The sequence below is a fragment of the Streptomyces luteolus genome (genome assembly GCF_029968015.1).
GTDB lineage: Bacteria > Actinomycetota > Actinomycetes > Streptomycetales > Streptomycetaceae > Streptomyces > Streptomyces luteolus.
Genome location: NZ_JASCIS010000012.1, coordinates 56,325 through 169,257 on the forward strand (window position 1 = coordinate 56,325; position 112,933 = coordinate 169,257).

Consider the following 112,933-nt stretch of genomic DNA (forward strand, 5'->3'; position numbering starts at 1 on the left):
ACGGCAAGACCCACATCCCGGTGTTCGTCACCGAGTCGATGGTCGGCCACAAGCTCGGCGAGTTTGCGCCGACCCGCACCTTCCGCGGCCACGTCAAGGACGACCGCAAGTCGAAGCGTCGCTGACGAGGCGGGTGCAGAGACTGATGAAGAACACCGAAGGGACAACCATGGAAGCCAGGGCCCAGGCGCGGTACATCCGCGTCACGCCCATGAAGGCCCGCCGCGTGGTGGACCTCATCCGTGGCATGGACGCCACGGAGGCCCAGGCGGTCCTGCGTTTCGCCCCGCAGGCCGCGTCTGTGCCGGTCGGCAAGGTGCTTGACAGCGCCATTGCCAACGCCGCGCACAACTACGACCACACCGACGCCTCTTCGCTGGTCATCAGCGAGGCGTACGTCGACGAGGGCCCGACCCTGAAGCGGTTCCGTCCGCGTGCTCAGGGCCGTGCCTACCGGATCCGCAAGCGGACCAGCCACATCACCGTGGTCGTCAGCAGCAAGGAAGGAACCCGGTAATGGGCCAGAAGGTAAACCCGCACGGGTTCCGGCTCGGTGTCACCACGGACTTCAAGAGCCGCTGGTACGCCGACAAGCTGTACAAGGACTACGTCAAGGAAGACGTCGCCATCCGTCGGATGATGACGTCCGGCATGGAGCGCGCCGGCATCTCGAAGGTGGAGATCGAGCGCACCCGTGACCGTGTCCGCGTGGACATCCACACCGCCCGTCCGGGCATCGTCATCGGCCGTCGTGGCGCCGAGGCCGACCGCATCCGCGGTGACCTCGAGAAGCTCACCGGCAAGCAGGTCCAGCTGAACATCCTCGAGGTCAAGAACCCCGAGACCGACGCTCAGCTGGTTGCCCAGGCCGTTGCCGAGCAGCTGTCCTCCCGCGTCTCCTTCCGTCGCGCCATGCGCAAGAGCATGCAGTCGGCGATGAAGGCGGGCGCCAAGGGCATCAAGATCCAGTGCGGCGGACGTCTCGGCGGCGCCGAGATGTCGCGCTCGGAGTTCTACCGCGAGGGCCGCGTGCCCCTGCACACGCTCCGCGCGAACGTCGACTACGGCTTCTTCGAGGCCAAGACGACCTTCGGCCGCATCGGCGTGAAGGTCTGGATCTACAAGGGCGACGTCAAGAACATCGCCGAGGTCCGCGCCGAGAACGCTGCCGCCCGCGCGGGTAACCGCCCGGCTCGCGGTGGCGGCTCCGACCGCCCGGCCCGTGGTGGCCGCGGTGGCGAGCGTGGCGGTCGCGGTCGCAAGCCGCAGCAGCAGCAGGCTCCGGCCGCCGAGGCCCCCAAGGCCGACGCTCCCGCCGCTGCCGCTCCGGCTGCTGAGAGCACCGGAACGGAGGCCTGACCGAAATGCTGATCCCCCGTAGGGTCAAGCACCGCAAGCAGCACCACCCGAAGCGCAGCGGTATGTCCAAGGGTGGTACGCAGGTTGCGTTCGGCGAGTACGGCATCCAGGCGCTCACCCCGGCGTACGTGACGAACCGTCAGATCGAGGCCGCTCGTATCGCGATGACCCGTCACATCAAGCGTGGCGGCAAGGTCTGGATCAACATCTACCCGGACCGCCCCCTCACCAAGAAGCCCGCCGAGACCCGCATGGGTTCCGGTAAGGGTTCGCCGGAGTGGTGGGTCGCCAACGTCAAGCCCGGACGCGTCATGTTCGAGCTGTCGTACCCCAACGAGAAGATCGCGCGCGAGGCGCTGACTCGTGCGGCCCACAAGCTGCCGATGAAGTGCAGGATCGTCAAGCGCGAGGCAGGTGAAGTGTGATGTCGGCCGGAACCAAGGCGTCCGAGCTGCGCGAGCTGGGCAACGAGGAGCTTGTCGCCAAGCTTCGCGAGGCCAAGGAAGAGCTGTTCAACCTCCGTTTCCAGGCGGCGACGGGACAGCTCGAGAACCACGGCCGGCTCAAGGCCGTCCGCAAGGACATCGCCCGGATCTACACCCTCATGCGTGAGCGTGAGCTCGGCATCGAGACGGTGGAGAACGCCTGATGAGCGAGAAGAACGTGACTGAAGAGACTGCCGCCCGCGGCTTCCGCAAGACCCGTGAGGGTCTGGTCGTCAGCGACAAGATGGACAAGACCGTCGTCGTCGCTGTCGAGGACCGCGTCAAGCACGCGCTGTACGGCAAGGTCATCCGCCGTACGAACAAGCTCAAGGCGCACGACGAGCAGAACGCTGCCGGCGTCGGCGACCGCGTCCTCCTGATGGAGACGCGTCCGCTGTCGGCGACCAAGCGCTGGCGCATCGTCGAGATCCTCGAGAAGGCCAAGTAATTCTCCGAGGGGCATCCCCCTCGGAGTTCGTTCCGCCAGGCTCCCGGGGCAGTTCGCCGAACTGCCCCGGGGGAACCGGCAGACAAACAGGAGATAGACGTGATCCAGCAGGAGTCGCGACTCAAGGTCGCCGACAACACTGGTGCGAAGGAAATCCTTTGCATCCGTGTTCTCGGTGGCTCGGGTCGCCGCTACGCGGGCATCGGTGACGTCATCGTCGCCACCGTCAAGGACGCGATCCCCGGTGGCAACGTGAAGAAGGGTGACGTCGTCAAGGCGGTCATCGTTCGCACCGTCAAGGAGCGCCGCCGTCCGGACGGCTCGTACATCCGCTTCGACGAGAACGCCGCCGTCATTCTGAAGAACGACGGCGACCCTCGCGGCACCCGTATCTTCGGCCCCGTGGGCCGTGAGCTGCGCGAGAAGAAGTTCATGAAGATCATCTCGCTCGCGCCGGAGGTGCTGTAAGCATGAAGATCAAGAAGGGCGACCTGGTCCAGGTCATCACCGGTAAGGACAAGGGCAAGCAGGGCAAGGTCATTGCCGCTTACCCGCGCGACGAGCGTGTCCTGGTCGAGGGTGTCAACCGGGTCAAGAAGCACACCAAGGCCGGCCCCACGGCCTCCGGCTCGCAGGCCGGTGGCATCGTCACGACCGAGGCCCCGATCCACGTCTCCAACGTCCAGCTGGTCGTGGAGAAGGACGGCAACAAGGTCGTCACGCGCGTCGGTTACCGCTTCGACGACGAGGGCAACAAGATCCGCGTTGCCAAGCGGACGGGTGAGGACATCTGATGGCTACCACCACCACTCCGCGTCTGAAGACGAAGTACCGCGAGGAGATCGCGGGCAAGCTGCGTGACGAGTTCAAGTACGAGAACGTCATGCAGGTTCCCGGCCTCGTGAAGATCGTGGTCAACATGGGTGTGGGCGACGCCGCCCGCGACTCCAAGCTGATCGAGGGCGCCATCCGCGACCTCACCACGATCACCGGTCAGAAGCCGGCCGTCACCAAGGCCCGCAAGTCCATCGCGCAGTTCAAGCTGCGCGAGGGTCAGCCGATCGGTGCCCACGTCACGCTCCGTGGCGACCGCATGTGGGAGTTCCTGGACCGCACCCTGTCGCTCGCGCTTCCGCGCATCCGCGACTTCCGTGGTCTGTCCCCCAAGCAGTTCGACGGCCGTGGCAACTACACCTTCGGTCTCACCGAGCAGGTCATGTTCCACGAGATCGACCAGGACAAGATCGACCGCGTCCGGGGTATGGACATCACCGTGGTCACCACGGCGACCAACGACGCTGAGGGCCGTGCGCTCCTTCGTCACCTCGGCTTCCCGTTCAAGGAGGCGTGAGCGAGATGGCGAAGAAGGCTCTGATTGCCAAGGCTGCTCGTAAGCCCAAGTTCGGTGTGCGTGGCTACACCCGCTGCCAGCGCTGCGGCCGCCCGCACTCCGTGTACCGCAAGTTCGGCCTGTGCCGCGTGTGCCTCCGTGAGATGGCTCACCGTGGCGAGCTGCCGGGCGTGACCAAGAGCTCCTGGTAGTCCCGTACTTCGGGATTCCGGAAGCTCTCGGTAAGTAAAGGGCTCGGTCAGGTGCCCTGCCCTCCATGGCTTAGGCTAGGAGGGTTGGGCGCCTGACGCCCGTACGACTTACTACGCCGTAGGTCCCCGCGCCGCACCCGTCCTGCCTCTGAGTGGGGAGAGGGATGGCGCATACAGGAAACCCCGGCGAGAGAGGCCGAAGGCCAATTCATGACCATGACTGATCCGATCGCAGACATGCTTACGCGTCTGCGGAACGCGAACTCGGCATACCACGACCAGGTGTCGATGCCGCACTCCAAGATCAAGTCGCACATCGCGGAGATCCTCCAGCAGGAGGGCTTCATCACGGGCTGGAAGGTCGAGGACGCCGAGGTCGGCAAGAACCTCGTCCTCGAGCTGAAGTTCGGCCCGAACCGTGAGCGCTCCATCGCGGGCATCAAGCGGATCTCCAAGCCCGGTCTCCGGGTTTACGCGAAGTCCACCAACCTGCCGAAGGTCCTGGGCGGCCTGGGTGTGGCGATCATCTCCACCTCCCACGGGCTCCTCACCGACAAGCAGGCCGGCAAGAAGGGCGTAGGCGGAGAAGTCCTCGCCTACGTCTGGTAACGGAAGGGAACGGAGGAAACAGCTATGTCGCGTATTGGCAAGCTCCCCATCACGGTTCCCGCCGGCGTGGACGTCACCATCGACGGCGGTACGGTCGCGGTCAAGGGCCCCAAGGGCTCGCTGACCCACACCGTCGTGGCGCCGATCGAGATCGCCAAGGGTGAGGACGGCGTCCTGAACGTCACCCGCCCCAACGACGAGCGTCAGAACAAGGCCCTGCACGGCCTGTCCCGCACGCTGGTGGCGAACATGATCACCGGCGTGACCCAGGGTTACGTGAAGAAGCTCGAGATCAGCGGTGTCGGTTACCGCGTCCTGGCGAAGGGCTCCAACCTGGAGTTCTCGCTCGGCTACAGCCACCCGATCCTGATCGAGGCGCCCGAGGGCATCTCGTTCAAGGTCGAGTCGCCGACCAAGTTCTCGGTCGAGGGCATCGACAAGCAGAAGGTCGGCGAGGTTGCGGCCAACATCCGCAAGCTGCGCAAGCCCGACCCGTACAAGGCCAAGGGTGTCAAGTACGAGGGCGAAGTCATCCGCCGCAAGGTCGGAAAGGCGGGTAAGTAAGCCATGGCATACGGGCAGAAGATCCTGAAGGGCGACGCTTACAAGCGTGCTGCCATCAAGCGTCGCCACATCCGTATCCGGAAGAACATCTCCGGTACGGCGGAGCGTCCGCGCCTGGTCGTCACCCGCTCGAACCGCAACATCGTCGCCCAGGTCATCGACGACGTGAAGGGTCACACCCTCGCGTCCGCTTCGACCCTGGACGTTTCGATCCGCGGTGGCGAGGGCGACAAGTCCGCGCAGGCCAAGTCCGTCGGCGCCCTGGTTGCCGAGCGCGCCAAGGCCGCCGGTGTCGAGACCGTCGTGTTCGACCGTGGTGGTAACCAGTACGCCGGGCGCATCGCCGCCCTGGCGGACGCCGCCCGCGAAGCCGGCCTGAAGTTCTGAGTCGGTTCCGTAGCTAGCGGAAACAGAGAGAGGTAATTCCAATGGCTGGACCCCAGCGCCGCGGTGGCGGTGCCGGTGGCGGCGAGCGGCGGGACCGGAAGGGTCGCGACGGTGGCGCTGCTGCCGCCGAGAAGACCGCGTACGTTGAGCGCGTTGTCGCGATCAACCGCGTCGCCAAGGTTGTGAAGGGTGGTCGTCGCTTCAGCTTCACCGCGCTGGTCGTGGTGGGCGACGGTGACGGCACCGTGGGTGTCGGTTACGGCAAGGCCAAGGAGGTGCCGGCCGCCATCGCCAAGGGTGTTGAGGAGGCCAAGAAGCACTTCTTCAAGGTCCCCCGTATCCAGGGCACCATCCCGCACCCGATCCAGGGCGAGAAGGCCGCGGGCGTCGTCCTGCTCAAGCCGGCTTCCCCCGGTACCGGTGTTATCGCCGGTGGCCCGGTGCGTGCCGTGCTCGAGTGCGCCGGCGTTCACGACATCCTGTCGAAGTCCCTGGGCTCCGACAACGCGATCAACATCGTGCACGCGACCGTGGAGGCCCTGAAGGGTCTGCAGCGTCCCGAGGAGATCGCGGCTCGCCGTGGTCTGCCGCTCGAGGACGTCGCTCCCGCGGCTCTGCTGCGTGCGCGTGCCGGGGCTGGTGCGTAATGGCGCAGCTCAAGATCACGCAGACGAAGTCGTACATCGGCAGCAAGCAGAACCACCGCGACACCCTGCGCTCCCTTGGTCTCAAGGGCATCAACACGCAGGTCGTCAAGGAGGACCGCCCCGAGTTCCGCGGCATGGTGCAGACCGTCCGCCACCTCGTGACGGTCGAGGAGGTCGACTGACATGGCGGAGCAGAACCCGCTGAAGGTCCACAACCTCCGTCCGGCCCCCGGCGCCAAGACCGCCAAGACCCGTGTCGGTCGTGGTGAGGCGTCGAAGGGTAAGACGGCCGGTCGTGGTACCAAGGGCACGAAGGCCCGTTACCAGGTTCCGGAGCGCTTCGAGGGTGGCCAGATGCCGCTCCACATGCGCCTCCCGAAGCTGAAGGGCTTCAAGAACCCGTTCAAGACCGAGTTCCAGGTCGTGAACCTCGACAAGCTGGCCGCGCTCTACCCCGAGGGTGGAGAGGTCACCGTCGAGGGCCTCGTGGCCAAGGGTGCCGTTCGCAAGAACAGCCTCGTCAAGGTCCTGGGCCAGGGCGAGGTCTCCGTGGCGCTGCAGGTGACGGTCGACGCCGTCTCCGGCTCCGCCAAGGAGAAGATCACCGCCGCGGGCGGTACCGTCACCGAGCTCGTCTGAGTAACTCAGACGAGGTCGCGATGACTTGAACGATCCCACCGGGGATGCCTCACAAATGGGGCATCCCCGGTTGGTCGTTCCAAGGGGGGCACGTACGCCGGTAAGGTGGCGTGCACTTGCTACTTTCCGGGCGGTCTGCTTACGGCTCACCGCGCGGTTCTTGCCCTGAAACGTATTTGTCGATCCTCAAGACCGTCACCTCTGACGCAGTAGCGCGGGGGTCGCAGGAGGCACCGTGCTCACCGCGTTCGCCCGGGCGTTCAAAACGCCCGACCTGCGCAAGAAGCTGCTCTTCACACTCGGCATGATCGTGATCTACCGGATCGGTGCGCACATCCCGATTCCGGGCGTCAGCTATACCAACGTCCAGGTCTGCATGGACCAGGCGAACCAGAGTCAGCAGGGTCTGCTGTCGCTGGTCAACATGTTCAGTGGTGGCGCGCTTCTCCAGATCACCATTTTCGCGTTGGGCATCATGCCGTACATCACGGCGAGCATCATTCTGCAGCTGTTGACCGTGGTGATCCCGCGGCTCGAAGCGCTGAAGAAGGAAGGGCAGTCGGGCCAGGCCAAGATCACGCAGTACACGCGTTATCTGACGGTCGCCCTCGCCGTTCTGCAGGGCACCGGCCTTGTCGCCACCGCCCGTAGCGGCGCTCTGTTCCAGGGCTGCCCGGTCGCCAGCGAGATCGTTCCTGACCAGTCGATCTTCGTGACCATCACGATGGTCATCACGATGACCGCCGGTACGGCCGTGGTGATGTGGCTCGGCGAGCTCGTCACCGACCGCGGCATCGGCAACGGCATGTCGATCCTGATGTTCATCTCGATCGCGGCCGGCTTCCCCACCGCCCTGTGGGCCATCAAGCAGCAGGGTGACCTCGCGGGCGGCTGGATCGAGTTCGGCACCGTGATCCTGGTGGGCCTGTTCATGGTCGGCCTGGTCGTCTTCGTCGAGCAGGCGCAGCGACGCATCCCGGTGCAGTACGCGAAGCGCATGATCGGTCGCCGTTCCTACGGCGGCACGTCGACGTACATCCCGCTGAAGGTGAACCAGGCGGGTGTGATTCCCGTCATCTTCGCTTCGTCGCTGCTCTACATTCCGGCGCTGATCGTGCAGTTCTCCGGCAATTCTCAGGCCGGCTGGGCCCAGTGGATCCGGAACAATCTGGAGCCAACGGACGCTCCGGTGCACATCACGCTTTACTTCCTTCTGATCGTCTTTTTCGCCTTCTTCTACGTGGCTATCTCGTTCAACCCCGAGGAAGTCGCGGACAACATGAAGAAGTATGGTGGCTTCATCCCGGGCATCCGGGCTGGCCGACCCACTGCTGAGTACCTGAGCTACGTGCTCAACCGGATCACCTGGCCGGGGTCGCTGTACTTGGGCCTTATTGCTCTCGTGCCGACGATGGCGTTGGCGGGCTTCGGAGCGAACCAGAACTTCCCGTTCGGCGGGACAAGCATCCTGATCATCGTGGGTGTGGGTCTGGAGACCGTGAAGCAGATCGAGAGCCAGCTCCAGCAGCGTAATTACGAAGGGTTCCTCCGCTGATGCGTATCGTCCTTGTCGGGCCGCCCGGTGCGGGCAAGGGAACGCAGGCCGCGTTCCTGGCCAAGAACCTGTCGATCCCGCACATCTCCACGGGCGACCTGTTCCGCGCCAACATCAGCCAGCAGACGGAGCTGGGCAAGCTGGCCAAGTCCTACATGGACGCCGGCAACCTGGTTCCGGACGAGGTCACCATCGGCATGGCCAAGGACCGCATGGCGCAGCAGGACGCCGTGAACGGCTTCCTGCTCGACGGCTTCCCCCGCAATGTCTCGCAGGCCGAGTCGCTCGACGAGGCGCTCAAGGTCGACGGTGTGAAGCTGGACGCGGTCCTGGACCTGGAGGTCCCAGAGGACGAGGTGGTCAAGCGCATCGCCGGCCGCCGCATCTGCCGCAACGACTCGGCGCACGTCTCCCACGTCGAGTACAAGCAGCCCAAGGCCGAGGGCGTCTGCGACGTCTGCGGCGGCGAGCTGTACCAGCGCGGTGACGACAAGGAAGAGACCGTACGCAAGCGTCTCGAGGTCTACCACCGCGAGACCGAGCCGATCATCGACCACTACCGGGCCCAGGGCCTGGTGGTCACCATCTCCGCGCTCGGCGAGGTCGCCGACGTGACGGACCGGGCGATGGCGGCGCTGCAGAAGTCCGCCTAGGACGCGGCGGCTGCGTAGCGGCACAACCACACAGCAGCATGCAGAACGTACGGCCGCGGTGACCGATTGGTCCCCGCGGCCGTACTGTTGAGGTCCAGCGGTATCAGATCCAGCAGCGGTAGTACCGAGAACAGCGGCGGAAGGCACAGCAAGGTCATGGTGGAGATCAAGACTCCCGAGCAGATCGCGAAGATGCGTGAGGCGGGCCTTGTCGTCGCCGCCATCCACGAGGCCACCCGCGAGGCGGCCGTCCCGGGTGCCACCACGAAGGACCTGGACGACGTGGCGCGCAAGGTGCTCGCGGAGCACGGCGCGAAGTCCAACTTCCTTGGCTACGGCGGCTTCCCGGCCACGATCTGCACGTCCAAGAACGAGGTCGTCGTGCACGGCATCCCGAGCGAGGACGTCGTCCTGGAGGACGGCGACATCATCTCGATCGACTGCGGCGCGATCATCGACGGCTGGCACGGTGACGCCGCGTACACCGCGTTCGTGGGTTCCGGGCACGCGCCCGAGCTGGTCGAGCTGTCGCGGGTCACCGAGGAGTCGATGTGGGCCGGCCTCGCGGCGATGAAGCTCGGCAACCGGCTTGTCGACATCTCCAAGGCCGTCGAGTCCTACATCCGCCGCCAGCCGCGCCCGGCCACCGGTAAGTACGGCATCGTCGAGGACTACGGCGGCCACGGCATCGGCTCGCAGATGCACATGGACCCGCACGTCCTGAACTACGTCGAGCGCCGCCGCGGCCGCGGCCCGAAGCTGGTGCCCGGCATGTGCCTGGCCATCGAGCCGATGGTGAGCCTCGGCACGCCGCGTACGAATGTGCTCGAGGACGACTGGACGGTGGTCACGACCGACGGCACCTGGTCCTCGCACTGGGAGCACTCGATCGCGCTGACCGAGCAGGGCCCCCTGGTCCTCACCGCCCGCGACGGCGGCAAGGCGAAGCTCGCGGAGTACGGGGTCACGGTGGCTCCGGATCCGTTGGGCTGATCGTCGGCGGAGTGCGGGGCACGACTGCCCCCCGACCCGTTGGCCCAGTGATCCGCTTAAGGATCTCCCGTTCGGGGCATTCTCTCTGGATTCGTCTTTCCGAGTGCTCTGACGTAGACTGACTCGTCGGCTCTCGTGTATCCGCATGTCTGCATGCAAAACCGCATGTCAGACGGGCGGCCAGCGAAGAAGTCGATCAAGGTAGTCGATTCGAAGGGCAAAGCGTGGCCAAGAAGCAAGGTGCCATCGAGATCGAGGGCACTGTCGTCGAGTCTCTGCCGAACGCCATGTTCAAGGTCGAGCTCCAGAACGGCCACCAGGTCCTGGCACACATCAGCGGCAAGATGCGCATGCACTACATCCGCATCCTCCCTGACGACCGGGTCGTGGTGGAGCTGTCTCCGTACGACCTGACGCGTGGCCGGATCGTCTACCGGTACAAGTAGATCTTGCCTGCATCCCGCTCTTCGCGGGGTGGTGGCACCTGACCCGGAGAACCTCACCCAATGAAGGTCAAGCCGAGCGTCAAGAAGATCTGCGACAAGTGCAGGGTGATTCGCCGTCACGGCCGAGTCATGATCATCTGCGACAACCCGCGCCACAAGCAGCGCCAGGGCTGACGCAGGTCTGCATCCGCAGATCTTCGCGCGACGCATAGCGATACGTACATACGCAGGACCCGCCTCTCTTCAGTGATGGAGGGCGACACCCCCGGTCGGAGGCCGGGGACCCGGTTCGTACCGAAGCCTCGTCAGAGGTGGACGGCGGGCGGGAGCGGCCCTGTGGAAGACCTCCGAAGAATCAACTGGAGCCATTAAATGGCACGCGTTTCCGGTGTTGACATCCCGCGCGAAAAGCGCGTGGAGGTCGCCCTCACCTACGTGTTCGGCATTGGCCGGACGCTCTCCCAGCAGACGCTGGCCGCCACCGGCGTGAACCCGAACACCCGCGTTCGTGACCTGGCCGAAGAGGACCTGGTCAAGATCCGCGAGTTCGTGGACAACAACATCAAGACCGAGGGTGACCTCCGTCGTGAGGTTCAGGCCGACATCCGCCGCAAGGTCGAGATCGGCTGCTACCAGGGTCTGCGTCACCGTCGTGGCCTGCCCGTGCACGGTCAGCGCACCAGCACCAACGCTCGCACCCGCAAGGGCCCGCGTCGCGCCATCGCCGGTAAGAAGAAGCCGGGCAAGAAGTAGTCCGCAGCGGACGCTCGTCAGCGGTCTTCGCTGTAGGACCGACCACCTCCCGTAGGAGTATGAGATGCCCCCCAAGGGTCGTCAGGGCGCTGCCAAGAAGGTGCGCCGCAAGGAAAAGAAGAACGTCGCTCACGGCCACGCGCACATCAAGAGCACGTTCAACAACACGATCGTGTCCATCACGGACCCGACCGGCAACGTGATCTCGTGGGCCTCCGCCGGCCACGTCGGCTTCAAGGGCTCGCGCAAGTCCACGCCGTTCGCCGCGCAGATGGCCGCCGAGTCGGCTGCCCGCCGCGCCCAGGAGCACGGCATGCGCAAGGTCGACGTCTTCGTCAAGGGCCCGGGTTCCGGTCGTGAGACCGCCATCCGCTCCCTGCAGGCCACCGGCCTCGAGGTCGGCTCGATCCAGGACGTCACGCCGACGCCGCACAACGGCTGCCGTCCGCCCAAGCGCCGCCGCGTCTGACCTTCGGGTCGTCGCAGGCCGCTTGGTCTGAGGATTTCGGGCGGTACGGCTCTTTCGGGTCGTGCCGCCCGTACCCTTGTAGTGCTAGTCGGGCATCAAATAGCGGGTGCCCCTGACTGAAGGAACGCAACATGCTGATTGCTCAGCGTCCCTCGTTGACCGAAGAGGTCGTCGACGAATTCCGCTCCCGGTTCGTGATCGAGCCGCTGGAGCCGGGCTTCGGCTACACCCTCGGCAACTCCCTCCGCCGCACCCTCCTCTCGTCGATCCCCGGCGCCGCTGTCACCAGCATCCGGATCGACGGTGTCCTGCACGAGTTCACCACCGTGCCGGGCGTCAAGGAGGACGTCACCGACCTCATCCTCAACATCAAGCAGCTGGTCGTCTCGTCCGAGCACGACGAGCCCGTGGTGATGTACCTGCGCAAGCAGGGCCCGGGTCTGGTCACCGCCGCCGACATCGCGCCCCCGGCCGGTGTCGAGGTGCACAACCCCGACCTCGTCCTCGCCACCCTCAACGGCAAGGGCAAGCTGGAGATGGAGCTGACCGTCGAGCGCGGTCGCGGTTACGTCTCCGCCGTGCAGAACAAGCAGGTGGGCCAGGAGATCGGCCGTATCCCGGTCGACTCCATCTACTCGCCGGTTCTCAAGGTCACGTACAAGGTCGAGGCCACGCGTGTCGAGCAGCGCACCGACTTCGACAAGCTGATCGTCGACGTCGAGACCAAGCAGGCCATGCGCCCGCGTGACGCCATGGCGTCCGCCGGCAAGACCCTGGTCGAGCTGTTCGGTCTGGCCCGCGAGCTCAACATCGACGCCGAGGGCATCGACATGGGCCCGTCCCCGACGGACGCCGCCCTGGCCGCCGATCTGGCGCTGCCGATCGAGGAGCTGGAGCTCACCGTTCGGTCGTACAACTGCCTCAAGCGCGAGGGCATCCACTCCGTGGGTGAGCTCGTGGCTCGTTCCGAGGCCGACCTGCTCGACATCCGCAACTTCGGTGCGAAGTCGATCGACGAGGTCAAGGCGAAGCTGGCGGGTATGGGCCTGGCGCTCAAGGACTCGCCTCCCGGCTTCGACCCGACCGCCGCCGCGGACGCCTTCGGCGCGGACGACGACGCGGACGCCGGTTTCGTGGAGACCGAGCAGTACTGATTGCTGCCCGCAGGCGTCCGTCTGCGGGGCCCTGACTCCGGTACCTGATACGGCCGGGGCAGACACTGAGGAGAAACACCATGCCGAAGCCCGCCAAGGGTGCCCGTATGGGCGGCAGCGCGTCGCACGAGAAGGCGATGCTGGCGAACCTCGCCAAGTCGCTCTTCGAGCACGGCCGCATCACCACCACCGAGGCCAAGGCGCGCCGTCTGCGTCCGGTCGCGGAGCGCCTGATCACCAAGGCGAAGAAGGGCGACATCCACAACCGTCGCCAGGTGCTGCAGACCATCACGGACAAGAGCATCGTGCACACGCTCTTCACCGAGATCGGCCCGCGGTACGAGAACCGCCCGGGTGGTTACACCCGTATCACCAAGATCGGTAACCGCCGTGGCGACAACGCGCCCATGGCCGTCATCGAGCTGGTGGAGGCCCTGACCGTGGCCCAGGAGGCCACCGGTGAGGCCGAGGCCGCGACGAAGCGTGCCGCCAAGGACGCCGAGGCTGCTCCGGCGGCGGAGTCCACGGAGGCCTGAGCCTCCGGCTCCGGGTCTTGAGCGGGTCCACCCCTTTGCGGGTGGGCCCGCTTTTCGTTCCCACAGCGGTGAGAATGGGTGTTCTGGGTGAGTGATGAAGTGGCCGACGGGTTCGTACGCGTACGGCTCGATCTGTCGTACGACGGCAAGGGCTTCTCCGGCTGGGCCAAGCAGCGCGAGGGGCAGCGGACCGTCCAGGGGGAGATCGAGGACGCGCTGCGTACGGTGACCCGGTCGAAGGAGACCTTCGAGCTGACCGTCGCCGGGCGGACCGACTCCGGGGTGCACGCGCGCGGGCAGGTGGCGCACGTCGACCTGCCCGAGGAGCTGTGGGCAGAGCACGCGGAGAAGCTGCTGCGCCGCCTTGCCGGGCGGCTGCCGCACGATGTGCGGGTGTGGAAGGCCGAAGAGGCGCCCACCGGCTTCAACGCGCGGTTCTCGGCGATCTGGCGGCGGTACGCGTACCGCGTCACCGACCACCCCGGCGGTGTCGACCCGCTGCTGCGCGGCCATGTGCTGTGGCACGACTGGGAGTTGGACGTCGACGCGATGAACACGGCGGCCCGGCAGCTGATCGGCGAGCACGACTTCGCGGCGTACTGCAAGAAGCGCGAGGGCGCCACGACCATTCGTACGCTGCAGGAACTCAGCCTGGTGCGCGGTGAGGACGGGATCGTCACCGCGACCGTGCGGGCCGACGCCTTCTGCCACAACATGGTGCGCTCGCTGATCGGCGCGCTGCTGTTCGTCGGCGACGGCCACCGGGACACCGACTGGCCGGGCAAGGTGCTCGCCGCGCGGGTGCGGGACTCGGCCGTGCATGTCGTACGGCCGCACGGCCTGACCCTGGAGGAAGTCGGCTACCCCGCCGACGCGTTGCTCGCCGCCCGCAACCGGGAGGCGCGCAACAAGCGTTCGCTGCCGGGGGATTCCGCTGGGCTAGCCGAGGCCGGCTGCTGCTGAGGCCTGCATCGCGCCGCGCTTGTGGATCTGCTGGAAGGCGAGCCCCTGCAGGTCCTTGGCGATGGCGAAGACCTTCTCGTCCTTGTTCGTGACCGCCTTGCCGTTGGTGAATCCGGCGGTCGTGAAGTAGCCGTAGCGGCCGTAGGAGTTGATGGTCGTGAAGCACGTCGACGTACGGCAGAAGGACGGGACGCCCTTGCCGGGGAGGGACATGACGTTGCCCTTCTTGTCCGCCTCGTCCTTCGCCTTGTCGGCCTGCTTCTCGTTCTCGAAGACCGCGACGCCGATGGTCACGGCGACGCCGTCCTTCACGTACGTGACGCGCATCAGGCGCTCGCAGTCGTTGGCGTTCAGGACCGGGCCGAGCGTGCCCTGGGTGGCGTCCGCGCACTTCTTGGTGGCGGTCGAATCGCCCTTCTTGTAGACCTCGCTGCCCTTGGTGAACTTCTTGCCGGGGAACAGCGAGTCCACGGACAGCGGAGCCTTGTCCTTCTTCGCGTCGGAGATGAACTCCTTGGGGTCCGGCGGGGGCGGCGCTTTGGTCTCGGCGAACGTCGGGCCGGCCGAGGAGGTGCTGTTCGGGATCTCCTCGGAGGCGGGCAGGTCGTCGGGGTTCTTCGCCTGGTTCTTGCCGTTGGCGGTGACGACGGCGGTGGCGACGATGCCGGCGATCACGGCCGTCGCCAGCGCGCCGCCGCCGATCATCAGCCACTTCTTGCGCCGGTTGCGGGACTCGGAGGCCTCCGCGAGCGCAGCCCAGTCGGGCGCCTGCGACTGGGGTTCCTGCGGTGCGCCGGGGCCCCACTGAGGCCCCCCTTGCCCAAAGCTCATGGGGCGCATCCTAAGGGTTGAGCCGGAGGGGAGGGAGCGCGCGTTACGCACGGGTGATGTGGGCTTCGCGACCTAGCCTCGCCTCCATGTATGCGGTCACATCAGGTGTTATGGCGTGGTTTTCGCGGACTGCTCCCTGGCAGGCCCGGGGCGCGGTGGGCCTCCTTCTGCTCGCCACGGTCGTACGGGTGGGGCGCGGCTCCGCCGACGGGGGGATGGACAACGCGATCGTCGTGCGGGCCGCCGAGACCTGGCTGGACGGCGGATCGCCCTACGCCGACCCGCACTTCCTCTATCTGCCGAGCGCGGTCCTCGCCGCCGTGCCCGAAGTCCTCGTCCCCGGCACGGTGTTGAGGTATCTCGCGCCGGCCGTCGTCGTCTGCGGGCTGCTCGTGGGCTGGGGGTGCGCGCTGCGGCTGTACGGGATCGCGTGGCGCAGCCGGTTCGCGGTGCTCGGGCTCGGCGGGCTCGCCCTCGGCTTCGCGCCCTTCGGGCACCTGGTGCAGCTCGGCAACTGGACCGTCGTGTCGGCCGCGGCCCTGCCGCTCGCACTGCTGCTCGCGCACCGGGGGCGGTGGGCGGGCGCCGGGGTGGTGATCGGCGCCGCGATCGCGGTGAAGCCGCTGCTCGTGCCCGTACTGCTGCTCTTCGTGCTCGCCCGCCGGTGGCGCGGCCTCGCCCTTGCCGTGCTCGTGCCCGCCGTGGCCTCCGGGCTCGCCGCGCTCGCGATGCCGGACCCGGCGGGCTTCTTCACTCGGACCCTGCCGTTCCTGTTCAGCGGCGGCGACACCTTCGTACGGCTCTACGAGGCCTCGCCCGGGGCCGTGCTGCCGCGGCTCGGGGTGCCGCAGGCCGTCGCCTCGGCGGTGGGGCTCGCGGGGGCGGGCGCGGGGGTGTGGTGTGCGCGGCGGCGGTGGCGGTGCGGGGGCGCAGGAGAGGCGGAGGCGGCTGCCGGGCGGATCGCGGAGAGCGCGGTGCTGGTGATGCTGTCGGCGTTCCTGGTCTCTCGGCCCTCGTACGACCACTACCTCCTTGTCGTCGTGCCGCTGCTGCTCGCCGGGGTCGTGGCCGAGGGGGCGCCCGCGCGGACGCCGTGGTTCTGGCTCGCGCTGCTCCCGCAGGTGCCGGGGTTCGTGTGGCCGTGGCTGGAGGCGGGGGAGCGGCGGGCCTTCAAGGACGCGGTCACGCTGTGTCTCCTGGCCGTGACGGTCGCCGTGAGCTGTGCGCGGCGGGGGTCGGCTACCGTGGAGACGGCAGATCCGCCCGGTGCGCAGGCGTCGGCGGTGCCGGCCTCCAGAGCCGCGTTTTGACCCTTCCGGGGCGGCGCGGGTATTCTCGGCGGTTGATACGTATTGGCTTCGTCGTTCTCACGCGTTGGGCCCTTACGTAGGTTCCCTGGAGCAGTTACCAGTGGCTCGCATACGGGCAGCGTCCCCGGCATTGTGTGCCCCAGCTGCATGATCGCTTCCTGGGTGCCGTGTGTCTGGACCCCATCCACTGAAGAAGCGAAGGCTACGAAGTGCGTACGTACAGCCCCAAGCCCGGCGATGTCACTCGCCAGTGGCACATCATCGACGCGCAGGACATCGTCCTGGGCCGTCTGGCGACTACGGCAGCGAACCTCCTGAGGGGCAAGCACAAGCCGACTTACGCCCCGCACATGGACATGGGCGACTTCGTCATCATCATCAACGCCGACAAGGTTCACCTGTCCGGCAACAAGAAGACCCAGAAGATGGCGTACCGCCACTCCGGTTACCCGGGTGGTCTGCGCTCCGTCCGTTACGACGAGCTGCTTGAGAAGAGCCCCGAGAAGGCTGTCGAGAAGGCCGTCAAGGGCATGATCCCCAAGAACTCCCTGGGTCGTCAGATGCTCTCGAAGCTGAAGATCTACTCGGGCGACCAGCACCCGCACGCTGCCCAGCAGCCGGTGCCGTTCGAGATCACCCAGGTCGCGCAGTAATTCCGGCCACAGCCCCTAAGACGTAAAGAAAGATCTGAGGAGAATCGTGGCCGAGACCACCGTTGAGACGCCGGTCGAAGAGACCGAGATCGTCGACGTAGAGCAGTACACCACCGAGTCGGACGCGCCCGTCGAGGGCGAGTACACCTCGGAGTCCAACGCCGCGCGCTTCGGCGACCCGCAGCCGGCCGCCGGCCTGGGCCGTCGCAAGAACGCCATCGCCCGCGTCCGGATCGTCCCGGGCACCGGCAAGTGGAAGGTCAACGGGCGCACGCTCGAGGACTACTTCCCGAACAAGGTCCACCAGCAGGAAGTCAACGAGCCCTTCAAGGTGCTCGAGCTGGACGGCCGTTACGACGTCATCGCCCGTATCTCGGGTGGCGGCGTCTCCGGTCAGGCCGGTGCGCTCCGTCTCGGTGTCGCCCGCGCCCTGAACGAGGCCGACGTCGAGAACAACCGCGGCGCCCTGAAGAAGGCCGGTTACCTGAAGCGTGACGACCGTGCGGTCGAGCGCAAGAAGGCCGGTCTCAAGAAGGCCCGTAAGGCCCCGCAGTACAGCAAGCGCTAATCGCTGCCTGCACACTGCACCTCGAACGCCCCGGCGGCACGCTCTGTGCTGCCGGGGCGTTCGTGTTATCAACCGCGTGGGGCGTATAACGACAGAAGCGCTCAACAGCGCATGTTCGGAGCAGCAGATACGTTCCGAAGGCTTCAGGAAAGTACGGAGGACACCAGTGGGACGACTCTTCGGCACGGACGGCGTGCGCGGTGTCGCCAACGCGGATCTGACGGCCGAGCTGGCGCTCGGACTCTCCGTCGCGGCGGCGCATGTACTCGCCGAGGCGGGCACATTCGAGGGCCATCGGCCGACGGCTGTGGTCGGGCGTGATCCGCGTGCGTCCGGGGAGTTCCTGGAGGCCGCCGTGGTGGCGGGCCTGGCCAGCGCCGGGGTGGACGTGCTGCGCGTCGGCGTGCTGCCGACCCCGGCGGTCGCGTACCTCACCGGTGTGCTCGGTGCGGACCTCGGCGTGATGCTCTCCGCCAGCCACAACGCCATGCCGGACAACGGCATCAAGTTCTTCGCACGCGGCGGCCACAAGCTCGCCGACGAGCTGGAGGACCGCATCGAGGCCATCTACGAGGAGCACCGCACCGGCGCCCCCTGGGAGCGGCCGACGGGTGCGGGCGTCGGCCGCGTGAAGGTGTTCGACGAGGGCCTCGACCGGTACGTGGCGCATCTCATCGGGGTGCTGCCCAACCGGCTCGACGGGCTGAAGATCGTCCTCGACGAGGCGCACGGCGCGGCCGCACGGGTCTCGCCCGAGGCGTTCGCGCGCGCCGGTGCCGAGGTCGTCACGATCGGCGCCGAGCCGGACGGCCTGAACATCAACGAAGGCTGCGGCTCGACCCACTTGGAGCTGCTGCGCGCCGCCGTCGTCGAGCACGGCGCCGACCTCGGCATCGCGCACGACGGCGACGCCGACCGCTGTCTCGCCGTGGACCACACCGGTGAGGAGGTGGACGGCGACCAGATCCTCGCCGTACTCGCGCTCGCCATGCGGGAGCGGGGTGCGCTGCGCAAGGAGACCGTCGTGGCGACGGTGATGTCCAACCTGGGCTTCAACCTGGCGATGGAGAGCGAGGGCGTCGCGCTCGTCCGGACCGCCGTGGGCGACCGGTACGTCCTGGAGTCGATGAAGGAGAACGGCTACGCGCTCGGCGGCGAGCAGTCCGGGCACGTGATCATCCTCGACCACGCGACGACCGGTGACGGCACGCTGACCGGCCTGATGCTGGCGGCCCGGGTCGCGCAGACCGGCCGGAGCCTCAAGGAGCTCGCGGGGGTCATGCGGCGGCTTCCGCAGGTGCTCATCAACGTCCCGGACGTGGACAAGTCCCGCGTCGCCACGTCGGCCGAGCTGGCCGGCGCGGTCGTTGAGGCGGAGCGCCAACTGGGCGCCACCGGACGGGTGTTGCTGCGCCCTTCGGGGACGGAGCCGCTGGTCCGCGTCATGGTCGAGGCCGCCGACATCGAGCAGGCCCGGTCGGTCGCCGAGCAGCTCGCCGACGCGGTGAAGTCCTCGCTCGGCTGAGCGGATCCAGGCGGAGCCAGGCGGATCTAAGCCGACCTCTTGGCGGTGCGCTCGCGCTGGACGGCCCAGAACCACTTCTGGGCGAGGAGCGTGAGCGTGCCCGCCAGGACGATGCCGAGCAGGTTCAGCAGGAGTTGCTCCGCCGAGCCCCAGGCCTGCTGGTACTCGTCGTAGCTGAACGCGACCGCCGCGTTCGCCGCCGCCGGGACCGTCGTCACCGAGATCGCGACGCCCACCAGGGCGCCCGACTTGGCCGAGGTCAGCGAGAGCGTGCCGGCGATGCCCGCGAGGACGGCCACGATGAACGAGAACTCGTCCGGCCGGTAGATGAAGTTGGTGTTGGGCCGGGCGGCGTCCAACTGGTCGTCGCTGAACAGCCCTTGCCAGTCCATGAAGAAGCTGAACCCCACCGTCACCACCATGGAGATGGCGAACCCCACGAGCAGGGCGACCATGGAGCGCAGGGCGAGGCGCGGCGCGCGTCGCACCACGGCCGTGCAGATCCCGGCCAGCGGGCCGAACTCCGGGCCGACCGCCATCGCGCCGACGATCAGGATCGCGTTGTCGAGGACCACACCGCAGGCCGCGATCATCGTGGCGAGGGTGATGAAGGCGACATACGTGAGGGAGAGCGTCGACTCCTCGTGCGTGGCGTCGGTGAGCTGCTCCCAGACCACCGCGTCCGCGCCCTCGCCCGGCGCGTCCGCCTCGGCCCGTTCGGCGCGCTCCGACAGGCACAGGTCGAGGTTCTCCAGGGAGATCGCGCCGTCCTTGTCGAGGCCCAGGGAGCGTAGTCCGGCGAGGAGTTGGTCGGCCGCCTCGCGGGCCACGTCGCACAGGACCAGGTCGCCCCGCGGGTCGCGGGCGGCGCCGGGGACGACCGCGAGATGGGCGGTGCCGACGGTCTCCTCGATCAGCCGGACCGCGTCGTCCGTGCGGTCGGTCGGCGTGATCACGCGCAGATGCAGCATCCTCGCAGGGTAGTCCCGTACGGGATCGTTCTCGGGGTCAGAGCTTGCGCAGGCGGAGGCGCTGGACCTTGTGGTCGGGGCCCTTGCGCAGGACCAGGTCGGCGCGGCCGCGCGTGGGGGCCACGTTCTCAAGCAGGTTGGGCTTGTTGATGGTGCGCCACATGGTGCGGGCGTAGTCGAGGGCCTCCTCCTCGGAGACCGCGGTGTGGCGGTGGAAGTACGAGTCGGGGTTCTGGAACGCGGTCTGGCGCAGCTTCTTGAAGCGGTTCAGGTACCACTGCTCGATGTCCTCCGGCTTCGCGTCCACGTACACGCTGAAGTCGAAGTAGTCCGCGAGGCCGACGCGGGTGCGGCCGTCCTTGCCGGGCAGGGCGGGCTGCAGGACGTTCAGGCCCTCCACGATCAGGATGTCCGGGCGGCGCACCGTGAGGCGTCGGCCGGGCACGATGTCGTAGATCAGGTGCGAGTAGACGGGGGCGGTGACCTCGTCCTTGCCGGCCTTGATGTCGGCGACGAAGCGGGTCAGGGCGCGGCGGTCGTACGACTCGGGGAAGCCCTTGCGGGAGACCAGGCCGCGCGCCTGGAGCTCCTTCATCGGCCACAGGAAGCCGTCCGTGGTGACGAGTTCGACGCGCGGGTGCTCGGGCCAGCGGGCGAGCAGCGCCTGCAGGAGGCGGGCCACGGTGGACTTGCCGACGGCCACGGAACCGGCGACGCCTATGACGAACGGCGTGCCGTACTGGGTGCCGTGGCCGCCGCCGGTGTCCCCGAGGAAGGTGTTCAGGGCGCCGCGCAGGTTGTCCGTCGCGCCGACGTAGAGGTTCAGGAGACGGGAGAGCGGCAGATAGACGTCGCGTACCTCGTCCAGGTCGATGACGTCGCCGAGACCGCGCAGCCGCTCGACCTCGTCGGCGGTGAGCGGCAGCGGCGTCTTCTCGCGCAGCGCGCTCCACTCGGCGCGCGTCAGATCGACGTACGGCGTCGGTTCTGCTCGACGGTGCGCACTGCGGTGGGCGCTTCGGGGCGGCGAAGAGATCACGACAACATTGTTGCGGCTGGATGAACGTGTTGGCGGGTGGGGTGCGTCACGTGCTCGCCCCCCCCGGAGGCCGGGTGCGTCACGTGCCCGCCTCCCGGAAACCGGGTGCGTCACGTGCCCGCCTCCGAGGCCGACATCAGGTCTAGACCGCTCGGGGTGAGCGGGAGTACCGTCCGGTCTCTGGGCGAGCGAGCCGCGAGCCCCTGGGCCCCAGGGGGCGACATGTCCGTACGCAGCCGTTTCTTCGGCCGTCGCAGATCCGCAGGGTCTCTCGCGGTGGAGCGGGACGCGTTCGCCGCGGAGGTCCGGGACGAACTGGCCCTCGACCTGCCCGACGAGGATCTCGCCGAGGACCCGCAGGACTGCCTCGACTTCTACCGGCCGGGCAGCAAGCCGCGCTGCGAGGAGTTGGAGTATCTGCAGATGCTGCGCGAGGCCCGGGACCGGATCGCGCGGCACGACTGATGCCCGGGACCGGATCGCACGGCACGACTGATGCCCGAGTCCGGTTCCTGAAGTCGCGGCTGATGTCCGAGTCCGGTTCCCGAGCTCGCGGGCGATGTCCGAATCCGGTCCCCGAACTCGCGGCCGATGCCCGGGATCGGGCAGCGCGCCCCCGGTCGGCGGCGAAATCGCGGGCGGGCGCCGTAGGCTGCGCCCATGTGCGGAATCGTGGGTTACGTCGGCTCGCAGTCGGCGCTTGACGTGGTGCTCGCTGGACTGAAGCGGCTCGAGTACCGGGGCTATGACTCGGCGGGCGTCGCGGTGGCCGCCGACGGTTCTCTGGCGGCCGCGAAGAAGGCCGGGAAACTGGTCAACCTGGAGAAGCAGCTGGTGGACCGGCCGCTGCCGGCCGGCTCCAGCGCCATCGGGCACACCCGCTGGGCCACACACGGCGGCCCCACCGACGCCAACGCGCACCCGCACCTCGACAACGCGGGCCGGGTCGCCGTCGTGCACAACGGCATCATCGAGAACTTCGCCGCCCTGCGGGACGAACTCGCCGAGCGCGGGCACCGCCTGGACTCGGAGACGGACACCGAGGTCGTCGCCCACCTGCTCGCCGAGGAGTACTCGGCCTGCGCCGACCTGGCCGAGTCGATGCGCCTGGTCTGCCGCCGCCTCGACGGGGCGTTCACCCTGGTCGCGGTGCACGCGGACGAGCCGGACGCGGTGGTCGGGGCGCGCCGCAACTCCCCGCTCGTGGTGGGCGTCGGGGAGGGCGAGTCGTTCCTCGCCTCGGACGTCTCGGCGTTCATCGCGCACACCCGCTCCGCGATCGAGCTGGGCCAGGACCAGGTGGTCGAGCTGCGCCGGGACGGGGTGACGGTCACGGACTTCGCCGGGAACCCCGCGGACGTACGCACGTTCCACATCGACTGGGACGCCTCGGCCGCGGAGAAGGGCGGCTACGACTACTTCATGCTGAAGGAGATCGCCGAGCAGCCGAAGGCGGTCGCCGACACGCTGCTCGGCCGGATCGACGCCTCCGGTTCGCTGACCCTGGACGAAGTGCGCATCCCGGTCGCGGAGTTGCGCGAGGTCGACAAGGTCGTGATCGTCGCGTGCGGTACGGCGTTCCACGCGGGCCTGATCGCCAAGTACGCCATCGAGCACTGGACCCGGATCCCCTGCGAGGTGGAGCTGGCCAGCGAGTTCCGCTACCGGGACCCGATCCTCGCCGCCCGCACCCTCGTCGTCGCGATCTCGCAGTCCGGCGAGACGATGGACACGCTGATGGCGCTGCGGCACGCGCGCGAGCAGGGGTCCAAGGTCCTGGCGATCTGCAACACCAACGGCTCGACGATCCCGCGCGAGTCGGACGCCGTGCTCTACACGCACGCCGGTCCCGAGGTCGCGGTCGCCTCGACCAAGGCCTTCCTGACCCAACTCGTCGCCTGCTATCTGGTCGCGCTGTACCTGGGCCAGGTGCGCGGTACGAAGTGGGGCGACGAGATCGACGCGGTGATCCGGGAGCTCGCGCAGATCGCCGGCGAGGTCGAGCAGGTCCTTCAGACCATGGAGCCGGTGCGGGAGCTGGCGCGTTCCCTCGCCGACCGGAACACGGTGCTGTTCCTGGGGCGGCACGTGGGGTACCCGGTCGCGCTCGAAGGGGCCCTGAAGCTCAAGGAGTTGGCGTACATGCACGCCGAGGGCTTCGCCGCCGGGGAGCTCAAGCACGGGCCGATCGCGCTGATCGAGGAGGGCGTGCCGGTGGTCGTGGTCGTGCCGTCGCCGCGCGGGCGCTCCGTCCTGCACGACAAGATCGTGTCCAACATTCAGGAGATCAGGGCGCGCGGGGCCCGCACCATCGTGATCGCGGAGGAGGGCGACGAGGCGGTCGTGCCGTACGCGGACCACCTGATCCGCGTCCCGGCCACGCCGACCCTCCTCCAGCCGCTCGTGGCGACGGTGCCGTTGCAGGTCTTCGCCTGCGAACTGGCCACGGCGCGCGGCAACGAGGTGGACCAGCCGCGCAACCTCGCGAAGTCGGTCACCGTCGAATGATCATCGGGGTGGGGATCGACGTCGCCGAGATCGACCGCTTCAAGGCGTCCCTCGACCGGACGCCGGGGATGGCCGAACGGCTCTTCGTGGAACGGGAGTTGCTGCTTCCCAGCGGCGAGCGGCGCGGCATCGCCTCGCTCGCCGCCCGGTTCGCCGCCAAGGAGGCCCTGGCCAAGGCCCTCGGCGCACCGGCGGGGCTGCACTGGACGGACGCCGAGGTGTACGTGGAGGACAGCGGGCAGCCCCGGCTGCGCGTGAAGGGAACGGTGGCGCAGCGGGCCGCGGAGCTCGGCGTGCGCGGCTGGCACGTGTCGTTGAGCCATGACGCGGGGGTCGCCTCCGCTGTGGTGATCGCGGAAGGGTGAGCATCCTCGTATGCGTACGGCGTTCAGGGTCGAGACGGTACGGGCGGCCGAGCGGGAGCTGATGGCACGGCTGCCGGAGGGCGCGCTGATGCAACGGGCGGCGGCCGGACTGGCCGCCGCGTGCGCGGAGTTGCTGGGCCGGGTCTACGGATCGCGGGTGGTGCTGCTCGTCGGCAGCGGGGACAACGGCGGGGACGCGCTGTACGCGGGCGCCCGGCTGGCGCGCCGGGGCGCCGGGGTCGCGGCGGTGCTGCTCGCGCCGGAGCGTACGCACGAGGGCGGCCTGCGCGCGCTGCTCGCGGCGGGCGGGCGGGTGTCGACGGCGCCCGAGCGGGACCTCGCGGAGGCCCGCCTGGTCCTCGACGGGATCGTCGGCATCGGCGGCAGGGGCGGGCTGCGCCCGGAGGCGGCCCGGCTCGCCGCTCTGGCCGAGGAGTCCCGCGCCTTCGTGGTCGCCGTGGACCTGCCGAGCGGCGTGGAGGCGGACACGGGGGAGGTGCGGGGTCCTGCGGTACGCGCGGACGCGACGGTGACGTTCGGCACGTACAAGCCCTGTCTGCTCGTGGACCCCGCGCAGGAACGCGCGGGCGCGGTCCGCCTGATCGACATCGGGCTCGAACTGCCCGCCGCGGCCGACCTGGAGGCGCTGCAGTACGCGGACGTGGCGGCGCTGCTTCCGGTGCCGGGCGCCGAGAGCGACAAGTACCGGCGCGGCGTCGTCGGCATCGCGGCGGGCTCCGAGCGCTACCCGGGCGCCGCGGTCCTCGCGGTCGCGGGCGCGCTGCGCGGGGGCGCGGGGGCGGTGCGGTACGTGGGGCCCGCGGCGGACGCGGTCATCGACCGGTTCCCCGAGACACTGGTGCACTCCGGGCCGCCGTCCAAGGCGGGCCGCGTCCAGGCGTGGGTGGTCGGTCCCGGCCTCGGCGACGACGCGGACCGGGTACGGGACGTGCTCGCCGCGGACGTCCCGGTCCTGGTCGACGCGGACGGCCTCCGCCTCGCCGACCGCGCGACGGTCCGCGCCCGTACGGCCCCGACCCTGCTCACGCCGCACGCGGGCGAGGCGGCCGCGTTGCTCGGCACGGACCGCGCGGAGGTCGAGTCCGCCCGGCTCACGGCGGTACGGCGGCTCGCGGAGGAGTACGGGGCGACGGTGCTGCTGAAGGGCTCGACCACGCTGGTCGCGGCTGCGGGTCGGCCGGTGCGGGTGAATCCGACCGGTACGTCGTGGCTGGCCACGGCGGGGAGTGGGGATGTGCTGTCCGGGCTGACGGGCTCCCTCCTGGCCGCGGGCCTCGACACCGTGGACGCGGCGTCCACGGGAGCCTTCCTCCACGGCCTCGCGGCCCGCCTGGCTGCGCGGGGTGCGCCGGTCGGGGCGCAGGATGTGGCGGAGGGGGTGCCGGGGGCTTGGCGCGAGGTGGTCGGCGGCTGAGCTTTTCCCCTACCCGCCCCTTCCCGTAACTGGGGCTCCGCCCCAGACCCCGGCCGTCGTTCGGGTGCCGCGCCGTCGTGGCTGGTCGCGCAGTTCCCCGCGCCCCTTAAAAACCAGCCCCTCCGGCGTTTGAGGAGCGGGGGTCCGGGGGCGGAGCCCCCGAAGCTCCGCAGCCACGCGGCGCCAGCCGCATATCGGACACAGTCGGGAAGGGGCGGGGTGGGGAAGCAACCCCCGGGGCGAGCCCCGTACGACGTACACGGGACCCGTGCGAGAGACTGGGCGCACGATGAACGAAACACCGCCGCGCGTCCGCGCCGAGATCGATCTGGCCGCTCTGCGGGCCAACGTACGGGCCCTGCGTGCCCGCGCGCCGCGCGCCGAGTTCATGGCCGTGGTGAAGGCGGACGCGTACGGACACGGCATGCTGCCCTGCGCCCGCGCCGCCCTCGACGCCGGCGCGACCTGGATCGGCACCGCCACCCCGCAGGAGGCGCTCGCCGTGCGCGGCGCCGGGATCGGGCCGGACGAGGCCCGCGTCCTGTGCTGGCTGTGGACGCCCGGCGGCCCCTGGCGCGAGGCGATCGAGGCCGACATCGAGGTGTCGGTGAGCGGCATGTGGGCGCTGCGCGAGGTCGCCGCCGCGGCCCGCGAGGCCCGCCGCCCCGCCCGCGTCCAGCTGAAGGCCGACACCGGCCTCGGCCGCAACGGCTGCCAGCCCGCCGACTGGCCGGAGCTCGTCGAGGAGTCCCTGAAGGCCGAGGCGGAGGGCGTACTCCGGGTCACCGGGATCTGGTCGCACTACGCCTGCGCGGACGAGCCGGGCCATCCCTCGATCGCCGCCCAGTCGGAGGCCTTCGCTCAGGCCGTGGCGTACGCCGAGGACGCGGGCCTGCGCCCCGACGTACGGCATATCGCCAACTCCCCGGCGACCCTGACGCTGCCGGACGCGCAGTACGACCTGGTGCGCCCCGGCATCGCGATGTACGGCATCTCGCCGAGCCCCGAGATCGGCGTGCCCGCGGACTTCGGCCTGCGCCCCGTGATGACGCTCACCGCGTCCCTCGCCCTGGTCAAGCACGTCCCGGAGGGCCACGGCGTGAGCTACGGCCACCACTACGCGACCCCCGCCGACACCACCCTCGGCCTCGTCCCCGTCGGCTACGGCGACGGACTGCCCCGGCACGCCTCGGGCCGCGCCCCGGTCCTGGTCGGCGGGAAGGTGCGGACGGCGGCCGGGCGGATCGCGATGGACCAGTTCGTGGTCGACCTGGACGGGGACGAGCCCGCGCCCGGCGACGAGGCGGTCCTCTTCGGCCCCGGCGACCGCAGCGAGCCGACCGCCGAGGACTGGGCGCAGGCGGCCGAGACCATCGCGTACGAGATCGTGACGCGGATCGGATCGAGGGTCCCGCGCGTCTATGTGAACGAGTGACCGGACGTGAACGAGTTACCGGACGTGAACGAGTGACCGGACGTGAACGACTGACCCGGGCCGTCCCCACAGCCCGGGAAAGGTGAGCGAACAGGCAGGAGCGGCAGGTGAGCGAGACCAGTGCGGGGTCGGCCGTGGAAGCGGCGGTGGACGCGGTGCAGGCCGCCGGTTCGGGTAGCACGAGCTGGCGTCTGGCGGGCATCGCCGGCGCCGCGATAGGCGTGGTCGCCGCGGGCGCCGCCACCGGCGTCGCGCTGGAGCGGCTGACCGTCGGCCGCGGCATGCGCAAGAAGGCCCGGCTCGCCCTGGACTCCGCCGGCCCGTACGGCACGCTGCGCGGCATGCCGGGGCGGGCCCGCGCCGACGACGGCACCGAGCTGTACTACGAGGTGGACGAGCCCGACCCGGACGCGAAGGACGCGGCCCCCCGGCGCCGTCGCCTCTTCGGCCGCCGCAACCCCGCCCCGGTCACCGTCGTCTTCAGCCACGGCTACTGCCTGAACCAGGACTCCTGGCACTTCCAGCGGGCCGCTCTGCGCGGCGCCGTCCGCACCGTCTACTGGGACCAGCGCAGCCACGGCCGCTCGGACCGCGGCCGGGCGCAGGCCGAGGAGCGGGTGCCGGTCGACATCGACCAGCTGGGCCGCGACCTGAAGGCCGTGATCGACGCGGCAGCGCCCGAGGGCCCGCTGGTCCTCGTCGGGCACTCGATGGGCGGTATGACGGTGATGGCCCTGGCCGACCAGTACCCGCGGCTGATCCGCGACCGCGTCGTCGGCGTGGCCCTCGTCGGTACGTCGTCGGGCAAGCTCGGCGAGGTCAACTACGGCCTGCCCGTGGCGGGCGTCAACGCGGTGCGCCGGGTCCTTCCCGGTGTGCTCAAGGCGCTCGGTCAGCGGGCCGAGCTGATCGAGAAGGGGCGCCGGGCGACCGCCGACCTGTTCGCGGGGGTCATCAAGCGGTACTCCTTCGCCTCGCGGGACGTGGACCCGGCGGTGGCGCGGTTCGCGGAGCGGATGATCGAGGGCACGCCGATCGACGTGGTGGCGGAGTTCTACCCGGCCTTCGCCGACCACGACAAGGCCGAGGCACTGCGGCACTTCGCCGCGCTGCCCGTGCTCGTCCTGGCCGGTGACAAGGACCTGGTCACCCCGAGCGAGCACAGCGAGGCCATGGCCGACCTGCTGCCCGAGGCGGAGCTGGTGATCGTTCCGGACGCCGGGCACCTGGTGATGCTGGAGCACCCGGAGACGGTCCTCGACCGCCTCGCGGACCTCGTCGTACGCGCCCGGGAGCAGTCCCGCAGCACGGCGGTCTGAGCCGTACGGGAGCCGTAACGGGAGTCGTACGGGAGCCGTACGGGAGGGGATTCGGCGGGGGGACCGGCAGGGCGGCGCAGGGGCTACCGTGGATTGCTATGGAAGCACCGCACACCCAGTCCCCGGCCGCCCCCGGCGAGACCGTCCGCCTCACCGTCACCACCCCCGAGCAGATGCGGGAGTTGGGCCGCAGCCTGGCCAAGCTCCTCCGCCCCGGCGACCTGGTGATGCTGAACGGCGAGCTGGGCGCCGGGAAGACGACGCTGACCCGCGGCCTCGGGGAGGGGCTCGGCGTGCGCGGCGCCGTGACCTCGCCCACCTTCGTGATCGCCCGCGTCCACCCGGCCCTCGGCGACGGCCCGCCGCTGGTGCACGTGGACGCGTACCGCCTGGGCGGCGGCCTTGACGAGATGGAGGACCTGGACCTGGACGTCTCGCTGCCGGAGTCGGTGATCGTCGTCGAGTGGGGCGAGGGCAAGGTCGAGGACCTGTCCGACGACCGGCTGCACGTCGTGATCCACCGGGCGACCGGGGCCGCCGAGGACAGCGACGACGACGTACGACAGGTCCGCCTGACCGGGATCGGCGCGCGCTGGAGCACCGCCGACCTCGCGTCACTGGCCGCCTGAGTCCCCCCGGAGGGAGCGTCCTGACGGAGCGTCCGCTCGGAGGTTCCGACAAGCTGTCGGGAAGATGTTGCGCGGCGGGCATCCGGCGTGGTCACATGGATACCACGACGTGGTTAGGCTTGCCTAACTTCGTTGCCCTCTGAGCCCGGGAGGCACCATGTCGGCGTCGGACCCCCGTGAGACCAAGCCGCAAGGGCTGTCGATGAGCGCCCTGCTCGCGTCGTGCGCCGCCGCCGACGCGGTGTCGAGACCTCCACGGGCGCCGGAGCGGCACGCGGTCGCGATCCCGGAGCCGAAGCGCGAGGACGAGGGCCCGCACAGCACCCACTGCGACGCGGCCTGAGCGGTCTGGGGTCATCCGAGCGGCCTGGGGCCTCTGAGCGGTCGGGGCCGGAGGCGTTCGAGTCGGGCGGGAACGCGTTCGCCGGATCGAGTGGTCCGTGCGCCCGCCACGCGCCGCCCTGAGGACCTACGCACGCACCTACTGGCCTACTGGCCTACTGACCTACTGACCTACGGAACGACGACGATCTTCGTGCCGACCGTCGCGAACTGCCACATCGCCAGGCCGTCGGCGCGCGCCTCGCGGATGCCGCCAGTCCGCTTCGCGGGGTCGGGCGGCGGCGTGGAGCCGTCGACCGCGGCGCTGAAGCCGATCGACACCCCGTCCACGTTCGTGAACCGCACGACGTGCTCGACCGGCACCCCGTCCGAGCCGACGACCTTGCCGGACCGCGTGGTCACGCTGTACTCGCCCGGGGCGGGGTCGACCGTGGAGGGGGTGACCTCGAAGGTGCGCTTGGCCTTGCCGCCCTTGCCGACCAGCCAGACACGGTCCGCCTTCAGCGCGTACACGACCCGCGTGCCCTTGCCCGAGGCCGCCGGGAGCGCCTTCGGGTCGGCGTTCGCCTTGGGGGTGCGCGGGGCCGTCGAGGGAGCGTCCTGCTTCGGCTTGCCGAGCGACGCGGGGGCGCTCGCCGAGGCCTGGTAGGCGAGGAAGCCGACTGCGGCGAGGGCTGCCGCGGTGAGCCCGGCCACGATTCCCGAGCTGCTGCGTGCCACCGTGCTCCACCCTTCGTATATACGGACTTGTGCTGACGGTAGCAGCCGGTGAAGCGCTCGCCTGGGCACCGTGCCCGGGGCGCGGGGGCCGTAGGCTGTTCGCGTGCTCTTGCTCGCTCTGGATACCGCCACCCCCGCCGTCACCGTCGCCCTGCACGACGGCGCGACCGTCATCGCCGAGTCCAGTCAGGTGGACGCGCGCAGACACGGGGAACTGCTGCTGCCCGCCGTCGACCGGGTGCTCGCCGAGGCCGGCGTGAAGCTCGACGCCGTCACCGCGATCGTGACCGGCGTCGGCCCCGGCCCCTACACCGGCCTGCGCGTCGGCCTGATGACCGCGGAGACCTTCGGCTCGGCGCTCGGCGTCCCGGTGCACGGCGTGTGCACCCTCGACGGCCTCGCGTACGCGGCCGGGATCGAGGGTGACTTCGTCGTCGCCACGGACGCCCGCCGCAAGGAGGTCTACTGGGCGCGGTACGCGGACCCGCGCACCCGCCTCACCGGCCCGGCCGTCGACCGCCCCGCCGAGATCGCCGAACAGGTCGCCGGGCTGCCCGCGGTCGGCGCGGGCGCGCTGCTCTACCCGGACACGTTCACCGACGCCCGCGGCCCCGAGCACGTCTCGGCCGGCGCGCTCGCCGCACTCGCCGCCGAGCGCCTCGCGGCCGGCCAGGACCTGGAGCCGCCGCGGCCGCTGTACCTGCGCCGGCCCGACGCCCAGGTGCCCAAGAACTACAAGGTGGTCACGCCCAAGTGACCCCCGTAGCCTCCGGGCCGGACGCCGCACCGGGCCCCGTCCTGCGCGAGATGCGCTGGTGGGACATCGAGCCGGTGCTCGTACTCGAACGTGAGCTGTTCCCCGAGGACGCCTGGTCCCGCGGCATGTTCTGGTCCGAACTCGCGCACTCCCGCGGCCCGTTGGCGACCCGCCGGTTCATCGTGGCCGTCGACGGCCACGAGCGGATCGTGGGGTACGCGGGCCTGGCCGCCGCAGGCGGGCTCGGGGACGTCCAGACCATCGCGGTGGCCCGCGACCACTGGGGCAGCGGCCTCGGCGCCGCGCTCCTCACCGACCTGCTGCACGCCGCCACCGCCTTCGAGTGCACCGAGGTGCTGCTCGAATGCCGCGTCGACAACACCCGCGCCCAGAAGCTGTACGAGCGCTTCGGCTTCGAGCCGATCGGCTTCCGGCGCGGCTACTACCAACCCGGGAACGTGGACGCACTGGTGATGCGTCACGCCGACCCGGCCTCCGTACCAGTGCAAGGAAGCGACACCACCCATGGCTGACTCACGCGACGAACCTCTCGTGCTCGGCATCGAGACCTCCTGCGACGAGACCGGCGTGGGCATCGTGCGCGGCACGACGCTGCTCGCGGACGCCATCGCCTCCAGCGTCGACGAGCACGCCCGCTTCGGCGGCGTCGTCCCGGAGGTCGCCTCGCGCGCCCACCTCGAAGCGATGGTCCCGACCATCGAGCGCGCCCTGAAGGAGGCGGGCGTCAGCGCCCGCGACCTCGACGGCATCTCCGTGACCGCCGGTCCCGGCCTCGCGGGCGCCCTGCTCGTCGGCGTCTCGGCCGCGAAGGCGTACGCGTACGCGCTCGGCAAGCCGCTGTACGGCGTGAACCACCTGGCCTCGCACATCTGCGTCGACCAGCTGGAGCACGGCAAGCTGCCCGAGCCGACGATGGCGCTGCTCGTCTCCGGCGGCCACTCCTCGCTGCTGCTCTCCTCCGACATCACCTCGGACGTCCGGCCGATGGGCGCGACCATCGACGACGCGGCGGGCGAGGCCTTCGACAAGATCGCCCGCGTCCTGAACCTCGGCTTCCCGGGCGGCCCGGTGATCGACCGGTACGCACGCGAGGGCGACCCGAACGCGATCACCTTCCCGCGTGGTCTCACAGGCCCGCGCGACCCCGCGTACGACTTCTCCTTCTCCGGCCTGAAGACCGCGGTCGCGCGCTGGATCGAGGCCAAGCGCAATGCCGGTGAGGACGTTCCCGTACGGGATGTGTCGGCGTCCTTCCAGGAGGCCGTCGTCGACGTGCTCACCCGCAAGGCCGTCCGCGCCTGCAAGGACGAGGGCGTCGACCACCTGATGATCGGCGGTGGCGTGGCCGCCAACTCGCGCCTGCGAGCCCTCGCCCAGGAACGGTGCGAGGCGGCCGGGATCCGGCTGCGGGTGCCGCGGCCCAAGCTGTGCACGGACAACGGCGCGATGGTCGCGGCCCTCGGCGCCGAGATGGTCGCCCGGAACCGGTCCGCGTCCGACTGGGACCTGCCGGCGGACTCCTCACTGCCGGTGACGGACCCGCACGTGCCGGGGAAGTCCCATGCCCATGCACACGATCACGACCACGTGCACGAGATCAGCAAGGACAACCTCTACTCATGACCGTCGCGCTGATGTGGGAGGCCCGTGCCGCCGAGGGCCGGGGCGGGGAGCTCCTGGAGTGGGCCCGCGCCCAGTGGCTGGCCGCCGACCCGCTGCGCCGGGAGACCTTCGCGGCGAGCGGCGACCGGGTCCTCGTCATCACCTGGTGGGACGCGGAACTCGACGCCGACCTGCCCGAACTCCCGGAGCCGGACGCCGCGTTGGTGCAGCGCCCGGTCCACCGGTGGCGGTTCGCATCGCTCGGCGTGGAGTCGGCGGAGTCGTAGGCCTTCCGCGCGGAAATTTCTTCGCGGCGTGTGTCGATCGGCGCGGGGCCCGTTCGACGCTTGGGTGAGGGACAGAGGAAAGGCCTCTGTCCCGCGACCCGAGGAGTCACCATGCCGCGCTTTCTGACGCTGATCCGCATCGACGAGAAGAACGCCCCGGCCGAGGGCCCGAGCCCCGAGCTCCAGGAGCGGATGGGCAAGCTCTTCGAGGAGATCACCAAGGCCGGGGTCATGCTCGACACGGCCGGTCTGCTGCCCACCTCCGAGGGCACCCGGGTGCACTGGCAGGACGGCAAGGTCTCGTACACCGACGGGCCGTTCACCGAGACCAAGGAGGTCATCGGCGGCTACTCGATCACGCAGTGCAAGGACAAGGCCGAGGCGATCGAGTGGACCAAGCGGTTCCTGCAGACCCACGAGGACCACTGGACGATCACCGCCGAGGTCCGCGAGATCGAGGAAGGCTGAGTCCGGCGCCGCCCAGGATGCTTTGATGGGTGGCCGTGACGGACGAACCCGACCCCGCGGCCACCCACCGAGTCAGCGACACTCGCACCACCGTCGAGGCCGTCTTCCGCATCGAGTCCCCTCGCGTCATCGCCGCAGTCACCCGTGTCGTACGGGACGTCGGCCTCGCCGAGGAGCTCGCGCAGGACGCCCTGGTGGCCGCCCTCGAACAGTGGCCGGGGCAGGGCGTGCCCGACAACCCGGGCGCCTGGCTGCTCACCGTCGCCCGCCGCCGCGCCGTCGACCTGGTGCGCCGCAAGGAGCGGTACGCGCACAAGCTCGCCGAGATGGGCCGTGACCTTCAGGCCGTGCCTCCCGTCGAGGAACCGGCCGACCCGGACGACATCGACGACGACCTGCTGCGGCTCGTCTTCATCTCCTGCCACCCGGTGCTCTCCGCCGAGGCCCGGATCGCGCTCACCCTGAAACTCCTCGGCGGCCTGAGCACTCCGGAGATCGCCCGCGCCTTCCTCGCGCCGGAGGCGACGCTCGCCCAGCGCATCGTCCGCGCCAAACGCACCCTCGCCAAGAAGGGCGCCGCCTTCGAGGTGCCGTACGGCCCGGACCGCGAGGCCCGGCTCGGCTCCGTGCTCGAAGTCATCTACCTGATCTTCAACGAGGGGTACGCGGCCACCGCGGGCGACGACCTGCTGCGCCCCGCCCTCTGCGAGGACGCACTCCGGCTCGCCCGCGTGCTGCAGGGCCTGATGCCCGACGAGGCCGAAGTGCACGGTCTGGCCGCCCTGCTGGAGTTCCAGCAGTCCCGCGCCACGGCCCGCACCGGGCCCGACGGCGAGCCGGTGCTCCTCGCCGATCAGAACCGCACCCGCTGGAACCGGCTCCTGATCCGCCGCGGCTTCGCCGCCCTCACCCGCGCCCACGCCTGCGGCGGCGCCCCCGGCCCGTACACCCTCCAGGCGGCCATCGCGGGCTGTCACGCGGAGGCGCTCACGTACGAGGAGACCGACTGGCACCAGATCGTCGCCTTCTACGACCTCCTCGCCGCCCGCACCGGCTCCCCGGTCGTCGAGCTGAACCGCGCGGTCGCCGTCTCCATGGCCCACGGCCCGGAGCGCGCCCTCGAACTGGTCGACGCCCTCACCGCCGCGTCCGGCCTGCGCGGCTACCACCTGCTGCCGAGCGTCCGCGGCGACCTGCTCGCCCGCCTCGGCCGTACGGACGAGGCGCGGGCCGAGTTCGAACGGGCGGCGTCCCTGGCCAGGAACGTCCGGGAGCGGGAGCTGCTGCTCAAGAAGGCGGCACGGCAGGGGGATTGAACGGCAGGCGAGTTGCTCAGGTGCCGCCCAGGGGCCTGCCGACCAGCATCGTCGGCGCGTCCGCGACCCTGGTCAGGAAGACCGTCGCCGCGTTCGGGCCCGACAGCTTCATCTTGCGGCGCAGCTCCTCCGGTTCGACGGCCGAGCCGCGCTTCTTCACGGTCAGCACGCCGACCCGCCGCTCTCGCAGCAGCGCCCGCAACTTCTTGACGTTGAACGGGAGTTGATCGGTGATCTCGTACGCGGTGGCGAAGCGGCCGGTGTGCTCGGTGTCGCTCGTGACGTACGCGATCATCGGGTCGATCAGGCCGCCGTCCACCTCCCGGGCCACCTCGGCGACCAGATGGGCGCGGATGACGGCGCCGTCCGGCTCGTAGAGGTAGCGGCCGACGGGGCGCGGCTCCGGGTCCGGCAGCATCGCCTCCGGTTCCGCGCGCAGGGTCGCGGGGCCGGGCAGCAGCGTCGCCGCCATCGCGCCGGGCGCGATGCCCGCGCCGAACCACAGCACGGCCTCCTTCACGTCCCCGCGCTCGGAGATCCACTCCGCCTCGGCATCCTCGGGCACGGCCTCGTGCGGCACCCCGGGCGCGATCTTCAGCGCGGCGTGCGGCGCCTTGCGGGCCGCCTCGACCGCCCAGGACAGCGGCGGCGAGTAGGCCTCGGGGTCGAAAACGCGGCCGCGTCCGCCGCGCCGCGCCGGGTCCACGAACACCGCGTCGTACGCCGACGTGTCCACCTCCGCGACATCCGCGCACCGCACCTCGATCAGCCCGTCGAGGCCGAGCGCCGCCGCGTTGGCCCGGGCCACCGCGCAGGTCAGCGGGGAGCGGTCGACAGCCAGGACCGAGATGCCCGCGCGGGCCAGGGCGATCGCGTCGCCGCCGATCCCGCAGCACAGGTCGGCCAGGGCGCGCACGCCGAGCGCCCTGAACCGCTCCGCCCGGTACGCGGCGACGCCGGTACGGGTCGCCTGCTCGACGCCGTCCGGCGTGAAGTACATCCGTGCCGCGTCCTCTGCCCCGAACTTGGCGACCGCCCGCTGCCGCAGGCGTGCCTGGCCGAGCGCCGCCGACACAAGCCAGGCGGGGTGGTCGCGGCGCAGCCGGGTGGCGAGGGCCAGCTCCTGCGCGGGGTCGTGGTCGCGCAGCGCGTCGAGCAGGGTCTGGCCCTCGTCGGTGAGCAGGGCTGCGAAGGCGGCGAGCGGGTCGAGGTCGTTCACCCGGCCATTGTCGGCCAAGCGGTGGATCGTGCGGTTCCGGGCGGCGGTGTCGGCGGAGCGGGGCCGACCCGCGCTGACAGGATCCGACGCCATGCAACTAGTACGACAAAAGGAAGAATTCATCAGGAACCGGTCACTGCACATGCGAGCCGGCCTGGCCGTCCTCACTGCCGCCGCCCTGGCCTCGGGCTGTGCAAGCGGAGCGCGGGAACCCGTCAAGCCGGCCCCGGGCCAGCAGGCGAAGGCCGCCGAGCAGCGGGCCGCCGCGCACGCCGCCCGGGTGGCAGCGGTCAAGAAGTGGAAGGTGGCCAAGATGCCGCTGACGCCGCCGAAGCCGCCGGCGAAGAAGCCGAGGATCACCACCCGCAAGGGCTTCGAGGTGTCCGGCCAGGAGCACCTGCCGCCCGTCTACACGACCGTCCCCACCAAGGACAAGGTCGTCTTCCTGACCATCGACGACGGCGCCGAGAAGGACCCCGAGTTCCTCCGCATGATGAGCGAGCTCAAGATCCCGTACACCGCGTTCCTCAGCGACTACGTGATCAACGACGACTACGGCTACTTCAAGAAGATGCAGGACCGCGGCGTCGTCCTGAACAACCACACCCTCAACCACAAGTACCTGCCCGGCCTCACGTACGAGCAGCAGAAGCGTGAGATCTGCGGCATGCAGGACGTCATCGAGAAGCGGTTCGGCAAGCGCCCCGAGCTCTTCCGTCCGCCCTTCGGCAACTACAACCGCGACACCCTCAGGGCCGCCAAGTCCTGCGGCATCAAGTCCGTTCCGCTGTGGAACGCCGAGGCCTTCGTCGACCGCATGGACTGGCGCGAGTGGGACCGCGACCTGCACCCCGGCGACATCATCCTCACCCACTTCCGCGGCAAGGAGGACTGGAAGGGCACCATGACCGACATGATCCGCCGCCTGCTGAAGACGGTGACGGACAAGGGGTACGCCATCGCGCGCCTGGAGGACTACCTGCCCGCGCGGGCCGAGCCCGCGCAGACCGAGCCCGCGCAGACCGAGCCTGCCAAGACCGGCCCGGCGCAGACCGGCCCCGCGCAGGCCCGCCGGTGAGGCCCGCGCACCGGCTGCTCGCCGGGGTGCTGGCAGCCGGTGCGCTGACGCTCTCCGGCTGCGCCGAGTCCGTCGACCCGATCGAGCGGCTCGGCCGGAAGGCGGCGCAGCAGGTCGAGGAGCGCCGGGTCAGCACGGCCACGGCACGCCGCTGGGGCCTCGACCGCCCGCTCGCCCCGCCGCCGAAGCCCCCGCCCCGGCGCACGTACGAAGGGGCGGGGCCGGGGCTGCCCCCGGTCGTCGACCGCGTACGCACCCAGGACAAGGTCGTCTTCCTGACGTTCGACGACGGGGCCGAACGCGATCCCCGATTCGTGCGCATGGTCCGGGAGTTGAAGCTGCCGGTCAGCATGTTCCTCACGGACCGCGTGCTCGGTCCTGGCTACGCCCACTTCGGCGAGCTGCGCTCCGTCGGCGCGACCGTCCAGAACCACACGCTCGACCACCCCTACCTGCCCGGGCTCTCCTACGCGGGCCAGCGCTGGGAGATCTGCGGCCAGCAGGACAAGCTCAAGGAGCGCTTCGGCCTCGCGCCCCGGCTCTTCCGGCCGCCGTACGGCGAGTACAACGACGACACGCTGCGCGCCGCCGCCGACTGCGGGATCTCCGCGGTGGTCCTGTGGCGCGCGTCCATGCAGATCGACGACCTGCGGTACGCGGACGACGGCAAGCTCAGACCCGGCGACATCATCCTCGCCCACTTCCGCGGCCCGGCCGAGCTGGGCGGCGCGTCCCTGACCGAGATGACGGCCCGCATGCTCCGCGAGATCCAGGCCCAGGGCTACACGGTGGCCCGCCTGGAGGACTACCTGTGACTCAACCGGCCCACTGGGCAGGGGAGCCGGCCGCCTCGCGGTGCCGTCCCGCGCTGTCGCTGATCCGCAGCAGCAGCGCGACGAGCACCCAGTTCGCGACCAGCGAGGACCCGCCCTTGGCGAGGAACGGCAGCGCCTTCCCGGTCAGCGGGATCAGGCCGAGCACCCCGCCCGCGACCACGAACACCTGCAGCATCAGCGCGGCCGAGAGCCCCACCGCGAGCAGCTTCCCGAACGGATCCCGCGCGAGCACGGCCGTCCTCAGGCCGCGCTGTACGAGCAGGGCGTAGAGCAGCAGCACGGCCATCACCCCGGTCAGGCCCAACTCCTCGCCGACGGTGGTCAGGATGAAGTCGCTGCGGCCCGCGAACCCGATCAGCTCCGGGTGCCCGAGGCCGAGCCCCGTCCCGGTGAGCCCGCCGGTGCCGAAGCCGAAGAGGGCCTGCGCCAACTGGTCGGAGGCGCCCGCCGCCCGGCCCTCCGGGGTGAGCGCGGCGAACGGGTCCAGCCATGCCTCCACCCGCCCGTGCACATGCGGTTCGAGGGAACCGACGACGAACGCGCCGACGGCCGCGAGCAGCACACCGCACAGGACCCACGAGGTCCGCTGCGTCGCCGCGTACAGCATCACCACGAAGAGCCCGAAGAAGATCAGCGAGGTGCCCAGGTCCCGCTCGAAGACCAGGACGAGCAGGCTGATCACCCAGACCGTGAGAATCGGCCCGAGCTGCCGCCCCGGCGGCAGCCGCACGCCGAGCAGCCGGCGGCCGGTCAGGGCGAGGGCGTCGCGGTTCAGGGTCAGATAGCCCGCGAAGAACACCGCGATCATGATCTTCACGAACTCGCCCGGCTGGAACGACATCCCGCCCAGATAGATCCACCGCTTCGCGCCGTACGTGTCTCCGGGGAAGAACGCCGGCGCCATCAGCAGCACGAGCGCGACGGCCATCGTCAGATACACGTACCGCCGCAGCCGCCGGTGGTCGCGCAGCACCGCGAGCACCCCGGCACAGCACGCCATCCCGAGCACCGACCACAGCAACTGCCCCTCCGCGGTGGCCTCGGAGTTGCGGTACTTCTCCGCGTACGAGATGTCCAGACGGTGCAGCAGGACGAGCCCGAGCCCGGTGAGCAGCGTCGCGAGCGGCAGGATCAGCGGATCCGCGTACGGCGCGAAGCGGCGCACCGTGAGGTGTCCGACCCCGGCGAGCAGCACCAGGCTCGCCGTCAACTGGGCGATTCCGGTGGGGAGTCGGCCCGTCATCGCGAGGCCGACGCAGGCGTGCCCGAAGACCGCGATCGCGACCGTGAACAGCAGGAGCAGGGCCTCGGTGCGCCTGCGCGCAAGTGCGGCGGGCGCGGGTCGGCGGAAAGCGGCCTGTCCGGACTGTTCGCCTATTGGTCCCTTTTTCGTCACGCGCACGAAGACGGGAAGGGTTCCGAGGCGGTTCCGCTCGGTGGGGGAGGGGCGTGGCATGCGGCCGTCGGAGGGTGGGACGGGGCCGTGATTGGCACTCCGCTTGACCGAGTGCTAATCGCGGTCATAGTGTCGCCTCTGGCACTCCCCGTTGGAGAGTGCCAACACAGCGACGGGCAGGTCCGGCACCCGCGACGACGGATCCACCTGGTCGCCACCTCAGACAGTTAACCCCGTGAGATCTCCGAAGGGGGAGGTCGGATCGTGACGACCGCCAGCTCCAAGGTTGCCATCAAGCCGCTCGAGGACCGCATTGTGGTCCAGCCGCTCGACGCCGAGCAGACCACGGCCTCTGGCCTGGTCATCCCGGACACCGCGAAGGAGAAGCCCCAGGAGGGCGTCGTCCTCGCCGTCGGTCCGGGCCGCTTCGAGAACGGCGAGCGCCTGCCGCTCGACGTGAAGTCCGGCGACATCGTGCTGTACAGCAAGTACGGCGGCACCGAGGTGAAGTACAACGGCGAGGAGTACCTCGTCCTCTCGGCTCGCGACGTGCTCGCGATCGTCGAGAAGTAATTCACCGGTATTGCTTTTGAACTGCGCCCTTGGCCCCCGCGACCGATAAGTAGCCGGGCGCCGGGGGCGCAGTTCGTTTTTACAGCGATGGCGGCTGCTGCCCGACGGCGGCCGAGGATCGCAACGAGAGGACTGACAAAGCTCCATGGCGAAGATCCTGAAGTTCGACGAGGACGCCCGTCGCGCCCTCGAGCGCGGCGTCAACAAGCTTGCCGACACGGTCAAGGTGACGATCGGCCCCAAGGGCCGCAACGTCGTCATCGACAAGAAGTTCGGCGCCCCCACCATCACCAACGACGGCGTGACCATCGCCCGTGAGGTCGAGGTCGAGGACGCGTACGAAAACCTCGGCGCGCAGCTCGTGAAGGAGGTGGCGACCAAGACCAACGACATCGCGGGTGACGGTACGACCACCGCCACCGTGCTCGCCCAGGCCCTGGTCCGCGAGGGCCTGCGCAACGTCGCCGCGGGTGCCTCCCCGGCCGCCCTGAAGAAGGGCATCGACGCCGCCGTCAAGGCCGTCTCCGACGACCTGGTAGCCACCGCCCGCCCGATCGACTCCAAGGAGGACATCGCCGCCGTCGCCGCGCTGTCCGCCCAGGACAAGCAGATCGGTGAGCTCATCGCCGAGGCGATGGACAAGGTCGGCAAGGACGGTGTCATCACCGTCGAGGAGTCCAACACCTTCGGTCTGGAGCTGGACTTCACCGAGGGCATGGCCTTCGACAAGGGCTACCTGTCCCCGTACTTCGTCACCGACCAGGAGCGTATGGAGGCCGTCCTCGACGACCCGTACATCCTGATCCACCAGGGCAAGATCTCCTCGATCCAGGACCTGCTCCCGCTGCTCGAGAAGGTCATCCAGGCCGGTGGCTCCAAGCCGCTGCTGATCATCGCCGAGGACGTCGAGGGCGAGGCCCTGTCGACCCTGGTCGTGAACAAGATCCGCGGCACCTTCAACGCCGTCGCCGTGAAGGCCCCCGGCTTCGGTGACCGCCGCAAGGCGATGCTCGGCGACATGGCCACCCTCACCGGTGCCACCGTCATCGCCGAGGAGGTCGGCCTCAAGCTCGACCAGGCCGGTCTGGACGTGCTCGGCACCGCCCGCCGCGTCACCATCACCAAGGACGACACGACCCTCGTCGACGGCGGCGGCAACGCCGACGACGTCGCCGGCCGTATCAACCAGATCAAGGCCGAGATCGAGGCCACGGACTCCGACTGGGACCGCGAGAAGCTCCAGGAGCGCCTCGCAAAGCTGGCCGGCGGCGTGTGCGTCATCAAGGTCGGCGCCGCCACCGAGGTGGAGCTGAAGGAGAAGAAGCACCGTCTGGAGGACGCCATCTCCGCGACCCGCGCCGCGGTCGAGGAGGGCATCGTCTCCGGTGGTGGCTCCGCGCTCGTCCACGCCGTCAAGGTGCTCGAGGGCAACCTCGGCAAGGAGGGCGACGAGGCCACCGGTGTCGCCGTCGTCCGCCGCGCCGCCGTCGAGCCGCTGCGCTGGATCGCCGAGAACGCCGGCCTCGAGGGCTACGTCATCACCTCGAAGGTCGCCGAGCTCGGCAAGGGCGAGGGCTTCAACGCCGCCACCGGTGAGTACGGCGACCTGGTGAAGGCCGGCGTCATCGACCCGGTCAAGGTCACCCGCTCCGCCCTGGAGAACGCCGCCTCCATCGCCTCCCTGCTGCTCACGACCGAGACCCTGGTCGTAGAGAAGCCGGCCGAGGAGGAGGCCGACGCGGGCCACGGCCACGGTCACGGCCACGCGCACTGACGCTCCGCTGGGTTGAGCTGTTCCTGAGGCCCGACGCCCCTCGTGGGTTGTCGGGCCTCAGGCCTGTGTGGGGACGCGTCTGCCCTGTGCGGTTCGAGGCCGGGCGCGGGTTTCGTCGTGGCTGGTCGCGCAGTTCCCCGCGCCCCTGAAGGGGCTGCGCCCTTCCCGGCCGCCGGGCCGCGGACCGGGAACTACCTCGGGCCGTACTTCCTGCCCGTGCGGCTCGTGATCGTGCCGAGGAGATTCCTCGGAACCACCTTCACCGCACCCATCACCACCTTGTACCGAGGGTCCGGGATCGACACGGTCTTGCCGCGCGAGAGATCCGCCAGCGCCGCCGCGACCAGCTTGTCGGCGTCCAGCCACATCCACTTCGGAATGTTGTCCGTCCCCATCCCGGCACGCTCGTGGAACTCCGTACGCACGAATCCCGGGCACAGCGCCATCAGCCGCACCCCGGATCCGGCCAGGTCCTTCGCCGCGCCCTGCGTGAACTGCACGACCCACGCCTTCGACGCCCCGTACGTACCGCGCGGCACGAACGCCGCCACCGACGCCACGTTGACCACACCGCCCCGGCCGCGGTCCCGCATCGACTCGACGGCCGCCGATGTGAGCCGCAGGACCGCCTCGATGTGCACCTTCAGCATCGTCAACTCGTCGGCCATGGGGACCTCGAGGTAGGTCCCCTTGTTGGCGAAGCCGGCGTTGTTGATCAGCAGGTCGACCGGGTCGCGGCGGTCGCCGAGCCGCTTCTCGACGGCCGCGATGCCCTCCTCGGTGGCCAGGTCGGCGGAGAGCACCTCGGCCTCGATGCCGTGCCGGTCGTGGAGTTCGGTGGCCTGCTCCCGCAGCCGCGCGATGTCGCGTGCGACGAGCACGAGGTTGTGGCCGTCGGCGGCGAGGCGCCGGGCGAAGGCGGAGCCGATACCCGCGGTCGATCCCGTAATCAGAGCGGTAGTCATGGGTCAAGGCTAAGGGCCCCGTTGATCCGCCCGGACGCCAACTCCCTTACGCCGCAGGCTCTAAGCGGAATCGGAATCCCCGTGCTTCTCCAGGTACGCCCTCGCCTTCGCCGTGGCCTCCGGGTGCAGGGCGCTCCCGGCGGCGAGCGTGCGCGGCAGCAGGGCCCGCTCGGTGGTGGCGGACCTGAACTGGAAGGCGACGGTGACCTCGTGGTCCGGCCGGTGCAGCACCTCGATCGCGTCCCCGGCCCGCACCTCGCCCGGCTCGATCACCCGCAGATACGCCCCCGGCGCCGCGCCCCGCGTGAACCGCCGCACCCAGCCCTTCTCGCCGAGATGCCCGGCGAACGTACGGCACGGGATCCGCGAGGACGTCACCTCCAGGACGACCTCCTCGCCGATCCGCCACCGCTCCCCGATCCGGGCGCCGCTCACGTCAAGGCCCGACGTCGTGAGGTTCTCGCCGAACGCGCCGTGCGCCAGCGGCCGGCCGAGCTCGCGCTCCCAGGCGTCCAGGTCCTCGCGCGTGAAGGCGTACACCGCCTGGTCGTCACCGCCGTGATGCCGCAGATCGGACACCGTGTCACCGGCGAGCCCGCTGCCCGCCCCGCCCTTCGGGCCCGGCGCCGCGATCCGCACCGGACCCTCGACGGGCCGCTTGTCGATACCGGTCCCGCCCGAGGGGGCGTCGGTGTACTCCACGGACTTGAAGCGGCCGACGTTCACTGAAAGAAGCTCCATACGGTCACGCTAAGCCCCAGAAGCCAAAGCGTCGAAGCATTAATCTCGGCTTCCCCCAAGAGTGGCTTATGCTCGAAGCATGATCGAGGCCCGTCATCTCCGCGTACTCCGCGCCGTGGCCGCCACCGGCTCCTTCTCCGCGGCGGCCCGCGAACTCGGCTGCACCCAGCCCGCCGTGAGCCAGCAGATGAAGGCGCTCGAACAGTCCACGGGCACCCCGCTGCTGATCCGCACGGGCCGCGAGATGCGCCTCACGCAGGCCGGAGAAGCCCTGGTCAGACACGCCTCGGGCATCCTCGCGGGACTCACCGCCGCCGAGGAGGAGGTCGCCGCGATCGCCGGCCTGCGCGCGGGCCGCGTGCGCCTCGTCTCCTTCCCCAGCGGCAGCTCCGCCCTCGTGCCGACCGCACTCGCCGCCCTCCGCGCCGCCCACCCCGGCACGCGTGTCTCCCTCGTCGACGCCGAACCGCCGCGCTCGGTGGAGATGCTCCGCGACGGCGACTGCGACGTGGCCCTCGCCTTCCGGTACGACGGCGCGCACGCCACGGAGGACTGGGGCGACCTGGTCGTCCGACCGCTGCTCGCCGACCGGCTCGTCGGCCTGGTCCCGGAGGGGCACCGCCTGGCGCGCTCGTCCTCCGTCGCCATCGGCGAACTCGCGGACGAGCCCTGGATCGCGGGCTGCCCGCGCTGCCGCCGACAGCTGGTGGACGTCTGCGAGGGCGCCGGTTTCACCCCGCGCATCGACTTCGCGACGGACGACTACCCGGCGGTGATCAGCCTGGTGGGCGCGGGCCTCGGCGTCGCCGTACTGCCGGAGCTGGCCCTGGAGTCCGTACGCCCCAGGGGGGCCCGCGCGGTGGCGGTGGAGCCCGCCGTGCGCCGCGAGATCGTCGCGCTCACCCTGCCCGACCTGGAGCAGGTCCCGGCGGTGGCGGCCACGCTCGACCACCTCGCCAGGGCCGCGACCCGCTGAGCCGTCCACATCCCCGGTGGCGCTGTGTGCGACACCTGTGACGGCTGCGGTGCCTGCGACTGCGAAGAAACGTTCCTTCGTTGTCTTGTGGAGCTCGGGTCAGTGCACCGGGCTGCTCGCGCCGGACGTCGCCGACGCCGTGACGAGGCGATGCCGCGCGCGCCCCATGAGCTCCTCGCGCTCGTCCTCGGTCAGCCCGCCCCAGACGCCGTACGGCTCTCGTACGGCGAGCGCGTGCGCGGCGCACTGGGCGCGCACCGGGCACCTCATGCAGACCTCCTTGGCCGAGTTCTCACGTGCACTTCGCGCGGCGCCCCGTTCGCCCTCCGGGTGGAAGAACAGAGAGCTGTCCACCCCGCGGCAGGCTGCCAGGAGCTGCCAGTCCCACAGATCGGCGTTCGGTCCGGGAAGGCGGGAGAAATCTGCCATTGCTTGTCCCCTTGCAACCTGTTTGTGCGGACTACGGACCCATGACCGTACATCTACTGTCTGAGTAGATGAAAATATGACTCATGGCGAATCTAGCCACAGACACCATGAAAAGGGAAGAAAAGCCGCTAAATGGGGCATAGCTTCAGGCGAAGTTGCGGTGACCTGCGGTAGCGGCGCTGTGTCCGAGCCCTCACGTAGAGTGTCGAAGAGGGGTCACAGGCCCGTAACTCTTTCGAGTGACCGTCGTTGAGGGTGTGAGGCGGTTGAAAACAGAAGCGCTCGGGCAGGTGTCCGAGGGCGTCAATCGCACAGGTGACGATTCGTACCAGCCTGGAGGCTCAAGGTGACGCGCAGCAGCTGTGAGAGCCGCGGGGGACAGTCATGACTTCCGTCCTCGTCTGCGACGACTCCCCGCTTGCCCGAGAGGCGCTCCGACGCGCGGTGGCGACCGTGCCCGGCGTAGAGCGCGTGACGACCGCGGCCAACGGCGAGGAAGTCCTCCGCCGCTGGGGCGCCGATCGCTCGGACCTGATTCTGATGGACGTACGCATGCCCGGTCTGGGGGGTGTCGAGACGGTGCGCCGGCTGCTCTCGGCCGACCCCGGCGCCCGGATCATCATGCTGACCGTCGCCGAGGATCTCGACGGCGTCGCGCTCGCGGTCGCCGCCGGCGCCCGCGGCTATCTGCACAAGGACGCCTCGCGCGCCGAACTGCGGGCGACGGTCACGCAGGCCCTCGCCGACCCGACCTGGCGGCTCGCCCCGCGGCGGCTGCGTTCCGCCGAGATGGGGGCGGCGCCGACGCTCACCGCGCGTGAGATCCAGGTCCTCGAAGGCATGAGCCACGGCCGCTCCAACGCCGAGATCGGCCGTGAGCTGTTCCTCTCCGAGGACACGGTCAAAACGCACGCGCGCAGACTGTTCAAGAAGCTCGGCGCCTCGGACCGCGCGCACGCCGTGGCGCTCGGCTTCCGCTGGGGCCTGGTCCGCTAGGCCGTGCCCGTAAAGCCCCTCCCGCAGGCTCCGGCCGGGAGGTTCCCCCAGAGCAGGAGGGACCCCATGACGCCGCAGGGCCCGCCCTCCGGGCGGACGGCGGGACTTTACGGGCACGACCCAGAAGTGCGCCGCCGCGCGGGTGCCGTGTCGTCGCCGGCGCGTCCCGTCCGCCACCACGCGGGCGGGACGTGTCGTGACCTGCGGCTCGGACGGCTCGGACCGTGCCGTGCTTCGTTTCCCGCGCGATGCCGCATCCTTGAGGTGTGGAGTTCCTCGGGGACGATTCGATCGAGCGGGAGGGGAGGGCGCAGGAGATGAGTTCCGGCGCACCTGCTCATAACGCTTCGGTGCACAACTACGGACGCGGTGCCACGGATCGGCAGACGCCGAGGCACCATGGACCGATGCGTGACGACGAGGCTGCTGCTGCCCAAGGGGCCATCGGTGCACTCGTACGGCGCGCGGTCGACGGTGACGAGCAGGCCACGCACGACCTCCTGGCCCGCGTGCACCCCCTCGCGCTGCGCTACTGCCGCACCCGGCTGTCCCGACTGCCAGGTGACGCACGGCACTTCGTGGAGGATCTCGCCCAGGAAGTGTGTGTCGCCGTACTCCTGGCGCTGCCGCGCTATCGGGACACGGGCCGGCCCTTCGAGGCCTTCGTCTTCGCCATCGCCGGGCACAAGGTCGCGGACCTGCAGCGCGCCGCGATGCGCCACCCGGGCTCCACGGCCGTGCCGTCCGACGAGATGCCCGAGCGGCCCGACGACTCCCTCGGGCCCGAGGAGCGCGCGCTGCTCAGCAGCGACGCCGCGTGGGCCAAGAAACTCCTCGCCAACCTTCCGGAGAATCAGCGCGAGCTGCTGCTGCTCCGGATCGCTGTCGGGCTCACCGCCGAGGAGACCGGACAGATGCTGGGGATGTCGCCCGGCGCCGTCCGGGTCGCACAGCACCGGGCGTTGAGCCGGTTGCGGGCACTCGCGGAGCAGTGAGGCGGCCGGAGTCCGGCGCCGCCTTGTCGTAGGAACGCACAACGATCGCCGTCCACTGTGATGGGATCGTGGAATGAAGCGCTCCCGCGGGCCGTTAGCATGGTGGTCCGCGCCTGGCAAGAGCATTGGGGAAGGTGTCATGAGTGACCACGTCGACGGAGCACCCGAGAAATTCGCGATGCTCGGGCTGACATACGACGACGTCCTGCTGCTGCCGGGCGCCTCCGAAGTGCTGCCGAACAAGGTGAGCACCGCCTCGCGCGTCTCGCGCAACGTCTCGGTGAACATTCCGCTGCTCTCGGCGGCGATGGACAAGGTCACCGAGGCCCGGATGGCCATCGCCATGGCCCGGCAGGGCGGCGCCGGTGTGCTGCACCGCAACCTCTCCATCGAGGACCAGGCCAACCAGGTCGACCTGGTGAAGCGCTCCGAGTCCGGCATGGTGACCGACCCGATCACGGTCTCGCCGGACGCGACGCTGCGTGAGGCCGACGAGCTGTGCGCCAAGTTCCGCATCAGCGGCGTGCCCGTCACCGACGGCGGCGGCAAGCTCCTCGGCATCGTCACCAACCGCGACATGGCCTTCGAGGTGGACCGCTCGCGCCAGGTCCGCGAGGTCATGACGCCGATGCCGCTGGTCACCGGCAAGGTCGGCATCTCCGGCGAGGACGCCATGGAGCTGCTCCGCCGCCACAAGATCGAGAAGCTGCCGCTCGTCGACGACGCCGGCATCCTCAAGGGCCTCATCACGGTCAAGGACTTCGTGAAGGCCGAGAAGTACCCCAACGCCGCGAAGGACGCCGAGGGCCGCCTGGTCGTCGGCGCCGCGGTGGGCGTCGGAGACGAGGCGTACGACCGGGCGCAGGCCCTCGTCGAGGCCGGTGCCGACTTCCTCGTCGTGGACAGCGCGCACGGCCACAGCCGCGGCATCCTCGACATGATCGCCAAGCTGAAGACCAACATCAGCATCGACATCGTCGGCGGCAACGTCGCGACGCGCGAAGGCGCCCAGGCCCTGATCGACGCCGGTGTCGACGGCGTCAAGGTCGGTGTCGGCCCCGGCTCCATCTGCACCACCCGTGTCGTCGCGGGCATCGGCGTCCCGCAAGTCACCGCGATCTACGAGGCCGCCAAGGCGTGCAACGACGCGGGCGTCCCGCTGATCGGCGACGGCGGCCTGCAGTACTCCGGTGACATCGCCAAGGCGATCGCCGCCGGTGCCGACACGGTGATGCTCGGCTCGCTGCTCGCCGGCTGCGAGGAGTCGCCCGGCGAGATGGTGTTCATCAACGGCAAGCAGTTCAAGTCGTACCGCGGCATGGGCTCGCTCGGCGCGATGCAGTCCCGCGGCCAGGCCCGGTCCTTCTCCAAGGACCGGTACTTCCAGGACAACGTCCTCTCCGAGGACAAGCTCGTGCCCGAGGGCATCGAGGGCCAGGTGCCCTACCGCGGCCCGCTCTCCTCGGTCGCGCACCAGCTGGTCGGCGGCCTGCGCGCCTCCATGGGGTACGTGGGCTCCGCCGACATCCCGGAGCTCAAGGCCAAGGGCCGGTTCGTCCGGATCACCTCGGCCGGGCTCAAGGAGAGCCACCCGCACGACATCGCGATGACCGTCGAGGCGCCCAACTACGCCCGCCGCTGACCGCCGGGCGATCTCCCGGCGATAGCCGGGGGAGCAACGGGGAGCACGCTTGGAGGCCCGTGGGTACTACGCCCGCGGGCCGAGGCCCTGTCTTCCATCTCCCGTCTGCCCCGCGACGCCTGGCACGCACTCTCGCCGCACCGGGCACAAGCCCAAGTACGTCCAGTACGAGGGCTTGCACCCGGCACACCGAGAGCACGCACCAGACGCCGCGGTGCCGCCCTCCGGGCGACGACGGGAGATGGAAGACAGGGCCTCGCGTGTGTGTCGGGGATACTGGAAGACGCAGACCGGAGAGTGGAAAGGCCACACAACGTGACTGAGATCGAGATCGGGCGCGGCAAGCGCGGCCGCAGGGCGTACGCGTTCGACGACATCGCCATCGTGCCGAGCCGCCGGACGCGGGACCCGAAGGAGGTCTCGATCGCCTGGCAGATCGATGCCTACCGTTTTGAACTGCCGTTCCTCGCGGCCCCCATGGACTCGGTCGTCTCGCCGCAGACGGCGATCCGCATCGGCGAGCTGGGCGGCCTGGGCGTGCTCAACCTCGAGGGCCTGTGGACCCGCTACGAGGACCCGCAGCCGCTGCTCGACGAGATCGCCGAGCTGGCGCCCGAGGCCGCGACCCGCCGCCTGCAGGAGATCTACGCCGCGCCGATCAAGGAAGAGCTGATCGGCCAGCGCATCAAGGAGGTCCGCGACTCCGGTGTCGTCACCGCCGCGGCCCTCTCCCCGCAGCGGACGGCCCAGTTCTCCAAGGCCGTCGTGGACGCGGGCGTCGACATCTTCGTGATCCGCGGTACGACGGTGTCGGCCGAGCACGTCTCGGGTGCCGCCGAGCCGCTGAACCTCAAGCAGTTCATCTACGAGCTGGACGTCCCGGTGATCGTCGGCGGCTGCGCCACGTACACGGCCGCGCTGCACCTGATGCGTACCGGCGCCGCGGGTGTGCTCGTCGGCTTCGGCGGGGGCGCCGCGCACACCACGCGCAACGTCCTCGGCATCCAGGTCCCGATGGCGACCGCCGTGGCCGATGTCGCCGCCGCGCGCCGGGACTACCTCGACGAGTCCGGCGGCCGGTACGTCCACGTCATCGCCGACGGCGGCGTGGGCTGGTCCGGCGACCTGCCGAAGGCCATCGCCTGCGGTGCGGACTCGGTGATGATGGGCTCCCCGCTGGCCCGTGCCACGGACTCGCCCGGCAAGGGCCACCACTGGGGCATGGAGGCCGTGCACGAGGACGTGCCGCGCGGCAAGAAGGTCGACCTGGGCACGGTCGGCACGACCGAGGAGGTCCTCACCGGTCCCTCGCACTCGCCCGACGGTTCGATGAACTTCTTCGGCGCCCTGCGTCGCTCGATGGCCACGACCGGCTACAGCGAGCTCAAGGAGTTCCAGCGCGTCGAGGTGACGGTCGCGGACTCGGTGCACAGCCGCTGAAACACAGCACTACAGAAGAAGGGCCGTACCGCGAGCGAGCGGTACGGCCCTTCTTCTGTAGTGCCGGTTTTCGTCATCGTCAGAGGCGGTGGGCCGCTCCGATCGGGGTCGCGCCCCGCGTGTCGAGCAGCAACTGGGCCTTCACGGCGAGGCTTTGCAGGTCGTACGTGCGGTGGGGCTGGAGCAGGATCGTCAGGTCGGCGTCGGCGGCCGCCTCGTAGAGGGAGTCGGCGCGCGGGACGGGGCGGCCGAGGACGTTCCAGTGCGGGACGTACGGGTCGTGGTAGCTGATGGCGGCACCCAGCTCCATCAGGCGGGTGGCGATCTCCTGGGCGGGGGAGCCCTGTTGGTCGGCGAGGTCGGGCTTGTAGGTGACGCCGAGAAGCAGCACACGCGCGGCGCGGGCCGACTTGCCGTGCTCGTTGAGGAGTGTGGCCGCGCGCTGGATCACGTACTGCGGCATGCGGTGGTTGATCTCCTGCGCGAGGCCGACCATGCGCAGCGGGTGGCCGGGTGTGCGGCTGTGGTGGGGCAGGTAGTTGGGGTCGAGCGGGATGCCGTGGCCGCCTACGCCGGGTCCCGGGCGGAACGCCTGGAAGCCGAAGGGCTTGGTCTCGGCGCAGCGGATGACGTCCCAGAAGTCGACGCCCAGGTCGTGGCAGAGGACGGCCATCTCGTTGACCAGGGCGATGTTGACGTGCCGGTAGTTGGTCTCCAGGAGCTGCACCGTCTCCGCCTCGCGGGGGCCACGCGCGCGTACGACCTTGTCGGTGAGGCGGCCGTAGAACGCGGCGGCCGACTCGGTGCAGGCCGGGGTGAGGCCACCGATGACCTTGGGGGTGTTGGCGTAGCCGTGGGTGCGGTTGCCGGGGTCGAGGCGGCCGGGCGAGTACGCGAGGTGGAAGTCCCGTCCCGCGCGCATGCCTGAGCCCTTTTCGAGGATCGGGCGGATGACGTCGTCCGTGGTGCCCGGGTACGCGGGCGACTCCAGGATGACCGTGGTGTGCGGGCGCAGCCGGGCCGCCAGGTCGCGGGCCGCTTCGGCGACCTGGCTCAGGTCGAGGGAGCCGTCGGCGCCGAGCGGGGTCGGTGCGCAGATGACGGCGGTGCGCACCCGGCCGAGATCCACCGGGTTCGAGGTCGGCCGGAAGCCCCCCGAGAGCATCCGGCGCAGGTCGGCCGCGGTCAGGGTGCCCTCGTCGGCGGGCAGTCGGCCCGCGGCGAGGTCGGCGCTGAGGCGCGGGTCGTAGGCGATGGTCTCGATCCCGGACGCGACGGCGGCCTGGGCGAGGGGCAGGCCGAGATGGCCGAGTCCGATGACGGCGAGATCTGCGGGCATGGCGTGGGCCGTCCTTCCCAATAGCCGGAACGGGAGGAGCGCGCAAGCCCTGTGGACAGAGTGGACCAGCGCAATGTCAGGTTAGGAGTAAATATGACCGTTATGCGGCATTGCGCGATCACGGACTTCGGAGTGTTGTCCACAGGCGGTGGCTGAAGTCCGCGACTCCGGACAGAATCGACGTTGTGAGCCCGACCACACGGGGGCGACGGGAGGCAGCAGTGAGGACAGCGACACTGGGACCGGCCGAGCGGGCGGAAGCACTCGCGGGCATGGCCGAACGGGAACTCGACGTGCTGGTCGTCGGCGCGGGCGTGGTCGGCGCGGGCACCGCGCTCGACGCCGTCACGAGAGGTCTCTCCACCGGCCTCGTCGAGGCCCGCGACTGGGCTTCCGGCACGTCGAGCCGGTCGAGCAAGCTCATCCACGGCGGCCTGCGCTATCTGGAGATGCTCGACTTCGCACTGGTACGTGAGGCGCTGAAGGAGCGCGGACTCCTGCTCGAACGCATCGCCCCGCACCTGGTCAAGCCGGTCCCGTTCCTCTACCCGCTGCAACACAAGGGCTGGGAGCGGCTCTACGCCGGATCCGGCGTCGCCCTCTACGACGCCATGTCGATGTCCCGGGGCCACGGCCGGGGTCTGCCGATGCACCGTCACCTCAGCCGCCGTCACGCCCTGCGCGTCGCGCCCTGCCTGCAGAGGGACGCGCTCATCGGCGCCATGCAGTACTACGACGCGCAGATGGACGACGCCCGTTACGTCGCGATGATGGTCCGCACCGCCGCCGCCTACGGCGCGAAGGTCGCCAACCGAGCCCGCGTCACCGGATTCCTGCGCGAGGGCGAACGCGTCGTCGGCGCCCGCGTGGAGGACGCGGAGTCCGGTGGGGAGTACGAGGTCAGGGCCCGCCAGATCGTCAACGCCACCGGGGTCTGGACCGACGACACCCAGGCCATGGTCGGCGAGCGCGGCCAGTTCCACGTCCGCGCCTCCAAGGGCATCCACCTGGTCGTCCCCAAGGACCGCATCAACTCCACGACGGGGCTGATCCTGCGTACGGAGAAGTCCGTGCTCTTCGTCATCCCCTGGGGCCGGCACTGGATCATCGGCACCACCGACACCGACTGGGATCTGGACAAGGCCCACCCGGCCGCTTCCAGCGCGGACATCGACTATCTGCTGGAGCATGTGAACTCGGTGCTCGCGGTCCCCCTCACGAGGGACGACGTCCAGGGGGTGTACGCGGGCCTCAGGCCGCTGCTCGCCGGGGAGTCCGACGCCACCAGCAAGCTGTCCCGCGAACACACCGTCGCCCACCCGGTGCCCGGCCTCGTCGTCGTCGCCGGCGGCAAGTACACGACGTACCGGGTCATGGCCAAGGACGCCGTGGACGAGGCGGTGCACGCACTCGACCAGCGCGTCGCGGACTGCGTCACCGAGGACATCCCGCTGATCGGCGCCGAGGGCTACAAGGCGCTGTGGAACGCCCGCGCGCGTATCGCCGCCCGCACGGGACTCCATGTGGTGCGCGTGGAACACCTGTTGAACCGGTACGGATCGCTGACCGAGGAACTGCTCGACCTCATCGCGGACGACCCGTCCCTCGGCGAACCCCTGCAGTACGCCGACGACTACCTGCGCGCCGAGATCGTCTACGCCGCTTCGCACGAGGGCGCCAGGCATCTGGACGACGTCCTGACGCGGCGCACACGTATCTCCATCGAGACCTTCGACCGCGGCACGCGCAGTGCCCGCGAGTGTGCGGAGCTCATGGCGAAGGTGCTCGGCTGGGGCGCGGACCACGTCGACAGGGAGGTCGAGCACTACGAGAAGCGGGTCGAGGCGGAGCGGGAGTCCCAGCGCCAGCCGGACGACCTGACGGCCGACGCGGCACGGTTGGGGGCACCGGACATCGTGCCGTTGTGAGGGGCGCCGGGTTCTCCGAGGCGCGCCTGAGCGTGTTCCGGCCGGAGCGTCAGTCCTGCTTGCGCCCGCAGAACTCGCCTTCCAGAAGGGCGCGTTCGCGCCTTGCGTCGGTCGGGTGGTCGGAGTTGAGGCGGTAGGTGAGGACGTGGTGGCCGTCGGCGGTGGCGGCGGTGGCTGCGTACGAGCCGATGATGCGGCCGGTGTGGCCCCAGACCGTGGTGCAGGAGAGCTCGGTGGGCATCAGGCCCATGCCGTAGGCGCCGTCGGACGAGCGGGTGCTGCGCATCGCGGCGAGTTGGGGTGCGGGCAGCAGGTCGCCGGTGAGGAGCGCGGCGTAGAAGCGGTTGAGGTCGTCGAGGGTGCTGATGGCCTCGCCGGCCGCACCCGCGCCCGAGGGGTCGATCTCGGTGACGTCCTTGGTGGAGGGGGGAGTTCCGGAGTAGGCCCGGCCGTGCGGGGTGGGCAGTCGGCGGTCGGTGCCGGGGAACGACGTGCCGGTCAGCCGCAGCGGGGTGATGATGCGGCGCCGTGCCTCCTCGGCGTAGCTGCGGCCCGTGACCTTCTCGATCACCAGGCCGAGGACGGTGTAGTTGGTGTTGGAGTACGACCAGTCGGTACCGGGCGGGAAGAGGGGGCGGTGGGCGAGGGCGATGCGGAGGAGTTGGGTGGGGGTGTAGTGGCGGTCCAGGGAGGTGGTGCGGCTCCCCGGGGTGGGCGAGGTGAGCGGGGTGAGAGGGGTGAGAGGGGTGAGAGGGGCGCCCGGAGCGTCCGTGTAGGCGTACAAACCGCTCGTGTGGGTGAGAAGTTGGCGCAGGGTGAGGTCGCGACCGTCGTTGCCGTGGCCGCGTATGAGGCCGGGCAGATGGTGTTCGACGGTGTCGTCCAGGGTGAGCCGGTGCTCGGCGGCGAGCTGCAGCACGACCACGGCAGTGAAGGACTTCGTGAGGCTGCCGATGCGGAAGTGATCCTTGCGGCTGACAGGGCGGTTGGTGGTGGTGTCGGCGGTTCCTGTCGCTGCGTATCGCCGCGTGGTGCGGTCGGTGGGGTCGGTGGTCGTGAGCTGCGAGAGGGCCGCGGCTCCCGGGGCGGGGGCGCTGTGGGCGAGTGGTGCCAGGGAGGCGCGGAGGGAGGGATGCGCAGGGGAGCTCGGGGAGGAAGGCCGACCGGTGGGCGGTGAGGATCCGGGCCCGGGAGCGGCCGTGTGCGGCGGGGGCGCGGCCACGGCTCCCGCTCCGACGGCCGCGGCGATCGCGGCAACTCCGAACAAGCTCCCACGAATCAACCCGCGCCACGTGCCCGGCCGGTGGCCCTGGTGCGGGGTTGGGGTGGGCGAGATGTGAGGAGGGTGTGAGAAGTGCTTGTCGGTCATATCGGTCCCTTGATCCGTCCCGGCCCATCATCGCGCGGACCCGGGCCTTTCCCCACCCCGGGCATGAGAGACAATGGACGCTCTGCCAGGGCGCGTTGATTGCAGAGGGGACGCATGTCGGAGGCTGAGCAGCCGCAGGAGACCCAGGAGACCAAGGGGCGCCTCCTCGCGGGTCGGTACCGGCTGGGAGAGATGCTCGGCCGCGGTGGCATGGGCACGGTCTGGCGTGCGGTCGACGAGACGCTCGGGCGTACGGTCGCCGTCAAGGAGCTGCGCTTCCCCTCGGCCATCGACGAGGACGAGAAGCGCCGGCTGATCACGCGCACGCTGCGCGAGGCCAAGGCGATCGCCCGGATCCGCAACAACGGCGCGGTCACGGTCTACGACGTGGTCGACGAGGACGACCGCCCCTGGATCGTGATGGAGCTGATCGAGGGCAAGTCGCTCGCCGAAGTGGTGCGCCAGGACGGCCATCTGACGCCGCACCGCGCCGCCGAGGTCGGCCTCGCCGTGCTCGACGTGCTGCGTGCCGCGCACCGCGAGGGCATCCTGCACCGGGACGTGAAGCCGTCGAACGTGCTGATCGCGAAGGACGACGGCCGGGTGGTCCTGACGGACTTCGGTATCGCGCAGGTCGAGGGCGACCCGTCCATCACGTCGACCGGCATGCTCGTCGGCGCGCCGTCGTACATCTCGCCGGAGCGGGCCCGCGGCCACAAGCCCGGCCCCGCGGCGGACCTGTGGTCGCTCGGCGGCCTCCTCTACGCGGCGGTGGAGGGTGTCCCGCCGTACGACAAGGGGTCGGCGATCGCCACGCTCACGGCGGTGATGACCGAGTCGCTCGAACCGCCGCGCAACGCCGGACGCCTGGAGAAGGTGATCTACGGGCTTCTGGAGAAGGACCCGGACCTGCGGCTCGACGACACGGGCGCGCGGGCCCTGTTGAACGACGTGATCAACGCCCCCGAGGACGAGCCGGCGCGACAGGCCGACGACCAGCTGTCCGCGACCCGCGTCGTACCGCTGCCCGAGGCGCCCGCGGAGAGCGGCCCCCGGCGCGGCGAGGCGGCGGCGGAACGGCTGCGCGGCGCGCTGCGGTCGGTGCGCAACGCGGCGGCGGCGTCCGCGGCGGCGGGCCCGAAGTCCGGTACGGGCAAGGCGGGTACGGGCGAGGCGGGTGCGGGCCAGGCGGGTGCGGGCGAGTCCGGTGCGGGCGCGAACGCGGCCGATGCCGACGACAACGCCAAATCCGGCGCGGCCAAGGCCAGTTCCGGCGTGTCCGGCGCATCCGGAGCATCCGGCGCATCCGGCGTGTCCGGCGCATCCGGAGCATCCGGAGCATCCGGTGGAGCGAAGGCGCCGGGTGCGGGCGGCGGGGCCGTCGCGTCCACGCGTGCGGCGCTCACCGATGTGGTGCCGAAGCGCACGCTGGTCGTCGTCGCCGTGGTGGTCGCGCTGGCCGTACTCGGCACGGTGTTCGCCGTGGCGTTCGGCGGGGACGAGGACCCGTCGGGCAAGGGCGGCAAGAACGAGGCGTCCACCTCGGCGGGTGCCACGGGCGACCAGGGCAAGGGCGGACAGGACAAGCCCGCAGCCCCGGACCCGGACCCGGCCGCGAACGACGACGACAAGGGCGAGGACGACGGCCGGGGCGAGGACACGGGCCAGGACGAGGACGACGAGGGCTCCGGGGACGACGGAGCAACGGACGGCGGCGTTCCGGCCGGGTACGAGAAGGTCTCGAACGGCCAGTTCATGTTCACGATGCAGATGCCGGAGGACTTCCGTCGTACGGGTACGGCCGGACAGAACTCCGGAGCCATATTCAGCAAGAACGGCGGATTCCCGCGCGTCCAGATCGACTTCAACCGCAGTCCGGGTGACGACGCCGCCAAGGCCTGGCGTCAGCTCAGGCAGGCCGTCAGCGGGAGCATGCCCAACTACCGGCACATCCGCATCGCGGAGGTCGAGTTCAACGGCTATCCGACCGTCGCGGACTGGGAGTTCGAGCGCGACCAGGGCGGCGAGCGGGTGCGGGTCCTCAACCGCGGCTTCAAGGTCGACGCCCGCCGCGGCTACTCGATCATGGTGACGTGCAAGGCCGACGCGTGGGACGAGAAGGAGTGCAAGACGCTCCGCGAGACGGCCTTCAAGACCTTCGAGCCGAAGGACTGACGCAGAGCCTGGGCCAAGGGCCGGCCCACCGGCCGGTTCGAGGGGACGACCGGTTGCCGAGACCCTGCGGCGGACCCGGCCGGGGCCACGTATCGTGAAGGTTCGGGGAGTGACAGGGCGGTCGGCGCAGGGACGCCCAGCTGCGCGCGCTGACGGGGAGGCGACGTGGACGACTACGCGGGCCGGGTGCTCGCCGGACGCTACCGCCTGCCGCTGCCGCCCTCGGACGCGTACGAGTTCGCCGAGACCCGCGCCTTCGACACGTACAGCGGCCAGGAAGTCCTCGTCCGCCAGGTCCCGTTGCCCGAGACGGTCGACGCGGAAGTCGTCGACGAAAGAGCGTACGGCCGGGAGTACGCGGACGGGTACGGCGGAAGCGGCGGGTACGACGGTGGGCGGGCCGTGCGCAGGCCCGCCGATCCGGCCGTGCGGCGGGCGATCGAGGCGGCGCAGGCGGCCGCGCGGATACCCGACCATCCGCGGCTCGACCAGGTCTTCGACGTGTTCGCGGAGGACGGTTCGCTGTGGATCGTCAGCGAGCTCGTCACGGCGCTGCCGCTCGCCGCGCTGATCGCCGAGAAGCCGCTCACGCCGTACCGCGCCGCGGAGATCGCCTCCGAGGTGCTGACCGCGCTGCGCGCCCTGCACGCGCACGGCTGGGTCCACCGGAACATCACGGTGCGCACGGTCCTGGTCTGCGACAACGGCCGCGTCATGCTCACCGGCCTGGCGGCGGGCGCCGCCGAGGAGGCCCTCTGCGGGTACGACCCGGTGCCGGAGGCGGAGGCGGAGGCGGAGGCCGGGCCGGGAACCGAACCGGGAACCGAGCCGGGATCCGGGGCCGCGCCGGAGGTGCCGGGGCCGCGCCGTGAGGTCGGGCCCGGGGAGCGGGCCGCGCTGCCGGCCGCCGACTCCCGCGCCGCACGGGCCGGGGCGATCGCCGCGTACCGGGCGGGCACGCGGGCCGCGGCGCGCGGAAGCGACGCCTCCGACCGAGACGGCACCCACCAAGACGGCATCGACCGAGACGGCCCTCACCGCGACGCCTCCGACCGAGACGGCACCCGCCGCGACGGCTCCGCCTCCGGCCCGCCGGGCCGGATAGCCGACCCGTACGGGGTGTCCGGCAGCAAACCGGTGGCAGAACCCAACTCGCTCCAGAAGAGCGGCAGATGGGACGACCTCCTCCCGCCGAAGGAGCACCCCAAGAGCGGCCGCGGCCCCACCACACCCCTGGCCGCCGAGCGCGCACGCCAGGCGCGGATGAACGTCGTCGGCGCGGTCACCGAGCGCTGGGCGCCCGAGCAGGCCGGAGCGGTGCACGAGAACTGGCAGTTGGCGGCCCCGGTCGGCCCGGCCACCGACCTGTGGGCGCTCGGGGCGCTGCTGTTCCGCGCGGTGCAGGGGCATGCCCCGTACCCGGAGGACAGTGCGTACGAGCTGGTGCAACTGGTGTGCGGGGAGCCACCGGCGTTCGCCGAGGAGTGCGGGCCGCTGCGTCCGGTCGTGGAGTCGCTGCTGCGCCAGGACCCCACCGAGCGACCGGACTTCGAAGAGCTGCGCGGCTGGCTGCGCTCCCTCGTGCGCTCGGCGCCGGAGCCCGAGGCGGGCCAGAACGTGGTGCCCGCGCCGCCGTTCGACCGCACGAAGCTTCCCGTCGTACGCCGCCGGGGCGAGCTGGTCCGCAAGCGCCGGGCCGGGCGGCACAAGAGCCGGCACAGGCGCGGGCCGAAGCCGGTCGAGGCCGGGCCGGCAGCTGCCGGGCCCGCGGCCAGGACCGCCGCTGCTGGGCCCGCTGCCAGGACCGCCGCGGGTGCCGGGGCGGTCTCGGCGGACCTCCAGGAGCAGTACCAGCAGTACGGGTCGTACGAGCCCCGGCGGCCGGCCCGGAAATCCGCCCCCGCGAACGGGCAGGCCCCGAAGCGGCTCGGCCGCATGCTGCTCGTGCTGATCCTGCTCGGGCTCGGCGCGGCGGTGGCGTACGCCATGCTGTTCATGCCGAAGGCCGAGCCGCGCGGAAGCGAGGGTTCCGATACGGCTGGGCGCACCGGGCAGGCGGGCTCGGCGAGTTCGGCGCCCGCCGAGCCCGGGCAGGGCGGGGCCGGGCAGGACGCCCCGGACGACGGCAACGAGGAGTCGCCGACCTCGCAGCGGCCCGACCCGCAGTCCTCCGGACCCGACGTGCCCGAGGGGTTCGAGCTGCGCAAGGACCCGGAGGGCTTCCGGGTGGCGGTGGCGAAGGGCTGGGAGCGCCGGGGCGCCAACAGCCGCAGCCAAGTGGCGTACGGGGACGGACAGTTCGAGCTGATCGTCGTGCCGGGCCGGGACAAGGCCACCGGCAAGAGCAGCGATCCGCTCTACTACCAGCGGGAGCGCGAGGTCGAGCTGCAGCCGTTCCGGGACTCGACCTGGGCCACGTCGACGGGCATGCGGCGCGTCGACGTCGGCGGACAGGTGCGCGCCGAGGGGCAGTTCACGTGGACGGACTCGGGCGGCGACGAGGTGTACGTACGCAACGCGGCGCTGCTGATCGACGGGCGGTACCACGTGGTCCTGGTCAAGGGCCCGGAGGCGGAGCGGGACGAGGTGACGCGGCTGCACGAGCAGGCGGTCGCCGCGTACCGGCCGGACAAGTGAGCCGGAACCGGACCCGAAGCCGCGGCCGGGCACCCGGGTAGGCACCCGTAACGCACCACCGCCTTCCGGACGCGGCGGCGCGTTCCTTACGCTTGGCCGGGAGAAGGACGGGCGGGGGAACGTGGATCACACCGAAGGCACGGCACAGGGCGACGTACTCGCGGGGCGGTACCGGCTCGCCGAGTCCCTCGGGCACGGCGGCATGGGCAAGGTGTGGCGGGCCCATGACGAAGTGCTCCACCGCACCGTCGCTGTCAAGGAGTTGACGGCCGCGCTCTATGTCTCCGAGGCCGACCGGGCCGTGCTCCTCGCGCGCACCCAGAAGGAGGCGCGGGCGGCCGCGCGGATCAACCACTCGGCGGTCGTGACGGTGCACGACGTGTTCGAGTACGACGAGCGCCCCTGGATCGTCATGGAGCTCGTCGACGGCGGCTCCCTCGCGGACACGCTGCGGCGGCGGGAGCGGATCGAGCCGGTCGAGGCCGCGCGGATCGGCGCGTGGGTGGTGCGCGCGCTGCGCGCGGCGCACGCGGCGGGGGTGCTGCACAGGGATGTGAAACCGGCCAATGTGCTGCTCGCGAGGGACGGGCGGGTGCTGCTCACCGACTTCGGCATAGCGGCCATCGAGGGCGACTCGACGATCACCAGGACCGGTGAACTCGTCGGCTCCCTCGACTACCTGGCGCCCGAGCGGGTGCGGGGCGGCGACCCCGGTCCGGCCGCCGACCTGTGGGCCGTGGGCGTGCTGCTCTTCGCGGCCGTCGAGGGCTTCTCGCCGTTCCGCAGGCAGTCGCCGCTGGCCACCATGCAGGCCGTGGTGGTGGACGAGCCGGGTACGGCGGAGCACGCCGGTCCGCTCGCGCCGGTGATCGCGGCGCTGCTCAGCAAGGACCCGGGGATCCGGCCCGACGCGGACCGGGCCGAGCAGCTGCTGGCGGAGGTCGCGGAGGGACGCAGGCCTTCGTCGGCTCAGGAGTACGTGGCTACGCGGCGGTTCGACACCCCGGCGCCGCAGGCTTACGGCCCGTCGGCGCCGACGCCGACGCCTGCGCCGAGTCCGAACCCCAACCCCAACCCGAACCCCAACCCCAACCCGAACCCGAGCCCGGCGGCCACTCCTGCGCCCGCTCCGACCGCCCCGCCCGCCGACCCGCGCTCAGCTCCGCCCGCCGCCCCGCGAGCCGACCACAGCGCCCCGCACTCCGGCGCCCGGCCCATCGGCTCGACCGTCCCCGGCGTGCGGCCGGAGCCCGGACCGCAGCGCCCCCGCCGCCGCTGGCGCACCGCTCTGGCCGTGATCGTGGCGGCCGGACTGGTGGGCGCGGGCGCGGCGTTCGGGATTCTTCAGTTCGCCGACCGGGGCGGTGAGCAGGGCGGTCAGGGCGGAACCACGCAGAACGGCAAGGAACGCACCGAAGGGGCCGTGCCCGAGGACTGGGTGCGCGTCAAGGACGACGTCGCGGGCTTCAGCCTGCTCCTGCCGCCGGACTTCAAGCGCCGCACCTTCGGCGACCAGATCGACTACACCCCGGACAACGGCCGCCACCTGCTGCGCATCGGCGTCAGCGAGAAGCCCCCGTACGAGAATTCGTACATCCACGCGCTCACGCTGGAGAAGCAGAGGCTGGGGCGGATGCCCGGGTACGAGCGGGTGCAGTTGGAGTCGAACACCTTCCGCGGAAACCCGGGTGCCATCTGGGAGTTCAGCTGGACCGAGACCGAAGGGGTCGGCAAGGGCGAGCGGCGGGCGATCGACCAGTTCTACATCGCGGAGGACGGCACCGAGTACGCGATCTACATGGCCGGACCGGCATCGGACTGGGACAGGACGCGGGAGCAGTTCGAGCATGTGCTGCGCGGCTGGCGGCCGTAGCCCGCACCGGCGGGGTGTGACCTGGACCCATAAGCAGAGTGGCCGACACCCATAGCCTCGGCGGCAGTCCGTCGTGACGTGGGGGATTGACCGTACGGGTGTGCGGCATGATGAAGTCATGGCGAGCGAGCGGGGCAACAGCCGCTTGATAGCGGGCCGTTACCGGTTGGGGGCGCAACTGGGCCGGGGCGGCATGGGGGTTGTCTGGCGTGCCACGGATGAGCTGCTCGCCCGGCAGGTGGCCGTCAAGGAGGTCGTCCTCGACCCCTCGCTCTCCTTCGACGAGGCCCGGCAGCTGCGCGAGCGGACCCTGCGCGAGGCGCGGACGATAGCGCAGATCCACCATCCGCACGTGATCGTCGTCTACGACGTCCTGGTCCAGGACCGGCGCCCGTACATCGTGATGGAGCTGATCGAGGGCGGCTCGCTCGCCGACCGGCTCGACGGGGACGGCCCGTTGGGCACCGAGGAGGCGGCCCGACTCTGCCTCGCGCTGCTCGGTGCGCTGCGCGCGGCGCACAGCGAGGGCGTGCTGCACCGCGACCTCAAGCCGGGCAACGTCCTGATGGAGGCCGGTTCGGGCCGCGTCGTGCTCACGGACTTCGGGATCGCCCAGGTCGCCGGGGCCTCGACGCTCACCGAGCACGGCTCCTTCGTCGGCTCGCCGGAGTACACCGCGCCGGAGCGGATGTCGGGCGGCGCGGCCGGGCCCGAGTGCGACCTGTGGTCGCTCGGCGTACTGCTCTGCGCCGCGCTGACCGGCCGCTCGCCGTTCCAGCGGGACACGCTGGGCGGGATCATCGCCGCCGTCATGATGGAGGATCTGCACCCGCCGAGCGCCGCGGGCCCGCTGCTGCCGGTCGTCCGCGGGCTCCTGGAGCGCGACCCGGAGCGCAGGATCGACGCGGCGGAGGCGGAACGGCTCCTTCGGGCGTACGTGGAGACGGGCGTCGTCCCCTACGCACCCGAGCGGCGCGGCTACGCACCCGAGCGGCGCGGCTACGCACCCGAGCGGCGCGGCCTCCCGCCCGCCTTCGCCCCGCTGCGCACGGCCGTCCCGCGCCGTACGACCGGCTCGGCGGGTCCCACGCGCGCGTGGGGCGCAAAACGGCTGCCACGCGCGCGTGCCGCACTGCTCGCCGGGGCCCTGGTGGCGGTGCTCGCGGGTGCCGGGGCAGTCGCGGGAGTGCTGCTGTCCGACGGGGGCGACGACCGGGACGACGGCAGGCCGCACCCGTCGGACTCGCTCGGCACACACACGCCGACGCCGACGCCGACGCCGACGCCGACGGTCACGGTGACCCGGGTGCCGACCGGCACGGGCTCCGCGCCCGCCGGGTACCACCTGGTGCACGACCCGGCGGGGTTCTCCCTGGCCGTGCCGGTGGGGTACGTGCGCGCGTCCGAGCCGCCACGGGTCCTCTACGGCTCGCCCGGCGGGGCCTTCCGGATCGGGGTGCGGGAGGCCGGTCCCGTACCGGGTGGCCCCTCGGCCGCCCTGCGCGAGGCGCACGAGCGGGGGCCGCGCACGCACGCCGGGTACCGCGCGGGCACGACCGCCCCGAGCCGGCACGACGAACACCCCGCCGCCCGCTGGGAGTTCACCTGGGACGGGCCGGGCGACGGCTGGGGCGCGCGTCGCGAGCTGCACGTGGCGTGGGAGGAGGGCGGCCGGATGTACGAGGTGTCGGTGTCGGCGCCCGTGGGCCGCGCGCAGGAGGCGCGGCGCCATCTCGACCGGGCCCTGGACACGTTCGAGCCGCTTCCCGCGGGCTGAGCGCGGGTCCCGGCAAAAGCCCTGTACGCGGACGAACCCGGCTGCCCGGGTCACGAGTCAGTGACCGCTGTCGTACCTGCGTGGAACCATGGACGGGCGCCGCGATAAGGATGGACACATGAGCAACCACGGGGGAACGCCCTACGGACAGCACGACCCGACGAGCTACGGCCTGCAGCCGCCGCAGCCCCCGCCGGGCGCTCCGGGTGCTCCGGGGCCGTACGGCACACCCGGCGATCCGTACGCGGCGCAGCAGCACTCCCAGGAGGAGACCGCGGCGTACGGCCAGAACCAGGGCCAGAACCACGGCCAGAACCAGGGACCGGGCCAGGGCCAGGGTCAGAGCCACGGCGGCCCGCACGCCCCCACGCCCCCTCCGCCCCCGCAGCCGCACGCCATCCCCACGCAGGTCGCGCCGCAGCGGCCGGCGCAGCCCGACCCGGGCGCGGGCCGCCTGATCGCGGGCCGCTACCGGCTGCTGTCCAAGCTCGGCCACGGCGGCATGGGTACCGTGTGGCGGGCCAAGGACGAGACGGTGGACCGCGAGGTGGCCGTCAAGGAGCCGCGCATTCCGGACCACCTGCCGGAGCGGGAGCGGGCCAACGCCTTCGAGCGGATGCGCCGCGAGGCTCGGGCCGCGGCGAAGCTGGACCACCCGGCCGTGGTGAACGTGCACGATGTCGCGGTCGAGGACGGCCAGCCGTGGATCGTCATGGAGTTCGTGCAGGGCCGTTCCCTCGGGGACGTGCTGCAGGAGGGCACCCTCAGCGGCACCGAGGCCGCCCGGATCGGCCTCGAAGTGCTCGGCGCACTGGAGGCGGCGCACGCGGCCGGTGTCCTGCACCGGGACGTGAAGCCGGACAACGTGATGCTCGGCCGGCACGACCGCGTCGTCCTGACCGACTTCGGCATCGCCCAGATCGAGGGCGAGACCAACCTGACGGACACCGGCAGCTTCGTCGGCTCGCCCGAATTCATCGCGCCCGAGCGGGTGTTGGGGCAGCGCCCCGGCCCGGCCTCGGACCTGTGGTCGCTCGGCGTGGTGCTCTACGCGGCGACGGAGGGCGTCTCGCCGTTCCGCCGCAACAACACCCCGGCGACGCTCCAGTCGGTGATCAACGCGACGCCCGCCGCGCCGAACGCCGCGAAGGGCCCGCTGGCCGACGCCGTCAACCGGCTCCTGATCAAGGACCCGAACCAGCGCCCGACGGCCCCGCAGGTCCGCCAGCTCCTGGAAGCGGCCGCGCGCCCCCCGGCGCCGACGCGCACCCAGGCCGTGGGCACGGCACGCGGTCCGGTGGACGGCGTGCGGGTCAGCCGCAAGGTGCTGTTCGGGGGTGTGGCGGTGGTGCTGGCGTCCGTGCTCGCCGCGGTACTGGTGATCGCGGATCCGTTCGCGGGGGCGGTGTCGGACGAGGAGGGGTGGTCCCAGCAGGATCTCAAGGGCCTCGGCGGGGCTTCCGTCCCGCTGCCTCCGCACTACATCAAGACGAACGAGCCGGACGACCTCGACGACGGCAAGCACTTCATGGAGTACAGCGACCCCAGTGGTTCGATCAGCGTCGAGCTGAACCTCTACAAGAAGTCCGAGGACACCTCCGACGAGATCGCCAGCAGTGCCGAGGCCGAGGCGTTCGCGGACGCGGAGGACTTGCGGGAGGGCACTTCGTCGTCCGGCATCCTGCCCGAGGCCGACATGGAGAAGGCCAAGGTCAGCACCAAGAGAGATGCCAAGTACCGGGACCAGAAGGCCGCCGAGAACACCGTCAAGTACGCGATGGACCTCGACGAGATCTCGGTGCCCCGTGAGGCCAAGGTGTTCTACTACCGCACCAAGGCCGGTGACATGTACAAACTGGTCGTCCGGTACCCCGGCAAGGGCGATGTCACCGAGCGCGGACGCCTGGTCGCGCAGACGGTGATCGACGGGCTCTCGCTCGACAAACTGTGACGCGGCCGGTCAGAGGCGCCGACAACACCCCTGATCAGCCCCTTTGCTGCCAGCGACCACTGGCACAGTGTGCGCACTACGTGAAACCTCGTTACCGACGGGTACCCAAAAGGTTTCCGGGGTCGTACGCTCACGCCCATGACGGACTCGCAGGCCCCCGCCCAGGGCACGAACGACACGCAGGACGACACCCAGGATGACACCCAGGTCGACACGCACGGCACGAGCGACCTCGGCACCAACCCCGTCGCTCCGGCGCCCGCGGGCGCGCGTACCGCGGACGATGTGGTCACGCCGGAGCTGATCGCCCAGCTCACCCGTGACGTCGTCGGATCAGGGCGGACCGCCAACCACACGCCGTTCACCGGCGAGAAGCTGGCCGACCTGCCCGAGTCGGCGACCGAGGACGTCGAGCGGGCCTTCGAGCGGGCCCGCGCCGCGCAGCGCGCCTGGGAGGCGACGCCAGTGCGCAAGCGCGCGGCGGTGCTGCTCCGCTTCCACGATCTGGTGCTGCAGCGGCAGGCCGAGGTCCTCGACCTGATCCAGCTGGAGACCGGCAAGGCCCGCCTGCACGCCCACGAGGAGGTGCAGGCCGTCGCGGTCGCCGCCCGGCACTACGGCCGCAAGGCCCCCTCGTACCTGCGCTCGCGCAGCCACACCGGGGCCGTGCCGACGCTCACCAAGGTCGTCGAGAACCGGGTGCCGCGCGGCGTCGTCGGCCAGATCGCGCCGTGGAACTACCCGTTCGAGCTGTCCGTCGGCGACGCGCTCCCGGCGTTCGTGTCCGGCAACGCCGTCGTGATGAAGCCCGACACCGAGACCTGCCTGACCGCCCTGTGGGCCCGTGACCTGCTGATCGAGGCGGGGCTTCCGGCCGAGGTGTTCCAGGTCGTGCTCGGCGAAGGCCCGGTCGTGGGGCCGGAGTTGGTCAAGCACGCCGACTACGTCTCGTTCACCGGCTCCACCCGCACCGGCCGCGAAGTCGCCCAGGGCGCCGCCGCCCGGCTCGTCGGCGTCTCCCTCGAACTCGGCGGCAAGAACGCCATGCTGGTCCTCCAGGACGCCGACGTGGACAAGGCCGCCGCCGGCGCCGTCCGCGCCTGCTTCTCCTCCGCGGGCCAACTCTGCATCTCCATCGAGCGGTTGTACGTCCACGAGTCGATCGCCGACGCGTTCGTGGCCCGCTTCGCCGCCCGTACCCGCGCGATGCGCCTCGGCACGTCTCTCGCGTACGGCGCGGACATGGGGTCCCTGGTCGGCGAGCGGCAGCTGGAGACCGTGAAGCGGCACGTCGAGGAGGCCGTGGCCAAGGGCGCCACGCTCGTCGCGGGCGGCACGGCCCGCCCCGACATCGGCCCGTACTTCTACGAGCCGACCATCCTCGACGGCGTCGAGGCCCCGATGGCCGTGTGCGCCGAGGAGACCTTCGGCCCGGTCGTCTCCGTCTACCGCTTCAGCGACGAGGACGAGGCGATCGAGCTCGCCAACTCCACGCCGTACGGACTGAATTCGTCGGTGTGGACGAAGGACGGCCGCCGCGGCCGCGCCGTCGCCGCCCGGCTGCGCACCGGCACGGTCAACGTCAACGAGGGCTACGCCCCGGCGTACGGCAGCGTCCAGTCCCCGATGGGCGGCATGAAGGACTCCGGCCTCGGCCGCCGGCACGGCTCCGAGGGCATCCTCAAGTACACCGAGGCACAGACCGTGGCCACCCAGCGGATCATGCCGATGGCCCCGTCCTTCGGCATGGACGACGAGAAGTACGCGGCGTTCATGAGCCGCAGCCTGCGCGCGATGAAGGCCTTCCGGCTGCGCTGACCGCGTTCAGGGGCGCGGGGAACTGCGCGACCAGCCACTCACAGCCCGCACACGCATCCAAGGAGAACGAGCGATGGCGCTGGAGGACAGCGACGACTCCGCGTACGACTACGACGTTCTGGTCGTAGGGTCAGGCTTCGGCGGCAGCGTGTCCGCGCTGCGCCTGACCGAGAAGGGCTACCGCGTCGGCGTCCTGGAGGCCGGCCGCAGGTTCACGCGCTCCGAGCTGCCGAGGAACTCCTGGGACCTGAAGAACTATCTGTGGGCCCCGGCGCTCGGCTTGTACGGCATCCAGCGCATCCATCTGCTCGGCAACGTGATGGTGCTCGCGGGCGCGGGCGTCGGCGGAGGTTCGCTCAACTACGCCAACACCTTGTACGTACCGCCCGCGCCGTTCTTCAACGACCCGCAGTGGCGCGACATCACGGACTGGCAGGAGGAGTTGAAGCCGTACTACGACCAGGCGCAGCGGATGCTCGGCGTGCGGCTCAACCCGACGATGACCCCCTCCGACGTCCATCTGAAGGCGACGGCCGAGGCGATGGGCGTCGGCGACTCCTTCCACATGGCGCCCGTCGGCGTCTTCTACGGCGACGGCGAGGACGCGACCGGCGAGGCGAAGGCGAAGCCGGGCGGTGAGGTCGCCGACCCGTACTTCGGCGGCGCGGGCCCCTCCCGCAAGGCCTGCACCGAGTGCGGCGAGTGCATGACGGGCTGCCGGCACGGCGCGAAGAACACCCTGAACGAGAACTACCTCCACCTCGCCGAGCAGGCGGGCGCGACCATCCACCCGATGACCTCGGTCGTCTCGGTCACCGAGGACTCCCGCGGCGGCTTCGCCGTGGCCACCCTGCCCACCGACAACAAGCGCAAGGGCAAGGGCCGCGTCTTCCGCGCGGAGCGCGTGGTGATCGCGGCGGGCACGTACGGCACGCAGACCCTCCTGCACCGTATGAAGGACAGCGGCCTGCTGCCGCACATCTCGGACCGGCTCGGCGATCTGACCCGCACCAACTCCGAGGCCCTGGTGGGCGCGCAGACCGACAACCGCCGCTACAAGAAGCGGCACGGCGCCGCCAAGGTGGACTTCACGCAGGGCGTCGCGATCACGTCGTCCATCCACCCGGACGGCGACACCCACATCGAGCCGGTGCGCTACGGCAAGGGCTCGAACGCGATGGGCGGCATGACGGTCCTCCAAGTCCCGTACAGCTCAAGGCGGGTGGCCGCCTGGCTGGCCAACTGCGCCAAGCACCCTGTCCAGTCGCTGCGCTCGCTCTCCAACCGGCGCTGGTCGGAGCGGACCATCATCGGCCTGGTCATGCAGTCCCTGGACAACTCCCTGACCACGTACCGCAAGGAAAAGGGCCTGGGAAAGGGCCTGTTGACGGCACGGCAGGGTCACGGCGCGCCCAACCCGAACCAGATACAGGCGGCCACCGAGGCGGCTTCGCTGCTCGCCAGGGAGATCAACGGCTTCGCCGGGTCCAACATCGGCGAGCTGATGGGTACCCCGCTGACCGCGCACTTCCTCGGCGGCTGCCCGATCGGCGGCGACGCGTCGAGCGGCGTCATCGACCCGTACCACCGGCTCTTCGGCCACTCGGGCATCTCGGTCGTCGACGGCGCCGCGGTCTCGGCGAACCTCGGGGTGAATCCGTCCCTGACGATCACCGCACAGGCCGAGCGCGCCATGTCGTTCTGGCCGAACAAGGGCGAGGACGACCAGCGCCCCGCCCAGGGCCGGGCCTACCAGCGCCTCGCCGCGGTGGAGCCCAAGTCCCCGACAGTCCCCGCGGACGCCTTCGGCGCGCTGAAGCTGCCGTTCCTGGGGATGCCGACGGTGCCCCCGAAGAAGTAGCCCGGCTGCTTCCCGTACGACAAGGGACCTGCACCCCCCTCCGAGTGCAGGTCCCTTGTCGCGTAAGGGAGTTGAGGTGCTGTTACGCGGCCGCGCCCTCACTCCGGCGACGCTTGACGGCGAAGACGACACCGGCACCGGCGACGATCGTGATGCCGCCGATCAGGCCGATGGTCGGCAGCGCCGAGCTGGAGCCCGTCTCCGCGAGGCTGCCGGTGACCTCGGCGGCCTTGTCCTTGCTGGGCTTCTCCGCCGGAACCGGAACCTTGCCGCCTTCCTGCGGCTCGGTGCCGTCGGTCGGGGTGCCCGCGCCGACGATCCGGAACTTGTACGCGACCTGGCCGAAGCCGACGCACTCGGCGTCCTCGTCGCTGTACACGCTGCCGCCGAGCGAGAAGCCGACGCCGACCGGGGCGCTCTTCTTGACGTTCAGACGCAGCGGGATGTCGACCCGGTACTCGGGCTCAAGCGACTCGGTCCAGCCGACGAAGCCGGCGGTGTGGCCGTCGGTGCCGATCCGCTCCCAGACACCGGTCTCCGGGTTGAGGGCCTGCAGCTCGACCTGGCGCGTCTTGAAGATGTTCTCGCCCTCCTTGTCGGCGGAGGCACCGGCGACGAAGAAGAGGTCCTTGACGGTGGTGTCGGAGTTGTTCGCGACCGTCATCTTGAACTTGTGCCAGCCGGAGCCCTTGGCGATCTTGCCGGGCAGGCCCTTGATGTCGACGTCGACCTTGGAGTCGACGCACTCACCGGGCTCGGTCGGCTCGTCGGTGGGCTCCTCCGTGGGCTCGTCGGTCGCCGACTCGGTCGGCTCCGGGGCGGTCTCGGAGGGGGTCGGCTTCTCGGTCGGCTCCCCGGTGGGCTCTTCCGTGGGCTCCTCGGACGGCTCGGTCGTCTCCGGCTCGCTCGGCGCGACGGTCGGGTCCTCGGTGGGCTCGGTCTCGGGGGCGCTGACGGTCGGGGACGGGTCCGTCGCCTCCGTCGCGAAGGCGGCCGGGGCCGCGAGCAGCGCGACCGGGGCTATGACTGCCGTAGCGGCCGCGGTGGCCATGACACGGCGAAGCTTCATGGAAGACCTCGGAAAGTCCGGCGTACCGCTGGTGCGGTACGGAGGTGGAGAGGCCTCCGCGGTGGGGCGCGGGAGTGGCCGTTGATACGCATGCATGACCTGTGAAGGGAGTGCATGGTTGCATCACAACTCACAGAATCTTTATGTGACTTGGGTCACGGAGGGATCGGTGCCCGGGCACGGCGAAGGGCCCCGCAGAGTGCGAGCTGCGGGGCCCTTTGCTGACAGCACCGACGTCAGGGCAGCGTCGGTGCCGCGGGGCGGCGCCGGGGGGTGCGCCGCTGGTTTCGGGAGCCGGTCGGCGACCCGGCGCACAAGAGGCGCTTCAGTGGTCTCGACCAATGGCAATGGAGTTGTGGACCTCGGCACTGGGGAGGTGCCTCGTACGCATCGTGCTGGATGATCCGGGGCCCGCGCAACCGTTTCGGCCACTTCTGGCCAGTTGTCGAGCCGTCGGCCGGCTCCGGGCGTCCCCGGAGCCGACCAATCTTTCCCTCGTGACCGGGCTGCTGTCCCCTGCCGTCCGGTCACTCTGGAGCGAGGTCCCACGACGCACGGCACCATCCGTACGTCTCATCGCTCCAGCGGAGCCACGCGTGGTTCTTTCGGGCCCGCCCCTGGCTGGCACGGACATCGGGACCAACGAAGCCCGCCGCGCGGCGGTCACGCGCCGTACGGGTGAGAGCGCACCCGAACTCAGGTCCGGCCGAACGCGGATACGGCGGGGGTGTCCGGGGGGGTGTCCAGGGGGTGCTCGGGGAGGGCGTGCTTCGGAGTGTTTCGGAGTGCTCCGGGGGTTTCAGACCCGGCCGCGGCACAGTTCGAGCAGCGTCATCGCGAGCGCGGTGCCGGGCCTGCCGAGGGCGTCGCTGTAGTGGCCGAGGATCTCCATCTCGCGGGAGAGGTTCACGCGGCGGCCGCCCGACGCGATCCGGGACTCCTGGATCACGGCCGAGACGGCCATGCGTTCCTGTACGAGGCCGATGATGCGGTCGTCGAGCGCGTCGATCCGCTCCCGCTCGCCGCCGATCAGCTCCGCGGCCTCGACGGTGTGGGCGCCGGTGCGCTCGGCGGGGGTGGCGGCGGGGGCGGCGATGGTGGCGGCGGTGGTGGCGTCGGTGGAGGTAGCGTCGGTGGAGGTGGTGAGGGTCGTCATGATCGGGGCTCCGGTTCTCGTGGTCACGGTGTGCCCCGGGGTACGAGGCCCCGGAAACGACAGACGCCCCGGAGCCTTGTCGGCCCGGGGCGCCTGGGAAGTCGCTTCAGTGGATCAAGCAGCACGACCATGGCAGCCGGTGGGCCGGATGCCATAGGTAAACGCGACGGCCGCGGAAACGGCGCTGCTCTGCTTGTTCACGGGGACAGTATTGCCGCACCCGCGCCCGCCGGGTCAAGGCGGGCCGGTCCCGGGCTCGGATGATGAGACGGCCCGCGATCCCCGGGGGCAGCCGGTTCGGACGGAGTGACGTTCGGTCGGACGGAGTGACGTTCGGACGGAGTGACGAAGGGGTACTTCCGCGCCCCGTTAGAATCGACAAGTAGAGACCCCCTCCCCACCGCCGGAAGGCCGCCGCAGTGCCAGCAGTGTCTGCACCCTCATCTGCCGCCCCCGACACCGTCCTGGTCGTCGACTTCGGTGCGCAGTACGCCCAGCTCATCGCCCGCCGCGTGCGGGAGGCCCGGGTCTACAGCGAGATCGTCCCGAGCACCATGCCGGTCGCCGAGATGCTCGCCAAGAACCCCGCGGCGATCATCCTCTCCGGCGGCCCCTCGTCGGTGTACGCGGAGGGCGCCCCGAGCCTCGACCGCGCGCTCTTCGAAGCCGGAGTCCCGGTCTTCGGCATGTGCTACGGCTTCCAGCTGATGGCCCAGACCCTGGGCGGCACCGTCGACGACAACGGCGCCCGTGAGTACGGCGGCACGCCGCTGCACGTCTCGAAGGCCGGCTCGACGCTCTTCGAGGGCACCCCGACCGAGCAGTCCGTGTGGATGTCGCACGGCGACGCCTGCTCCGCCGCCCCCGAGGGCTTCACCGTCACGGCGTCCACCGAGGTGGTCCCGGTCGCGGCCTTCGAGAACGACGAGCAGAAGCTGTACGGCGTGCAGTACCACCCCGAGGTGATGCACTCCACGCACGGCCAGCAGGTCCTCGAGCACTTCCTGTACCGCGGCGCCGGCATCGAGCCGAACTGGACCACGGGCAGCGTCATCGAGGAGCAGGTCGAGGCGATCCGCGCCCAGGTCGGCGACAAGCGCGCGATCTGCGGCCTCTCCGGCGGCGTCGACTCCGCGGTCGCCGCGGCCCTCGTGCAGAAGGCCATCGGCTCCCAGCTGACCTGCGTGTACGTCGACCACGGGCTGATGCGCAAGGGCGAGACCGAGCAGGTCGAGAAGGACTTCGTCGCCGCGACGGGCGCGAACCTGAAGGTCGTCGACGCGAGCGAGCGGTTCCTGACCGCGCTCGCCGGGGTCTCGGACCCGGAGACCAAGCGCAAGATCATCGGCCGTGAGTTCATCCGCGTCTTCGAGCAGGCGCAGCTGGAGATCCTCCAGGAGGAGGGCCCCGAGGTCGCGTTCCTGGTCCAGGGCACCCTCTACCCGGACGTCGTCGAGTCCGGCGGCGGCACCGGCACCGCGAACATCAAGTCCCACCACAACGTGGGCGGACTCCCCGAGGACATCGAGTTCGAGCTCGTCGAGCCGCTGCGGCAGCTGTTCAAGGACGAGGTCCGCATGGTCGGCCAGGAGCTCGGCCTGCCCGACGAGATCGTGCAGCGGCAGCCCTTCCCCGGCCCCGGCCTCGGGATCCGCATCGTCGGCGAGGTCACCAAGGACCGGCTCGACCTGCTGCGCGAGGCCGACGCCATCGCCCGCGAGGAGCTGACCGTCGCCGGTCTCGACCGCGAGATCTGGCAGTGCCCGGTCGTCCTCCTCGCCGACGTCCGCTCGGTGGGCGTGCAGGGCGACGGCCGCACCTACGGCCACCCGATCGTCCTGCGCCCGGTCTCGTCCGAGGACGCCATGACGGCCGACTGGACGCGGATGCCGTACGACGTCCTGGCGAAGATCTCCACCCGGATCACCAACGAGGTGGCCGATGTGAACCGCGTCGTCCTCGACGTCACGAGCAAGCCGCCGGGCACGATCGAGTGGGAGTAGCCCGGTAATCCCCCTGATAATCCCCCTGACCTGCTGAGAGCCCCTCACGTCCGCCTGGCGGTACGGAGGGGCTCTCCGGGTTTCCAGATCTGTACGGCCAGATACGTCTCGTCCTCGATGTACGTCCGTACGACCTCGGTGAGTTCGGCGCGGAACAGGTGGAAGGCGTCGGGGTCCGGAGGTTCGGCCTCGTGCGTGTAGCGGGCGCGGTCCTGCGGGTCGTCGACCTCCACGGCGCGGCCCGCGACGCGCACGTCGCCGCCGCCCATGTCCTGGCCCGCGCCCGGGTTGGCCTGGAGCGCGAAGCGGGGGTCGCGGCGCAGGTCGAGGGCCTTCAGCGAGTCCGGCATCATGCCGAGCCACAACTCGCCGTCCAGGAACCGGACTTCGATGCCGCTGGTGCGGGGCGAGCCGTCCTTGCGGAGCGTCGCGATGATGTGGTGCGTGAACGCTCCGAAGCGTTCCTCGACGGTCGCGGCGAGGTCGGGCTCGACGGACGCGAAGGCTTCCCAGTTGGACGTCATGTGCTCAGTGTGGGCCGGGATTCCCGACATCTCCTGTCGGGAATCCCGGCCCTTCACTCGCTCTCGCGGTCAGCGCAGGTACGTGCCGAAGGCCGCGCCGGGGGCCGGAGCGCCGATGTCGCCCGGGTTCACGGCGTACGTACCGGTGACGCCGAGGCGCAGCCAGACCGCGCCCGAGCCCTGGCCGGCCGTGGTGTCCTCGTCGGGCGAGCCCGCGACCACGCCGAGGCCGGAGGGCAGTGCCACCGAGGCGCCGAAGCGGTCGCCCGCCTCCGCGACGCCGGGCACGCCGGCCGTGTCCTGGTGGTACGCCTGCGCGCCGGTACCGCTGAGCCCGGACGCGCCGCCCTTGAGCAGGACGACGGAGCCCGCGTCCTCGCCGCCGCCCGCCGCGCCCGCGAGGTCCTCGTACGGGACGCCTGCCGCGATGTCCGCGTAGCCGTCGCCGTTCACGTCGCCCGCGGCCAGCGAGTCCCCGAACTGGTCGCCGTCCTCGCTCGCGCCGGGCACGCCCGCGGAGTTCTGCGTGAGCGTCTTGGTGCGGCTCGTCGAGGGCCCGGACGCGGTGCCGTAGAGGACCTTGATCGTGCCCGCGTCGTACGGCAGGTTCTCCACCACGCCGCCGGGCACGGTACGGATCACCAGGTCGCCGCGGCCGTCCTTGTCGACGTCGCCGATGGTCGCCGCGGCCGCGTCCGGCAGGGACTTGGCCGGTGACGTCGCCCGCGACCATGCCGGTGGGCTCGAAGGTGCGGCCGGTGGCCAGGTCGGCGGTGCGGGCGGGGGAGCCGTCGCGTTTGAACGGGCCGTACAGGACGCGCAGTTCGCCCCATTCGGCGTCCGAGTCGCTGTCGGTGGTGACCAGGTCGGCGTGGCCGTCCCCGTCGAAGTCGCCCCCGGTGAGCGGGAACCCGCCCGCGCGCGCGGCGGCCGGCAGCGGCGTGGCCTGCTCGCCGAGGCCCTGGTCCGAGCCCCAGTGGACGACGACGGAGTTCCGGTCCTGGACGGCGAGGTCGGTGTGGCCGTCGCCGTCGAGGTCGCGCGCGGCCGTGGCGCCGCCGAACGCCGTGCCGCCCTCCGGAGCGGCAGCGGTGAGCGTCTGGTGGCGGCCGCCTCCGTACACCACGGAGACATATCCGGCACGCTCCTGGCCCCCGACCGTGGCCCAGGGCGCGGCAGAGACGACGTCCGTCTTGCCGTCGCCGTCGAAGTCCGCCTTCGGGGGCGTGCCTACGGGGGCCTTGGCGGCGGCCCCGGCCGCGGCCTCGGTCTCGGTCTCGGTCTCGGCCCTGGCTCCGGTCCCGGTCCCGGCCCCGGCCCCGGCCCCGGTCCCGGTCCCGATCCCGGTCCCGGTCCCGGTCCCGGCCCCGGCGGCCTTGGCGGGCTGCGTCGCCGAGGCGGGTGCGGCGAGGGCGAGCGGGGCGGCCAGCAGGGCAGCGGCCAAAGCGCAGCCGGCGGCCAGGGTGTGGGGGCGGTGGCGCACAGTTCCTCCTGTGAAACGTGTGGTCTGCCCAGGCAGACCGCCGACCGGCCCGCACGGTTGTGCGCCCGGGTGTCGCGGTCCCGTCACCGTCCTGTCACCGCGCCGTCGCCTTCGCCGGCTGCGCACTCTCTTCACAGGACGCCCCTGGTCACTTCGGTTGACCGACGGTAACTTCCGCCCCGTACACCAGGAATGGAGGGACGACCATGTCCGCGCCCACGCCGATACCCGTCGACCAGCTGCAGTTCGCGCTGCCGCCCGTGCACGAGTCCGTCGCGGACGAGCGGCGCCACCGCAAGGAACGGCTCGCGGGCGCCCTGCGACTCTTCGGCCGCTTCGGGTACGAGGACGGCGTTTCGGGTCATATCACCGCCCGGGACCCGGAGTTCACCGACTGCTACTGGGTTAACCCCTTCGGCATGCCCTTCAAGCACATCACCGTCAGCGACCTGATCCTGGTCGACGGCGCGGGTCAGGTGCTGGAGGGCCGCTATCACGTCAACCAGGCCGCCATCACCGTGCACGCCCAGGTGCACGAGGCCCGCCCGGAGGTCGTCTCCGTCGCCCACTGTCACTCCCTGCGCGGCCGCGCCCTGTCCGCGCTCGGCGAGCTCCTCGAACCCATCACGCAGGAGGCCTGCGCCTTCTACGAGGACCACGCCCTGTACGACGCCGCGACGCTCGCCGCCGTCGACGCGGACGAGGGCCGCCGTATCGCCGCCGCCCTCGGCGACCGCAAGGCGGCGGTGCTGCGCAACCACGGGCTGCTCACCGTCGGCGACTCCGTCGACGCGGCCGCCTGGTGGTTCATCTCCATGGAACGCTCCTGCCAGATCCAGCTGGAGGCCCGCGCCGCGGGCCGCCCGGTCCTCATCGGCCACAAGGACGCGGTCGCGCTGCGCGAGCAGTTGGGTACGGACCTGGTGGCGTGGATCAACTACCAGCCGCTGTGGCAGGACGTGAGCCGGGGGGAGCCGGATCTGCTGTCGTAGGGGCGCAGGTCGTAGGGGCCGCATGTCGTAGGGGGCGTTCGTGGTCGGGGCAGCGACGCGCAGGGCGTGACGGCGCGGTGTCCGGCGCGTGCCGCGGGAAGATCGAGTCAACCTGGCACCACGTCGCCCACCCCCTCTGACCTGACAATGCGCCCCCTGCGCTTGCTCAGTGCGACACAATTCCCCATCAAATCAAGGGCGTTGGCGGTCACGAGGATCGTTGGAGTGATGGGGAGCGCACGTGACAGTGCAAGTGACGGAAAAGGGGGCGCACGACGGCGGCTGCGCCTGCGGTGACTGCCCGCACGGGGCCCGCACCGGACATCGACGCGCCGTCGCCGAATTCCTCGCCCAGCGCGACAAGTTGGCCTCCGGCGACGGCCTGCCCGCCGCCCTCGCCCACTCCGCCGCGGCCTCCCGCCAGTGGGCCTCCGACGCCCTCACCCAGTCGGCCGCCGTCGTCGCCGAGCGCGGCCGCGCCGAGGGCAGGGCCTGGCTGCACCAGATGTGGCGCCGCACCCTGCTCGCCTTCGCCGCCGCCGGAACCCTGTTCCTGCTGGCCCAGGCCCTCACCGCGATCGGCTCCGGCTGGACCGCCGCCCGCACCGCCGGCGCCCTCGCCGCCGCGCTCACCGGAGGCGCCCTCCTCGCCGTCGGCCACGCGCAGCGGGCGCACGGCGGAGTGCTCGCGCCCCTCGTCGGCGAGGACAACCGGCTCTCCACCTCCCGCGCCGTCGCCGCCGCCTGGGTCCTCCTGACCGTCTTCGCCGTGCTCGTCCTCACCGCCCGCCTCGCCCTCTCCGCTCCCGGCCGGGAGCGCTCCGCCCTGCTCGACGGCCTCCAACTCGACGCGTGCGTCGGCCTGTTGACCGTCCTCGCCGTCGTCTGCGGCGCCGCCGTACTGGTCCGGCGCGTCGTCGTCGTACGCGTCCAGGCGCAGCGCCTTCAGAAACTGCCCGCCGACCGTCCCCGCGTCTCCGACCTGATCACCGACGACGCGGGCCGCGGCAGCTCCACCGACATCCAGTACGTCCTCGTCTCCGCCCTCGCCCTCGCCTTCGCCGCTGTCCGTCTCGCCGGCGACCCCTCCCGACTGCCCGATCTGCCGTGGGGAATCGCCGCGCTCATGCTGATCTCGACCGCCATCTATCTCGCGGGCAAGCTCGCCGAGGGCGGCCGGCCGGTGATCCTCTCCGTGGTCCGCGCCCGCGAGCCCGGCGACCTGGACGCCCCGGTCCGCACCGGCGACGACATCGAGATCCGCGGCACCGGATTCGTACCGCCCGGTGCCGGCGCCCCCGACCGACTCTCCCGGGTCGTCGTCCGCGTCGGAGCGGTGCACGTTCATGTCCCGCTGGTTCCGGTTCCGGGCGGCTTCACCAATCCCACCGACTCGGTACTCACCGTTCCGGTCCCGGTCGACATCCCGCCCGGCCGTGTGGAAGTGCAGGTCATCACAGCGGCGGGCGTGGAGAGCAACCGCTGCGCCGTCGAGGTGACCGACTGACGCCACCTTCCCGGAACGCTCCGTTCGGCTCCAGGTACTGGTGAACCCGCCCCTTCTGTCGTACGTATGGTCTGTTGGCCGATCAACGAGAGGCGGCGGACACCATGGCGCACGGCATTCCCACCGACCCCTACATCGCCCGAGCCGACGGCGGCAGCCTGAAGGCCACCCTCACCCGGCACGCTCTCCTTCCCCTGCGGATCTTCCTCGGCGTCACCTTCATCTACGCCGGACTCGACAAGCTCACCGACTCCACCTTCATGTCCGCGTCCGGCGCCGGATCCATCGCCGAGACCATGGAGGGCGTCCGCGACTCCTCGGCCGTCCCCGCCCTGGTGGACCTCTCCCTCAAGAGCCCTCTCGGCTTCGGCTACGCCATCGCCATCGGCGAACTCGCCGTCGGCCTCGGCACGTTGGCAGGCCTCCTGTCCCGCCTCGCCGCGCTCGGCGGCGCGATGATCTCGCTGAGCCTGTGGCTGACGGTGAGCTGGGCCGTCGAGCCCTACTACTACGGCAACGATCTCGCCTATCTGATGGCCTGGCTCCCGCTGCTGCTCGCGGGCGCCCCCACGTTCTCTCTGGACGCTCTGCTGCGGGAGCGGCGGCGCCGGATCCCGTAGGTCACCGCGGCCACGACCGCCGCGAGGAACAGCCCGCCGCACACCAGCGGGATCAGCAGGAACCACGGGACCTGCCACTCCCCGGTCGCGTCTCCCGCGTAGGCCACGCCCGCGGTGAGCAGGACGGCGCCCGCGACGAGCTTGCCCGGCTGGAACTCGTGCCGCAGCATGCGGGACTCCTTCGGGTGGGGGGTGCCTGCCGAGGGGGTGGTGGGTGTCTGGGAGGCGCCTGCCGCGGGGGTGGTGGCAGGGCGGTGGTCGCCCGTCTCGTGCTCAGGAGGTCTCACGTCTCACCTCCGCCTGTCCGACGCCCACTTCCAGTCTCAGATCCACCGTGCCCGCCTCGGGGGTGCCTTCGGGCGGTCTCAGCGTGGTGCGGCGGTCCTGGCCAGGGGCGATGTCCACGTCGTCGGATGCCTCGCCGGGCAAGCGGATGTCTCCGACGCCCACTTCGGCCCGAAGCCGTACGGTCACGTCCTTCGGCACGACCACCTCCACGCGCCCCGCCCCGACCTCGGCGGCCGTCTTCACGGTCTGGCCCTTGCGCAGGTCGAGCCCCGTGAGGTCGAGCGTGCCGACGCCCGAACCCACCTCGTACACCGGCCGCACCTGCGCCGTGCCGGTGGGGCGCCAGTCCGTGCGCGTCCACGTCGTACCGATGTTCTCCGGCAGGGCCGTCGCCACCGCGAGCAGGCCTGCCGTGAGCACCGCGAGGACGATCGAGCCCCCGCCCGTACGCCCCAGGAACGCGCTCACCGCGATGCCCAGGCCGAACACGGCGAGCGCGCAGGCCAGGCCCGCCTGCAGGCTGAGGCCGAGCGAGCCGGCGCCCCCGTGATCGCTCCAGGTGAGCCCGGTGCCGAGCGCTCCGGCGAGCAGGGCGAGCAGGAAGACCCAGCCGCCGATCCAGCGCGGCCCGCGCGGCTTCGGCTCGGGCACGGGCTTGGGGACCGTCGGGCGGTACGTGCGGTGGTACGGGCCTGGCGGCATGGCGAGCTGGGGGCCCTTGGTGCCGTCGATGAAGTCCACCGGGTACTCGATCGCGTGGTCGGCCGGGCCCCATGCGTACCCCGTCCCTCCTTCGTGCGTGCCGTCCTTCACTATCGGGTCCCGCCACCACGACCAGACTCCCGCGACCGGCGGGGCCTGGGCCTCCGGCGGGGCGTCGGCGACCGCCTGTGCCGTGACCGGGGCGGTGTGTGTGTCGCGGCGGGCCTGCGACCAGTACCCCGCGCCCGCGAGCAGCAGGGTGAGCACCGCCGCGAACGTGAGCACCCCGCCGTTGTTCAGCATGGACAGGAAGACGCCGCAGCCGATGAGCGCGCAGAGCAGGGCGGACAGGCCGGCACCGGAGACCCGGCCGGTGAGCAGCTTGCGGCCCTCGCTCTCCTCGTCCCCGTCGAGCGGGAGGAGCAGCCATGCGAAGCCGTAGAAGATCAGGCCGAGGCCGCCGGTGACGGCGAGCACGGCGAGGCCGATACGGAAGATCACCGGGTCCATGTCGCAGTGCCGGCCCAGGCCCGAGCAAACGCCGCCGAGCATGCGGTGCGACCGCTCGCGGCGCAGCCCCGGCGGGGCGCTCGGCTCGGCGGCGCTCGCCCCGGCCAGGTCCTGATCGTTCATGTGTCCATGGTGACGGGACGAGGCCGGCTTCGGCAGACGGGACGACCCTGGTCCGACCCTGATATCCGACCCCGAGATCGATGCGGGGCGCCAGGGGCGCGGACCCGGAGCGGCCCGGCGCGGACCGGGGGCGCGCGACCCGACGGCGCGCGACCCGACGGTGCGCGATCCGGCGGGGCGGCGGGAGGCCGGGCTGAGGTGGGGCGGGGCTCAGGGGGGGGCGGGGCTCAGGGGGGGGCGGGCCGGAGATCAGGGACGTCTCGGGGGCGGACCCTGATGTCTTCCGTCGCGCACCGTGTGACCATCGATGGCATGCCGACCGCCGCTCCCGCCACCGAGGATCCCCAGCCGCTGCGCAAGCTCTACCGCAGCGGCGAGGGCCGATGGCTCGGGGGAGTCGCGCGCGGGCTCGCGGGCCATCTCGGGCTGCCCGTGATCTGGGTGCGCCTCGTCTTCGTCGGCCTGTTCCTCGCAGACGGCCTGGGCGCGCTCCTGTACGCCGCGTTCTGGTTCTTCGTCCCGCTCGGCGTCGGTGGCGTTGGAGGTGTCGGAGGTGTCGGAGGTGTCGGGGGCGTCGGCGGGGCGGGCGCGGCCGGATCGGCCGAGCGGCAGCACGCCGTGACGACGGAGGTCGGTCCCGACGGCCGCCGCAAGCTCGTCGTACGCAAGGTCGACAAGGGCCAGTTGATCGCGCTGCTCGCCATGGTCGTCGTCGCCATGGTCTTCGTCAGCTCTGTCGACGTGAGCGGCCCCGGCAAGGTCTATCTCTGGCCGTTGCTCCTCATGGCCGCCGGTGTGGCCCTGGTCTGGCGGCAGGCGGACAACGCCCGCAGGGCCCGCTGGATGGAGGTCGGCCGCCGCAGACGCACGCTGAACCTGGCCCGCACCGCCGCCGGTGTCGTCCTCGTCGGCACCGGCGTCACCGGCATCTTCGTCCTCCAGGGCTCCCTCCAGAACCTCGGCGCCGTGCTGCAGGCGGCCCTCGCCGTCCTGGTGGGTATCGCCCTGCTCGCGGGCCCCTACCTCGTCCGTATGACACAGGACCTCTCCGAGGAACGCCTGATGCGCATCCGGGCCCAGGAGCGCGCCGAAGTCGCCGCCCACGTGCATGACTCGGTGCTGCACACCCTGACCCTGATCCAGCGCAACGCGGAGAGCCCCGGCGAGGTCCGCAGGCTGGCCCGCGCCCAGGAGCGCGACCTGCGCACCTGGCTGTACAAACCCAGCGGCAAGGACGACGAGGAAGAGCCGGAGAACCTCGCCGACGCGGTGCGCCGGGCGGCCGCCGAGGTGGAGGACAAGTACGGCGTCCCCATCGAGGTGGTCGTCGTCGGTGACTGCGAGCTGGACGAGAGGCTCTCCGCCCAACTCCAGGCCGCCCGGGAAGCGATGGTCAACGCCGCCAAGTACGGTGGCGAGGGCGGCGCCGTCCAGGTCTTCGCGGAGGTCGAGGGAGAGACGGTCTTCGTCTCGGTGCGTGACCGCGGCCCGGGATTCGACCTGGACGCGGTGCCCGCGGACCGCATGGGCGTACGGGAGTCGATCATCGGCCGCATGCAGCGCAACGGTGGTACGGCCCGGCTGCGTACGGTGCCCGGCGGGGGCACGGAAGTCGAGTTGGAGATGGAGAGGGCGACCACGGCATGAGTGACGCGACCGAACAGACCCAGGGTGAGCCCGAGCGTGAGCCCGGCGCGCGCCGGGTGAAGGTCGTCCTCGTCGACGACCACCGGATGTTCCGCGCGGGAGTCCAGGCGGAGATCGGCCGTACGGAGACCACGGGCGTCGAAGTCGTCGGCGAGGCGGCCGACGTGGAGCAGGCCGTCACCGTGATCACGGCCACCCGCCCCGAGGTCGTGCTGCTCGACGTCCATCTGCCGGGTGGCGGCGGCGTCGAGGTGCTGCGGCGCTGCGCCCCGCTCATGGCGGACCCCGAGAACCCGGTGCGTTTCCTCGCCCTGTCGGTCTCCGACGCCGCCGAGGACGTCATCGGCGTGATCCGCGGCGGCGCGCGCGGATACGTCACGAAGACGATCACCGGCACCGACCTGGTCGACTCCATCTTCCGTGTGCAGGAAGGCGATGCGGTGTTCTCGCCGCGCCTGGCCGGCTTCGTCCTGGACGCCTTCGCGTCCACGGACTCCCCGCCGGTCGACGAGGACCTGGACCGGCTCACCCAGCGCGAGCGCGAGGTGCTGCGCCTGATCGCCCGTGGGTACGCGTACAAGGAGATCGCCAAGCAGCTGTTCATCTCCGTGAAGACGGTCGAGTCCCATGTCTCGGCCGTGCTGCGGAAGTTGCAGCTGTCCAACCGGCACGAGCTGACGCGGTGGGCCACGGCGAGGCGGCTGGTCTGAGGGCTGTGGCCCGAGGCGATCAGTCGCCTCGGGGTGAGGACTTCCGAGACCGTCCCAGCCGCGACATAACCCACTGCCGGTGCCCGAACGCCTTGCGGACGCCCAGGAGTCCGGTCACCCAGATGATCAACCCGCCGCCCATGCCCAGGAGCACCTGGAACACCGCCTCCGAACCGGACGCGGTGGCGGCTGAGGCGTACGAACTCAGGATTCCGAGCCCGCACAGCAGGAACGACAGCAGCATCCAGGTCAGGCTGAGCCCGGGGGAGCGCAGCCGGTTGTCGGCCGCCGGGTCGGAGTCCAACGCCAGCCACGCGTCGGTGAGTTGACGTATGCGCCGCTGTCTTCGGAACCACAGGACCATGACGACCATGGCCGGAGCCATGATGGCGAGGCCCACCACCGCGACGAGCAGGGCGAACAGCAGGTCGAGCGGGAAGCCCCCGGAACTGGATGCCATCTGCACGGCTCCCGCGACCCCCGACCAGCCGCACAGCGCCGACAACGCCATGAGCCACAGCACGCCGAGCTGAGCCAGGCCGAGGCCGCGGCGGTGCAGGACCGTCAACGCACCGGCTCTGTCGGAGAGCAGGGAGCCACGGTCGGGCCACGTGCGCAGATGCGGTGGCGGAGGAGGCGGAGGAAGGGGAACGCGGGACATGCGGGCGAACGTACCGCACTGGTGTTCCCGCCCGCTCGGCCTGTGGATAACTCCGCCCGCGGGCCTGTGGACAGCTTCGAAGAACGTTGGCGGGGCCCCCTAGCATGGCTGACCATGAACACCTCCTCCGGCGCTCCCGCCAGGCCCCGCCCCCAGCTCGCCCTCGTCTGGCCGACCGAGGAGGAGGCTCAACTCCAGGTCGGAATCCACCGGTTGATAGGCGACGTGACCGCGGACGGCGGCGCCATCGGCTATCTCGCCCCGCCGCCCCGGGACGAGACGGACGCCTGGCTGGGCGCCGTGCTCGCCGATGTGCGGGCCGGCGACGCGGCGTTCGCGGTGGCCACGGTCGACGGCAGGGTCGCGGGCTGCGGCCTCTGGCAGCGGCGGGGCGCTGTGGCGACGTACCGACACAGCGGTGAGCTACGGCAGTTGATGACGCATCCGGCGGCACGCGGGCTCGGCCTCGGCCGGCGGCTGGTCTCCGGCCTGGCGGAACACGCGCGCGCGGCGGGTCTGGAGCTGCTGACGCTCGGCGTGCGCGGCAACAACCAGTCGGCCATCGAGCTGTACTCCCGCATCGGCTTCCGCGAGTGGGGCAGGCTCCCGGGCGGTATCGCGGTGGGCGAGGAGCGGTTCGACGACGTGAAGATGTGGCTGCCGCTGGGCGACCTCAGGCCCGCCGAGCGGTAACGGCGGATGCCCAGCCGAGCGGTAGCGGCGGATGCCCAGCCGAGCGGTAGCGGCGGGTGCGTGCGGATCGGCTCAGGACACCCGCGTAGCCCCCGAGAACGGCATCGAGTCCACCGGGGCGAGCCGCACCGGAGCGTTCGGGTTGGGAGCGTGGATCATCTGCCCGCCTCCCACATAGAGGCCGACGTGACTGATGCCCGAGTAGAAGAACACCAGGTCACCGGGGGCGAGTTCGGAGCGCGAGACGCGCTGCCCGGCGTTGATCTGCGTGTACGTCGTCCGCGGCAGGGAGACGCCCGCCGAGCGGTACGCGGCCTGGGTGAGGCCGGAGCAGTCGAAGGAGTTCGGCCCGGACGCACCCCACACGTAGGGGCTGCCGAGGGCGTCGTAGGCGTATGAAACAGCTTGTGCCGCCCGGGAGTTGGGGGCCTTGAGGGGGCCGCGGGGCAGGTCGCGGGAGGCGCGGGTGTCGCTGCTGCCGTGCAGGTCGTCGGTGAGCTGTTCGCGTTCGGCGGCGGTGAGCCGGTCGAGGAGGCGCTGGGCGGAGGCCAGCTTTCCGTTGATGTCCTTCTTGTGCTTGCGCAACTTCGCGCGGTGCTGGCCGAGTTCGTCGCTCCTGCGGTCGGCCTCGGCGCGCAGCCCGTCGAGTTCGCGCAGCTCGCCCTGGACGCGCCGCACGGCGGCTGCCTGTCGGCTGTCCGCGCGGTCGGCGAGCATCACGCGGTCCAGGTAGTTGTCCGGGTCGGAGGCGAGCGCGAGCTGCATGGACGGGGCGATCGCACCCGTGCGGTACTGCGCGGCGGCGGCCGAACCGAGCCCGGCACGCGTGGAGTTGAGGCGATCGGTCCTGCGGGCGGCCTCGTCCTGCAGCTCGTCGACACGGTCCTCGGCGGCCTTGGCTCGCTCCTTGACGCCGTTGTACTTCTCGGTGGCGATCTCCGCGTCGTGGTAGAGCTTGTCGACCTTGGCCTTGACCTGGGCCGGGGTGAGCCGGGGCTCCGCGTTCCCGGTCCCTTCGAGTGCCGCACCGGACGCGGCCGAGGCGAGTGCCAGGGTGGCGGCGGTGCGAGCCGTATGGCCACTGATCGAGCGGTGCCTGGGTTTTCGGTGTTTGCGCTGCGCGGTCACGGATCCACTTCTTCCTTACGCGTCCGGTCTTCCCGCGCGTCCGGCGGCGGCCCGCACAGGGGGAGCGGGCCACCGCCGGACTTCTCGGCGGGGGTGACCGGCATGCCGCCCTACGGGGCGGGGGCGGCGGTGGTGCGCCGGTCACCTGGCCAAGGACGCTAAACCTCAGCGTCACGGGTTGATGACGGATTGTGCGCAACTGGCCGCAGAGAGTGGAGCGTGACCGCAACTGACCGGGCGCACGCGCGCGTGGTGCCGGTTTTCGGAACCCCTGCGACCGTTGCGGCCGTCCGGCAGGACCTGCCTGCGGACTGCTGCTATGGCCCCGGTTAGGCTCCGCACCATGGACGTACTCATCAATGTGTTCGTCGCCCTGCACATCATCGGAATCGCCTCACTGCTCGGCGGCTTCCTGGCTCAGATGAAGGCGATGGGCGCGGGCACGGCACGCTTCACCCCCGCGATGCTGCACGGCGCGCTGACGATGCTGGTCACCGGCGTGGCCCTGGTCGGCCTCAACCAGGCCGACGACCACACCGTGAACAACATCAAGATCGGCGTGAAGCTGGCGCTGCTGATCGTGATCCTCGGCCTCGTGTACGTGAAGCGCGACGAGGAGAAGGTGGAGAAGGGGATGTTCGTCACGGTGGGCGCGCTCACCACCGTGAACATCTTCATCGCGACGCTCTGGACCTGAGAGGTCCTCCGGACCGGACGTGAGGGATCCTGACCGGACGTGAGGGATCCCGACCGGACGTGAGGAATTTTGACCGGACCTGAGAGGTCCGGACGGCATACGGCGAAGGGCCCGGACCAGCGACGGCGGTCCGGGCCCTTCTGCCGCCGGGAGCGGCCGGCGGCGACAGCGCTATGCGGGCCGCACCACGCTGTGGATCGGCATGTAGTAGATCGACTCCGTGCGCACGTTCGCCCCCGGCTTCGGCGCGTGGATCATCTTGCCGCCGCCGATGTAGATCCCGACGTGGCTGATGTCGTCGTAGAAGAACACCAGGTCACCGGGTTCGGCGTCGGCGGTCTTCACGGTCGTGCCGACCTTCACCTGGTCCCAGGTGGTGCGCGGCAACGAGATCCCCGCGGTCTTCCACGCGTCCTGCGTGAGCCCGGAGCAGTCGTACGAGTCGGGGCCGGTGGCGCCCCAGACGTACGGCTTGCCGATCTGCGCCTCCGCGAACGCGATCACCTTCTGCGCCTTGGCTGCGTACGAGCCGCCCGCGTCAGAGCCGGAGCCGGAATCAGACCCTGTGCCGGAATCGGACCCTGAGCCCGACCCCGAGCCCTGCTCCTCCTCCTTCTGGCGGGCCTCCTCCTCGGCCTTGCGCTTGCGCTCCTCCTCCGCCTGCTTGCGGGCGAGTTCCTCGGCCTTGCGCTTGGCCTCGGCCTCCTTCCTCCGCTCGATCGCGGCCAGCCGCGCCTTCTCCTCGGCGGTCAGCTTCGACAGGAGTTCGCGCGCCTCGGAGAGCTTGGCCTGCACGGCCCGCTTGCTCTCCTTCAGGTCGGCCTGCGAATCGGTCAGCGACTCCAGGCTCTTCTGCGCCTTGCCGCGCTCGGCGGTGGCCTCGCGCTGCAGCGACTCGTAGTCGTCGACAGCCCGCTGCTGGCGGTCGCTGAGGCGCGACATGAGCTGACGCTGGTCGAACATCGACTGCGGATCGTCGGCGAGCAGCAGATGCGCGGTCTCGGACATGCCGCCGTTGCGGTACTGGGCCGCGGCGAGCGAACCGAGCTCGCGGCGCGCTTCGTTGACCTTGTCGGTGCGCTCGGCGACCTGGTCGAGCAGCCCGTCGACCTCGCCTTGCTGCCGGTCGGTGCGCTCCTTGGCGGCGTTGTACTTCTGCGTGGCGACGCCGGCCTGCCGGTACAGGTCGTCGACCTTCTTCTGGACCTCTTCGAGCGAGGGTTTCGGCTCGGCCGGCGCGGCTCCCGCCGTCTGCGACAGCAGCGCGACGGAGGTGAGTGCGGCGGTGGTGATGCCGACGGCCTGGGATGTCCGTACGAGACCCGGCCTGGACCGCGGCTTGCGGTGCGACGCCAAAGGAGGCGCTCCTTCCGTTTGCCGCCTACCGGGTTAGCTGTCGGGTTCGGGCGGATGGTTCGGAAGGGCTGCCCTACGGTCTCGTACGTTGTGCTCTTGTACGGGACCGATTCACCCCAAAGATCAAGGTGGGTCCCCGGCTCCGGCTGCCCGCGGGGGAGCGCACCGGACTCGGCGCAGGCCGCGCGCTCCCGGCGTCTTCCGCCGGTGGGGGGACGTGCGGCCCGAAGGCAAAGTAGCCAACTCGTGTGTCAGCTGTGAAGGTTGGTGTTCGATATGCCCGATACATTTTCGTGACTTTCGCGCTGTGTGAGCACCTGAACACGGTGAGACGGAGCGTGCGCGGCATTCCGGGGAGCCGCTCGCGCATCCGCTTTCGGGCGGGCTCCGGGAACCGGGGTCGGGCTGTCAGTGGGGCCGCCTAGACTCGGTAGGCGATGAGCAGCCTCTTTGACGACAGCTTCCTGGCGGACCTGCAGCCCAAGGATCACGGGCCTCCGCCGCCGCCCGAGGAGTCCGCTCCGGAGGAGATTCCGGACGACCTCTTCGGCGGCCGCTTCGACGCGCCCCCGCCCAGGGACGCGTACTACCGCGACGGTGCCCCCCGCCCCGCGGTCGATCCGGCGACCCTGCTCGAGGGGCTGAACGACAACCAGCGCGCGGCCGTCGTCCACTCCGGCTCCCCGCTGCTCATCGTCGCGGGCGCGGGCTCCGGCAAGACCCGCGTCCTCACGCACCGCATCGCGCACCTCCTCGCGGAGCGGGACGCCCACCCGGGCCAGATCCTCGCGATCACGTTCACGAACAAGGCCGCGGGCGAGATGAAGGAGCGCGTCTCCGACCTGGTCGGCCCGCGCGCCAACGCGATGTGGGTGATGACCTTCCACAGCGCGTGCGTGCGGATACTGCGCCGCGAGTCGAAGCGCCTGGGCTTCACGTCCTCGTTCTCGATCTACGACGCCGCCGACTCCAAGCGCCTGATGGCGCTGTGCTGCCGGGACCTGGACCTCGACCCGAAGAAGTTCCCGCCGAAGTCCTTCAGCGCCAAGGTCTCCAACCTCAAGAACGAGCTCATCGACGAGGAGACCTTTGCCGGGCAGGCGGCTGGGGGCACCTCCCAGACGGAGTCCGGGGGAGGCTTCGAGAAGACCCTCGCGCAGGCGTACACGATGTACCAGCAGCGCCTCCGCGAGGCCAACGCCCTGGACTTCGACGACCTGATCATGACGACGGTCCACCTGCTCCAGGCCTTCCCGGACGTCGCCGAGCACTACCGCCGCCGCTTCCGCCACGTCATGGTCGACGAGTACCAGGACACCAACCACGCCCAGTACGCCCTGGTCCGCGAGCTGGTGGGGAACGGCGAGCCGGTGGCCGACGGCGCCCCCGCCATCGAGCCCGCCGAGCTGTGCGTGGTGGGTGACGCGGACCAGTCGATCTACGCCTTCCGCGGCGCGACCATCCGCAACATCCTCCAGTTCGAGGAGGACTACCCGAACGCGACGACGATCCTCCTTGAGCAGAACTACCGCTCCACGCAGACGATCCTGAGCGCCGCCAACGCCGTCATCGAGCGCAACGAGAGCCGTCGCCCCAAGAACCTCTGGACCAACGCCGGTGAAGGCGCCCGCATCACCGGATACGTCGCGGACACCGAGCACGACGAGGCACAGTTCGTCGCCGAGGAGATCGACCGCCTCACGGACGCGGGCGACGCGAAGGCCGGAGACGTCGCGGTCTTCTACCGTACGAACGCGCAGTCCCGCGTCTTTGAAGAGATCTTCATCCGCGTCGGCCTGCCCTACAAGGTCGTCGGCGGCGTCCGCTTCTACGAGCGCAAGGAGGTCAGGGACGTCCTGGCCTACCTCCGCGTCCTCGCCAACCCGGAGGATTCGGTTCCGCTGCGCCGCATCCTCAACGTCCCCAAGCGCGGCATCGGCGATCGCGCCGAGGCGATGATCGACGCGCTGTCGCTGCGCGAGAAGATCAGCTTCCCGCAGGCGCTGAAGCGCGTGGACGAGGCCTACGGAATGGCGGCTCGCTCCGCCAACGCCGTCCGGCGCTTCAACACGCTGATGGAGGAGCTCCGCACGATCGTGGAATCCGGCGCCGGTCCGGCCACCGTCCTGGAGGCCGTCCTCGAACGCACCGGATATCTCGCGGAGTTGCAGTCCTCGACCGACCCGCAGGACGAGACCCGCATCGAGAACCTCCAGGAACTCGCCGCCGTGGCCCTGGAGTTCGAGCAGGAGCGGGAGGAGGGAGAGCAGGGCACCCTCGCGGACTTCCTGGAGAAGGTCGCCCTGGTCGCCGACTCCGACCAGATCCCGGACGAGGACGACGGCTCCGGCGTCATCACGCTGATGACGCTGCACACCGCGAAGGGCCTCGAGTTCCCGGTGGTCTTCCTGACCGGCATGGAGGACGGCGTCTTCCCGCACATGCGGTCGCTCGGCCAGGCCAAGGAGCTGGAGGAGGAGCGCCGCCTCGCGTACGTGGGCATCACGCGCGCCCGCGAACGCCTCTATCTGACGCGGTCCACGATGCGCTCGGCCTGGGGCCAGCCCTCGTACAACCCGCCGTCCCGCTTCCTCGAGGAGATCCCCGACCAGCACCTGGACTGGAAGCGCACCGGCCCCGCCGCGCCGCCGCCCTCGCGCGGCCCGGCCGGATCAGTCGTCTCGTCGCTCTCGTCCTCCCGTTCCCGCGGCGGACCTTCGGGCTTCGCGACGCGGCGCACCGGCGGGGACAAGCCGGTCGTCTCGCTGTCGGTGGGGGACCGGGTCACGCACGACCAGTTCGGCCTCGGCACGGTCGTCGGTGTGGAGGGCGCTGGGGACAAGGCCCGCGCGACGATCGACTTCGGCGACCCGAAGCCGAAGGTGCTGCTGCTGAGATACGCGCCCGTCGAGAAGCTCTGACGGTTCGGTTCGGTTCGGTTCGGCTCGGTTCGGTTCGGCTCGGTTCCGTTCGGCTCGGTTCCGTTCCGTTCGGCCGGGATCAGGTCGGGTCGAGGCCGTGGCCGCGCAGCCACGGCAGCGGGTCGATCGCCGAGCCGCCACCGGGGCGCACCTCGAAGTGCAGGTGCGGGCCGGTGGAGTTACCGGAGTTGCCGGAGTACGCGATGGTGTCACCGGCCTTCACGGAACCGCTGCGGATCTTCGTGCTGGAGAGGTGGCAGTACCAGAGCTCCGTGCCGTCGGCGGTCGTCACAATCGCCATGTTCCCGTACGCGGGATTCCACTGCGTCCGCACGGTGCCGTCCGCCGCGGCCAGCACGGGAGTGCCGTACGAGACCGGGAAGTCGATGCCCGAGTGGGTGGACATCCAGTTGATGCCGGACTGTCCGTAGTACGCGCTCAGCCCGTGCTGCTTCACCGGCAGCGCGAACTTCGGCCGCATCGCCTCCTTGCGCGCGGCCTCGGCGGCCTTCCGCTTGCGCTCGGCCTCCTGCCGCTCCTTGAGGTCGATGCGTTCCTGCGTCCGGCTGGCCCGGTCGGCGAAGTCGTCGGCGTCCGCGGAGAGATTGGCGAGCTGGGTGTCCAGCTTGCTGTTGGCCGTGGACGGTTTGACCGTGCTGGGGTCGGGCGCGGCCTGGGTCTGTGTGTCGGCCTGCTCGTCGCTCATGCCGCCGGCCACGGACGCGGCGGCGACGCCCGCGACACCGAGCGCGCACACCGACGGCACGGCGACCGTCAGCAGAGCGGAACGTTTGGCGGGGGCGCGGCGGCGACTCCGGCTGCGGGGCGTGGGGCCGACCGGCGTGACCTGGGCGACGAACGGTGCGTCGGCGGCGTCGGCCGCGTCCGCCGCGTCGACCTGGCCCGGCAGGGACACACCGTCACCGGGCTCCGCGGGCCTGCTGAACTCGATCGGGCTGAACTCGCCCTCGGCGCCGGGCTGTTCGGCCGCGCCGTGCTCGCCCGGAACGGACTGCTCGATGTGCGCTGCGTGATCGGCGTGCTCGACGTGCTCGACGTGTTCGAACATCGAGGTGTCGAAGGCCTGGGTCTCGAAGCTCTGGGGCTCGAAGGTCTGGGTCTCGAACGCCTGGGGTTCGAAAGCCTGCGTCTCGAATCCCTGACCGGCGAAGGCCTGGGCGTCGAAGGCTTGCGTGTCGAAGGCCTGGGGTTCGAGGTGCTGACCTTCGAGGCTCTGCGGGTCGAGGCCGTGCGTCTCGAAGGCGAGCGGGTCGAAGACGGGGGCGGCCTGGGTCTCGAATCCTGTGCTACCCGCGTCGAACGTTCCGTAGGCGTCATAGCCGTCGGCTGACGTGGCGGGAGCGGAAGGCACGGAGGGCACGGCTCCGTCGACGTTCCACGCGGTGGCGTCGTACGCGCCCGTCTCCAGGAACGACTGACCGTGCTCCAGGCCTGTGGGCTGCTCGGTCGGCTGCCCGAAGTTCGGGGTCTGCCACTGGCCGGTGGCGTCCCACTGCTCGGCGGCATGCGGGCCGGGCTGCGCGGGGATGTCGGCGAGCTGCTGGTACCCGCCCGTCGCCCACATGGCGGTCGTGTCGTAGCCACCGGTCGCGTAACTGCCCGCGTCCTGCGGGGTGTTGGCGTACGGGTCGTAGGACGCCTGGACACCCGTCGCCCACTGGCCGTTGTCCCACTGACCGCTCTGTCCGGCGTCGTACGCGCCGGTCTCACCCGGCATCGCGCCGAACAGCGGGTCGGCGTCGAAAGAGGTGGTGTCGAAGGCACCGGTGGTGTAGCCGTCGTAACCGGCGGCATAGCCGTGCTGGTCGTTCACCAACTTCTCTTTCGCCTCGACAGCAGGGGGCAGAGCAGTGCGGTGACTGTACCCGGCGGTATGCGACGGCGACAATCTTCGGGGGGTTTCACGCCTTCAGGAAACGGGCAATCGGCCGCCTTTCGGCGGACTGTGGGCGGAGCTTTGGCGCTGCGTTCGAGAGTCGTTCGACTGTCGGATGCCCAGGTGTCGTTCCGGAGGCGGGCGGCAGGACCGGTCGGGGGCCGCCGGTGCTGGGATCAGGCCACGACCGCGGCTGGGCCCGTGGCCGACGTGATGGCCTCCTCCGCGTCGATGGCCTGCCGGATGGCGGCGGCGACCGCCGGATGAACCGGCAGGGCGAGATGCCCGATTCCGGTCACCTGAATGTTGTGCGCAAGGAGATCGGGATGGTCGACGCAGGCCGTCTCCGGTGGGGACATCACCGTGTCGAGATCGCTCCAGAAGCAGACGAACCGGGTCCTGGAGTGAGGAGCGGGCTCCCTCAGCTCCTCGATCACATCGGAGCCCGGCCGCATTTGGCGGACGATCGGGTGCGCGCTCATCAACGGCACGACGCGGGTGCCGCCGTGCGGCGAGCCGAGCGTGACCAACGTACGCACCCGGATGTCACCGCCGAGCCGCTGTACGTAGTAGCGGGCTATGAGTCCGCCGAGGCTGTGCCCGACGATGTCCACGACGGGCTGCCCGGTGCGCGCGCAGATCTCCTCCACATGCCGGCCGAGGCGTTCCGCCGCACCGCGGATGTCACACGTCAGCGGTGAGTAGTTGAGCGACGTGAGGTGCTGTCGGCCCTCCTTGGCCAGGGCCCGGCGCAGCAGCACGAAGACGGAACGGTTGTCGATGAAGCCGTGCAGCAACACCACGGGCCGCTCGGCCGTGGCGCTCGGCAGCCGGACGGGCTGCATCCGCTCTCGCGGTGCCGGTGCCGGTGCCGGTGCCTGTGCCGGGGACGGCTGCTCCTGCCGGATGCCCGAGGGGTAGAGGAAGAGATGCCCGGCCAGGATGGCGAGCTCCAGCGCCGATGCCTTCAACAGTGCGGTGGATAACCGCAGATGCTGCCCGGTCGGAAACAGTCCGGGGCGGCGCAGGCAGGACTCGAGTGTCGACATCAGTACGGGTAGTACCTTCACGGCCGACCTCCCGAACCGCACGCGGGAGTCGGCTCCGTGCCCCCGTGTGCCCGCTGTGGTTGCCGTTTCGGATGCTACGGAATCGCGTCCCGGCGACTCCGGCGGCGACCGCTTCTTTGTCAGCTCCGGTTCTTACGCGGCTCCGGCCCGAAGCGAGCCGCCGCCGACGCCTCGCTGACATCCGGCCGACGCACCGCACCACCGTGCCGTGCGGCTGACGGCGCGGTGATGCAGCGTTCTCCTGACGGCTCCCCATGTGCGCGACCCGCGGCGCGGCGGCCCTGCAGCCGCCCCGTGGGCACGCCCGGCGAACGTGTCTCACCATGTGATTTCCCCCTCCCTCCACACCACGAAACTGCCGCGTACGGGATCCTGGAGATAACGTTCGTTCACATCGTTCCTCTACTGGTTCACCTTTCGCGAGACGTCTCGGGGCTGGTGGCTGACTCCTGAGGGGCTACTCGGTACATGGAGGCAGTGATGGGTGTGGCAGCCGGTCCGATCCGCGTGGTGGTCGCCAAGCCGGGGCTCGACGGGCACGATCGCGGGGCCAAGGTGATCGCGCGGGCGCTGCGCGACGCCGGTATGGAGGTCATCTACACCGGTCTGCACCAGACGCCGGAGCAGATCGTGGACACCGCCATCCAGGAGGACGCCGACGCGATCGGCCTGTCGATCCTCTCGGGCGCCCACAACACCCTCTTCGCGAAGGTGATCCAGCTCCTGAAGGAGCGCGACGCGGAGGACATCAAGGTCTTCGGCGGCGGCATCATCCCGGAGGGCGACATCGCTCCCCTCAAGGAGCTGGGCGTCGCGGAGATCTTCACACCGGGTGCGACGACGGCATCGATCGTGGACTGGGTCCGGGCTAACGTCACGCAGACTGCTGGGGCTTGAGGCGGGGTTTTAGGCGGGGCTTGAGGCGGGGTTTGAGGCCGGCTTGACGCGAGGCCTTGAGCGGGCCGACGAGTGCTTGGCGCGGCGGTCCGGGCACAGGTGTCGCTGCCTGCGTGCCTGCGTGCCTGCCCCGCCCCGCGTGCCTGGTTGCCTGCGTGCCTGCCCCCGCCCCGCGTGCCTGGTTGCCTGCGTGCCTGCCCCCGTCCCGCGTGCCTGGTTGCCTGCGTGTCTGCCCCCGTCCCGCGTTCCCGGCGTCAGGTGCGGGCTCAGGTGCGGCCTCAGGGTCTTGTGTCCGCTGCCGCCCCCGGTGGGGTCATTTCCGCGATCATCGCCGCGCGCAGTCTCAGCGTGCCGACGAGCCGCTGGAACGCCTCCGCCCAGTAGCCCACCGCTCCCGGCGCACCGTCCTCCGGCTCGTCGGATATCGCGGTGAGGGACTCCAGGCGGCTGGTCTCGGCGGGGTCGAGGCAGCGCTCGGCGAGCCCCATCACTCCGCTGAAGCTCCAGGGGTAACTGCCCGCGTCCCGGGCGATGTTGAGGGCGTCGACGACGGCTCGGCCCAGGGTGCCCGACCAGGGCAGGTTGCACACGCCGAGCAGTTGGAACGCCTCCGACAGGCCGTGGGCGTCGATGAACCCGGCGACCCACTCGGCCCGCTCGGCGGCCGGGAGCACGGCCAGAAGTTTGGCCCGCTCGGCGAGTGACACCGCGCCGGGGCCGCCCGCTTCCGGCGCGGACGGGACGCCGAGCAGCGCCCGCGCCCAGACGGCGTCCCGTTGGCGTACGGCCGCACGGCACCACGCGGCGTGCAGTTCGGGGCGCCAGTCGTCCCGCACGGGAAGGGCGGTGATCTCTTCGGGGCTGCGTCCGCCCAGGCGCGACGGCCAGGTGGCGAGGGGCGTCGCCTCCACCAACTGCCCCAGCCACCAGGCGCGTTGACCTCGACCGGACGGCGCCTGGGACACGACTCCGTCGCGTTCCATCGCTGCGTCGCAGGCGTGCGGCGCCTCGACCGTGATGCCGCTGCGCGTCTCGTCCATGGCCACGCAGGGTGACGCACGGTCCGCCATTCGTGCCGCGAGCGCCGAATTCGGCAGCGCCGACAGCAGCTCGGCGGCGGTGGCCCGGACATTCCGGCTGCGGTCGGACAGGGCGCGCTCCAGGAACGACTCGTCGCCGTCGGACAGCCCGGCGCGCAGCGAGTCGAGGAACATCAGGCGGTCCTCGGCCCGCTCGGTGGACCAGGTGCCGGCGAGCAGCTCGCGGGCAGCCTCGGGGGCATCGGCGCGCACGGCGGCGAGCAACGCGACCCGTTCCGCGAACAGGCCTTCCTCCCAGAGTCGTTGGACCCCCTCGATGTCCCTGGCACGCGGCAGCGCGTTGCCTCCCGGCGACGTACGCAGGGCGAACTTCCAGTCGGGGTTGAGGTGGGCCAGCCACAGCGCCCGCGGACCGGCGAAGCGCAGGGCCTGCGGCCGCAGGTCGGTCCGGCCTCGGGCCGCGTCGAGCAGGGCGGGCAGCAACTCGGCGGGCGCGGCGTACCCGTGGTCGTTGGCCGCCGCCAGCCATTGCGGCAGCAGCTCCGTCAGGTCGGGGGCTGTGCTGCGGCGGCCGCTCCCGGAGCCCGGCCGGTCGGCCAGGAGCAGCGCGAGGCGGCGCCGAGCGGCTGCCGGCAGGGGTGGCCTCTCATCGGGTGCCGCCCGCTCGGGCAGCCCGGCGGCGTCCGCAGGCCGCAGCCCGGCCCGACGGCGCACCGTTTCCACGGCCGCCGCGTCGAGCAGCGCGGCGGACAGGTCCTTCCCGGGCGGTACGGCCACGGGTGGCCTGCGCCGATCGGTGCCGAGCAGGGCGGAGGTGACGAGTTCTTCCCAGGTGGCGACGGGGCAGGGCTGGGCGATGGCTGTTGTGCCGGGGGAGGGCTGGGCACTCGCTGTTGTGCCGGGGTGGGGCCCGGTGGTGATCGGTCCGGTCGCGTTCATGCGGTTCTCCAGAGCGTCGAGTCTGCGGAGGGTGGGGAGGCGTCGAGAGGCGATGAGAGGCGATGAGAGACGACGCCCGAAGGTGCACGTGCACGGGTGGCCGCGGGGCGGCCGACGCAGTGCGGTGCAGTGCGGCGCAGCGCAGTGCAGCCTCAGCTCAGCGATATCGCCTCGGCGCCGGGCTCCGCGGGCCAGGCCGTGAGAGGGGTGAAGCCGCCGTGCCCGCACTCGCCGAACACGGTCACCGGCGCCCCGCCCGAGATCGCGACGAGCTTCCACAGGCCCGGACGGGAAACGGCCTTGTCCGCCACAGGAAGAGCGAACTTGCCGTCCGCATCGGCAAGTTGCCACCCGCCTCCGCCTCCGCCTCCGCGTCCTCCCCCGCCCTCTTCCTGGACGGGTACGACGCCCCCCAGGGTGACCGGCCACGACTCCAGCCACGGATCGTCACGCAACGCGATGCCGTACGCCGCCGTCGCATCGGCGACGTCCAGGGTCGTGGGGCGAAGCGGTCGCGGCTCCGGAACGGCGAACCGTTCGCCGAGCGCCGCTCGCAGCTGGCCGGCCCCCGGATAGGAGGACAACTCCGCGTCCAGTACGAGACCTACCGGAAGGGCGAGCTCCGGTGCCCGCCCGGCAGCCCCGAAGGACAGCAGCAGTGCTGTGCGCCCCGACTCTTCTCCGTACAACCAGATGCGCCGTGTGGTCAGCTTGCCCTCGGCCGAGTCGTACTGGGCCAGGACCAGCCACTGATCCCGCACCGGCGGGCCCCCGGCCGAGACGGGCAGGCCGAGCCTGGTGCGCACGGTGGCGGCCAGCGGCCCGGGCAGCTGCTCGCGTCGCAGCCAAGCCTGGTCGAGCAGGTGAAGCAGGGCGCACTCCTCGAGCAACCGCACCGGCCATCCCGCGCCCGAGCCCGGAATCGATCCCAATTCCTGTACGCGCGAGGCGAGTCCGGGTACCTGCGCGTCCACCATGCGGCGGGCCGTCTCTTCCCACATCTCGTACCCCGCCGACTCCGCGCCGGCGAGGCCGCCGCGCAGGAGATCGGTCAGGCGCTGCTCCAGCTCGGTCGCCCCCGCCGTCGCCCTCTCGGCCCGTCGCTCGGCTCTGCGGCGCGCCCCCTCCGCCTCACCACCCTTGCCTGCGGACGGAGCCGGCTCGTCCTGCTCGGCCGCTCGCTCGCGGCGGTCGGCCAGCCATTGCTCCGCCCACTCCGGCGGCCGGGCTTCCGGAACCGTGCCGTCCGCACCGTCCGGTCCCGCCCAGAGCAGCAGCAGGCCGAGCGCGTGCTTGCACGGAAACTTCCTGCTCGGGCAACTGCACTTGTACGCAGGGCCCGTGGTGTCCACGACCGTTTGGTACGGCTTGCTGCCGCTTCCCTTGCACAGCCCCCATACCGCCCCCGCACTCGAACTCCCCGCCTCGGACCACGGCCCGGCCGCGCCGAGCTTGCTTCCCGCCTTGCGTGACGCGGCGTCAGGAGCCAGTGCGAGCACCTGATCAGCCGTCCAGCGCACCCCCTGCTGATTCATGTCCTCGACGTTAGAGGCCGCCACTGACAATCGGCTCTGACCTGCGACGACGGTCGATTGTCAGTGGCGTGGTGCACGGTGGGGACCACAACCGGCGATCAGCTCGGGCCGCGGCCCGCCGATCCGTCGAGGTGCTCAGTCCTGCGCATTTGGAGGGGGATCCATGACTGTGTCCGTCAACACCGCCGTGAACGGCTCGAAGGGCGACGCGGACGCGCTGCGTCCGCATGCCGAGGAAGCGTTCGCGGACGAGTTGCGGGCGCTGGCGGCGGCCGACGACCGTCCGCGGCCGGCGCGTTGGCGCCTGTCGCCGTGGGCCGTGGCCACGTACCTGCTGGGCGGCACGCTGCCGGACGGCACGGTGATCACACCGAAGTACGTGGGCCCGCGGCGCCTCGTCGAGGTCGCCGTGACCACTCTGGCCACGGACCGGGCGCTTCTCCTCCTCGGTGTCCCCGGCACCGCGAAGACCTGGGTGTCCGAGCACCTGGCGGCGGCGGTGAGCGGTGACTCGACGCTGCTGGTGCAGGGCACGGCGGGCACGCCGGAAGAGGCGATCCGGTACGGCTGGAACTACGCGCAGCTGCTCGCCCACGGGCCGAGCCGGGACGCGCTCGTGCCGAGCCCTGTCATGCGGGCGATGGCCGAGGGGATGACGGCGCGGGTGGAGGAGCTCACCCGCATCCCGGCGGACGTGCAGGACTCCTTGATCACGATCCTGTCCGAGAAGACCCTGCCGATAGCGGAGTTGGGACAGGAGGTGCAGGCGGTACGCGGGTTCAACCTGATCGCGACGGCCAACGACCGGGACCGCGGGGTGAACGAGCTGTCGAGCGCGCTCCGCCGCCGCTTCAACACGGTCGTGCTGCCCCTGCCGGAGAGCGTGGAGGCAGAGGTGGACATCGTCTCCCGCCGGGTCGACCAGCTCGGCCGATCGCTCGACCTGCCGGCCGTTCCGGACGGCATCGACGAGATCCGCCGTGTCGTCACGGTCTTCCGAGAGCTGCGCGACGGGGTCACGGCCGACGGGCGTACGAAAGTGAAGTCGCCCAGCGGCACGCTCTCCACCGCCGAGGCCATCTCGGTCGTGACCAACGGCCTGGCGCTGTCGGCCCACTTCGGGGACGGGATCCTGCGGCCGGCCGACGTCGCCGCTGGGATTCTCGGGGCGGTCGTGCGGGACCCGGCCGCCGACCGGGTCGTCTGGCAGGAGTACCTGGAGGCGGTCGTCCGCGAGCGCGAGGGCTGGAAGGACTTCTACCGCGCGTGCCGGGAGGTGAGCGCGTGAACGGCTTCGCGGAAGCGGCGCCGGGCCCGCGCACCCGGCCCATGGACAGGGGCGCCGCCCTGCACGGGGGTGAGGGCGGCGCCCCGCAGTACGGCGGCGGTGAACGGGCGGACGGCCCATGGGTGTTGGGCGTGCGCCATCACGGTCCCGGCTCGGCACGGGCCGTACGGGAGGCGCTGGACGCGTGCGCGCCGCGTGCCGTGCTCATCGAGGGGCCGCCCGAGGCGGACGCGCTCGTGGAGCTGGTCGGTGACGACGGGATGAGCCCGCCGGTGGCACTCCTGGCGCACGTCACGGACGACCCGGCCCGCTCGGCGTTCTGGCCGTTGGCGGAGTTCTCCCCGGAGTGGGTCGCACTGCGCTGGGCCGTGGAGCGCGGTGCGGCCGTACGGTTCATCGACCTGCCGGCCGCCCACTCACTGGCGGAACCGCCCGCGGGCGAGGACCCGGAGGAGGGCCTCGACCCGGCGATGGACGGGGAGGCGGGCGCGGTGCCGGGCAGGGCGTCCGACACGCCATCGGGCACGGCGTCGGGCACGCCATCGGGCACGGCGTCGGACGCGCCATCGCGCACGCCATCGGGTACGGAACCCGGCCCGGAACCCGGCCCGGAAGGCGGCCCGGAAGGCGGCGCGGAAGGCGGCGCGGAAGGCGGCGCGCAAGGCGGTGCGGATCACGGCGTAGAGGCCGGCCAGGGAAGCGGAACCGGCGAGCAGGAGCTGCGGATCGATCCCCTCGCGGTCCTGGCCGAGACGGCCGGGTACGACGACCCGGAGCGCTGGTGGGAGGACGTCGTCGAGCACCGCGGTGCGGCCGATGACGCCCTGGCACCGTTCGCCGCGCTCGCCGAGGCGATGGGTGCGCTGCGCGAGCGGTACGGCGACGGCGGGCACGCGCGCGACGCGGTACGGGAGGCGTACATGCGCCTGCAACTCCGCTCGGCGCGCAAGGAGTTCGGGGAAGGCGTGGCGGTGGTGTGCGGCGCCTGGCACGTCCCCGCCCTCGCCGCCAAGGCCACCGTGACCGCCGACCGGGCTCTCCTGAAAGGCCTGCCGAAGGCCAAGGTCGACATGACCTGGGTGCCCTGGACCCACCGCAGACTGTCCCGGGCGAGCGGCTACGGGGCGGGCATCGCCTCGCCGGGCTGGTACGCGCACCTGTTCCGTGCCCCGGACCGGCCCGTGGAGCGCTGGATGACCAAGGTCGCCGGGCTGCTCAGGGACGAGGACAGAGGAGTGTCGTCGGCGCACGTCATCGAGGCCGTACGACTCGCCGACACCCTGGCCGTGATGCGTGGCAGGCCCCTGCCCGGCCTGTCGGAGGCCACCGACGCGGTCCGTGCCGTGATGTGCGACGGCTCGGACGTGCCGCTGGCCCTCGTGCACGACAAGCTCGTCGTAGGAGATGTGCTCGGCGAGGTGCCCGCGTCGGCGCCGGCCGTGCCGCTCCAGCGCGACCTGAGCGCGGCCCAGCGTCGGCTGCGCCTCAAACCCGAGGCGCTGGACCGCGAGCTGGACCTCGACCTGCGCAAGGAGACGGACGCCGCGCGCAGCCGACTCCTGCACCGCCTGAGGCTGCTGGGCATCGGCTGGGGTGAGCCTTCGGCGGCGGCTCGGGGCTCCACCGGCACGTTCCGGGAGAGCTGGCGGCTTCGCTGGGAGCCGGAGCTGGCGGTGCGGGTCGCCGAAGCGGGGGTCTGGGGCACCACGGTGCTCGCGGCCGCCACCGCGAAGGCGGAGTCGGAGGCGATATCGGCCCCGGCGCTCTCCGACGTCACCGCGCTCGCCGAGCGCTGCCTCCTCGCCGAACTGCCGGACGCGCTCCCGACGGTGATGAAGGTGCTCGCCGACCGGGCCGCCCTGGACACGGACGTCGGGCACCTCGCCCAGGCCCTGCCCGCCCTGGTCCGCTCGCTCCGCTACGGCGACGTACGCGGCACGGACACCAGCGCGCTCGCCGAGGTCGCCGCGGGCCTCGCCGAGCGGGTCTTCGTCGGCCTGCCGCCTGCCTGCGCCGGGCTCGACGCGGACGGCGGGGCGCAGATGCGAGGCCATGTCGACGCGGTGCACACGGCGGTCGGCCTCCTCACCGAGGCATCACCGCAGGACGCCGGCGCGCAGGACACGCCTCCGGACGAGGCCACCCGCACGGCGAAGAACCGCACGACACCCATGCGCGGCCGTTGGCACTCCGTGCTCGGAGTGCTCGGCGGACGGGACTCCGTGCCGGGGGAGGTGCGGGGAAGAGCGGTCCGAATCCTGCTCGACGAAGGGGAGTTGGAGCACGAGTCGGCGGCGCGGCTGATGGGCCTCGCCCTGTCGCCGGGGACGGCGCCGACCGACGCGGCGGCGTGGATCGAGGGGTTCGTCGGCAGCGGCTCCGGAGGAACGGGCGGCGGCATGCTGCTCATCCACGACGACCGGTTGCTCGGCCTGCTCGACTCCTGGCTGACGTCTGTTCCCGACGAGGCGTTCACGGACGTACTGCCGCTGCTGCGCCGCACCTTCTCGGCGTACGAGGCAGGAGTGCGGCGCACGCTCGGGGAACTGTTCCGGCGCGGGCCCGGAGACGCGGCCGGTGCGATCGCGGCCACGACCGGCGTACGTGGCTTCGCGGCGGAGCCCGACCGGGAGCGGGCCGACGCGGTGCTGCCCGTGCTGCATCTGCTCCTCGGCCACGAAACCGGAACCGGAACCGGAACCGGAACCGGAACCGGAACCGGAACCGGAACCGGAACCGGAACCGAAACCGGAACCGAAACCCACTTCACGCGCGACCTGACGGAGGTGAACGCATGACAACAGCAGAAGCAGAAGCAGCAGCAGCGGAACGCCTTCGGCGGTGGCGGCTGGTGCTCGGGGGAGACGCGGCCGACGGGACCGGATGTCAGCTGCGGGGGCAGGACGCGGCGATGGACGGAGCCCTCGGTTCGCTGTACGGAAAGGGGGACCGGGCCGGGAAGGGCCGGGACCGCTCGGCCGGGCTCGGGGCCTCGGCGCCTTCGGTGGCGCGCTGGCTCGGGGACATCCGGAGGTACTTCCCGTCGTCCGTGGTGCAGGTCATGCAGCGCGACGCCATCGACCGTCTCGGACTGTCCGCGCTGCTGCTCGAACCGGAGATGCTGGAGGCCGTCGAGGCGGACGTACATCTGGTCGGCACGCTGCTCTCGCTCAGGCAGGCGATGCCGGAGACGACGAAGGAGACCGCGCGTGCCGTGGTGCGCAAAGTCGTCGAGGACCTGGAGAAGCGGCTCGCGTCCCGCACCCGCGCGACCCTGACCGGCGCGCTCGACCGCAGTGCGCGGATCAGCCGGCCCCGCCACCGGGACATCGACTGGAACCGCACCATCGCCGCCAACCTGAAGAACTACCTGCCGGAGTACGGGACGGTGGTGCCGGAACGCCTGGTCGGGTACGGGCGGGCTTCGCAGTCCGTGAAGAAGGAGGTGATCCTCTGTATCGACCAGTCCGGTTCGATGGCGGCTTCGGTCGTGTACGCCTCGGTGTTCGGCGCGGTGCTGGCGTCGATGCGGTCGATCGCGACGCGGCTCGTCGTCTTCGACACGGCGGTGGCCGACCTGACGGACCAACTGGACGACCCGGTGGATGTGTTGTTCGGCACCCAGCTCGGCGGGGGCACGGACATCAATCGCGCCCTGGCGTACTGCCAGGCGCAGATCACCCGGCCCGCGGACACGGTCGTGGTGCTGATCTCGGACCTGTACGAGGGCGGGATACGGAACGAGATGCTGAAGCGGGTCGCCGCGATGCAGGCGGCGGGCGTCCAGTTCGTGACGCTGCTCGCGCTCTCCGACGAGGGTGCGCCCGCGTACGACAGAGAGCACGCGGCGGCGCTCGCCGGGCTCGGGGCACCCGCGTTCGCCTGCACGCCCGACCTGTTCCCGGAGGTGATGGCGGCCGCGATCGAGAAGCGGCGACTGCCGATACCGGACGCCGGTTGAACGCCTGGTGAACGGTGGCCGAACCGGGCTGGAGCGGCCGCAGTTGGCCATATCGGACATGGCTGCTCATCAGTCACAGGGGACTTGCGCAACGCCTGCCGTCGCATGCAAGTATCGGGCGCCGCCTACTTGGAGGGCTCCCCGAACTTGACTGCAGCAGCCGCGCTTCCCGCCGCCGCCGAGCGCATGGTGCGCTCGGCGGGCGGTCGGCGTGTGCTGCGCGTGAGCCTGTTCGTGGGTGCGCTGTTCGCGCTCGGGTTGCTGTTCGGCGGCCGGGCGCAGGCGGCGGAGGCGATGGACGCTCCGCAACGGTCGGACACCGTCACCACCTCCACGGCCACCTCGACCGAGGGCTCGGGGTCGGAGTTGAGGCCGGAGCTGGAGTCGGAGCCGGAGTCGGACTCGGAGCCGGGGGCGGAGCGAGGCGCGTTCGCGGGCAAGCAGGCCGCGCGCACCGTCACTTCGCCGGACGGCACGTCGCCGACGATCTCCAACCCGAAGCCTGCGCACAAGCTCACGCAGAAGCCCGCGTACAAGCTCACGCTGACGCCTGCGCACAAGCTCACGCAGAAGCCCGCGTACAAGCTCAAGCGGAACCTCGCACCCAAGCCCGCCCTGAACCCCACCCTGAAGCCCGCCCTGAACCCCACCCTGAACCCCGCCCTGAAGCCCGCTCTGAACTCCGCCCTGAACCCCGCCCTGCGGGCGACCGCCTCCACCATCGCCGCGTCAGCCACGGCGAAGTCCACCGGGTCGACTTCCGCCACGGTCACCACCGTCGTCCGGTCCCTCACGGCCGAGGTGGTCCGTGCCGTCGGGAACCCGCTCGGGGCGCTGGCCGAGGAAGCCGCGCGGAGGTTGCCCGAATCGCCGTTCCCCCGGCCGTCGTTGCCGGGGCTCGGCGACATCGGGCCGGGCCAGGAGGCCACGCAGCCCGTACCGGACCGCACCGCTCCGCCGGTGCGCGAGCACGGTCCAGGGGTCGGCGGCGAGCAGCGCAAGGAGCGGCAGGACTCCGCGTACCAGCTGCGGGAGCGGCGCGTCGGCGCCTTCGCCATGGCCGGTCACCCGGCGCACGACTCCGTGGGCCGGGACGCGCGGCGGCCGCAGCCGCAGCTGCCGTACGACGGTCCGCAGGGCCCCGGCCCGTACGGAATCGCCGGGCAGTCGGCGAGCGACAGCGGTGCGCAGCGGCACGGCGAGCTGCACGCGGCGGCCGCGACGGGTGAGCCGACGTTCGGGCTCATGGCCGGTGAGGGCGTCGGCGCGGCGTACTACCCGACGCGTGACAGGCACCGCGACATCCTCGAATTCCCGGGTTAGGGCAGGCCTTCCCCCGCCTTGGACCTGCCGCGCGGGGGCGGGACAGGTCTGCCCTTCAGGGAGCGCGCACTTCCCCATGCGCCCCCGACCCCCTCGAATTCGAAGGAATCGACGCAAGCATGAGCAAGCACAGCAAGCCCAGCAAAGCCGTGACCGCCAGCCGGAACCTGCGCCGCACCGTCGTCATAGCCGCCGGTGCCACCAGCGTCATCGCGATGGGTGCGGCGGGTGCCAACGCCGCCGAACTGCCCACCTCCTCGCTGCCGGTCAGCACTCCGGATGTGGGCGTCGACGTGGACGTCGACGTGGACGGCCTCGACGGCGTGACCGGCAAGGCCAAGTCGGCCGCCGACCAGGCCAGGTCGACCGTCTCCGACGCCAAGTCCGAAGCCGAGAGCGTCACCGACACGGCAGACCGCGTCACCGACAGGACCGACCGCGTCACCGGCAAGGCCAAGTCCGCCGCCACGCAGGCCGAGGGCGCGGCCACGGGCGAGGCCGAGGACACCGTCGACCAGGCCAGGAACACCGCCGACCAGGCCCGCCAGTACGTCGACGGCGAACTCCCGGCGTACGGCGCGATCCCGGCCGTCGGCACCCCGGACCTCGGCGACGTGCGGGGCCAGGTCGCCGACGCGAAGGGCGAGGTCAAGGGCCGGGTCGCGGACGCGAAGGGCGAGGCCAAGGGCCAGGTTGCCGACGCACGGGGCCAGGTCGCGGACGCGCGGGGCCAGGTCGACTACCTCTTCGGCCCGCTCGCCGCCTTCGCCCCCGAGCTGGCCGCGCAGGCCCCGGGCAAGGTCCAGGGCGTCGGCGCCGAGGCCGGGGACCAGGTGCAGCGCGCCGGTCTGCAGGTCCAGGGCCACGCGCAGAGCGTCCAGGGCCACGCGCAGAGCGCCCAGGGCTACGCGCAGAACCTGGTCGCCGGTGCGCCGGGTGCCGCCCATGGCGCCGTGGCCCAGGCCTCACCGATCGTGGACGAAACCTCCCGCGCCGTGCTGCCGCCGCTGGCCTCGGCCGCGGTCGACTCGGTCCTGCCGGTCGCCGGCCAGGCCGCGTCCGACGCCGGTGTGCTGGCCCGGGACGTCAGCGTCGACGTGCAGCCGTTCGCGGCCGGAGTCGTCGGTGAGGTGCAGCCGTTCGCGGGTGCCGTCGCGGAGGACGCGAAGCCGGCCGTCGGCGGCGTCACCGACGAGGTGACGACCCTGGGTCAGGGTGTCGGCCAGAGCACCACCGGCCTGACGCAGAACGTCACCGCCGGCGTCCAGCCCCTCGCGCAGGACCTGACCGGCACGATCACCCAGGACGCGGACCCGCTCCTGGGCAACGCCGTGTCCGGCGTCCAGAACACCGTCACGGCGATCACGCCCAACTTCCTCTCGGGCCTCTGATCCGGTTCCTCTCGGGCCTCTGATCCGACCCGGACGGTGACGCCGACCCTCTGATCACCGGGATCACCGGCACCACCCGCACGAAGAGCACCACCCCAACAGCGGGCCGAGCGGACGCGTCCCGCGCAGGCCTTCGGAGGGCACCAGAGCCCCCGAAGGTCCTGCGCAGCGCCGCTCGGCCCGCTGTCTGTGACCCCGCCTGTGACCCCGCCTGTGACCGTAATCACCGCCGGAGTGTGATCTGCGATTTAGGGACCTACGTCCCACGGCGATAACCTGCGAGACGGACATGCCGCGTCCACGGACACCGTGCACGCCTCCCTCAGTGACAGCGCAGTCACGTTGCCCTTCGCGGCACGCCCACGCAGAAAACGAACGTGACAGAACGCGAAGCGACGGCACACACAACCGAAGTGCCTGCCGCGCCGCGATCGACGCGATACCACTGAAAAGGGACGGACGCGCGTGGACCTGTTCGAGTACCAGGCGAGGGACCTCTTCGCCAAGCACGGTGTACCGGTGCTGGCCGGTGAAGTCATCGACACGCCTGAGGCAGCCCGCGAGGCGACCGAGCGGCTTGGCGGCAAGTCCGTCGTCAAGGCGCAGGTGAAGGTCGGCGGCCGCGGCAAGGCCGGTGGCGTCAAGCTCGCCGCCACCCCCGACGAGGCCGTCGCTCGCGCGACGGACATCCTCGGCATGGACATCAAGGGCCACACGGTCCACAAGGTGATGATCGCCGAGACGGCTCCCGAGATCCTCGAGGAGTACTACGTCTCGTACCTCCTCGACCGCACCAACCGCACCTTCCTCGCCATGGCGTCCGTGCAGGGCGGCATGGACATCGAGGAGGTCGCGGAGAAGACCCCCGAGGCCCTGGCCAAGGTTCCGGTCGACTCCAACGAGGGCGTCACCATCGAGAAGGCCCGCGAGATCGTCGCGCAGGCGAAGTTCCCGGCCGAGGTCGCCGAGAAGATCGCCGAGGTCATGGTGACCCTGTGGGACACCTTCGTCGCCGAGGACGCCCTCCTCGTCGAGGTGAACCCCCTCGCCAAGGTCGCAGGCGGCGACATCCTGGCCCTGGACGGCAAGGTGTCGCTCGACGCGAACGCCGACTTCCGCCAGCCCGAGCACGAGGCGCTCGAGGACAAGGACGCAGCCAACCCGCTCGAGGCTGCGGCCAAGGCCAAGGGCCTCAACTACGTGAAGCTCGACGGCGAGGTCGGCATCATCGGCAACGGCGCGGGTCTCGTCATGAGCACCCTGGACGTCGTCGCGTACGCCGGTGAGGCGCACAGCAACGTCAAGCCCGCCAACTTCCTCGACATCGGTGGCGGTGCCTCCGCCGAGGTCATGGCGAACGGCCTGGAGATCATCCTCGGCGACCCGGACGTCAAGTCCGTCTTCGTCAACGTCTTCGGTGGCATCACCGCCTGCGACGAGGTCGCCAACGGCATCGTGCAGGCCCTGGCGCTCCTCAAGTCCAAGGGCGAAGAGGTCACCAAGCCGCTGGTCGTGCGCCTCGACGGCAACAACGCGGAGCTGGGTCGCAAGATCCTCAGCGACGCCAACCACCCGCTGGTGCAGCGCGTGGACACCATGGACGGCGCGGCCGACAAGGCCGCCGAGCTCGCGGCCGCGAAGTAAGGGAAGAGGTTAAGAGACCACCATGGCTATCTTCCTCAACAAGGACAGCAAGGTCATCGTCCAGGGCATGACCGGCGCCACCGGCATGAAGCACACCAAGCTCATGCTGGGTGACGGCACCAACATCGTCGGCGGTGTGAACCCGCGCAAGGCCGGCACGTCCGTCGACTTCGACGGCACCGAGGTCCCGGTCTTCGGCTCGGTCGCCGAGGCGATGGAGAAGACCGGCGCCAATGTCACGGTCGTCTTCGTGCCCCCGGCTTTCGCCAAGGCCGCCGTGATCGAGGCCATCGACGCCGAGATCCCCCTCGCCGTCGTCATCACCGAGGGCATCGCCGTCCACGACTCCGCCGCCTTCTGGGCGTACGCGAAGTCGAAGGGCGCTGCGACATCAGCCGCTGGCGCGGCGGGGACCCGCATCATCGGCCCCAACTGCCCGGGTCTGATCACCCCCGGCCAGTCCAACGCCGGCATCATCCCGGGCGACATCACGAAGCCGGGCCGCATCGGCCTGGTCTCGAAGTCCGGCACGCTGACGTACCAGATGATGTACGAGCTCCGTGACATCGGCTTCTCGTCGGCCGTCGGCATCGGTGGCGACCCGGTCATCGGTACGACGCACATCGACGCCCTGGAGGCGTTCGAGGCCGACCCCGACACCGACCTGATCGTGATGATCGGCGAGATCGGCGGCGACGCCGAGGAGCGCGCGGCCGACTACATCAAGGCCAACGTCACCAAGCCGGTCGTCGGTTACGTCGCGGGCTTCACCGCCCCCGAGGGCAAGACCATGGGCCACGCCGGCGCCATCGTCTCCGGCTCCTCCGGCACCGCGCAGGCCAAGAAGGAGGCCCTGGAGGCCGCGGGCGTCAAGGTCGGCAAGACCCCGACCGAGACGGCCAAGCTGGCCCGCGCCATCCTCAACGGCTGACCAGCGCCTGTACGTACGCGGGCCCGCACCCCTCCTGCCGGGGGTGCGGGCCCGCGCCGTACCCGGACGGGGTCACTCCACCAGGGGCACCAGCCGCTCCGGCCCGTTCCCGGGCTCGGCCTTCAGCTTCTCCTGCAGCCACTTGTCCTGCGCGGTGAGCGGCCCGGGACCCATCCGCGCCGGCACCCCGCTGATCGGCGCCCCGGGCGCGGGCACCGGTTCGTACTGCCGCGGTGAGGTGGCGAGCGCAAGCGCCGAGGCGCCGATGATCAGCGCCGTGAACGCGATCGCGGCCCGCGTCCAGAACCGAGAGCGGTGCTCTCCACCTTGTCGTACGACGGTGGCGGGACCGGCGCCGAGCTTCTCCGCGCGCGCCAACTCGTCCAGTCTGCGCTGGAGTTCGGTCGGATCGGACAGTTCGGGCAGCCGCTCGGCGACGGCCTCGCGGGCGTGCAGGAGCCGGTGCGCGGCGGCCGGAGTGGACGCCTCCGTCTCGGCGGCGGTCTCGGGCAGATCGAGCCCGACGCCGTCGTAGAGCACCAGCGTCCGGCGGTACGGCGCGGGCAGGCCGAGCAGGGTGTCGAGCAGCTTGCGGTCCTCGGACTCGGCGGGCGGGGCCTCCGGCTGCCGGTGTCTGCGGCGCAGCCGGTGCCAGGGCGAGAGCGCGTACTCGTACGCGACCGCCCGCACCCACCCCACCGGGTCCCGGTCGACGGCCACTTCGGGCCACCGCTCCCAGGCCTGCTGAAACGCCCGCTCGACCGCCTCCTTCGCCAGCGCTCGCCGCCCGGTGAGCAGATACGTCTGGCGTACGAGGGCGGGGGAGGTGAACGCGTACAAGGCGTCGAAGGCCTGATCGGGCGTCAGGCCGCCGCTGCTCGCGGAGTCGGAGTCGGAGTCCGAGTCGGAGTCGGAGTCCGAGTCGGAGTCGGAGCCCGAGTCGGAGTCGGTGACGGCTTCCGGAGGCGAGGGCTCCGCATCCTGCCCGGTTACCTGCCCGGTCACCTGCCCGGTCACCTGCCCGGTCACCTTCTCCGGGGCGCTGCTGTCCGCCGTGGCTGCCGGTGCCGCGTCGGTGCTGCTCGGGCTTGTCGCCTTCGAGGCGCGCTTCTTCCCGGCGCCGGTGGACTTCGCCGTTCGCGACGTGCTCGTCGAGCGGCCCTTGGCCGAGGAGTTCGGTGCGCGGGTGCGGGCCGGGGCGGCGGCGAGCAGGCGGGCGTATGCTGCGCGCTTGCTGCCTCTGGGGCTGGTGCGGCCGGTCTCCCAGGACCTGACCGTCTCGCGGGTGACGCCGACCTTCGCGGCGACCTGTGCCTGCGTCAGATCCTGCGCCTCCCGCAGCCGTCGGCACTCCTTGGGGGACGGCAGCGGGGTGGCGGGGCTCTGGGTCATGTCGGACTCTCCACACCGTGGGCCGTAGGACCGTCGTTCGAACCGTCGTTCGCAAGGCGGGTCGCGGTGGTGCGTGCAGCCCAATGCCGTACGAAAAAGTACATAAACGTATATTGGGCGACACTGCGTGTATTCGCCTGTTACGAGGAGAAAGCGCGTGTCGTTGGGAGCATGGCGGGCGTGACGCACACGACCGACCGCAGCCCGTCGCCCCGTCCCCCAGCCGGTTCGCAGGCCTCGGCGGCGCCGTCGTCGGTGCTGGGCGGACTAGCGCCCAGCGGGCGGCGGCGCAGAACCTCCGCGCTCCTCGGCGCGGTTGTGGGTGGCGTCGTCGCGGCCGGGCTCGGCCTCGGCGGGTTCGCCGTCCTCGTGATCGCCGGGTGGATCAGCTCGCCGTATCCGGACAGCGGCGCGGACGGTGCGCTGCATGTCGCGGCCGGACTGTGGCTGCTCGCCCACGGCGCCGACCTGGTCAGGACCGACAGCCTCTCCGGCGACCCGGTGCCGCTCGGCGTGACCCCGCTGCTCCTCGCCGTCGTGCCCGCGCTGCTGCTGCACCGCGCGGGCCGCGACGCCGCCGACGGCGCGGACGGGCCGCGTATCGCCCTGGGCGGAGTCGTCGCCGGGTACCTGGCGGTCGGCGCGCTCGCGACACTCTTCGCGGCCGACGGCCCGCTGCGCGCGGACCCGCTGAACACCGGGCCGCACCTCGTCGCACTCGCGGTGCTCGGCGCGGGGGCCGGGGTGTGGAACGCGTACGGCCGCCCGCACGGCCCGCTGCCCGCGCGGCTCAGCCGCCTCGTCGACCCGGATCCGCACCGGCAAGGCCGTCCCCGCCCTCGGACGGGCCCCGCACTGCGGTCGGCCGCCGCCGGGGTCATGGTCCTGGTGGGCGGCGGCGCAATGCTCGTCGCGGTCTCGCTCGTCGTGCACGCGCAGGCCGCGCAGACCACGTATCTCCAGCTGAGCGACCTGTGGTCGGGGCGGGTCGCGGTGCTGCTCCTGGCGATCGCGCTGGTGCCCAACGCGGCGGTGTGGGGCGCCTCTTACGGCCTCGGGCCCGGCTTCACCTTCGGCGCGGGCGGTGTGGTCTGGCCCGCGGGCGCACCCACGGACCCGCAGCTTCCGCCCTTCCCGCTGCTCGCCGCGATCCCGGACCCGGCCGCCGGTACGCCGCTGACCTGGGCGGCGTGCGGGGTCGGCGGGGTGTGCGGGCTGACGGTCGGCTGGTTCACGGCACGCGCGGCGGCGCCGCAGGGCGCCGAGGACACAGAGGGCGCGGAGGCCCGGGCGGCGTGGTCGCGCGGCGAGACGGCGCTGACGGCGGGGCTCGCCGCGCTGCTGTGCGGGCTCGCCCTCGCCCTGCTCGCGGCGCTCGCGGGCGGCCCGCTGGGCGACGGGGCGCTCGCGGACTTCGGTCCGGTGTGGTGGCAGACGGGCGGCGCGGCCCTGCTCTGGGCGGGCCTGCTCGGCACCCCGGTCGCCCTGGGCCTGCGGGCCTGGCGCGTACGGACCTGGCGGGCGCGGGACCTTTGGGATTGGGGCCTGTGGGCGCGGGCGGCGGGTGTACGGGTGCCGGTTCCGCGCTTCCCGCGACGCTGGGTTCGCCTCCCGCGCTGGACTGGGCTCCCGCGCGTGAGGTTGCCGCGCGTGAGGTTGCCGCTCGTACGACAGTGGCGCGTACGGCTGTGGCGTCGCCGCGCGCAGCAGGAGCCGACGCCTCCCGTGGCGGCCGACCGCCGTCGCTGGTGGGCGCCATGGCGCGCCAAGTCCGGTACGCAGGCGGCGAGTTCTTCCTTCGGCTTCGAGCCGTACGACTTCTCCGTACGCCCCGAACCGGACCCGAACCCGAAGCCGAACCCGAACCCGAACCCCGAGTCCGACTCCACGTGAACGGGCGGCGGAGCCGCTACTCCTCCGGCGTGCCGAGGAACGGGCGGAGCTGCTCCGGGAGCAGGTCCTCGCAGGACTTCTGGGCCGTCGTCGTCAGGGCGTCGTTGACGCAGGTGTAGTAGTCGCGGTAGACGATCTGCGCCGTGAACGTGGCCGCGACCATCGCGAGCGCCAGGATCGCCGTCACCAGGCCGCTGATCGCCGCGGTCCTCTGCGGCTTGCCGGGGCCCTCCTTGGCGGGAGAGCCAGCGGGTCCGGCCCCGGTCGCCCCGGTCGACGGAGCGGTCCCCGACACCTGAGCGGCAGACGCGGAAGCCGACCGCTCGGCCTTCCCGCCTCCCTTGCCGTCCCCGGCAGGGCGTCCGCGCAGCGAGCCGACCGCCCAGTAGATCGCGAGCGCGCCGAGCAGCAGCGCCACGTACGGCCAGGAGAACAGGGCGAAGAAGAAGCCCCACATGCCGGCGAGCAGTGCGTACCGCGCGCGGCGCTGGACCGGGTCCGTCGGGTCCCAGCGCAGCCCGCTGCCGGGACCGCCCTGGCCGCCGCCCTGGCCCTCGGACTCACCGGGCCGCTGACCGAACGGCCCCGAGGAGCGGCCGGGCTGGCGGCTGCTCCAGCGGCCTCCGCCGCCCTGGCCGCCCTTCTGCTCGCCGTCGTCCTGCTGCCGCGGCTGCCACGGGCGGTCCGGGCTGCCCTCGGGCGGCGGGGCGAAGGGATTGTCCGCACGGTCCGCACGGTCCGCACGGTCCGCACGGTCCGCACGATCTGTACGGCCCGCACGGTCCGCGTTGCCGGAAGTGTCGGCGCCGGTGCTCTCCGTGTCCGGGCCCGCGCTCGGCCGGGTCCCGTCCTCGGACGGGTCCTGCTGAGGCGAGGACGGGGGCGTGGGCAGTCGGTCCGGCATCTGGTGTGCGTCTTCCCCTAGTTGAGGCCCGTGTACGGGGCATGCGTAGCGCTTGCTTCCCAGACGCTACCTTCCGGCAAGGTCCCCGTCCCGTGGGGGCCGCATCGTGTGCCGGTATCGTTGCTGACGGTCGAGCGCTTCGTAGAGTTCCCCGTATTGGGGGTCATGAAGCATTTGTACGACCGCACAAAGTCGAGCAAGCCATGAAAGGGCCCCGTCGTGGCCTCATCTGCCGCCGCCCCGAAGCGCCTCGTCGTGCTCGTCTCCGGGTCCGGTACCAACCTGCAGGCGCTGATCGACGGTATCGACGCCGTGGGCAGCGACGCCTACGGTGCCGAGATCGTCGCCGTCGGCGCCGACCGGAGCGGGACCGCCGGTCTGGAACGGGCCGAGCGCGTGGGCCTGCGGACCTTCGTGTGCCGGGTGCAGGACCACCCCACGCGCGCGGAGTGGGACCGGGCGCTCGCCGAGGCCGTAGCCGCGTACGAGCCCGACTTGGTGATCTCCGCCGGGTTCATGAAGATCGTGGGCAAGGAGTTCCTCGCGCGCTTCGGCGGCCGGACCGTGAACACCCACCCCGCGCTGCTGCCCAGTTTTCCCGGTGCTTACGGCGTACGTGACGCGCTCGCGTACGGCGCGAAGGTCACCGGCTGCACCGTCCACTTCGTCGACGACGGCGTTGACACCGGCCCGATCATCGCGCAGCGCGCGATCGAGATCAGGGACGAGGACCACGAGGACGGTGGCGATGCGCTCCACGAGCGCATCAAGGAAGTCGAGCGCAAGCTGCTCGTCGAGGTCGTGGGGCGTCTGGCCCGGCACGGCTACCGCATTGAGGGACGAAAGGTTTCCATCCCGTGACCGCCGAAGGTACGACCGTAGAAGGTCAGCGCCCCATCCGCAGGGCTCTCATCAGCGTCTATGACAAGTCCGGCCTCGAAGAGCTGGCGCTCGGGCTGCACGAGGCGGGTGTCCAGCTCGTCTCCACCGGCTCCACCGCCGCGAAGATCGCCGCCGCTGGGGTGCCCGTCACCAAGGTCGAGGAGCTCACCGGCTTCCCCGAGTGCCTGGACGGCCGGGTCAAGACGCTGCACCCGCGCGTGCACGCCGGGATCCTCGCCGACCTGCGCCTCGACTCCCACCGCGAACAGCTCGCCGAGCTGGGCGTGGAGCCCTTCGACCTGGTCGTCGTGAACCTCTACCCGTTCACGCAGACCGTCGCCTCCGGCGCCTCGCCCGACGAGTGCGTCGAGCAGATCGACATCGGCGGCCCCTCGATGGTCCGCGCCGCCGCCAAGAACCACCCCTCGGTCGCGGTCGTCACCAGCCCCGAGCGGTACGCGGACGTGCTCGCCGCCGCCAAGGAGGGCGGCTTCGACCTGGCCGCCCGCAAGCGGCTCGCGGCCGAGGCCTTCCGCCACACCGCCGAGTACGACGTGGCCGTCGCCGCCTGGTTCGCGGCGGACTACGCGGCAGAGGGCTCGGGCGAGGAGTTCCCGTCCTTCATCGGCGTCACGTACGAGCGCAAGAACGTCCTCCGCTACGGCGAGAACCCGCACCAGCCCGCCGCCCTCTACACCGGCGGCTGCGGCGGTCTCGCGAGCGCCGAGCAGCTGCACGGCAAGGAGATGTCGTACAACAACTACACGGACACCGACGCCGCGCGCCGGGCCGCGTACGACCACGCCGAGCCGGCCGTCGCGATCATCAAGCACGCCAACCCTTGCGGCATCGCGGTCGGCGCGGACGTCGCCCAGGCGCACCGCAAGGCGCACGCCTGCGACCCGCTGTCCGCGTTCGGCGGCGTGATCGCGGTCAACCGCCCGGTCTCCGTGGCGATGGCCGAGCAGGTCGCGGAGATCTTCACCGAGGTCATCGTGGCGCCGGACTACGAGGACGGCGCGGTCGAGGTCCTGGCCCGCAAGAAGAACATCCGCGTGCTGCGCT

Annotated in this window: 106 protein-coding genes, 2 pseudogenes and 1 riboswitch (2 of these 109 only partly in view); of the genes and pseudogenes, 81 read left to right on the plus strand and 27 right to left on the minus strand. The window is 71.1% G+C overall.

Features of this window, described 5'->3' with window-relative positions:
* The 26 genes from rpsS to truA all read left to right on the plus strand — a co-directional run.
* A protein-coding gene (gene rpsS / locus QIT00_RS14030) for a 30S ribosomal protein S19 (RefSeq protein ID WP_282535568.1) crosses the window boundary here: on the plus strand, positions 1 to 125 show its final stretch. It extends 157 nt beyond the left edge of the window; only the last 125 of its 282 coding nucleotides appear in the window; the start codon falls outside the window, past its left edge; it ends in the stop codon at positions 123 to 125.
* Between the two features lie 44 nt (positions 126 to 169).
* Positions 170 to 517, plus strand: a complete 348-nt coding sequence (gene rplV / locus QIT00_RS14035; protein ID WP_004571827.1) for a 50S ribosomal protein L22 — start codon at positions 170 to 172, stop codon at positions 515 to 517.
* A complete protein-coding gene (rpsC, locus tag QIT00_RS14040; RefSeq protein WP_282535569.1) occupies positions 517 to 1,359 on the plus strand; it encodes a 30S ribosomal protein S3 in 843 nt (280 codons plus the stop codon). Before rplV ends, rpsC begins: the two co-directional genes overlap by 1 nt.
* A 5-nt stretch (positions 1,360 to 1,364) precedes the next feature.
* Positions 1,365 to 1,784, plus strand: a complete 420-nt coding sequence (gene rplP / locus QIT00_RS14045; RefSeq protein ID WP_282535570.1) for a 50S ribosomal protein L16 — start codon at positions 1,365 to 1,367, stop codon at positions 1,782 to 1,784.
* Complete coding sequence (gene rpmC / locus QIT00_RS14050) at positions 1,784 to 2,008, plus strand: 50S ribosomal protein L29 (RefSeq protein WP_030759371.1); 225 nt, start codon at positions 1,784 to 1,786, stop codon at positions 2,006 to 2,008. Before rplP ends, rpmC begins: the two co-directional genes overlap by 1 nt.
* On the plus strand, positions 2,008 to 2,292 hold the full coding sequence (rpsQ, locus tag QIT00_RS14055; protein ID WP_156722919.1) for a 30S ribosomal protein S17: 285 nt from the start codon (positions 2,008 to 2,010) through the stop codon (positions 2,290 to 2,292). The genes rpmC and rpsQ overlap by 1 nt, the downstream gene beginning before the upstream one ends.
* 99 nt (positions 2,293 to 2,391) lie before the next feature.
* Entirely contained in the window at positions 2,392 to 2,760 is a 369-nt protein-coding gene (gene rplN / locus QIT00_RS14060; RefSeq protein ID WP_093613756.1) for a 50S ribosomal protein L14, read from the plus strand.
* Positions 2,761 to 2,762: 2 nt separating this feature from the next.
* Positions 2,763 to 3,086 carry a 50S ribosomal protein L24 gene (gene rplX / locus QIT00_RS14065; RefSeq protein WP_018543913.1) on the plus strand — a complete coding sequence of 108 codons (324 nt, stop codon included), beginning with the start codon at positions 2,763 to 2,765 and terminating at the stop codon, positions 3,084 to 3,086.
* A complete protein-coding gene (gene rplE / locus QIT00_RS14070; protein ID WP_053661885.1) occupies positions 3,086 to 3,643 on the plus strand; it encodes a 50S ribosomal protein L5 in 558 nt (185 codons plus the stop codon). Before rplX ends, rplE begins: the two co-directional genes overlap by 1 nt.
* Positions 3,644 to 3,648: 5 nt before the next feature.
* On the plus strand, positions 3,649 to 3,834 hold the full coding sequence (locus tag QIT00_RS14075) for a type Z 30S ribosomal protein S14 (RefSeq protein ID WP_003948630.1): 186 nt from the start codon (positions 3,649 to 3,651) through the stop codon (positions 3,832 to 3,834).
* A 210-nt stretch (positions 3,835 to 4,044) separates the two neighbouring features.
* On the plus strand, positions 4,045 to 4,443 hold the full coding sequence (rpsH, locus tag QIT00_RS14080) for a 30S ribosomal protein S8 (RefSeq protein ID WP_282511156.1): 399 nt from the start codon (positions 4,045 to 4,047) through the stop codon (positions 4,441 to 4,443).
* A 24-nt stretch (positions 4,444 to 4,467) separates the two neighbouring features.
* Positions 4,468 to 5,007, plus strand: coding sequence for a 50S ribosomal protein L6 (gene rplF, locus QIT00_RS14085; RefSeq protein ID WP_282535571.1), 540 nt, complete (start codon positions 4,468 to 4,470; stop codon positions 5,005 to 5,007).
* Between the two features lie 3 nt (positions 5,008 to 5,010).
* Positions 5,011 to 5,394: a 50S ribosomal protein L18 gene (gene rplR / locus QIT00_RS14090; protein WP_282511154.1), complete on the plus strand. Its 384-nt coding sequence runs from the start codon at positions 5,011 to 5,013 to the stop codon at positions 5,392 to 5,394.
* 41 nt (positions 5,395 to 5,435) lie between these two features.
* Positions 5,436 to 6,041: a 30S ribosomal protein S5 gene (gene rpsE, locus QIT00_RS14095; RefSeq protein WP_030788249.1), complete on the plus strand. Its 606-nt coding sequence runs from the start codon at positions 5,436 to 5,438 to the stop codon at positions 6,039 to 6,041.
* Entirely contained in the window at positions 6,041 to 6,223 is a 183-nt protein-coding gene (gene rpmD, locus QIT00_RS14100; RefSeq protein WP_030567278.1) for a 50S ribosomal protein L30, read from the plus strand. The genes rpsE and rpmD overlap by 1 nt, the downstream gene beginning before the upstream one ends.
* A gap of 1 nt (position 6,224) precedes the next feature.
* Complete coding sequence (gene rplO / locus QIT00_RS14105) at positions 6,225 to 6,680, plus strand: 50S ribosomal protein L15 (RefSeq protein ID WP_282511150.1); 456 nt, start codon at positions 6,225 to 6,227, stop codon at positions 6,678 to 6,680.
* A 235-nt stretch (positions 6,681 to 6,915) separates the two neighbouring features.
* Complete coding sequence (gene secY, locus QIT00_RS14110) at positions 6,916 to 8,235, plus strand: preprotein translocase subunit SecY (protein WP_282535572.1); 1,320 nt, start codon at positions 6,916 to 6,918, stop codon at positions 8,233 to 8,235.
* Positions 8,235 to 8,888: an adenylate kinase gene (locus tag QIT00_RS14115; RefSeq protein WP_282535573.1), complete on the plus strand. Its 654-nt coding sequence runs from the start codon at positions 8,235 to 8,237 to the stop codon at positions 8,886 to 8,888. The genes secY and QIT00_RS14115 overlap by 1 nt, the downstream gene beginning before the upstream one ends.
* 156 nt (positions 8,889 to 9,044) lie before the next feature.
* Positions 9,045 to 9,881: a type I methionyl aminopeptidase gene (gene map, locus QIT00_RS14120; RefSeq protein WP_282535574.1), complete on the plus strand. Its 837-nt coding sequence runs from the start codon at positions 9,045 to 9,047 to the stop codon at positions 9,879 to 9,881.
* A gap of 224 nt (positions 9,882 to 10,105) precedes the next feature.
* A complete protein-coding gene (infA, locus tag QIT00_RS14125) occupies positions 10,106 to 10,327 on the plus strand; it encodes a translation initiation factor IF-1 (protein WP_003948620.1) in 222 nt (73 codons plus the stop codon).
* A gap of 60 nt (positions 10,328 to 10,387) precedes the next feature.
* Positions 10,388 to 10,501 carry a 50S ribosomal protein L36 gene (gene rpmJ / locus QIT00_RS14130; protein WP_003948619.1) on the plus strand — a complete coding sequence of 38 codons (114 nt, stop codon included), beginning with the start codon at positions 10,388 to 10,390 and terminating at the stop codon, positions 10,499 to 10,501.
* A gap of 198 nt (positions 10,502 to 10,699) precedes the next feature.
* On the plus strand, positions 10,700 to 11,080 hold the full coding sequence (rpsM, locus tag QIT00_RS14135) for a 30S ribosomal protein S13 (RefSeq protein WP_282535575.1): 381 nt from the start codon (positions 10,700 to 10,702) through the stop codon (positions 11,078 to 11,080).
* Between the two features lie 64 nt (positions 11,081 to 11,144).
* Entirely contained in the window at positions 11,145 to 11,549 is a 405-nt protein-coding gene (gene rpsK, locus QIT00_RS14140; RefSeq protein ID WP_003948617.1) for a 30S ribosomal protein S11, read from the plus strand.
* A 131-nt stretch (positions 11,550 to 11,680) separates the two neighbouring features.
* Positions 11,681 to 12,703 (plus strand): DNA-directed RNA polymerase subunit alpha, encoded by a 1,023-nt coding sequence (locus QIT00_RS14145; protein WP_003966937.1) that lies wholly within the window; start codon positions 11,681 to 11,683, stop codon positions 12,701 to 12,703.
* An 80-nt stretch (positions 12,704 to 12,783) separates the two neighbouring features.
* Positions 12,784 to 13,239 carry a 50S ribosomal protein L17 gene (gene rplQ / locus QIT00_RS14150; RefSeq protein WP_282535576.1) on the plus strand — a complete coding sequence of 152 codons (456 nt, stop codon included), beginning with the start codon at positions 12,784 to 12,786 and terminating at the stop codon, positions 13,237 to 13,239.
* An 87-nt stretch (positions 13,240 to 13,326) separates the two neighbouring features.
* Positions 13,327 to 14,202: a tRNA pseudouridine(38-40) synthase TruA gene (gene truA, locus QIT00_RS14155; RefSeq protein ID WP_282535577.1), complete on the plus strand. Its 876-nt coding sequence runs from the start codon at positions 13,327 to 13,329 to the stop codon at positions 14,200 to 14,202.
* Here truA and QIT00_RS14160 read toward each other — a convergent pair.
* Complete coding sequence (locus tag QIT00_RS14160; RefSeq protein ID WP_282535578.1) at positions 14,179 to 15,033, minus strand: hypothetical protein; 855 nt, start codon at positions 15,031 to 15,033, stop codon at positions 14,179 to 14,181. The two genes, truA and QIT00_RS14160, sit on opposite strands and share 24 nt — an antisense overlap.
* 110 nt (positions 15,034 to 15,143) lie before the next feature.
* On the opposite strand from QIT00_RS14160, the gene QIT00_RS14165 reads away from it, so the two are divergent.
* The 4 genes from QIT00_RS14165 to glmM all read left to right on the plus strand — a co-directional run bounded on the left by QIT00_RS14165 (position 15,144) and on the right by glmM (position 19,089).
* Positions 15,144 to 16,343: a glycosyltransferase 87 family protein gene (locus QIT00_RS14165; protein WP_282535579.1), complete on the plus strand. Its 1,200-nt coding sequence runs from the start codon at positions 15,144 to 15,146 to the stop codon at positions 16,341 to 16,343.
* A gap of 209 nt (positions 16,344 to 16,552) precedes the next feature.
* Positions 16,553 to 16,996, plus strand: a complete 444-nt coding sequence (rplM, locus tag QIT00_RS14170; RefSeq protein ID WP_282511129.1) for a 50S ribosomal protein L13 — start codon at positions 16,553 to 16,555, stop codon at positions 16,994 to 16,996.
* 46 nt (positions 16,997 to 17,042) lie between these two features.
* Positions 17,043 to 17,564, plus strand: a complete 522-nt coding sequence (gene rpsI, locus QIT00_RS14175) for a 30S ribosomal protein S9 (protein WP_282535580.1) — start codon at positions 17,043 to 17,045, stop codon at positions 17,562 to 17,564.
* 166 nt (positions 17,565 to 17,730) lie between these two features.
* Positions 17,731 to 19,089, plus strand: coding sequence for a phosphoglucosamine mutase (gene glmM, locus QIT00_RS14180; RefSeq protein WP_282535581.1), 1,359 nt, complete (start codon positions 17,731 to 17,733; stop codon positions 19,087 to 19,089).
* 26 nt (positions 19,090 to 19,115) lie between these two features.
* On the opposite strand, the gene QIT00_RS14185 is transcribed toward glmM, so the two are convergent.
* Positions 19,116 to 20,060 carry a DUF389 domain-containing protein gene (locus QIT00_RS14185; RefSeq protein ID WP_282535582.1) on the minus strand — a complete coding sequence of 315 codons (945 nt, stop codon included), beginning with the start codon at positions 20,058 to 20,060 and terminating at the stop codon, positions 19,116 to 19,118.
* Positions 20,061 to 20,097: 37 nt separating this feature from the next.
* Positions 20,098 to 21,099, minus strand: a complete 1,002-nt coding sequence (coaA, locus tag QIT00_RS14190) for a type I pantothenate kinase (RefSeq protein ID WP_282535583.1) — start codon at positions 21,097 to 21,099, stop codon at positions 20,098 to 20,100.
* A gap of 222 nt (positions 21,100 to 21,321) precedes the next feature.
* On the opposite strand from coaA, the gene QIT00_RS14195 reads away from it, so the two are divergent.
* The 8 genes and pseudogenes from QIT00_RS14195 to QIT00_RS14230 all read left to right on the plus strand — a co-directional run bounded on the left by QIT00_RS14195 (position 21,322) and on the right by QIT00_RS14230 (position 29,133).
* Entirely contained in the window at positions 21,322 to 21,564 is a 243-nt protein-coding gene (locus QIT00_RS14195) for a hypothetical protein (protein ID WP_282535584.1), read from the plus strand.
* Between the two features lie 195 nt (positions 21,565 to 21,759).
* Positions 21,760 to 23,607 (plus strand): glutamine--fructose-6-phosphate transaminase (isomerizing), encoded by a 1,848-nt coding sequence (gene glmS, locus QIT00_RS14200; protein ID WP_282535585.1) that lies wholly within the window; start codon positions 21,760 to 21,762, stop codon positions 23,605 to 23,607.
* Positions 23,604 to 23,972 carry a holo-ACP synthase gene (locus QIT00_RS14205; protein ID WP_282535586.1) on the plus strand — a complete coding sequence of 123 codons (369 nt, stop codon included), beginning with the start codon at positions 23,604 to 23,606 and terminating at the stop codon, positions 23,970 to 23,972. Before glmS ends, QIT00_RS14205 begins: the two co-directional genes overlap by 4 nt.
* A 10-nt stretch (positions 23,973 to 23,982) precedes the next feature.
* Positions 23,983 to 25,407 (plus strand): NAD(P)H-hydrate dehydratase, encoded by a 1,425-nt coding sequence (locus tag QIT00_RS14210; protein ID WP_282535587.1) that lies wholly within the window; start codon positions 23,983 to 23,985, stop codon positions 25,405 to 25,407.
* Positions 25,408 to 25,696: 289 nt separating this feature from the next.
* Positions 25,697 to 26,842 (plus strand): alanine racemase, encoded by a 1,146-nt coding sequence (alr, locus tag QIT00_RS14215; protein ID WP_282535588.1) that lies wholly within the window; start codon positions 25,697 to 25,699, stop codon positions 26,840 to 26,842.
* 107 nt (positions 26,843 to 26,949) lie between these two features.
* A pseudogene (locus tag QIT00_RS14220) lies at positions 26,950 to 28,186 on the plus strand (alpha/beta fold hydrolase); the annotation flags it as partial.
* Positions 28,187 to 28,259: 73 nt separating this feature from the next.
* Positions 28,260 to 28,790 (plus strand): tRNA (adenosine(37)-N6)-threonylcarbamoyltransferase complex ATPase subunit type 1 TsaE, encoded by a 531-nt coding sequence (gene tsaE, locus QIT00_RS14225; protein ID WP_282535590.1) that lies wholly within the window; start codon positions 28,260 to 28,262, stop codon positions 28,788 to 28,790.
* Positions 28,791 to 28,947: 157 nt separating this feature from the next.
* Positions 28,948 to 29,133, plus strand: a complete 186-nt coding sequence (locus QIT00_RS14230; RefSeq protein ID WP_282535591.1) for a hypothetical protein — start codon at positions 28,948 to 28,950, stop codon at positions 29,131 to 29,133.
* 170 nt (positions 29,134 to 29,303) lie between these two features.
* Here QIT00_RS14230 and QIT00_RS14235 read toward each other — a convergent pair whose 3' ends face one another.
* On the minus strand, positions 29,304 to 29,852 hold the full coding sequence (locus QIT00_RS14235) for a hypothetical protein (RefSeq protein ID WP_282535592.1): 549 nt from the start codon (positions 29,850 to 29,852) through the stop codon (positions 29,304 to 29,306).
* Positions 29,853 to 29,955: 103 nt separating this feature from the next.
* On the opposite strand from QIT00_RS14235, the gene tsaB reads away from it, so the two are divergent.
* The 6 genes from tsaB to QIT00_RS14265 all read left to right on the plus strand — a co-directional run bounded on the left by tsaB (position 29,956) and on the right by QIT00_RS14265 (position 34,303).
* Positions 29,956 to 30,609, plus strand: coding sequence for a tRNA (adenosine(37)-N6)-threonylcarbamoyltransferase complex dimerization subunit type 1 TsaB (gene tsaB / locus QIT00_RS14240; protein ID WP_282535593.1), 654 nt, complete (start codon positions 29,956 to 29,958; stop codon positions 30,607 to 30,609).
* A gap of 50 nt (positions 30,610 to 30,659) precedes the next feature.
* Complete coding sequence (gene rimI, locus QIT00_RS14245) at positions 30,660 to 31,142, plus strand: ribosomal protein S18-alanine N-acetyltransferase (protein ID WP_282535684.1); 483 nt, start codon at positions 30,660 to 30,662, stop codon at positions 31,140 to 31,142.
* The gene (gene tsaD / locus QIT00_RS14250) at positions 31,135 to 32,253 is read left to right on the plus strand and encodes a tRNA (adenosine(37)-N6)-threonylcarbamoyltransferase complex transferase subunit TsaD (protein WP_282535594.1); all 1,119 of its coding nucleotides are present in this window, start codon (positions 31,135 to 31,137) and stop codon (positions 32,251 to 32,253) included. Before rimI ends, tsaD begins: the two co-directional genes overlap by 8 nt.
* Entirely contained in the window at positions 32,250 to 32,519 is a 270-nt protein-coding gene (locus QIT00_RS14255) for a hypothetical protein (protein ID WP_282535595.1), read from the plus strand. Before tsaD ends, QIT00_RS14255 begins: the two co-directional genes overlap by 4 nt.
* Before the next feature lie 111 nt (positions 32,520 to 32,630).
* The gene (locus tag QIT00_RS14260) at positions 32,631 to 32,987 is read left to right on the plus strand and encodes a YciI family protein (protein WP_282535596.1); all 357 of its coding nucleotides are present in this window, start codon (positions 32,631 to 32,633) and stop codon (positions 32,985 to 32,987) included.
* Between the two features lie 35 nt (positions 32,988 to 33,022).
* Positions 33,023 to 34,303 (plus strand): RNA polymerase sigma factor, encoded by a 1,281-nt coding sequence (locus QIT00_RS14265; RefSeq protein WP_282535597.1) that lies wholly within the window; start codon positions 33,023 to 33,025, stop codon positions 34,301 to 34,303.
* Positions 34,304 to 34,319: 16 nt separating this feature from the next.
* Here the strand turns inward: QIT00_RS14265 and QIT00_RS14270 are convergent, their stop codons facing one another.
* Complete coding sequence (locus tag QIT00_RS14270) at positions 34,320 to 35,522, minus strand: class I SAM-dependent methyltransferase (protein WP_282535685.1); 1,203 nt, start codon at positions 35,520 to 35,522, stop codon at positions 34,320 to 34,322.
* A 142-nt stretch (positions 35,523 to 35,664) separates the two neighbouring features.
* On the opposite strand from QIT00_RS14270, the gene QIT00_RS14275 reads away from it, so the two are divergent.
* Complete coding sequence (locus QIT00_RS14275; RefSeq protein ID WP_282535598.1) at positions 35,665 to 36,600, plus strand: polysaccharide deacetylase family protein; 936 nt, start codon at positions 35,665 to 35,667, stop codon at positions 36,598 to 36,600.
* Positions 36,597 to 37,415, plus strand: coding sequence for a polysaccharide deacetylase family protein (locus tag QIT00_RS14280; protein WP_282535599.1), 819 nt, complete (start codon positions 36,597 to 36,599; stop codon positions 37,413 to 37,415). The genes QIT00_RS14275 and QIT00_RS14280 overlap by 4 nt, the downstream gene beginning before the upstream one ends.
* Position 37,416: 1 nt before the next feature.
* Here QIT00_RS14280 and QIT00_RS14285 read toward each other — a convergent pair whose 3' ends face one another.
* Positions 37,417 to 38,814 (minus strand): FtsW/RodA/SpoVE family cell cycle protein, encoded by a 1,398-nt coding sequence (locus tag QIT00_RS14285; protein WP_282535686.1) that lies wholly within the window; start codon positions 38,812 to 38,814, stop codon positions 37,417 to 37,419.
* A 282-nt stretch (positions 38,815 to 39,096) separates the two neighbouring features.
* Between QIT00_RS14285 and groES the strand changes: the two genes are divergently transcribed.
* Together groES and groL are read left to right on the plus strand one after the other, a co-directional pair.
* On the plus strand, positions 39,097 to 39,405 hold the full coding sequence (groES, locus tag QIT00_RS14290; RefSeq protein ID WP_282535600.1) for a co-chaperone GroES: 309 nt from the start codon (positions 39,097 to 39,099) through the stop codon (positions 39,403 to 39,405).
* 145 nt (positions 39,406 to 39,550) lie between these two features.
* Positions 39,551 to 41,179 carry a chaperonin GroEL gene (groL, locus tag QIT00_RS14295; protein ID WP_282535601.1) on the plus strand — a complete coding sequence of 543 codons (1,629 nt, stop codon included), beginning with the start codon at positions 39,551 to 39,553 and terminating at the stop codon, positions 41,177 to 41,179.
* Positions 41,180 to 41,370: 191 nt separating this feature from the next.
* Here the strand turns inward: groL and QIT00_RS14300 are convergent, their stop codons facing one another.
* A complete protein-coding gene (locus QIT00_RS14300) occupies positions 41,371 to 42,144 on the minus strand; it encodes an SDR family NAD(P)-dependent oxidoreductase (protein WP_282535602.1) in 774 nt (257 codons plus the stop codon).
* A gap of 60 nt (positions 42,145 to 42,204) precedes the next feature.
* Positions 42,205 to 42,885, minus strand: a complete 681-nt coding sequence (locus QIT00_RS14305) for an MOSC domain-containing protein (protein ID WP_282535603.1) — start codon at positions 42,883 to 42,885, stop codon at positions 42,205 to 42,207.
* Positions 42,886 to 42,964: 79 nt separating this feature from the next.
* On the opposite strand from QIT00_RS14305, the gene QIT00_RS14310 reads away from it, so the two are divergent.
* Positions 42,965 to 43,861, plus strand: a complete 897-nt coding sequence (locus QIT00_RS14310; RefSeq protein WP_282535604.1) for a LysR family transcriptional regulator — start codon at positions 42,965 to 42,967, stop codon at positions 43,859 to 43,861.
* A gap of 99 nt (positions 43,862 to 43,960) precedes the next feature.
* Here QIT00_RS14310 and QIT00_RS14315 read toward each other — a convergent pair whose 3' ends face one another.
* The gene (locus QIT00_RS14315; RefSeq protein ID WP_282535605.1) at positions 43,961 to 44,290 is read right to left on the minus strand and encodes a WhiB family transcriptional regulator; all 330 of its coding nucleotides are present in this window, start codon (positions 44,288 to 44,290) and stop codon (positions 43,961 to 43,963) included.
* Between the two features lie 384 nt (positions 44,291 to 44,674).
* Between QIT00_RS14315 and QIT00_RS14320 the strand changes: the two genes are divergently transcribed.
* The 4 genes from QIT00_RS14320 (at position 44,675) to QIT00_RS14335 (ending at position 49,363) form a co-directional block, all read left to right on the plus strand.
* On the plus strand, positions 44,675 to 45,286 hold the full coding sequence (locus QIT00_RS14320; protein ID WP_003948568.1) for a response regulator transcription factor: 612 nt from the start codon (positions 44,675 to 44,677) through the stop codon (positions 45,284 to 45,286).
* Positions 45,287 to 45,693: 407 nt separating this feature from the next.
* Positions 45,694 to 46,281, plus strand: a complete 588-nt coding sequence (locus QIT00_RS14325) for a sigma-70 family RNA polymerase sigma factor (protein ID WP_282535606.1) — start codon at positions 45,694 to 45,696, stop codon at positions 46,279 to 46,281.
* A 139-nt stretch (positions 46,282 to 46,420) separates the two neighbouring features.
* Positions 46,421 to 47,923, plus strand: a complete 1,503-nt coding sequence (gene guaB, locus QIT00_RS14330; RefSeq protein ID WP_282535607.1) for an IMP dehydrogenase — start codon at positions 46,421 to 46,423, stop codon at positions 47,921 to 47,923.
* A 315-nt stretch (positions 47,924 to 48,238) separates the two neighbouring features.
* Complete coding sequence (locus tag QIT00_RS14335) at positions 48,239 to 49,363, plus strand: GuaB3 family IMP dehydrogenase-related protein (protein WP_282535608.1); 1,125 nt, start codon at positions 48,239 to 48,241, stop codon at positions 49,361 to 49,363.
* 79 nt (positions 49,364 to 49,442) lie between these two features.
* Here the strand turns inward: QIT00_RS14335 and QIT00_RS14340 are convergent, their stop codons facing one another.
* Complete coding sequence (locus tag QIT00_RS14340) at positions 49,443 to 50,702, minus strand: nucleotide sugar dehydrogenase (protein ID WP_282535609.1); 1,260 nt, start codon at positions 50,700 to 50,702, stop codon at positions 49,443 to 49,445.
* 221 nt (positions 50,703 to 50,923) lie between these two features.
* Between QIT00_RS14340 and QIT00_RS14345 the strand changes: the two genes are divergently transcribed.
* Positions 50,924 to 52,630, plus strand: coding sequence for a glycerol-3-phosphate dehydrogenase/oxidase (locus QIT00_RS14345; protein WP_282535610.1), 1,707 nt, complete (start codon positions 50,924 to 50,926; stop codon positions 52,628 to 52,630).
* Positions 52,631 to 52,679: 49 nt separating this feature from the next.
* On the opposite strand, the gene QIT00_RS14350 is transcribed toward QIT00_RS14345, so the two are convergent.
* Positions 52,680 to 53,852, minus strand: a complete 1,173-nt coding sequence (locus tag QIT00_RS14350; RefSeq protein WP_282535611.1) for a serine hydrolase domain-containing protein — start codon at positions 53,850 to 53,852, stop codon at positions 52,680 to 52,682.
* A 261-nt stretch (positions 53,853 to 54,113) separates the two neighbouring features.
* On the opposite strand from QIT00_RS14350, the gene QIT00_RS14355 reads away from it, so the two are divergent.
* The 7 genes from QIT00_RS14355 (at position 54,114) to QIT00_RS14385 (ending at position 68,091) form a co-directional block, all read left to right on the plus strand.
* Positions 54,114 to 56,174 carry a serine/threonine-protein kinase gene (locus QIT00_RS14355; protein WP_282535612.1) on the plus strand — a complete coding sequence of 687 codons (2,061 nt, stop codon included), beginning with the start codon at positions 54,114 to 54,116 and terminating at the stop codon, positions 56,172 to 56,174.
* A gap of 165 nt (positions 56,175 to 56,339) precedes the next feature.
* The gene (locus tag QIT00_RS14360) at positions 56,340 to 58,811 is read left to right on the plus strand and encodes a protein kinase domain-containing protein (protein WP_282535613.1); all 2,472 of its coding nucleotides are present in this window, start codon (positions 56,340 to 56,342) and stop codon (positions 58,809 to 58,811) included.
* A gap of 202 nt (positions 58,812 to 59,013) precedes the next feature.
* Positions 59,014 to 60,684 (plus strand): serine/threonine-protein kinase, encoded by a 1,671-nt coding sequence (locus QIT00_RS14365; protein ID WP_408909775.1) that lies wholly within the window; start codon positions 59,014 to 59,016, stop codon positions 60,682 to 60,684.
* A gap of 118 nt (positions 60,685 to 60,802) precedes the next feature.
* Positions 60,803 to 62,461 (plus strand): serine/threonine-protein kinase, encoded by a 1,659-nt coding sequence (locus tag QIT00_RS14370; RefSeq protein ID WP_282535615.1) that lies wholly within the window; start codon positions 60,803 to 60,805, stop codon positions 62,459 to 62,461.
* A gap of 118 nt (positions 62,462 to 62,579) precedes the next feature.
* Positions 62,580 to 64,412, plus strand: a complete 1,833-nt coding sequence (locus QIT00_RS14375) for a serine/threonine-protein kinase (RefSeq protein ID WP_282535616.1) — start codon at positions 62,580 to 62,582, stop codon at positions 64,410 to 64,412.
* A 138-nt stretch (positions 64,413 to 64,550) separates the two neighbouring features.
* The gene (locus tag QIT00_RS14380; protein WP_282535617.1) at positions 64,551 to 66,230 is read left to right on the plus strand and encodes a succinic semialdehyde dehydrogenase; all 1,680 of its coding nucleotides are present in this window, start codon (positions 64,551 to 64,553) and stop codon (positions 66,228 to 66,230) included.
* Positions 66,231 to 66,303: 73 nt separating this feature from the next.
* Positions 66,304 to 68,091: a GMC family oxidoreductase gene (locus tag QIT00_RS14385; RefSeq protein ID WP_282535618.1), complete on the plus strand. Its 1,788-nt coding sequence runs from the start codon at positions 66,304 to 66,306 to the stop codon at positions 68,089 to 68,091.
* Between the two features lie 82 nt (positions 68,092 to 68,173).
* Here QIT00_RS14385 and QIT00_RS14390 read toward each other — a convergent pair whose 3' ends face one another.
* Both QIT00_RS14390 and QIT00_RS14395 read right to left on the minus strand, forming a co-directional pair.
* Positions 68,174 to 69,160 carry an LPXTG cell wall anchor domain-containing protein gene (locus QIT00_RS14390; protein ID WP_282535619.1) on the minus strand — a complete coding sequence of 329 codons (987 nt, stop codon included), beginning with the start codon at positions 69,158 to 69,160 and terminating at the stop codon, positions 68,174 to 68,176.
* A gap of 799 nt (positions 69,161 to 69,959) precedes the next feature.
* Positions 69,960 to 70,316, minus strand: a complete 357-nt coding sequence (locus tag QIT00_RS14395; protein ID WP_282535620.1) for a chorismate mutase — start codon at positions 70,314 to 70,316, stop codon at positions 69,960 to 69,962.
* 428 nt (positions 70,317 to 70,744) lie between these two features.
* On the opposite strand from QIT00_RS14395, the gene guaA reads away from it, so the two are divergent.
* The gene (gene guaA / locus QIT00_RS14400; RefSeq protein ID WP_282535621.1) at positions 70,745 to 72,319 is read left to right on the plus strand and encodes a glutamine-hydrolyzing GMP synthase; all 1,575 of its coding nucleotides are present in this window, start codon (positions 70,745 to 70,747) and stop codon (positions 72,317 to 72,319) included.
* Between the two features lie 44 nt (positions 72,320 to 72,363).
* On the opposite strand, the gene QIT00_RS14405 is transcribed toward guaA, so the two are convergent.
* The 3 genes and pseudogenes from QIT00_RS14405 to QIT00_RS14415 all read right to left on the minus strand — a co-directional run.
* Entirely contained in the window at positions 72,364 to 72,843 is a 480-nt protein-coding gene (locus QIT00_RS14405; RefSeq protein ID WP_282535622.1) for a pyridoxamine 5'-phosphate oxidase family protein, read from the minus strand.
* A gap of 69 nt (positions 72,844 to 72,912) precedes the next feature.
* A complete protein-coding gene (locus QIT00_RS14410; protein ID WP_282535623.1) occupies positions 72,913 to 73,485 on the minus strand; it encodes an FG-GAP repeat protein in 573 nt (190 codons plus the stop codon).
* Positions 73,486 to 73,762: 277 nt separating this feature from the next.
* Positions 73,763 to 74,461, minus strand: a pseudogene (locus QIT00_RS14415) (FG-GAP repeat domain-containing protein); the annotation flags it as partial.
* Positions 74,462 to 74,532: 71 nt separating this feature from the next.
* On the opposite strand from QIT00_RS14415, the gene QIT00_RS14420 reads away from it, so the two are divergent.
* The 3 genes from QIT00_RS14420 to QIT00_RS14430 all read left to right on the plus strand — a co-directional run bounded on the left by QIT00_RS14420 (position 74,533) and on the right by QIT00_RS14430 (position 77,445).
* The gene (locus QIT00_RS14420; protein ID WP_282535624.1) at positions 74,533 to 75,318 is read left to right on the plus strand and encodes a class II aldolase/adducin family protein; all 786 of its coding nucleotides are present in this window, start codon (positions 74,533 to 74,535) and stop codon (positions 75,316 to 75,318) included.
* Between the two features lie 241 nt (positions 75,319 to 75,559).
* Positions 75,560 to 76,825 carry a hypothetical protein gene (locus QIT00_RS14425; RefSeq protein WP_282535625.1) on the plus strand — a complete coding sequence of 422 codons (1,266 nt, stop codon included), beginning with the start codon at positions 75,560 to 75,562 and terminating at the stop codon, positions 76,823 to 76,825.
* Positions 76,826 to 76,929: 104 nt separating this feature from the next.
* Positions 76,930 to 77,445, plus strand: coding sequence for a DoxX family protein (locus tag QIT00_RS14430; RefSeq protein ID WP_282535687.1), 516 nt, complete (start codon positions 76,930 to 76,932; stop codon positions 77,443 to 77,445).
* Here the strand turns inward: QIT00_RS14430 and QIT00_RS14435 are convergent.
* The gene (locus tag QIT00_RS14435; protein ID WP_349017178.1) at positions 77,352 to 77,732 is read right to left on the minus strand and encodes a hypothetical protein; all 381 of its coding nucleotides are present in this window, start codon (positions 77,730 to 77,732) and stop codon (positions 77,352 to 77,354) included. The genes QIT00_RS14430 and QIT00_RS14435 overlap by 94 nt on opposite strands.
* Positions 77,719 to 79,068 carry a PspC domain-containing protein gene (locus QIT00_RS14440; protein ID WP_282535626.1) on the minus strand — a complete coding sequence of 450 codons (1,350 nt, stop codon included), beginning with the start codon at positions 79,066 to 79,068 and terminating at the stop codon, positions 77,719 to 77,721. Before QIT00_RS14440 ends, QIT00_RS14435 begins: the two co-directional genes overlap by 14 nt.
* 276 nt (positions 79,069 to 79,344) lie before the next feature.
* On the opposite strand from QIT00_RS14440, the gene QIT00_RS14445 reads away from it, so the two are divergent.
* Both QIT00_RS14445 and QIT00_RS14450 read left to right on the plus strand, forming a co-directional pair.
* The gene (locus QIT00_RS14445) at positions 79,345 to 80,715 is read left to right on the plus strand and encodes an ATP-binding protein (protein ID WP_282535627.1); all 1,371 of its coding nucleotides are present in this window, start codon (positions 79,345 to 79,347) and stop codon (positions 80,713 to 80,715) included.
* Positions 80,712 to 81,425: a LuxR C-terminal-related transcriptional regulator gene (locus QIT00_RS14450; protein WP_282535628.1), complete on the plus strand. Its 714-nt coding sequence runs from the start codon at positions 80,712 to 80,714 to the stop codon at positions 81,423 to 81,425. The genes QIT00_RS14445 and QIT00_RS14450 overlap by 4 nt, the downstream gene beginning before the upstream one ends.
* 19 nt (positions 81,426 to 81,444) lie before the next feature.
* Here the strand turns inward: QIT00_RS14450 and QIT00_RS14455 are convergent, their stop codons facing one another.
* Positions 81,445 to 82,086, minus strand: a complete 642-nt coding sequence (locus tag QIT00_RS14455) for a hypothetical protein (RefSeq protein ID WP_282535629.1) — start codon at positions 82,084 to 82,086, stop codon at positions 81,445 to 81,447.
* Between the two features lie 114 nt (positions 82,087 to 82,200).
* On the opposite strand from QIT00_RS14455, the gene QIT00_RS14460 reads away from it, so the two are divergent.
* The gene (locus QIT00_RS14460) at positions 82,201 to 82,779 is read left to right on the plus strand and encodes a GNAT family N-acetyltransferase (protein ID WP_282535630.1); all 579 of its coding nucleotides are present in this window, start codon (positions 82,201 to 82,203) and stop codon (positions 82,777 to 82,779) included.
* Positions 82,780 to 82,851: 72 nt separating this feature from the next.
* Here QIT00_RS14460 and QIT00_RS14465 read toward each other — a convergent pair whose 3' ends face one another.
* Positions 82,852 to 83,907, minus strand: coding sequence for a C40 family peptidase (locus QIT00_RS14465; protein ID WP_282535631.1), 1,056 nt, complete (start codon positions 83,905 to 83,907; stop codon positions 82,852 to 82,854).
* A 343-nt stretch (positions 83,908 to 84,250) separates the two neighbouring features.
* On the opposite strand from QIT00_RS14465, the gene QIT00_RS14470 reads away from it, so the two are divergent.
* On the plus strand, positions 84,251 to 84,604 hold the full coding sequence (locus QIT00_RS14470; RefSeq protein WP_282535632.1) for a hypothetical protein: 354 nt from the start codon (positions 84,251 to 84,253) through the stop codon (positions 84,602 to 84,604).
* A 171-nt stretch (positions 84,605 to 84,775) separates the two neighbouring features.
* Here the strand turns inward: QIT00_RS14470 and QIT00_RS14475 are convergent, their stop codons facing one another.
* Entirely contained in the window at positions 84,776 to 85,960 is a 1,185-nt protein-coding gene (locus tag QIT00_RS14475; RefSeq protein ID WP_282535633.1) for a C40 family peptidase, read from the minus strand.
* A gap of 7 nt (positions 85,961 to 85,967) precedes the next feature.
* Positions 85,968 to 86,147: riboswitch (cyclic di-AMP (ydaO/yuaA leader) on the minus strand.
* A 250-nt stretch (positions 86,148 to 86,397) separates the two neighbouring features.
* Between QIT00_RS14475 and pcrA the strand changes: the two genes are divergently transcribed.
* On the plus strand, positions 86,398 to 88,881 hold the full coding sequence (pcrA, locus tag QIT00_RS14480) for a DNA helicase PcrA (protein WP_282535634.1): 2,484 nt from the start codon (positions 86,398 to 86,400) through the stop codon (positions 88,879 to 88,881).
* Between the two features lie 79 nt (positions 88,882 to 88,960).
* On the opposite strand, the gene QIT00_RS14485 is transcribed toward pcrA, so the two are convergent.
* Together QIT00_RS14485 and QIT00_RS14490 are read right to left on the minus strand one after the other, a co-directional pair.
* On the minus strand, positions 88,961 to 90,715 hold the full coding sequence (locus tag QIT00_RS14485; protein WP_282535635.1) for a peptidoglycan DD-metalloendopeptidase family protein: 1,755 nt from the start codon (positions 90,713 to 90,715) through the stop codon (positions 88,961 to 88,963).
* 239 nt (positions 90,716 to 90,954) lie between these two features.
* Entirely contained in the window at positions 90,955 to 91,848 is an 894-nt protein-coding gene (locus QIT00_RS14490; protein ID WP_408909769.1) for an esterase/lipase family protein, read from the minus strand.
* 480 nt (positions 91,849 to 92,328) lie between these two features.
* Here QIT00_RS14490 and QIT00_RS14495 point away from each other — a divergent pair, with 480 nt between their 5' ends.
* Positions 92,329 to 92,745, plus strand: a complete 417-nt coding sequence (locus QIT00_RS14495) for a cobalamin B12-binding domain-containing protein (protein ID WP_282535637.1) — start codon at positions 92,329 to 92,331, stop codon at positions 92,743 to 92,745.
* A gap of 278 nt (positions 92,746 to 93,023) precedes the next feature.
* Here QIT00_RS14495 and QIT00_RS14500 read toward each other — a convergent pair whose 3' ends face one another.
* Both QIT00_RS14500 and QIT00_RS14505 read right to left on the minus strand, forming a co-directional pair.
* Entirely contained in the window at positions 93,024 to 94,724 is a 1,701-nt protein-coding gene (locus QIT00_RS14500; RefSeq protein ID WP_282535638.1) for a DUF5691 domain-containing protein, read from the minus strand.
* A gap of 152 nt (positions 94,725 to 94,876) precedes the next feature.
* Positions 94,877 to 96,259, minus strand: a complete 1,383-nt coding sequence (locus QIT00_RS14505) for an SWIM zinc finger family protein (protein WP_282535639.1) — start codon at positions 96,257 to 96,259, stop codon at positions 94,877 to 94,879.
* A 163-nt stretch (positions 96,260 to 96,422) separates the two neighbouring features.
* Here QIT00_RS14505 and QIT00_RS14510 point away from each other — a divergent pair, with 163 nt between their 5' ends.
* The 7 genes from QIT00_RS14510 to sucD all read left to right on the plus strand — a co-directional run bounded on the left by QIT00_RS14510 (position 96,423) and on the right by sucD (position 106,797).
* Positions 96,423 to 97,547, plus strand: coding sequence for an ATP-binding protein (locus QIT00_RS14510; protein WP_282535640.1), 1,125 nt, complete (start codon positions 96,423 to 96,425; stop codon positions 97,545 to 97,547).
* A gap of 41 nt (positions 97,548 to 97,588) precedes the next feature.
* Positions 97,589 to 100,345: a DUF5682 family protein gene (locus QIT00_RS14515; protein WP_282535689.1), complete on the plus strand. Its 2,757-nt coding sequence runs from the start codon at positions 97,589 to 97,591 to the stop codon at positions 100,343 to 100,345.
* Positions 100,342 to 101,508, plus strand: coding sequence for a VWA domain-containing protein (locus QIT00_RS14520; protein ID WP_282535641.1), 1,167 nt, complete (start codon positions 100,342 to 100,344; stop codon positions 101,506 to 101,508). The genes QIT00_RS14515 and QIT00_RS14520 overlap by 4 nt, the downstream gene beginning before the upstream one ends.
* 147 nt (positions 101,509 to 101,655) lie before the next feature.
* On the plus strand, positions 101,656 to 102,831 hold the full coding sequence (locus tag QIT00_RS14525) for a hypothetical protein (RefSeq protein WP_282535642.1): 1,176 nt from the start codon (positions 101,656 to 101,658) through the stop codon (positions 102,829 to 102,831).
* Between the two features lie 119 nt (positions 102,832 to 102,950).
* Complete coding sequence (locus tag QIT00_RS14530) at positions 102,951 to 104,222, plus strand: hypothetical protein (protein ID WP_282535643.1); 1,272 nt, start codon at positions 102,951 to 102,953, stop codon at positions 104,220 to 104,222.
* Positions 104,223 to 104,687: 465 nt separating this feature from the next.
* Positions 104,688 to 105,866, plus strand: a complete 1,179-nt coding sequence (gene sucC, locus QIT00_RS14535) for an ADP-forming succinate--CoA ligase subunit beta (protein ID WP_282535644.1) — start codon at positions 104,688 to 104,690, stop codon at positions 105,864 to 105,866.
* A gap of 22 nt (positions 105,867 to 105,888) precedes the next feature.
* Positions 105,889 to 106,797 carry a succinate--CoA ligase subunit alpha gene (sucD, locus tag QIT00_RS14540; protein WP_282535645.1) on the plus strand — a complete coding sequence of 303 codons (909 nt, stop codon included), beginning with the start codon at positions 105,889 to 105,891 and terminating at the stop codon, positions 106,795 to 106,797.
* Positions 106,798 to 106,869: 72 nt separating this feature from the next.
* Here sucD and QIT00_RS14545 read toward each other — a convergent pair whose 3' ends face one another.
* On the minus strand, positions 106,870 to 108,189 hold the full coding sequence (locus QIT00_RS14545) for a helix-turn-helix domain-containing protein (protein ID WP_282535646.1): 1,320 nt from the start codon (positions 108,187 to 108,189) through the stop codon (positions 106,870 to 106,872).
* A 171-nt stretch (positions 108,190 to 108,360) separates the two neighbouring features.
* On the opposite strand from QIT00_RS14545, the gene QIT00_RS14550 reads away from it, so the two are divergent.
* Positions 108,361 to 110,082, plus strand: coding sequence for a cell division protein PerM (locus QIT00_RS14550; RefSeq protein WP_408909770.1), 1,722 nt, complete (start codon positions 108,361 to 108,363; stop codon positions 110,080 to 110,082).
* Positions 110,083 to 110,098: 16 nt separating this feature from the next.
* Here the strand turns inward: QIT00_RS14550 and QIT00_RS14555 are convergent, their stop codons facing one another.
* Complete coding sequence (locus tag QIT00_RS14555) at positions 110,099 to 110,986, minus strand: hypothetical protein (protein WP_282535648.1); 888 nt, start codon at positions 110,984 to 110,986, stop codon at positions 110,099 to 110,101.
* A 219-nt stretch (positions 110,987 to 111,205) separates the two neighbouring features.
* Here QIT00_RS14555 and purN point away from each other — a divergent pair, with 219 nt between their 5' ends.
* Complete coding sequence (purN, locus tag QIT00_RS14560; RefSeq protein WP_282535649.1) at positions 111,206 to 111,847, plus strand: phosphoribosylglycinamide formyltransferase; 642 nt, start codon at positions 111,206 to 111,208, stop codon at positions 111,845 to 111,847.
* On the plus strand, positions 111,844 to 112,933 hold the 5' portion of the coding sequence (purH, locus tag QIT00_RS14565) for a bifunctional phosphoribosylaminoimidazolecarboxamide formyltransferase/IMP cyclohydrolase (RefSeq protein WP_282535650.1). 488 nt of this gene lie beyond the right edge of the window; only the first 1,090 of its 1,578 coding nucleotides appear in the window; it begins with the start codon at positions 111,844 to 111,846; its stop codon lies off the right edge, out of view. Before purN ends, purH begins: the two co-directional genes overlap by 4 nt.

Coding starts and splice junctions, on each gene's coding strand:
- QIT00_RS14445 (WP_282535627.1), top strand. CDS start 79,345: ATGTCTTCCGTCGCGCACCGTGTGACCATCGATGGCATGCCGACCGCC.
- rplE (WP_053661885.1), top strand. CDS start 3,086: ATGGCTACCACCACCACTCCGCGTCTGAAGACGAAGTACCGCGAGGAG.
- tsaD (WP_282535594.1), top strand. CDS start 31,135: ATGGCTGACTCACGCGACGAACCTCTCGTGCTCGGCATCGAGACCTCC.
- QIT00_RS14390 (WP_282535619.1), bottom strand. CDS start 69,160: ATGAAGCTTCGCCGTGTCATGGCCACCGCGGCCGCTACGGCAGTCATA.
- rplQ (WP_282535576.1), top strand. CDS start 12,784: ATGCCGAAGCCCGCCAAGGGTGCCCGTATGGGCGGCAGCGCGTCGCAC.
- sucD (WP_282535645.1), top strand. CDS start 105,889: ATGGCTATCTTCCTCAACAAGGACAGCAAGGTCATCGTCCAGGGCATG.
- QIT00_RS14420 (WP_282535624.1), top strand. CDS start 74,533: ATGTCCGCGCCCACGCCGATACCCGTCGACCAGCTGCAGTTCGCGCTG.
- QIT00_RS14460 (WP_282535630.1), top strand. CDS start 82,201: ATGAACACCTCCTCCGGCGCTCCCGCCAGGCCCCGCCCCCAGCTCGCC.
- QIT00_RS14185 (WP_282535582.1), bottom strand. CDS start 20,060: ATGCTGCATCTGCGCGTGATCACGCCGACCGACCGCACGGACGACGCG.
- rplX (WP_018543913.1), top strand. CDS start 2,763: ATGAAGATCAAGAAGGGCGACCTGGTCCAGGTCATCACCGGTAAGGAC.
- rplV (WP_004571827.1), top strand. CDS start 170: ATGGAAGCCAGGGCCCAGGCGCGGTACATCCGCGTCACGCCCATGAAG.
- rimI (WP_282535684.1), top strand. CDS start 30,660: ATGCGCTGGTGGGACATCGAGCCGGTGCTCGTACTCGAACGTGAGCTG.
- QIT00_RS14310 (WP_282535604.1), top strand. CDS start 42,965: ATGATCGAGGCCCGTCATCTCCGCGTACTCCGCGCCGTGGCCGCCACC.
- QIT00_RS14375 (WP_282535616.1), top strand. CDS start 62,580: ATGAGCAACCACGGGGGAACGCCCTACGGACAGCACGACCCGACGAGC.
- QIT00_RS14545 (WP_282535646.1), bottom strand. CDS start 108,189: ATGACCCAGAGCCCCGCCACCCCGCTGCCGTCCCCCAAGGAGTGCCGA.
- rpsK (WP_003948617.1), top strand. CDS start 11,145: ATGCCCCCCAAGGGTCGTCAGGGCGCTGCCAAGAAGGTGCGCCGCAAG.
- rplR (WP_282511154.1), top strand. CDS start 5,011: ATGGCATACGGGCAGAAGATCCTGAAGGGCGACGCTTACAAGCGTGCT.
- QIT00_RS14160 (WP_282535578.1), bottom strand. CDS start 15,033: ATGAGCTTTGGGCAAGGGGGGCCTCAGTGGGGCCCCGGCGCACCGCAG.
- QIT00_RS14380 (WP_282535617.1), top strand. CDS start 64,551: ATGACGGACTCGCAGGCCCCCGCCCAGGGCACGAACGACACGCAGGAC.
- QIT00_RS14115 (WP_282535573.1), top strand. CDS start 8,235: ATGCGTATCGTCCTTGTCGGGCCGCCCGGTGCGGGCAAGGGAACGCAG.
- QIT00_RS14520 (WP_282535641.1), top strand. CDS start 100,342: ATGACAACAGCAGAAGCAGAAGCAGCAGCAGCGGAACGCCTTCGGCGG.
- QIT00_RS14305 (WP_282535603.1), bottom strand. CDS start 42,885: ATGGAGCTTCTTTCAGTGAACGTCGGCCGCTTCAAGTCCGTGGAGTAC.
- rpmJ (WP_003948619.1), top strand. CDS start 10,388: ATGAAGGTCAAGCCGAGCGTCAAGAAGATCTGCGACAAGTGCAGGGTG.
- QIT00_RS14505 (WP_282535639.1), bottom strand. CDS start 96,259: ATGAATCAGCAGGGGGTGCGCTGGACGGCTGATCAGGTGCTCGCACTG.
- QIT00_RS14495 (WP_282535637.1), top strand. CDS start 92,329: ATGGGTGTGGCAGCCGGTCCGATCCGCGTGGTGGTCGCCAAGCCGGGG.
- QIT00_RS14075 (WP_003948630.1), top strand. CDS start 3,649: ATGGCGAAGAAGGCTCTGATTGCCAAGGCTGCTCGTAAGCCCAAGTTC.
- alr (WP_282535588.1), top strand. CDS start 25,697: ATGAACGAAACACCGCCGCGCGTCCGCGCCGAGATCGATCTGGCCGCT.
- QIT00_RS14370 (WP_282535615.1), top strand. CDS start 60,803: ATGGCGAGCGAGCGGGGCAACAGCCGCTTGATAGCGGGCCGTTACCGG.
- glmS (WP_282535585.1), top strand. CDS start 21,760: ATGTGCGGAATCGTGGGTTACGTCGGCTCGCAGTCGGCGCTTGACGTG.
- QIT00_RS14145 (WP_003966937.1), top strand. CDS start 11,681: ATGCTGATTGCTCAGCGTCCCTCGTTGACCGAAGAGGTCGTCGACGAA.
- rpsE (WP_030788249.1), top strand. CDS start 5,436: ATGGCTGGACCCCAGCGCCGCGGTGGCGGTGCCGGTGGCGGCGAGCGG.
- QIT00_RS14500 (WP_282535638.1), bottom strand. CDS start 94,724: ATGAACGCGACCGGACCGATCACCACCGGGCCCCACCCCGGCACAACA.
- QIT00_RS14340 (WP_282535609.1), bottom strand. CDS start 50,702: ATGCCCGCAGATCTCGCCGTCATCGGACTCGGCCATCTCGGCCTGCCC.
- guaB (WP_282535607.1), top strand. CDS start 46,421: ATGAGTGACCACGTCGACGGAGCACCCGAGAAATTCGCGATGCTCGGG.
- rplO (WP_282511150.1), top strand. CDS start 6,225: ATGGCGGAGCAGAACCCGCTGAAGGTCCACAACCTCCGTCCGGCCCCC.
- rplF (WP_282535571.1), top strand. CDS start 4,468: ATGTCGCGTATTGGCAAGCTCCCCATCACGGTTCCCGCCGGCGTGGAC.
- QIT00_RS14325 (WP_282535606.1), top strand. CDS start 45,694: ATGCGTGACGACGAGGCTGCTGCTGCCCAAGGGGCCATCGGTGCACTC.
- QIT00_RS14395 (WP_282535620.1), bottom strand. CDS start 70,316: ATGACGACCCTCACCACCTCCACCGACGCTACCTCCACCGACGCCACC.
- QIT00_RS14405 (WP_282535622.1), bottom strand. CDS start 72,843: ATGACGTCCAACTGGGAAGCCTTCGCGTCCGTCGAGCCCGACCTCGCC.
- tsaE (WP_282535590.1), top strand. CDS start 28,260: ATGGAAGCACCGCACACCCAGTCCCCGGCCGCCCCCGGCGAGACCGTC.
- QIT00_RS14555 (WP_282535648.1), bottom strand. CDS start 110,986: ATGCCGGACCGACTGCCCACGCCCCCGTCCTCGCCTCAGCAGGACCCG.
- groL (WP_282535601.1), top strand. CDS start 39,551: ATGGCGAAGATCCTGAAGTTCGACGAGGACGCCCGTCGCGCCCTCGAG.
- QIT00_RS14355 (WP_282535612.1), top strand. CDS start 54,114: ATGTCGGAGGCTGAGCAGCCGCAGGAGACCCAGGAGACCAAGGGGCGC.
- QIT00_RS14515 (WP_282535689.1), top strand. CDS start 97,589: ATGGACAGGGGCGCCGCCCTGCACGGGGGTGAGGGCGGCGCCCCGCAG.
- QIT00_RS14455 (WP_282535629.1), bottom strand. CDS start 82,086: ATGTCCCGCGTTCCCCTTCCTCCGCCTCCTCCGCCACCGCATCTGCGC.
- QIT00_RS14315 (WP_282535605.1), bottom strand. CDS start 44,290: ATGGCAGATTTCTCCCGCCTTCCCGGACCGAACGCCGATCTGTGGGAC.
- QIT00_RS14365 (WP_408909775.1), top strand. CDS start 59,014: ATGGGCAAGGTGTGGCGGGCCCATGACGAAGTGCTCCACCGCACCGTC.
- QIT00_RS14230 (WP_282535591.1), top strand. CDS start 28,948: ATGTCGGCGTCGGACCCCCGTGAGACCAAGCCGCAAGGGCTGTCGATG.
- rpsM (WP_282535575.1), top strand. CDS start 10,700: ATGGCACGCGTTTCCGGTGTTGACATCCCGCGCGAAAAGCGCGTGGAG.
- rpsC (WP_282535569.1), top strand. CDS start 517: ATGGGCCAGAAGGTAAACCCGCACGGGTTCCGGCTCGGTGTCACCACG.
- QIT00_RS14550 (WP_408909770.1), top strand. CDS start 108,361: ATGGCGGGCGTGACGCACACGACCGACCGCAGCCCGTCGCCCCGTCCC.
- QIT00_RS14255 (WP_282535595.1), top strand. CDS start 32,250: ATGACCGTCGCGCTGATGTGGGAGGCCCGTGCCGCCGAGGGCCGGGGC.
- QIT00_RS14195 (WP_282535584.1), top strand. CDS start 21,322: ATGTCCGTACGCAGCCGTTTCTTCGGCCGTCGCAGATCCGCAGGGTCT.
- rplP (WP_282535570.1), top strand. CDS start 1,365: ATGCTGATCCCCCGTAGGGTCAAGCACCGCAAGCAGCACCACCCGAAG.
- QIT00_RS14510 (WP_282535640.1), top strand. CDS start 96,423: ATGACTGTGTCCGTCAACACCGCCGTGAACGGCTCGAAGGGCGACGCG.
- map (WP_282535574.1), top strand. CDS start 9,045: ATGGTGGAGATCAAGACTCCCGAGCAGATCGCGAAGATGCGTGAGGCG.
- rpsH (WP_282511156.1), top strand. CDS start 4,045: ATGACCATGACTGATCCGATCGCAGACATGCTTACGCGTCTGCGGAAC.
- rpmC (WP_030759371.1), top strand. CDS start 1,784: ATGTCGGCCGGAACCAAGGCGTCCGAGCTGCGCGAGCTGGGCAACGAG.
- rpmD (WP_030567278.1), top strand. CDS start 6,041: ATGGCGCAGCTCAAGATCACGCAGACGAAGTCGTACATCGGCAGCAAG.
- QIT00_RS14210 (WP_282535587.1), top strand. CDS start 23,983: ATGCGTACGGCGTTCAGGGTCGAGACGGTACGGGCGGCCGAGCGGGAG.
- QIT00_RS14205 (WP_282535586.1), top strand. CDS start 23,604: ATGATCATCGGGGTGGGGATCGACGTCGCCGAGATCGACCGCTTCAAG.
- QIT00_RS14260 (WP_282535596.1), top strand. CDS start 32,631: ATGCCGCGCTTTCTGACGCTGATCCGCATCGACGAGAAGAACGCCCCG.
- QIT00_RS14440 (WP_282535626.1), bottom strand. CDS start 79,068: ATGAACGATCAGGACCTGGCCGGGGCGAGCGCCGCCGAGCCGAGCGCC.
- QIT00_RS14275 (WP_282535598.1), top strand. CDS start 35,665: ATGCGAGCCGGCCTGGCCGTCCTCACTGCCGCCGCCCTGGCCTCGGGC.
- QIT00_RS14385 (WP_282535618.1), top strand. CDS start 66,304: ATGGCGCTGGAGGACAGCGACGACTCCGCGTACGACTACGACGTTCTG.
- QIT00_RS14530 (WP_282535643.1), top strand. CDS start 102,951: ATGAGCAAGCACAGCAAGCCCAGCAAAGCCGTGACCGCCAGCCGGAAC.
- rpsQ (WP_156722919.1), top strand. CDS start 2,008: ATGAGCGAGAAGAACGTGACTGAAGAGACTGCCGCCCGCGGCTTCCGC.
- QIT00_RS14300 (WP_282535602.1), bottom strand. CDS start 42,144: ATGACTACCGCTCTGATTACGGGATCGACCGCGGGTATCGGCTCCGCC.
- QIT00_RS14450 (WP_282535628.1), top strand. CDS start 80,712: ATGAGTGACGCGACCGAACAGACCCAGGGTGAGCCCGAGCGTGAGCCC.
- QIT00_RS14165 (WP_282535579.1), top strand. CDS start 15,144: ATGGCGTGGTTTTCGCGGACTGCTCCCTGGCAGGCCCGGGGCGCGGTG.
- pcrA (WP_282535634.1), top strand. CDS start 86,398: ATGAGCAGCCTCTTTGACGACAGCTTCCTGGCGGACCTGCAGCCCAAG.
- QIT00_RS14470 (WP_282535632.1), top strand. CDS start 84,251: ATGGACGTACTCATCAATGTGTTCGTCGCCCTGCACATCATCGGAATC.
- QIT00_RS14320 (WP_003948568.1), top strand. CDS start 44,675: ATGACTTCCGTCCTCGTCTGCGACGACTCCCCGCTTGCCCGAGAGGCG.
- QIT00_RS14430 (WP_282535687.1), top strand. CDS start 76,930: ATGGCGCACGGCATTCCCACCGACCCCTACATCGCCCGAGCCGACGGC.